The organism is Salinispora pacifica CNR114 (assembly GCF_000514775.1).
Taxonomy (GTDB): Bacteria; Actinomycetota; Actinomycetes; order Mycobacteriales; family Micromonosporaceae; genus Micromonospora; species Micromonospora pacifica.
In genome coordinates this window covers 1-115,343 of the sequence record NZ_AZWO01000012.1, presented here as the reverse complement: position 1 = coordinate 115,343, position 115,343 = coordinate 1, and the positions used below count along the sequence as shown (strand labels likewise).

The following is a 115,343-nucleotide window of genomic DNA, read 5'->3' as shown; positions in this document are numbered from 1 at the left end:
CGTGGTCCTGCTCGGCGGCTCGTTCACGCCCCGCCACCGGCAGTGGATCCTGCGAGGGGTCGCCGCCGCTGTCTGCGGCACAGTGATCATCACCGCGGCGGTCGCGCTCTCCGCTCCGGCCAACACCGCCTTCGACGGCACCTACGCGGTCGACACCGGCACCGGCGTCGCCCGGATCCTCGCCGCCACCGGCTGCCTCCTCGTCCTCGCCCTCGCCGGGGACGAACTCGCCGGATCCGCCCGGGAGAGCGAGGCCTACGCGCTGCTGCTCTTCGCCACCGCCGGGGCGGTGCTGCTCGCCGGCGCCACCGACCTGCTCGCCCTGGTAGTGGGCTTTCTGCTGGCCAGCATCCCGCTGTACGCGCTGATCGGTCTGGCCGGCGCCGGCGCCGGCGCCGAAGCGGTGCTCAAGACCTACCTTCTCGGCGCCCTCTTCGGCATCCTGCTGCTGCTCGGTGTCACGCTGCTCGCCGGGACCACCGGCACCACGGCCTACGCCGACCTCGCCGCTCGGCTGCCGGACGCGCCGCGGTCGGTGGTGACCGCCGCCGTCGTCGCGGTGATCGGCGGGTTGATGTTCAAAGCCGGTGGATTCCCCGCGCACTTCTGGGTTCCCGACGCGGCCCAGGGCGGTACGGCCACGGCGGCGACGTTCCTCACCACCGTGCCCAAGATCGGTGCGTTGCTCGCGGTCCACCGGCTCGCCGAGGTCCTCCCCGGCTCCTCGAACTGGCCGACGGTGGTGGCCACGCTGGCCGTGGCGTCCATGCTGTTGGGTAACCTCGCCGCGTACTGGCAGACCGACGTGCGGCGGCTACTCGGCTGGTCAACGGTGAGCCAGGTCGGCTACCTGCTGGTGCCGGTGGTCGCCACCGGACGCAGCGACCTCGCCCAGCCATCGTTGTTGGTCTATCTCGCCGGCTACACCGTCACCAACGTCGCCGCCTTCGCGGTCACCGCCGCGCTACCACGGCACCGCGGCCGTACGTCCTGGCGCGGGGTGGCGGCGGCCGCGCCGTGGCTGGCCGCCGCCCTGGTGGTGGCGCTGCTCGGTTTGGTCGGCACGCCGCCGACAGCGGTCTTCGTCGGGAAACTGACCGCCGCGAGCGCCGCCTGGGACGGCGGGTACGCGTGGCTGGCGGTCGTCGTCTTCATCAACTCCGCGCTCAGCCTCTTCTACTACCTGCGGTGGCTGATTCCGCTCTATCAGCCCTGGGCGGTCGCCCCGCCCGACCGCCCAGGGCGATGGAGTACGACGGTGGCCGTCGTGGCGGCCGTGCTCAGCCTCGCCGTCGGGATCGCCGCCGGCCTGGTGTGGCGGGCCGCCGGCGGATAGCGAGCCGGAGCACGAGGTCAGCGGCAGAATTCACCGGGCACCTACCGACGGGTTCGGCGCAAACCGAGGCGTTCACCGGGCGCCTACCGACCGGTGAACCGTGGCGCCCGCTTGTCGAGGAAGGCCTGCATCCCCTCCCGCTGGTCGGCGGTGCCGAACAGGGAATGGAAGCTGCGTCGCTCAAAGCGGACCCCCTCCCGCAGGCCGGTCTCCAGCGCGCGGTCGACCGCCTCGCAGGCGGCCGTGGTGGCCACCTTGCCGTATCCGGCCACTGTCCGGGCCACCGCCTCCGCCTCCGCCAGCAACTGGTCGGCCGGAACGACCCGGGAGACCAGGCCGCCGCGCTCGGCCTCCTCGGCAGTCATGAGCCGGCCGGTCAGAATCAGGTCCATGGCTTTGGCCTTGCCCACCAGCCGGGTCAGCCGCTGGGTGCCACCGATGCCGGGGATCACGCCGAGTTTGATCTCCGGCTGCCCGAAGCGAGCCGTGTCGGCGGCGACGATGATGTCGCACATCATGGCCAGCTCACAGCCGCCGCCGAGGGCGTAGCCGGCGACCGCCGCCACGGTGGGCGTACGAAGCGCGGCGAACGCCTCCCAGCCGGCGAAGAAGTCCTCGACCACCATCTCCGCGGCCGACTTCGCCGCCATCTCCCGGATGTCCGCACCCGCCGCGAAAAACTGGTCGGTGCCGGTGAGGACGAAGCATCCGACGCCCGGGTCAGCATCCAGCGGCTGCAGCGTTGCCAGTAGTTCGGTCAGCAGTGCGGTGTTGAGCGCGTTGCGGGCGGCGGGCCGGTTCAGCCGTACGGTGACGACTCGGTCGGTCCGCTCCACGATGAGATTCACAGTCTTCTCTCCTTGTCGCTCAGGAGTCCCAGATGGCGCCGTAGGCGGGGATGCCCCGTTGCTCCAGCCCGTGGACGACCTGCCAGGTCAGCTTCTTGTTGGAGATGCAGATGACGGCTTCGGCGCCGTGTTCGCGGTAGGCGCGGTAGGCCAGGGCCACCATGTCGGGCTTACCGTCGGTGGCGGTGTCCCAGATCAGGGCGTCGGGCCGGGCGGTGCGAATCTCGTCGATCAACGCGTCTCCGTAGGTGGTCCGGGGGCTACGGACCGCCCAGACCAGGTGCGAGGGGACCGCATCTGCCAGCAGGTGGGGCAGCACCGGCCCGATCCCGCTGCCGGTGGCGACGTAGACGACCTTGGTGAAGAGCGTCTCGATGTTGGCCACCCCGGCGGTGGTGATGCCCTTGACCCACAGGTGGGACGGGGGGTCGTCAACGAGGGCACCGGTCCAGTCGCCCGCGCGGGAGATGGTGATGCGGAAGTGTCGTTGTCCTGGTGCGGGCACGTTGGCGAACGAGTGCCACTCCAGCAGCGGGCTACGGCTGACCGCGGTGGAGGAGCCGGGGAAGGGAACCCGGCGTCGCTTAAGCTGGACCAGCGCGACGTGGGTGGATGGTCGTTCGACGGCCACGGGCACCCTGCGCAGGCGGAGCCACGGCAGGGCGACGCTGAACGTCATCAGGGCGAGCGCCCAACTGCTCGGCGCGGTCAGCAGCGCGGTGGCGAGCGGTCGGGAACCGGATTCTGCGGCGATCATCAGTACCGTCAGCGCCCAGAACAGCGTCAGCGCCAGCCACCCGCCGAAGCGGTGGACCCGCTCGAACAGGTCGTGGCGCCGGGCGCGTACCGGTGGCAGGGCGGTGCCGCAGACGGTGAGGAGCAGCGCGGCCAACAGGTAGGTCACGACCAGGTTCGCGGGCAGGCCCGAGCCGGCTCGGCGGGCCTCGACGGTGGCTGTCGCGGTGAGGGCGAGGAACCACAGGGTCCCGGCGAGCGCACCGCCGACATGTAGCCCACCGAAGTGGTAGACCTTGCCGAGGGTCCGGCGGATGCGCAGGGGCCAACTCGGTCGGGCCCGGGTGGCCAGCCAGAAGAAGAGGTTGATGACGTACTGCTGTCGGACGATGACGGCGAGGGTGAAGTTCGCCAAGGTCAGGTCGGCGAGTGGGGAGGTCGGTAGCTCGGCGGTGGACCATCCGCCGGGGCCGAGCCCATACCCGGCCAGGCCGAGGTTCACGACCAGCACCACCGCGGCCAGCCGGTGATGGTGCATCAGGGCCGGGTGCGTGAAGATTCGCCGCGGTAGCGGAAGCCGTGGCGGTAGCGTGCCGCCGCGGGCGGAGCGCTCCGAGTCCAGGGCTGCGCTGGTCGATGGGGCGGGCGGCGTTTCGGCCAGCGGGGTGGTGGTCATCGCGTCGCCTCTCGCTCGTGGTCGGTTACGAGCTGGCGGAGGGCGGTCTTGTCGATTTTTCCTCGGCTGGTCATCGGGAGTTCCGGCAGGGTGTGCACGGTCTCGGGCACGCAGTAGTACGGCAGCGCCTCGGAGACGGCCATCCGGGCGAGCCCGGGATCCACCTGGGTGGGTGCCACGAATGAGATGAGAGTGCGGTCGTCCAGTTTGATGGTCGCCGCTCGGGTGCATCCCGGTACCGCCTCCAGGATCGCCGACACCGAGTCCAACTCCACCCGAAAGCCGCGGACCTTCACCTGGTCGTCAGTCCGTCCGAAGTGTTCCAACTCCCCGTCGGGGGTCCAGCGCCCCAGATCCCGGGTACGGAACATTCGGCGCCCACCGCCGAGGAACGGGTCGTGGGCGTACCGTTCGGCGGTGAGCTGGGGGTTTCCGAGGTATCCCGCCGAGACACCGGCACCACCGGCCCACATCTCACCGACCGTGCCGATCGGGCAGGGTCGGAGGTCGGCGTCGAGCACGTACACGGTGTTGTTGGGGGTTGGCCGGCCGATGGTGAGTCGTTCGGTGGTCGGGTGGTGTCGACTCATCGTGTTGACGATTGTGGTTTCGGTGGGGCCGCAGGAGTTGTAGAAGGAACAGACCGCGGACCAGGTGTCCGCGAGTGAGCGGGGGCAGGGCTCACCGGCGACCGCCACGACCTTGACCCGGTGGCACCGGTGTGGGTCGATCCGGCTGAGCACCGTCGGGGTCGCCACAATGACGTCGACGCGGGACATCGTCTCGGCGATGTCCCGGCCACGAACGACGAGCGTTGCACCGTGGCTGAGCGCCCCCAGGATCTCCCAGGCGGCCATGTCGAAGGCGATGTTGAGGATCTGGCCGACCCGCCATCCCGGCTGGATACCGAGGTCGCCGGGGGAGGTCAGCAGGATGTTGCAGAGGTTGCGGTGGGTCACGACCACCCCGTTGGGTCGGCCGGTGCTACCAGAGGTGAACAGCACATAGCAGGGGTCGTCGGGCTGAAGCGGCCTGGTCGGGGTGAAGCGACGGACCGGGCGGTCGCCGGGCTCCGCAGCCGGACTGTCCAGGGTGATCACGACGTGGCCGTGGGGAGTCGGAATGCGGTCGGCGGTGGCGGTGAGCGTCAGGATCACCCGGGTCCCGGCGGCCTGGATGACATGCTGCAACTGCGCCGTGGGCACGGAGTCGACGTGTTGCGGTACGTAGGCCGCGCCGGACTTCAAGGCCGCGATCAGGCCGACGACCATGGGGATCGACCGCCGGACGAAGAGCGCGACCCGGTCGCCGGGACGGACACCGGCGGCGGCGAGCCGGGCCGCCAACTGGTCTGCTCGCCGGTCCAACTCGCGATAGGTGATGGTCTCGTCGCCGTGTTCGACGGCGACGGCGTCCGGAGTCACGGTGGCCCAGTACTCGAAGGCGTGGTGGATGTGGGAGTGCGCGACGGGTTCGGTGGGACCGTAACCGAAGCGTATGAATAGCTCGCGGTCGTGGGGCGGCAGTGTGGCCAGTGGTTCCAGAAGTTGGCGGGGCGGGGTGGGCACGTTCGGGTGGCTGGTCGTTCGGGTCGAAGCGGTTGTCTCTCCGGTTGGGGCAGTCGAGCTGCGCTGCATGGGGTCCTACTTCCTGGCGTGGGTTCCAGACCGATGGCGACAGCGCGGGTCGCCGCTTTCCAGAGAAGCGGACGAATCCTGAATGGTCAGCGTTCATGTCATTTACGTAAGTAAATGGTAATGTATTTCGATATGTCTGGGTATGGCTGGCTTGGGACGGCTCAGGGTGGTTCTGGTGCTGGCTCTGTGGCTCGGGCGGGCCCTCTGATGGCAGGGTGGTGCCGCCCCCGACCGGCGCCGGTGGTCCGGGTGCTACGCCGGAAGCAGCACCGCCGCGGTGCGGACCAGACCGTCAACGACGGTGAATCGTCCGGACACTGTGGCTGGTGGAGCGGGCACGGGGGCGGCGGCAACTCGCGCGGGGGCGATCCGGGCGGTGAATCGACCCGCCTCTGGATCCAGCGTCACGGTCGCGTCCTGGAAGTCCAACCAGGTGCCGACGACCGGGTGCCAGACCTTGTAGACCGTCTCCTTCGCGCTGAACACCACGGTCGGCCAGGAGACGCCGCTGGGCAACCGCGGAAACAGCGCTTCCTCCTCCGGCAGGCAGATCGCCGATACCACCCCCGGGCTCAGCGGCCGGTGCTGCTCGGCGTCGAGGCCGACCGAGCGGATCTCGTCGGCCCGGGCGACGGCGGCGGCGCAGTAGCCGCGGGTGTGGGTGATCGCCCCGACCACCCCGGCCGGCCAGACCGGCGCCCGGTTGGCGGCGGTGGGGACGGCGACCGGCGACCGGCCGAGTACGGAGATGGCGCGGCGGGCGCAGACGCGACCAGCGGTGAATTCACGCCGGCGGCTGGCCACAACTCGATCGCCGAGGCCCGCCTGCTCCTCCGGCAACAGCACGCCCTCCCAGTCGGGCGGCTCCGCGACCACGACGGCGACGGTGGCAGGCAGCAGGTCACGCATCGACTACTCCGGTGCGGCTTCGTCGGCGGAGGGTTTGCGCGGCGCAGCCGGCGTCTGCGGGACGGCCATGGCTGCCCAAGGTAGCGCATTCGCGGTGATGCTGCTGGAGCCCGACCCCCGCGCGGAGACTCGAACCCCACGCGAAACCCCCGCCTCGACTCGGGCGCGGGTTGCTAGCGGCTCATTCGCCTCGGCCGCAACGACGGATCGGCGTGGCGATCGTCGTATATCTGACCCAACCCGGCCAGTTGTGCCATCGCTGTAAGCTGGTTAAGCTTTTCCTGCGCGCTCCAATCGCCCGCTTCCCCCGTGGCAGGCGATCGGGGCGCGCTTTTCATGGCAGGGCCCGCACGCCGCGCGTGCGGGCCCTTTCCGTTGTCACGGGTGCCAGAGACGGAGTCGGCCTGATCCAACCGGAGCCGGTCAGATCCATCGGCTGTCCAGCCACATCCGGTTAGACCAGCTGTCGTATGGAATCGGCTCGCCGACGAAGATCGGATAGAAGTAGGCGAAGTTGAGCGCCACCAGCAGCACGAACCCTCCGGCGACGACGGCGCCGACGAGTCGTTGCCCCCCGTTGCCTGCTGCCGGGGTCTCCGTCGCGCGCTCCGAAGCGGTCGCCGCCGGCGGGCCGATGATCACACCCAGCACGTAGGTCACGGCGAGCACCAGGAACGGGAGCGCCGGGGCGGTATAGAAGGAGAACATGGTGCGCCCGCTGTCCGTCGCGTACCAGAACCAGGGCAGCAACCCGGCCGCCACACAGAGCAGGATCGCCCCGGCCCGCCAGTCCCGTCGGGCGAGGCCCAGCCAGGCGAGCGCGGCCAGGGCGGGTAGGAAAGACCACCAGAGCAGCGGCGTGCCCAGCAGCAGCACCTCAGTGGCGCAGTTCGCCGCAGCGCAGGGTCCCTCGCCCGACCAGTAGAACGCGACCGGCCGCGCCAGGAGGAGCCACTGCCAGGGCCAGGACTGGTATGTGTGCGCGCTGTCGAGTTGCCGGTGGAAGCCGTACGCCTGCCGGTGGTACTCGATCAGGTTCTGTAGCGGCCCGATGACGGGGGTGTCGCTCAGCGCGGCCTGCGGCCATCGCTGTGCGTCGGGCACCCGGTAGAACCCCTCGTCGCCCAGCAGCCACCCGGACCAGGTGGCGAGGTAGGTGACCACCACCAGCAGCCCGGCCAGCAGCAGCCAGGGTGTCTCTTCGAGCAGGGTGCGCCGCCACGGTCGGCGTACCCGGGCGGAGCGGCGGGCGCCGACCTCCCAGAAGATCACCAGGAGCGCGAACACCGGGAGGAAGTACAGCGCACTCCATTTCACCGCGCAGGCACAGCCGAACAGCACCCCGGCGGCCAGCCGCCACCACGGCCACGTCCGCCAGCCGCCGGCCGGTCGGTCGGCGGCTGGCGGGTGGCCCGGATTCAGTCCGGCGGTGAGGGTCTCCGCCCAGCGGCGGCGCCGGGCGTCCCGGTCGAGAATCAGCGCGCCAAACGACGCCAGCACGAAGAAGAGCAGGAAGATGTCGAGCAGTGCGGTGCGGGACAGCACCAGGTGGAAGCCGTCCAGGGCCAGCAGCAGCCCGGCGGCGCAGCCCAGCACGGTGGAGCCGAACAGTCGGCGTGCGATGCGGACCAGCAGCAGTACCGAGAGGGTGCCGATCAGTGCCGCCGAGAACCGCCAGCCCACCTCGGGGGCGGTGGTGATCAGGTGCCCGGCGGCGGCGACCCCCTGTTCGGTGTCGCTGTAACCGAAGGCCCACTCGCCGAGCCCGATGAGCCACTTGCCCAGGGGTGGGTGGACCACGTACGACGGGCCGTCGTCCTGGTAGTTCCACTCGACGCCCCGGTCGACCAGAGCCCAGCCCTCGCGGGCGTAGTAGACCTCGTCGAAGATCTTGCCGGGCGGGTTTCCGAGGTTGACGAAGCGCAGGACCGCCGCGATCGTGACGATCACCGCGGTGGCCAGCCAGGACCGCCGGTCGAGCCGGTTGTCAACGGTGGCCAGCCGGCGGCGGACGAGGTCGGGAAGGCCCTTGCCGGGGGGCAGGTTCCGGCCCGTCGGCTCGGGCTGTTCCGGCCCGGCCTGGCCGGCGGGGTGCGCTGTTGACGCCTGGGTCACCCCGTGATCGTAGGCTGCGAAGGTGGGCCGGCGTGCCCACTGCCCCAAGCCAGACTTGTAACCGTCGATGAAGGAGCGTCCTTTCGTGGATGCGAAGTCCGATGTCGGGCGCTTGGTCCTGCTCGGCGCGCCGCTCGGAAATCCGGCCGACGCCTCCGCCCGGCTCCGTGAGGTGCTCGCGACCGCTGACCTGGTGGCGGCCGAGGACACCCGGCGCCTGGCCCGGTTGGCCCGGGAGCTCGAGGTGACCGTTTCCGGGCGAATCGTCTCATATTTTGAGGGGAACGAGGAACGCCGTACGCCGGAACTTGTCGAGGCGCTCCGCACCGGCCTCAGCGTGGCCCTGATCACCGACGGCGGCATGCCCAGCGTCTCGGACCCGGGCTACCGGCTGGTCCGGGCGGCGGTGGACGCCGGGATACCGGTCACCGCCGCCCCCGGCCCCAGCGCGGTCACCACCGCCCTCACCCTCTCCGGCCTGGCCAGCGACCGGTTCTGCTTCGAGGGCTTCCTGCCCCGCAGCCCAGGCTCGCGCCGCGCCCGGCTGGCCGCGCTCGCCACCGAGGAACGCACCCTGGTCTTCTTCGAGGCGCCGCACCGGGTCGCCGTGGCCCTCGCCGACCTGGCCGCGGCGTTCGGCGCGCACCGGCCGGCGGCGCTCTGCCGGGAGCTGACCAAGACCTACGAAGAGGTGCTCCGACGTCCGCTCGGTGAATTGGCGAGTTGGGCCGCCGAGGAGCCGGCGCGTGGCGAGATCACGCTGGTGGTGGCGGGGGCCTCGGGTCCGGCCCGGCAACGGCCGGACGACGAGACGTTGCGGGCGGCGGTCGCGACCCGGGAAGCGACCGGCCGTTCCCGTCGGGACGCGGTGACCGAGGTCGCCGTCGAGTACGGGCTACGCCGACGTGAGGTCTACGACATCGTCCACCGGTGAGGTGGGGTCCACGGAAGAGAAGTGACCAGGGCCGCCCGGTCGGGCCTGTTGGTTCGCGGCCCCGCGGCCGGGGTCACTAGGCTTGCTGGTCATGAGTCACGTTCTCGCGGCGGTTGCCTGGCCTTACGCCAACGGCCCGCGCCACATCGGCCACGTCTCCGGCTTCGGCGTTCCCTCCGACGTCTTCGCCCGGTACATGCGGATGGCCGGCCACGACGTGCTCATGGTCTCCGGCACCGACGAGCACGGCACGCCGATCCAGGTGCAGGCCGACGCGGAGGGGGTCACCCCCCGTGAGTTGGCCGACCGCTACAACCGGGTGATCGTGGCGGACCTGCACGGGCTCGGGCTCTCCTACGACCTGTTCACCCGCACCACCACCCGCAACCACTACGCCGTGGTGCAGGAGCTGTTCGAGGGGATGTACCGCAACGGCTACATCGTGCCGAAGACCACCATGGGTGCCATCTCCCCGTCCACCGGTCGGACCCTGCCCGATCGCTACATCGAGGGCACCTGCCCGATCTGCGGCTACGAGAGCGCCCGCGGCGACCAGTGCGACAGCTGCGGCAACCAGCTTGACCCGATCGACCTGCGAAACCCGAGGTCGAAGATCAACGGAGAGACGCCGAAGTTCGTCGAGACCGAACACTTCTTCCTCGACCTGCCGGCGCTCGCCGACGTCCTGGGGCAGTGGCTGGACTCCCGGGAGGGCTGGCGGCCGAACGTGCTGCGCTTCTCCAGGAACCTGTTGGACGACCTCCAGCCCCGGGCGATCACCCGGGACCTGGAGTGGGGTGTGCCGGTCCCGCTCGACGGCTGGCGGGAGCGCGGCGACAAGCGCATCTACGTGTGGTTCGACGCGGTGATCGGCTACCTCTCCGCCTCGATCGAGTGGGCCCGCCGCTCCGGTGACCCACAGGCGTGGCGCCGGTGGTGGTCGGCGGACGGGCCGGGCAAGGATGCCCCCAGTCACTACTTCATGGGTAAGGACAACATCGTCTTCCACTCGGTGATCTGGCCGGCGCTGCTCGCCGGCTACTCCGGCGAAGGCTCCCACGACGGGCAGCCGGGCGAGTTGGGTCGGCTGAACCTGCCCACCGAGGTGGTCTCCAGCGAGTTCCTGACCATGGAGGGGCGGAAGTTCTCCTCGTCGCGGCGCGTGGTCATCTACGTCCGCGACTTCCTGGAGCGCTACGACGCCGACGCGTTGCGCTACTTCATCGCGGTGGCCGGCCCGGAGAGCAACGACACCGACTTCACCTGGGCGGAGTTCCTCCGGCGCAACAACGACGAGCTGGTCGCCGGCTGGGGCAACCTGGTCAACCGCTCCATCTCGATGGCCGCGAAGAACTTCGGCGCGATCCCGCCGGTCGACCCGGCCGGGCTCACCGAAGCCGACGAGGCGTTGCTCGCGGTGGCCCGGTCCGGCTTCGACACGGTCGGCGAGCTGATCGGCCGGCACCGGCAGAAGCAGGCGATCGGCGAGGCGATGAAGGTGGTGGCCGAGGCTAACCGCTACCTCTCCGAGCAGGCGCCGTGGAAGCTCAAGGGCGAGGCGGACCGGCCGCGGATGGGCACCGTCCTGCACGTCGCCCTGCAGGTGGTCAGCGACGCGAACACGCTGCTCACCCCCTTCCTGCCGCACTCCGCGCAGAAGATCCACCAGCTGCTCGGCGGCACCGGGGTGCACGCGCCGATGCCGGTGATCGAGGAGGTTGAGGACCTCGACGGTGGGCCGGCCTACCCGGTGCTGACCGGCGACTACACGGTCGGTGCCCGGTGGGAGTCGGTGCCGTTGGAGGTGGGGCGGGCACTCGAACCGCCCAAGCCGGTGTTCCGCAAACTCGACCCGTCGATCGTGGACGAGGAACTGGCCCGCCTGGCGGGCTGAGCGCTGGTGGCCGCGCCGCTCGCCGCAGCGGAGCCACCGCTCGGCGCAGCGGCCCACCGGCGGCAGGTGATGGTGATCATGCGGTCGTAGTCTCGGCCGGCACACCCAATCACCCGCACCGGAGGTGGGCCGATGGCGACACCCGAACCCAAGACGCCGGCCGCCGCGAAGACCCGGGCGAAGGACAAGAGTCCCTGGAACTGGCTGCTCTTCGTGCCGGTCGTCGTGCCGCTGATCCCAGCGTTCTACAACTCCGACTCGCCCCGGGTTCTCGGCTTCCCACGGTTCTACTGGCTCCAGCTGGCGTACATTCTGCTCGGCGTCGCGGTCACCACGCTCGTGTACCAGCTCACGAAGAGGCGGGGTGACCGCTGATGTGGCGTGATCACGTCACCGAGATCAGCATCTTTACCGCGCTCTTCCTACTGGTGAGCGTCATGGGATTCATCGCATCCCGCTGGCGCGCGCCGAAGGACATGGCCCACCTCGACGAGTGGGGGCTGGGCGGGCGCAACTTCGGCGGCTGGATCACCTGGTTCCTGATCGGCGGCGACCTGTACACCGCGTACACCTTCGTGGCCGTGCCGGCGTTGGTATTCGGTGCCGGTGCGATGGGCTTCTTCGCGGTGCCGTACACCGTCGTCATCTACCCGATGGTCTTCCTGGTGCTCTGTCGACTCTGGTCGGTGTCGCACCGGCACGGCTTTGTCACTCCGGCGGACTTCGTCCGTAGCCGGTTTGACTCGCCGGTCCTTGCACTACTTGTGGCGATCACCGGGATTGTGGCCACGATGCCGTACATCGCGTTGCAGCTCGTCGGGATCGAGGCGGTGCTCAAGGCCATGGGCGTGACCGGGGAGACTAGCCTGGCTCGGCACCTGCCCATCATCATCGCGTTCGCGATCCTGGCGGCGTACACGTACCAGTCCGGGCTCCGTGCGCCGGCGCTGATCGCCTTCGTCAAGGACGCCCTGATCTACGTGGTGATCCTGGCGGCGGTGCTGTACCTGCCGTACAAGCTGGGGGGCTGGGGAGAGATCTTCGACGCTGCCGACGCGAAGTTCGCGGCATCCCCGAATCCCAACGACGGGATTCTGCTCAACGCCAACAACCAGGTCCAGTACGTCACCCTGGCCTTCGGCTCGGCGCTGGCGCTCTTCCTGTACCCGCACAGCATCACCGGTGTGCTGGCCAGCCGGAACCGGGACGTCATCAAACGGAACATGTCGGCGTTGCCCGCCTACAGTGTGCTGCTGGGGCTCATCGCGCTGCTCGGCTTCATGGCGATCGCGGCCGACGTGCAGCCGCTGCCTGGGGCGACCGCGGGCACGGTGGACAACAACACCATTGTTCCGGTGCTCTTCGATCAGCAGTTCCCGAGCTGGTTCACCGGCGTCGCCTACGCAGCCATCGGCATCGGGGCGCTGGTGCCCGCGGCGATCATGTCGATCGCGGCAGCGAATCTGTTCACCCGCAACATCTACAAGGAGTATCTGCGGCGGGACGCCACTCCGGCCCAGGAGGCGAAGGTCTCCAAGCTCACCTCGTTGGTGGTGAAGATCGGCGCAGTAGCCTGCATCGTCTTCCTCGACCCCCAGTTCTCCATCGATCTGCAGCTGATCGGCGGCGTGATCATCCTGCAGACGCTGCCGGCGGTGGCCCTCGGCCTCTACACCCGCTGGTTCCACCGCGGTGCGCTGATCGCCGGTTGGGCAGTGGGCATGTCCCTGGGAATGTGGATGCTCTACCAGGTGTCCAGCCCGACCCGGAGTCACTTCGGCGGTTCCGCGTTCCCCCTGGAGAGGTTCGGCTTCGACACGACGATGACCATCTACGCCGGATTCGTGGCCGTGCTGGCCAACCTGTTGGTCGCGGCAGCGCTGACGCTGGTGCTGCGGACCGCGCAGGTGGCCGACGGGGGCGACCGGACCAGCCCGGACGACTACTTCGCCGACGAGGGGGACCCGCGGGTGAGCCTGGGTGATCGCCGGGGCGTCGACGCGGCCCCGGAGTCGGTGGCGGGCGCGAGTGCCGGGTAGCCGATGGTCCGGGTGAACACCGGGTAGCGGGAGACTGCCGGCACTGGTGTGTGATGCTTGCGCCGATGACCGAGCAGACCGAAACCCGTAAGCAGCGCGCGGCTCGGCGGGCCGGGGAGTTCCCGCCCGCGCCCGCGTCGTTGCCCCGACCGGTGCCCGACAGCCACACCCACCTCGACATCACGATCAGTGCGGCCGGGGTCCCGCCGCGCCGGGAAACGGCGGTGTCGGCCGCCGACCCGGGGGCCGACACCGGCCGGGCGGTCGACCCGGTCCAGGCCGCGGTCGAGGCGGCCACGGAGGTCGGGGTGGACCGGTTGGTGCAGGTGGGGGTCGACGTCGACTCGTCACGGTGGGGGGTGGAGGTGGCCCAGCGCTATCCGGCGGTCGTCGCCACCGTCGCGCTGCACCCCAACGAGGCGCCCCGGTTGGCGGAGCTGGACGAGGCGCTGCGGGTCGTCGAGTCGCTGGCCGGCCAGGACCGGGTACGGGGCGTCGGCGAGACCGGGATGGACTTCTTCCGCACCGGCGAGGACGGGCGGGCCGCGCAGGAGGCCAGCTTCCGGGCACACATCGACATCGCCAAGCGGTACGGCCGGACCCTGGTGGTCCACGATCGCGACGCGCACGCCGACGTGTTGCGGATCCTGGACGACGCGGGCGCCCCGGAGACGGTGGTGATGCACTGTTTCTCGGGCGACGCCGAGTTCGCCCGCGCGTGCGTGCGCCGCGGCTACCTACTCAGCTTCGCCGGCACCGTCACCTTCAGCAGCGCCGCGGCACTGCGGGAGGCCGCCGCGGTGACCCCGCTGGATCACCTCCTCGTGGAGACGGACGCGCCGTATCTCACTCCGGTGCCGCACCGGGGGCGGCCCAACGCGTCGTACCTGATCCCGCTCACCGTCCGCGCGCTCGCCGCCGCCACCGGCAGTGACCTGGACGAGCTCTGCGCTGCCCTCTCCCGTACCGGCGAGCGGGCCTTCGGTCCTTGGTGACGGCGGGGCTGACGGGATTTCGGCGGGAGGTGGCGGGCCCCTGCCCGGGGCGCGCCGGCGTCCACCTACGCTAGCGGGCGTGACCGGTCTCCTCGGCCCGGCGGAAATCCGGGACCTCGCCGCCCGCCTCGGCGTCGCTCCCACCAAGCGGCTCGGCCAGAACTTCGTGCATGACCCCAACACGGTGCGGCGGATCGTCACCACCGCTGGCCTGACCGCCGAGGACGTGGTGGTGGAGGTCGGGCCGGGACTCGGCTCGCTCACCCTCGCGCTGCTGCCGGCCGCCGCGCACGTGCACGCTGTCGAGATCGACCCGGTCCTCGCCGCCGCCCTACCGGAGACCGCCGCCCGGCACGCCGGTCCCGCCGCCGGTCGGCTCTCGGTGCACCGCGCCGACGCGCTTCGGGTCACCGCCGGGCAGCTCGCCGATCCCGCGCCGACCGCGCTGGTCGCCAACCTGCCGTACAACGTCGCCGTGCCGGTGGTGCTGCACCTGCTCGCCGAGTTGCCGACGCTGCGGCATGGCCTGGTCATGGTGCAGAAGGAGGTCGCCGATCGGCTCGTCGCCGGTCCCGGTTCCCGGGTGTACGGCGTGCCGTCGGTCAAACTCGCCTGGTACGCCCACGTTCAGGCGGCCGGGAAGGTGCCGCCGAACGTGTTCTGGCCGGTGCCGAACGTCGACTCCGGGCTGGTCGCCTTCACCCGTCGTGAGCCGCCGGGCGCGGGTGGTTCCCGGGAACGGGTCTTCGCGGTGGTGGACGCCGCGTTCGCCCAGCGTCGCAAAACCCTTCGCGCGGCCCTGGCCGGCTGGGCCGGCGGTGCGGACCGGGCGGCCGCGGTGCTCACCGCCGCCGGAGTGGACCCCGGCGCCCGGGGGGAGGCGCTCCCGGTCGAGCAGTTCGCCGCGATCGCCGCGTCGGCCCCGGCTGCCACTCCCACCGGGCAGTAGGCTGACGCCGTGCCCGTCAAGGAAGTTGGAAAAGCCACGCCGTTGTCCCCGCCCGTCGCGCCGGGGACGGTGAGCCGGGGCTCGGTCTGGGGCGCCATCCCGTGACCGAGGCATGGCGACCGGAGGATGACGAACCGCGAGGTGTCAGCGGGCCGGTCCGGGTACGAGTCCCCGCCAAGATCAATCTGCATCTGGGGGTGGGCCCGCTACGCCGGGACGGTTATCACGAGCTGAACACCGTCTACCACGCGATCTCTGTGCACGACGAGTTGACCGCCCGCCGGGGCGACACCCTCAGCCTGACGATGGCGGGCGAGGGGACCGGCGAACTTGCCCTGGACGAGTCGAACCTGGTTATTCGCGCTGCCCGCGCCCTCGCCAGCTCCGCCGGGGTGCCGCCGCACGCCCGGCTGCACCTGCGTAAGCAGATTCCCCTGGCCGGTGGGCTCGCCGGAGGCAGCGCCGATGCCGCCGCCGCGCTGGTCGCCTGCGACGCGCTGTGGGGGACCGGGCTGTCGCGGGACGAGTTGGCGGAGATCGCCGCCGACCTCGGTTCCGACGTGCCGTTCCTGATCCACGGTGGCACCGCGCTCGGCACCGGCCGGGGTGAGGCGGTCAGCCCGGTACTGGCCCGGCCGACCATCTGGCACTGGGTCGTCGCGGTCGCCGACGGCGGCCTCTCCACGCCGGTCGCGTACCGGGAACTCGATCGGCTCCGCGAGGCCGGGGCCGCCGGCCCCCCACTCGGCAGCACCGACACCCTCCTCGCCGCCCTCCGGCAGTCTGACCCCCGGGTGCTCGCCGCGGCCCTCGGCAACGATCTTCAGGACGCCGCACTCGCCCTGCGGCCGTCCCTGGCCGCCACTCTGAAGGCGGGCGAGGCGGCGGGGGCGCTCGCGGGTATCGTCTCCGGCTCCGGGCCGACCTGCGTCTTCCTGGCCACCGGAGCGGCCGACGCGGAGCGCATCGCCGCCGAACTGGGCGCCCTCGACGTGTGCCGACACGCGCGCACCGCACACGGCCCGGTCGCCGGGGCCCGGATCGGCTGACCGTCCCCGGCGTCGGCCGCCCGGCGTCCGCGTACCCTTGCTTCGGGCGTCCTTGGCTGCCGATCCGGTGCCGGGCGCCCTGACCATGGAAGGGGTGTAGTGGCCAACATCGTCAACCTGGACCGGGTGTCCAAGGGCTACGGCGCTGCCGGGCCGCTGCTCACCGATGTTTCGCTCGGTCTCGACGACGCCGACCGGATCGGTGTGGTGGGGCTCAACGGCGCCGGCAAATCCACCCTGCTGCGCCTGCTCACTCGGCAGGAGGAGCCGGACGACGGCCGGGTGACCCACCGGCGCGACCTGCGCGTCGCCGGGTTGCCGCAGAACCTGCAGCTCGCGCCCGACGCGACCGTCCGAGACGTGGTCCTGGGCACCGCGTGGCTGGCCGAGGGGATGGGCGCCGAGCACGAGTGGGCCGGCGACGCCGGCGTCCGGGCGGTCCTCGACGGCCTCGGGATGCCGCACCTCGGCCTCGACGCTCCGGTCGGCCCGATGTCCGGCGGCGAGCGCCGCCGAGTCGCCCTGGCCGCGCTGCTGGTCCGCGACGCCGACCTGCTGATCCTCGACGAGCCGACCAACCACCTTGATGTCGGCGGCATCGACTGGCTGGCCCGGCACCTGCTCGCCCGCCGAGGTGCGCTCGTCGTGGTCACCCACGACCGGTGGTTCCTCGACGCCGTCTGTACCACCACCTGGGAGGTCGCCGACCAGACCGTCCGGGCGTACGAGGGTGGGTTCGCCGCCTGGACCCTCGCCCGGGCCGAACGGGAACGGGTCGCCGCCGCCACCGAGGCGCGCCGCCAGAACCTGCTCCGCAAGGAGATCGCCTGGCTGCGGCGCGGCGCGCCGGCCCGTACCGCCAAGCCGAAGTTCCGCATCGACGCGGCGAACGCGCTGATCGCCGACGTTCCGCCACCGCGGGACAGCATGTCGCTGCAGCGGCTCGCCACCGCCCGGCTCGGCAAGCAGGTGTACGACCTGGAGCACGTCCGGTTGGACGCGGGGCCGAAGGAGATCCTGCGCGACCTCACCTGGCAGGTCGGTCCCGGGGATCGGATCGCCGTCCTCGGCCGCAACGGCGCCGGCAAGACCACGCTGTTGCGGATGCTCGCCGGCGTCACCCGACCGGAGCACGGCCGGTTCGTGGCCGGTTCCACCGTGCGTCCCGCGTTCCTCTCCCAGGAACTCGCCGAACTCCCCGGCCAACTGCGCGTTCTTGAGGCGGTCGAGGAGATCGCCCGCCGGGTCCGGCTGGGTGACCGGGAGATCTCCGCCGCCCAGCTCGCCGAGGTCTTCGGCTTCGACGACCGCCGGCTCTGGACCCCGGTGGCTGATCTCTCCGGTGGCGAGCGGCGGCGGCTGCAGCTGCTACGCCTGCTCGCCGGTGAGCCGAATGTGCTCCTGCTGGACGAGCCCACCAACGACCTGGATACCGACACCCTCGCCGCGCTCGAGGATCTGCTCGACTCCTGGCCTGGCGTGATCATCGTGGCCAGCCACGACCGGTACCTGGTGGAACGGGTCGCCGACACCGTGTACGGCATGTTCGGCGATGGCCAGTTGGTGCACCTGCCCGGCGGGGTTGACGAGTACCTGGCGCGGGCCACCGACGGCGGCCGTCCGGTACCGGCGTCCGGTGGTGGGCCAGCGCCGGCGAAGGCGAGTGGGATGTCTGCGGCGCAGGTCCGCCAGGCCCGTAAGGAACTGGCCCGGCTGGAGCGGCAGGTGGGCCGGCTGGAGCAGCGGGAGGCGGAGCTGCTCGACCAGTTGGCCGCGAACGCGACCGACTACGCCCGGGTGGCTGAGCTGGATGCCCAGCTCAAGGAGGTCCGGGGCGAGCGGGAACAGGTCGAACAGGCCTGGCTGACGCTGGCTGAGGAGATCCCGGCCGGCTGACCGCCGCCGCGCCGCGGCGTGGTCGCCCCGGGACCGTGTGCGGCGTCACACCGGCCGGTACGGGACAATCGGCGCCGACCCTCACCGTAACGTCGTTGGAGACTCAGCCATGGCCCACACCCCCGTGAACCACCCCGCGCGGCCGATCTACCGGGCGATCGGCGGGCTGACCGGCCTGTACCTGGTCGTCTTCGGCGTGCTCGGTCTCATCGCGACCGTCGGTGACGAGCTCTGGGCCCAGGGCGACACCGCGGTACTCGGTCAGGGCACGAACCTTGGCTTCTCGTTGCTCAGCGTGCTGCTCGGTGGCGCCGTGCTGGCCGGTACGGCGATCGGCCGCAACGTCGACGTGTTGATCAATCAGGGGCTGGGGTACGCGGGTATCGTGCTCAGCCTCGCCGGCCTCGCCTTCCTCCGCACCGAGGCGAACTTCTTCAACTTCAACATCGCCACCGTCCTCGTGCTGATGGTGACCGGCCTGGTCCTGCTGATGGTCGGGATGTACGGCAAGGTCGGCACCGACGCGGAGCAGGAGGCCTGGCAGAAGGCACGGCTGGTGCTCTGACCGTCGTCCTCGGCCACGGAGCCCGCCGCACCCATGGGGCCGCGGCGGGCTCCGTGCCGCCTGCCGGCTACCCGGCCGATTCGCCGTACGCGCGGCCCCGGCCTGGGTGACAATGGCCCCTGGCTGTCGTCGAGTGGTCGGAGGCGTCATGGCGCACATCCCACTGAACCATCCGGCGCGGCCGATCTACCGGGTCCTCGCCGGGCTGATCGGTCTCTACATCCTGGTTTTCGGTGTCTGGGGCGCCGCGCAGACGCTGGGTGACCCGCTCTTCGACCGGGACGGAGAATGGGTGCTCGGTCTCCGCACCAACCTCGCGTTCGCGCTGGCCTCGGTGGTCTTCGGCGCCTTCCTCCTGGTGGGGGCGTCTCGGCGGGGCAATCTCGGCCACTACATGAACCTGATCGCCGGGGTCGTCTTTCTGGTGACCAGCATCCTGATGATGTCGGTGCTGCAGACCTCGGCCAATGTCCTCAGCTTCTCGATGTCGACCGTGATCGTGTCGATGCTCTTCGGGCTGATCCTGCTCGGCACCGGCCTCTACGACAAGGTCGGGCCGGTGGAGCCCGCCGAGACGGAGTAGGCCGCCGCCCGGAACCGGTCGATGACTCAGCGTCTCCGGACGGTGATCAGGCCGGGCTTCGGCTCGAGGTGGGACAGGCCGTTCCAGGCCAGGTTCACCAGGTGCGCCGCCACCGTCTCCTTGCCCGGCCGGCGTACCTCCAGCCACCAGCGGCCGGTCAGCGCCACCATTCCCACCAGGGCCTGGGCGTAGAGTTCGGCCAGTTTCGGGTCGTACCCGCGGCTGGAGAACTCGGCGCCGAGGATGTGCTCCACCTGGTGCGCGACGTCGTTCATGACGCTGCTGAAACTACCCGTTGACGACATCAGGGGTGACTCCCGGACCAACACCCGGAACCCGCTGTTCTCCTCCTCGATGTACGTGAGCAGGGTCAGCGCGGCCTGTTCGAGCAGTTCCCGCGGGTGGCCGGCGGTCAGGGCGGTGGTGATCCGGTCGAGCAGGCTGCGGACCTCCCGGTCCACCACCACCGCGTACAGCCCCTCCTTGCCGCCGAAGTGCTCGTACACCACCGGTTTGGAGACCTTCGCCCGAGCCGCCACCTCCTCGATCGAGGTGGCGTCGAAGCCGCGTTCGGCGAAGAGCTGGCGCGCGGTCGCGATGAGTTGTTCGCGCCGCTGTGCCGCCGACATGCGTACCCGTGCGGTTTTGCCGGCCGCTGCGGCTCCCCGGCGCCGACCGGGGTTGTGGTCGCTGCCCAGGCCATCCATTATGTCGTCACCTCATCGGGGCTCGGTGCCGTCCAGTCTTGGGGTCGAGTCGGTCACCGGCCATCCGGTCGTGCGTCGAGCCCGTTACCGGCCATCCTGTCAGGTCGGCTCGGGCGCGGCGCTCGACGGCGGTCGGGTCCGGTGCCGCGGCGCGGCACAGACCCGCGCTGACCCCACCACCCGGTTGGCCCTAAGTTGGCGGGGACTATCGTGGTTGTCGGTAATTCGGCCTGCGGCCGGGCGCTGTCCGGACGGATCGCAGGTATGATCACCGAGCTGTTCCGGATCGTGGGTCTGCCCGACCACGCGTCCGGACGACATGGCGATGGGGTGTGGGGTAACGGCAACCCGCAGGCCTTTGGAGCCTTGAGCTCCTGGTTCGAATCCAGGCACCCCAGCTCCTGCCACCGGTCAGCATTGTGCAGGCCCCGCCGATGCCGGGTTGATCTGGTTAGCATGACCGCGAGACTGTCGCCGCACCGACGGGAGCCCTTCCGTGTCCCAGCAGCCCTCTCCCCGTACCGTCGTGGTGCTCGCCGCCGGTGCGGGTAAGCGGATGAAGTCCGGGCTTCCGAAGGTGCTGCACCCACTACTTGGCCGCACGCTCGTCGGCCACGTGCTCGGCGCTGCCGAGCCGCTCGCCGCCGACCGCACGGTGGTCGTGGTCGGCCACGGCGCCGACCAGGTCCGGGCCCATCTGGCGGAGATCGTCCCGCAGGCCACCCCGGTGCTTCAGGCCGAACAGCTCGGCACCGGGCACGCGGTACGGGTCGCGTTGGCCGCCGTCCCGGAGAGCAGCGGCACCGTGGTGGTGCTCAACGGTGACGTGCCGCTGCTCCGCCCGGAGACCCTCGGCGGGTTGGTCGAGGCGCACGAGCGGGTGGGCGCCGCGGCGACGGTGCTGGCCGCTGAGGTACCCGACCCGACCGGGCTCGGCCGGATCGTGCGCGACGCCGACGGTCAGCTCCAGCAGATCGTGGAGCAGCGCGACACGACCCCCGACCAGCGGGAGATTCGGGAGATCAACGCCGGCATCTACGCGTTCGACGCGGCCCTGCTGCGGGACAAGCTCGGCAAGCTGTCGACCGGCAACGCCCAGGGCGAGGAGTACCTGACCGACGTCTTCGGCCTGCTGCGGTCGGCGGACGAGCCGGTCGCGGTACACGTGGCGCCGGACCACATCGAGACGCTGGGCTGCAACGACCGGGTGGAGTTGGCCGGGCTGCGGCGACTGCTGCGTGACCGGGTCAACGAAACCTGGATGCGCAGCGGGGTCAGCCTGCTCGACCCGGCGACCACCTGGATCGACGTGACCGTGGCGTTGGACCGGGACGCGGTGGTGGACCAGAACACCCAGCTCCGGGGCGCCACCGTGATCGGTGCCGGTGCGCAGGTCGGCCCGGATGTCACGTTGGTGGACACCCTGGTCGGGCCCGGCGCCACCGTGATCCGCAGCCACGCGGTCGGAGCCGAGATCGGCCCGGCGGCCAGCGTCGGCCCGTACGCGTATCTGCGGCCGGCGGCGCGGCTGGCCGAGAAGGCGAAGGTGGGCACCTTCGTCGAGGTGAAGAACTCCGAGGTCGGCGTGGGGTCGAAGGTCCCGCACCTGACCTACGTCGGGGACGCCACGATCGGCGAGCAGAGCAATATCGGCGCGGCGACCGTGTTCGTCAACTACGACGGGGTACGCAAGCACCGCACCGTCATCGGTGACCACGCCCGTACCGGCGCGGACAACATGTTCGTGGCGCCGGTCGAGGTCGGCGACGGGGCGTACACGGCGGCCGGTTCCGTGATCGCCGAGGATGTGCCGGCCGGGGCGATGGGGGTGGCCCGGTCGCGGCAGCGCAACATCGAGGGCTGGGTGCTCAAGCGGCGGGCCGGCACCGCCGCCGCGGCGGCTGCCGAGCGGGCCGGGCGGGCCGGTGGCCCGGGAGTGTCTTCCGGGGCGACGGCAAGTGAAGGTGAGGTAATGCACGCGGGGACCGAGCCGGCGGGTGGGGCGTAGGGCACCGGGGATACTGCAACCGACTCGCTCCGGCCCACCACCGCGCCGGGCACCACCAACCAACAGGAGCAGACGGGCCATGGGCAGCATCGTCGCCGAAAATCGCAAGAGCCTGATGCTCTTCTCCGGGCGTGGCTTTCCGGAGTTAGCCAAGGAGATCGGCGAGGTGCTCGGGGTCGCCCCGACACCGGCCGACGCCTACGATTTCGCCAACGGTGAGATCTTCGTCCGCTACAAGGACTCGGTGCGTGGCTCGGACGCCTTCGTGGTGCAGTCCGTCACGCACGGGGTCAACACCTGGGTCATGGAGACCCTGATCATGATCGACGCGTTGAAGCGTGGGTCGGCCAAGCGGATCACCGTGGTCCTGCCCTTCTACCCGTACTCGCGGCAGGACAAGAAGCACCGGGGTCGGGAGCCGATCTCGGGCCGGCTGATCGCGGACCTGTTAAAGACCGCCGGCGCGAACCGGATCCTCACCGTGGATCTGCACACCGCCCAGATCCAGGGCTTCTTCGACGGCCCGGTGGACCACCTCTTCGCGATGGACGTGCTCGCCGAGGAGGTGGAGCGTCGGTACGCGGGGCGTCCGATGACGGTGGTCGCCCCGGATTCGGGTCGGGTCCGGGTCGCCGAGCGGTGGACCGACCGGCTGGGCGGCTGCCCGCTGGCGTTCATCCACAAGACCCGGGACCCGTCCAAGCCGAACCAGGTGGTGGCGAATCGGGTGGTCGGTGAGGTTGAGGGCCGGGTCTGCCTGATCGTTGATGACATGATCGACACGGGTGGCACGATCACCAAGGCGGCGGAGATCCTCAAGGAGTTGGGTGCGGCCGAGATCGTCGTCGCCTCCACCCACGCGCTCTTCTCGGATCCGGCGACCGAGCGGCTGAAGAACAGCCCGATCAGCGAGGTGCTGGTGACGAACACGTTGCCGCTGCCGCCGGAGAAGCAGCTCGACAAGATCACTGTGCTGTCGATCGCCCCGCTGCTGGCCCGGGCGATCCGGGAGGTCTTCGACGATGGTTCGGTGACCACCCTCTTCGGTGGCCTGAGCTGAGTTACCCCGGCTCCGGTCCGGCGGCGGTCACCGCCGCCGGACCGGAGCTTCGGCAGTGCTGCTCCGGACGGAGCGGTTGATTCCGGGGTGCCGCCGGAGTGGGTGGATTATCTTCGGGTAGACTGGTGCGGTTGCCACGGCGAGGGTGCCCTGCGGGCCGCTGATCAGGACCGCACGGAGGCGCCGTCATCGACGCGGCGCTCCTAGGCGGTCGGTCATGACGCAGGAGCCCCAGCGAGCCCCTCACCCGGCACCGAGACGACCATCGCCGCAGCGAAGCATCAGGAGTTTCCCCGTGTCCGAGGTAAAGATCAGCGCCGAGCCCCGTACCGAGTTCGGCAAGGGGGGTGCCCGTCGTACCCGCCGGGCCGGCAAGGTGCCTGCCGTGCTGTACGGCCACGGCGAGAAGCCCAAGCACATCGCGCTGCCGGCCCGTGAGTTCGCCGCAGCGATCCGGCGCGGTGGCGCCAACCAGCTCTTCGCGATCGACGTCAGCGACGGCACGCAGGTGCTGGCGCTGCCGAAGGCGATTCAGCGGGATCCGATCAAGGACACCTTCGAGCACGTGGACCTGCTGCTGGTCCGCCGCGGCGAGCAGGTCACGGTCGAGGTCCCGGTGCAGTTGGTCGGGGAGGCCGCGAAGGGCACGCTGATCGTGCACGACCACGACAGCCTCTCGGTGACCGCTGACGCCACCAAGGTGCCGGACCACCTCGACGCCACCATTGAGGGCTTGGAGGCGGGTACCCAGGTCGCCGCCGGCGACGTGCAGCTGCCGGCCGGAGTCGAGCTGGCCACCGACCCGGAGCTGCCGGTCGCCGCGGTGACCGCCGCCCCGACCGAGGAGCAGCTTGAGGCCACGCTGCCGGAGGTGGAGGAGGCCGCTGCCGAGGCCGAGGCCGAGGTCGGCGAGGTCACCGAGGGCTCGGAGGGCGCCGAGGCCGGGGCCCCGGTCGCCGAGCAGGAGGCGGATGCCGAGGCGAAGGCCGAGGCCTGATCGTTCGCTGCGCAGATGTCAGGCGTCCCCGCTCGTCGGGGGCGCCTGTTGCGTATCGGTGGGTGGTACGGGTGCGAGCGGAAGGGGCAGACGGTGGCGGAGGAGACAGGGCCGTGGCTGGTGGTCGGTCTGGGTAACCCCGGTCGGCAGTACGCCGGGAACCGGCACAACGTCGGCTTCCTCGTGGCCGACCTGCTGGCCGGGCGACTGGGGGCCCGTTTCAGTCGACACAGGCGGGCGATGGCGGAGGTCGCCGAGGGGCGGTTGGGTCTCGGCGGACGGCGGCTGGTGCTGGTGAAGCCGCTGACCTATATGAACCTCTCCGGCGCGGCGGCGGCTGGCCTGGCGCAGTTCTACAAGGTGCCGCCGGCCCGGGTGGTGGCCATCCATGACGAGCTGGACATCCCCTACGGCCAGGTTCGGGTGAAGTGCGGCGGCGGCGAGGGCGGTCACAACGGACTGCGGTCGATGACGAAGTCCCTGGGAACGAAGGAGTACGCCCGGGTGCGGTTCGGAGTCGGCCGGCCGCCGGCGCGGCGGGACCCGGCGGATTTCGTACTGTCGGATTTCGGTACCGTCGAGCGTAAGGAGCTGGACTTCCTGGTGGATCGGGCGGCAGATGTCGTGGAGTCGGTTGTCCAACGCGGGGTGGAACCGACCCAGAACCTCTACCACGGTGCCTGACGGCCAGATCGGCGATGGTCTCCGCTCCTACCGACGGCTGGCGCGGCGACGGGAGTACGGGAGATGGGTAGTCCTCCGATGATCGATGGGGCGTTCGCCCGTTGGTTGGCGGTCCGGGCCGGGCAGGCGCTGGTCAGTCTCCGCGACGAGGTGGGCTTCGGAGATCCGGGCGCCCTGCGGGCCGCGGGGGACAAGGTCTCGCACGACCTGCTCCGGACTGAACTGGCGAGGTGGCGTCCGCAGGATGCGGTCCTGTCGGAGGAGGACGAGGGTTCCCGGCTGGCGTGGGCGACGGAGACGGGCGCTTCGACGGCACCGCGACTGGGCAGCGACCGAGTGTGGATCATCGACCCGTTGGACGGGACCCGGGAGTTCGCCGAGGTGGGCCGGGTCGACTGGGCGGTGCATGTGGCGCTCTGGGCGCGGAACGCCCCGACGCCGCACGGACTGGTGGCGGGTGCGGTCGGGTTGCCGGCCCAGGATCGGGTGTTGGGAACGGACTACCCGCCGGGGTACCCGCAGGCGTCGGCGGTGACCACCGCGGGCGAGCCGACGATCCGGTTGGCCGCCAGTCGGAGCCGCCCCCCGGTCTTCCTCACCGACCTGGCCGCCGAGGTGGGTGCCCAACTGGTACCGATGGGTTCGGCCGGTGCGAAGATCGCGGCGGTGATCACCGGTGCGGTGGACGCGTACATCCATGCGGGCGGGCAGTACGAGTGGGATTCGGCAGCGCCGGTGGCGGTGGCGACCGCCACGGGGCTGCACGCCTCCCGGATCGACGGCTCCGCGCTGGCCTACAACGAAGCCAACCCACGCCTGCCAGACCTGTTGGTCTGTCGTAAGGATCTCGCCAGCCGACTGCTTGCGGCGTTGCGGCGCCATAGCGGGTAGCCTGAGCGCTACTTCTGGCAAAGCCGACCGGAGAGGTCTGGAAATGAGTGCGGGAATCGAGTCGGCGTCATGACCACGATGGCGGCATACCAGGTGTCCCACCTCGACGCGCTGGAGGCGGAGAGCATCTTCGTGCTGCGTGAGGTGGTCGCGGAGATGGAACGACCAGTGCTGCTCTTCTCCGGCGGCAAAGACTCGATTGTCATGCTCTGGCTGGCGCAGAAGGCGTTCGCCCCGGCGAACATTCCGTTCCCGGTGCTGCATGTCGACACTGGGCACAACTTTCCCGAGGTGCTGGCGTACCGGGACCAGCGGGTCGCCGAGCTGGGCCTGCAACTGCTGGTGGCGAGCGTGCCGGAGGCCCTGGCCAGCGGGCTGGTACGGGAGAGCGCGGACGGCATGCGCAACCGGATCCAGACCCCGGTGCTCCTGGCCGCCGTCGAGCAGCATCGCTTTGACGCGCTCTTCGGTGGCGCCCGTCGGGATGAGGAGAAGGCGCGGGCCAAGGAGCGGGTGTTCAGCTTCCGGGACGAGTTCGGCCAGTGGGATCCGAAGAACCAGCGTCCGGAGCTCTGGTCGCTCTACAACGGTCGGCACCAGCCGGGTGAGTCGATCCGAGCGTTTCCGCTGTCCAACTGGACCGAGCTGGATGTCTGGCACTACATCGCCCGGGAACGGATCGAGGCACCCTCGATCTACTACGCGCACGAGCGCGAGGTGATCGAGCGCGACGGGATGCTGTACGCGGTGAACGAGTTCGTCCGCCCGCGCGCCGGTGAGGAGCGGTTCAAGGCCCGGGTGCGCTATCGGACGGTGGGCGACGCCTCCTGCACGGCGGCGGTCCGCTCGGACGCCGACACGGTGGCGAAGGTCATCGAGGAGGTGGCCGCCACCCGGATCACCGAGCGGGGCGCGACCCGCGGTGACGACCGGGTCAGCGAGGCCGCGATGGAGGACCGCAAGCGGGAGGGCTACTTCTGATGACCACCGAGACGACCGCCGAGGTCGGTGCCGAAGCGGCGTTCGCCCGCCCGATGGACCTGCTGCGGTTCGCCACCGCCGGCAGCGTGGACGACGGCAAGTCGACCCTGATCGGCCGCCTGCTCTATGACACCCGCTCCCTCTTCACCGATCAGCTCGCCGCGGTGGAGGCGGTCAGCGCGGCCCGCGGCGACGAGTACACCAACCTCGCGCTGCTCACCGATGGCCTGCGGGCCGAGCGGGAGCAGGGCATCACGATCGACGTGGCGTACCGCTACTTCGCCACCCCCCGGCGGAAGTTCATCATCGCCGACACCCCGGGGCACATCCAGTACACCCGGAACATGGTCACCGGTGCCTCCACCGCGGACCTCGCGCTGATCCTGGTTGATGCCCGGAAGGGTCTGGTGGAGCAGTCCCGTCGGCACGCCTTCCTCTGCTCCCTGCTGCGGGTGCCGCACCTGGTCCTCTGCGTCAACAAGATGGACCTGGTGGACTGGTCGCGCGAGGTCTACGAGAAGATCGCCGACGAGTTCACCGCGTTCGCGGCGAAGCTAGACGCACCCGACCTGACGGTGGTGCCGGTCTCCGCGCTGCACGGCGACAACATCGTCTCCCGGTCGGAGCAGATGCCCTGGTACGAGGGGCCGTCCCTGCTGCACCACCTGGAACGGGTGCACATCGCCAGCGATCGGAACCTGGTCGACGTGCGCTTCCCGGTGCAGTACGTGATCCGCCCGCAGTCCACCACCGTCACCGACTACCGCGGATACGCGGGCCAGGTTGCCTCCGGCGTACTCAAGCCCGACGACGAGGTGATGGTGCTGCCGAGTGGCTTCACCAGCCGGATCGCCGCGGTGGAGACCGCCGACGGGCCGGTCCCGGAGGCGTTCCCGCCGATGTCGGTGACCGTACGGTTGACTGACGAGATCGATATTTCCCGGGGCGACATGATCTGTCGCCCGAACAACGCCCCGGCCGTTGCCCAGGACATCGAGGCGATGGTCTGCTGGATGGACGAGACCCGACCGTTGCAGCTTGGTGGCAGGTACGTCATCAAGCACACCACCCGGTCGGCGCGGGCCATCCTCCGCGGGCTGCACTACCGGTTGGACATCAACTCGCTGCACCGGGACGAGTCGGCGGGGGAGTTGAAGCTGAACGAGATCGGCCGGGTCCGGTTCCGGACGATGGTCCCGCTGCTTGTTGACGAGTACCGCCGGAACCGCACCACTGGTGGCTTCGTCATCATCGATGAGACGACGAACCGGACGGTTGGCGCCGGGATGATCGTCGAGGCGGGCTGACCCCACCCGGTCGGCGCGAGCGCTCCGGGGCTGCCGCTGATCGAGGTTGGCCGCCGCCGACGTGCTGGCTACCCCCGTGCCGGCAGGTGGTCGCGGTAGAAGGTCCAGGCATCGCCGATGATGTCGGGCAGGGTGGGCTTGGCGGGTGTCCAGCCCAACTCGGTGCGGGCCAGGTCGGCGGCGGCGACCAACTCGGCGGGGTCGCCGACGCGGCGGGGGGCGACCACCACCGGCACCGGGCGGCCGGTGACCTCGCGGACCACCTCGACGACCTGACGATTGGTGAACCCGTTGCCGTTGCCGAGGTTGTAGATCCGGTGCTGTCCGCCGACCGCGGCGCCGAGCGCGAGCAGGTGTGCCCGGGCGAGGTCGGTGACGTGGATGTAGTCGCGGACGCAGGTGCCGTCAACGGTCGGGTAGTCGTCGCCGAAGAGCTGGAGCTTCTCCCGACGGCCGGCGGCGACGTCGAATGCGATGGGGATGAGGTGTGTCTCCGGATTGTGCCGTTCCCCGAGGGGCACCGGGGCGGCCAGGTGGGCGCCGGCGACGTTGAAGTAGCGCAGCGAGACAGCAGCCAAGCCGCTTCCGGCCGCCGCCGAGGTGAGCGCCATGTCGACGGTGAGCTTGGTGGCCCCGTACGTGTTGGTGGGGGCGGTGCTCGCCGTCTCCGAGATGGGCAGCTCGACCGGGTTGCCGTAGACGGCGGCGGTGGAGGAGAAGACGACCTTCGGGACCCCGGCGACGCGTACGGCGTCGAGCAGGGCGAGGGAGCCGACGACGTTGGTGTGCCAGTACAGCTCTGGTTTGACCATCGACTCGCCGGCGGCGATCAGGGCGGCGAGGTGCAGTACCCCGTCGAAGCCCGCCTGCGGGGTTACCACCTGTGCCACCTCGTCCAGGGGGGCGACGATGTGGGTGGCGTCGGGTGCCACGGCGACGCGGTGTCCGGTCCGTAGGTCGTCCAGAACGACAACCTCGTGGCCGGCGTCGAGCAGCATCCGAGTCACCACGCTGCCGATGAAGCCGGCGCCGCCGGTGACGAGTAGTTTCACGTCGATCTCCTCCTGCCGGGCCGCCCCACCAACGACCCTTCGGTGATCACCCTACGGCGGCTTGCTGTGACTGCGCTGCGAGGCGATCGGCGGCGTGGGTCTCCGCCCGCGGGGTGGAAGAACTGGCGCGGTGCTGTTCCGCCACTGCGATGAGTGTCTACCATCCATCTCATGCGGGAAGCGGGTCGTCCCGGGCTCCGGCGTCGTGCGCGGGGGCGACCCCGCCGCGAACCCGGCTCGCTGTCCTGGGCGGTCGCCCGGGTCGTGGTTCGCACCGCTACCGCCGCCACCCGCATGGTGACCGGTCTACTCGGCACCAGTCCGGTGGCCGGGCGGGAACGGATCAGCGAGGACGAGTTACGCGACCTGGTCGCCGCGGCGACCGTGCTGGACCCGGTGGAACGGCGGATTATCGACGAGGTCCTCGTGGCCGGTGCGAGCCTGGTACGCGAGGTGATGATGCCGCGTACCGAGGTGGTCTTCCTCTCCACCGCGCTGACCGTCGACCAGGCGGAGCGCCTGGTCCGGGTCGAGCCGCACACCCGCTACCCGGTGGTTGACGGGACCCACGACGACGTGGTCGGCTTCGTGCACCTACACGACGTGTTGCTCCGTACCGACGAAGACCCACTGGTCACAGTGGGCGAGCTGGCCCGGGAGGTCAAGCGTCTGCCCGGCAGTAAACGGGTGCTTTCGGCCCTGACCGAGATGCGCCGGGAGGGACATCACCTGGCGGTGGTCGTCGACGAGTACGGGGGGACCGCGGGCATCGTCACCTGTGAGGACCTGATCGAGGAGCTCGTCGGCGAACTGTACGACGAATACGACACGCCGCCGGAGCCGACGCACGCCGGCCTGCCCACCACCGTTGACGGTCGGCTGAACCTGGCCGACTTCGCCGAGCGGACCGGGGTGAGCCTGCCGAATGGACCCTACGAGACGGTTGGTGGCTTTGTCATGGCCGAGCTGGGCCGGCTGCCGGTGGCTGGCGACGAGGTGTCGGTGACCGCCGCGCCGGCCGCCCCGGTGGAGCCGGTGCGGGCGCCGCCCGGGGGTTGGCGGTTGCGGGTGCTGACGCTGGATGGGCGTCGGGTGGCCCGGGTGACGGTAGCCGCGGCCCGGCCCGCCGAGTCGCGACGCGAGTCGGGGCTCCCCACCCAGCCCGGTCGCGGCCAACCCGCCGGCCCGTCCTGACGGATGCCCCCGGTTGCTGACAGAATTGCCGGCATGTCCAACGTACCCGTTCGACCGCGCGTATTCTCTGGCATTCAGCCGACCGCCGACTCGTTCCATCTCGGCAACTACCTGGGCGCGGTTCAGCACTGGGTGGCGTTGCAGGAGACGCATGACGCCACCTACTGCGTGGTTGATCTGCACGCGATCACTGCCGGGCACGACCCCCGGGTGCTGGCGCAGCGGTCCCGGGTGGCCGCCGCGCAGCTGCTCGCGGTCGGGCTGGACCCGGAGCGCTGCACCCTCTTCGTGCAGTCCCAGGTGCCCGAGCACGCGCAGTTGGCCTGGGTGTTGGGGTGTATCACCGGGTTCGGTGAGGCGGGCCGGATGACCCAGTTCAAGGACAAGTCGCAGAAGCAGGGCAATGAGCGGGCCAGCGTCGGCCTGTTCACGTACCCGGTCCTGCAGGCGGCCGACATCCTCCTCTACCAGGCGGACGCGGTGCCGGTCGGCGAGGACCAGCGGCAGCACCTGGAGCTCAGCCGCGATCTGGCGCAGCGGTTCAACACCCGGTTCGGCTCGACCTTCGCCGTTCCCGCGGCACACATCGTCAAGGACACGGCAAAGATCACGGATTTGCAGGACCCGACGGCGAAGATGTCGAAGTCGTCCTCCTCACCGGCGGGTATCGTCCTGCTCCTGGAGGACACGGCTCGGTCGGTCAAGAAGATCCGTTCGGCGGTCACCGACACCGGACGCGAGATCGTTTTTGATGTTCAGCAGAAACCGGGTGTCTCCAACCTGCTGACGATCTACTCGGCGCTGTCCGGCCGGAGCATTGACGATCTGGTCGGTGCCTACGCGGGCAAGGGCTACGGTGACCTGAAGAAGGACCTCGGAGAGGTGGTACGCGAGTTCGTGACGCCGATCCAGGAACGCGTCCGTGGCTACCTGGACGACCCGGCCCAGCTCGACAAGCTGCTCGCCGCGGGGGCGCAGAAGGCGCGGGCGGTGGCGGCACCGACCCTACAGGCGGTGTACGAGCGGGTGGGCTTCTTCCCGCCGGTTCGCGGCGAGTAGGCAGCGACGCGACACGTGCGGGTGAGCGAGATGGAACCGGTGGCCGAAGGGGTGGCACGAGGCGTGGACCTGCGGGACGGGTCGTCGACGGCCGGCGGCACAATCCAGATCGGCATCGCGGTGGACATCCCCGAGCCCTGGGGGAGTGCGCTGACCCAGCGGCGGATGGCGGCGGGTGACCAGCAGGCCGTCCCGGCGCACGTGACGCTGCTCGGGCCGACCGAGATTCCGGGCGCTGCCCTGCCAGCCGTCGAACGGCACCTGACCGCGGTCGCCGCCGCGCACCCTCCGTTCACCCTGCACCTGCGTGGGACCGGCACGTTCCGGCCGGTCACCCAGGTGGTTTTCGTAACGGTGGCGACCGGGATCAGCGAGTGCGAGCTGCTCGCCGCGGCGATCCGGGCCGCCCCGGAGCTGCACCGGGAAACTCGTTTCCCGTACCACCCGCATGTCACGGTGGCGCAGGATGTCTCACCCGACGCGCTGGACCAGGTGTACGAGGACCTGGCGGACTTCTCGGCGATGTTCGGGGTGGCGGCATTCACGCTCTTCTCCCACAGTGGCCAGACACGGTGGCAGCCCCGGCGGGACTTTCGGCTCGGCGGCTGAGCTGGTGCCCCGTTCCCGGCGGCGCAACCCGGCCCCCAACTCCGGGGGGTCCACGTCGGTCCGGGGCTACCGCGGAGGATGCCGGCGGGCCGGCGACAGGTCGGCGAGGATGGCGAGGTGAACGTGTTCCGCCGGATCCAGGCGGGTGCCCAGGGCCGGATTACCACCACGCGGCGCCGCTATCCGACCTTCGACCACGGGTTGCGGGCGGCCCTGCTCTACAACCGCCGGTTCGGCAGCCGGCTCGCCGCCGCGATCGCCTACTACGGCTTCTTCGCGGTCTTCGCGCTCGCTCTCGTCGCCTACTCCGTCTTCGGGGCGATCTTGGAGGGAAACGCCGAGGTCAATGCCGCCGCGGCGGACTTCCTTCGGGAGAATCTGCCCTTCCTCGACCCGGTGCAGGTCGCCGAGAGTAGCGGGGCCGTCGGCGTGGTCGGTCTGACCATCCTGGTCTTCACCGGGGTCGGCTGGGTGGAGGCGATCCGTTCCTCCCAGCGGTTGCTGTACGGCCTCGACCAACAACCCGGCAACTTTGTCGTTCGCCGGCTGGTCGACCTGGGCGTGCTGCTGGTGGTGTTCGTGCTACTCGGCGTCTCGGTAGCGGCGGTGGACACGTTGGAGTCGCTGCTGCGGTGGTTGCTGGGCAGCGCCGGCTCGGCCGGGCTCACCACGATCAGTGCGGTGCTCAGCGTCTTCGTGAACGCGGTGTTGGCGACCCTACTGCTGGCGGCGGTGCCCAGGCTGCGGCCCAGCCGGGTCCGGCTGCGCCCGGCGGTGCTGCTGGTGGCGGTGGGTATCACCCTGCTCAACACCATCGGGCGGTACTACGTGGTGCGGACCGAGCGGAACCCGGCGTACACGGTGGTGGCGGGCGCGGTGGGGCTGCTGCTCTACCTCTACCTGCTCAACCAACTCGTGCTCTTCGGCGCGGCGTTGGTGGCCACCGGCACCCGGGGAGAGGTGGTGGACCTCGCGGCGGAGCGGGGGGCGGCCGACCAGGAGGAGGCGGGCTCCCCACCCCCCGAGCAGCCGAGTGCGAACGGGCCGACGGCACCCGAACCAGGGACGGAGCGTCGAACCGGGGATCCGCCCACGGCCGGGGAACGATGATTGGCCGGTGGGCACTCTCGTGACACTTGATCTGCCGGACGACTCGCCGATGCTCGACCTGCCGTGGATTATCACCTTCGGCCCGCTCGGTGGTGCCGACGAGTGGGAGCCGGTGGTCTGCGGCCCGTACGAGCGGGCGCCTGCGTTGGCGTTGGCCGAGGTAATGGTGGCGGAGGAGGCGCTGATGGCAGTGGTCGAGCCGCTGCTGCCGGCGGTGTCGGCGGAGCAGATCCGTGGTGAGATCGCCGCGGCTCAGGCCGCCGCCGAGGATGAGGCGGCGGCGCAGGCGGACAGCGCCGAGCTCTACGGCAACTTTGACGACACCTTCGACGAGGAACTGGTGGAGGGGGAACGGGACCGGGCCGTCCAGGCGGCGATGCCGCCGAGTGAGGCCGCGATCCGGGCAGGCTTTGCCCGGATCGCGGCGAGGTTGCCCGGCCTCGAGCGTTGACCCCGGGCTGGTCGGCTGCCCAGCCGCCCGGCGGCCCGGGGCACGCCGAACGACCAGGTTGGTGGGGTCTTACCCGCTCAGCGCCGTTCGAACCAGGCGGCCGCGTCGACCGGGATCAGGTAGCCGGACTCCTCCCGGGTGAGCGTGGCGCTGGCGACGAGCGGCTCGCCGTACTCGGTGCTGACGGTGGGTGCGTCGCTGATGTTGACCACACAGGTGAGCGCTGTACCGCCGGCGGTGCGGGTGAAGGCGAGGACGCCCGGCCGGCTCTCCTGCCAGACGATCTGGGCCGCGGCGGTGGCGAGCGCGGGGTGCGCTCGGCGGATCCGGAGCGCGGTGCGATACAGCTCGAGCGTGGAGTCGGGGACGCCGCGCTGGGCAGCCACCGACAGTTCACGCCAGGTAGCCGGGGCGGGCAGCCAGCTCAGCGCGCTGCCGGCGGGGCCGAAGCCGTACGGGGCGAGCTCGCCGCTCCACGGGATCGGCACCCGGCAGCCGTCCCGGCTCTGGCCGGTCCGCAGGTACTGCGGGTCCTGCCGCAGGTCGTCCGGGAGGTCGAGGACCTCGGGTAGGCCGAGCTCCTCACCCTGGTAGACGTAGGCGCAGCCGGGCAGCGCCAGCATCAGCAGAGCTGCGGCGCGGGCGCGGCGTAGCCCGGCCGGCCCATCCCCGTACCGGGTGACGTGTCGCTGCTTGTCATGGTTTGACAGCACCCAGGTGGTGGGCGCGTTGATGACCGCTGACTCGGCGAGCGCGCTGTCGATGACCTTGCGGAAGGAGTCGGCCGACCAGTGGGCGTCGAGGAAGTCGAAGCTGAACGCCTGGTGCAGCTCGTCGGGACCGATGTAGCGGGCGAGCCGTTGCGGGGTCTCCGCCCAGGCCTCGGCCACCGCCATCCGCCCCCCGGGGTAGCTGTCCAGGATCGGCCGCCAGGCACGGTAGATGTCGTGCACCTCGTCCTGGTCGAAGTAGGGCAGTCGGCTCTTGCCGAGCAGTTCGACCTGTCGTTGGCCGGTCTGCTGGCCGAAGCCGACATCCGGCAGCCCCTCCGCCTTGATCATTCCGTGGGCTACGTCAATCCGGAAGCCGTCGACGCCGCGGTCCAACCAGAACCGGAGCACATCCTCGAACTCGGCGCGGACCTCGGGGTTGCGCCAGTTCAGGTCCGGCTGCGCCGAGTCGAACAGGTGCAGGTACCACTGCCCGTCGGGCAGTCGGGTCCAGGCCGGTCCGCCGAAGATGCTCTCCCAGTCGTTCGGCGGCAGTTCGCCCGCCGCTCCGCGCCCCGCGGCGAAGTGGTAGCGGGCCCGCTCGGGGGAGCCGGGGGCCGCCGCGCTGGCGGCCTGGAACCAGGGGTGGGCGCTCGACGTGTGATTGGGTACCAGGTCGACGATGATCCGTAGGCCCAGTGCGTGCGCGTCAACGATCACGTCGTCGAACTCGGCGAGGGTGCCGAACATCGGGTCGACATCGCGGTGGTCAGCGACGTCGTAGCCGCCGTCAATCATGGGTGAGGGGTAGAAGGGGGTCAGCCAGAGCGCGTCCACCCCGAGGTCGCGCAGGTACGGCAGGCGTTGCCGCAGGCCCGCCAGGTCGCCGATCCCGTCACCATTCGCGTCGGCGAAGCTGCGGAGGTAGACCTGATAGATGGCGGCGGAGCGCCACCAGTCATCGTCGGAGGTCGGCGGGGTGGGGTTGCGGACGGTCATGAGGGGTTCCCCGATCTCGCGCGGTACGGCGGTCTCCGGCGCGGGTAGGGGTGGTGGCGCCGGTTGCTGTGCAGAATGCCGGCAAGGCGTTGCAAGAGTCAAGCAGCTCTTGCGCAAGGTTGTCCGGGGTGTGCCGCCCGGCCGGGATCCGACGGGGCGGACGGCGGGTGGTCAGACCGAGACCGCCAGCGGGGACGGGGTGGCACCGGGGTCAACGCTGGGCGTCCGGGCGACCGCGGTCGAGCCGCGTACCACCAGCTCTGGCCGGAACAGATATTCCGAGTGTGGGGCGGCATGCCCGTTGATCTCGTCCACCAGGGCCTGCACGGCGGCGACCGCCATCGCCGCGACCGGCTGGCGCATGGTGGTCAGGGGTGGATCGGTGAAGGCCATCAGCGGGGAGTCGTCGTATCCGACGACGGAGACGTCGCGGGGCACGGCGAGCCCGCGTTGTCGGGCGGCGCGGATGGCACCCAACGCCATCGGGTCGGAGCCGCAGACCAGGCCGGTGACGCCACGGTCCAGCAGCCGGGTGGCGGCGGCCTCGCCCCCTTCGACACCGAAGAGGGAGAGCTCGGTCAGTTCGGTGAGCTCGGCCTCGGAGACATCGGTGCAGCGCCGCATGGCGGCCTGGTAGGCGGCGACCTTGCGCTGTACGGGAACGAACCGGTTCGGCCCGGTGATCAGGCCGATCCGTCGGTGCCCCAGCGCGACCAGGTGGGTGACGGCCAGCTCGGCGGCCTCCCGGTCGTCACAGGAGATGAAGGGCGCGGGGAGGTTCGGTGCGTAGCCGTTGACCATGACAACCGGTAGTGGGCGGGCGATCAGTGCGCGGTACCGCTCGTGGTCGGCGGCGGTGTCGGCGTGCAGGCCGGAGACGAAGACGATGCCGGATACCTGCCGGTCGAGCAGCATTTCGACGTATTCGTCCTCCCGGATCCCTCCGGGGGTCTGGGTGCACAGCACCGGGGTGAAGCCGGTCGGCGCCAGCGCCGACTCGATGATCTGCGCGAAGGCGGGAAAGATCGGGTTGTCGAGTTCCGGGACGACCAGGCCCACCAGTCCGGCGCAGCGTTTGCGCAGCCGGGCTGGACGTTCGTAGCCGAGCACGTCGAGGGCGGTCAGGACGGCCTGTCGGGTCTCGGGCGCCACTCCGGGGCGGTCGTTGAGCACCCGCGACACGGTGGCCTCACTGACCTCTGCCTGCTGGGCGATGTCGGACAGTCGAGCGCGCATGGCGGCACTGTAGCTCACCAGATGGTTCTTGCGCTTACGGGCAAATTCTTGCAGTCCTGGTTTCCGAGGCTGCTGGCCCGACGAAGGACGATGTTCGGTCGGCGCGGATCCTAGGGACGCCGCATCGAGCAGCATCAACGCGGCGGGGGTGTTGGCGGCCCGGGGGGCGGCGGGCGATGACCGGCCGAGGCTTGGCCTGCCGTTTCGTCTTGCAAGCCCGGCATGAGCTGGGTCTAGATGACAAGATGGCTCCGGTTGTTGCAAGACCGTTCGCAAAGGGTTTCTAACTTGGAAAACTCTTGCTAGTGTCCCGCCGACACCGGCAGGCAATCTAGGAGCGAACATGCGTCGCACAGCCAAGGGAGTCGCCGTACTCGCCTCCACCGCCCTTGCTCTGACCCTCGTCGCCTGTGGCGAGGACGAGCAGAGCGCGGGGGAAGGATCAACGACCGACCCCGCAGCCATGACCGCCGAGCTGACCTGGTGGGACACCTCAGACCCGAAGAACGAGGGTCCGGTCTTCCAGGAGCTGATCGCCAGGTTCAACCAGACCTATCCGAACGTGAAGATCAATTATCAGTCGGTCCCGTTCGGTGAGGCGCAGAACCAGTTCAAGACGGCAGCGCAGGCCGAGACGGGTGCGCCGGACATCATGCGGGCGGAGGTGGCCTGGGTTCCGGAGTTCGCCTCGCTGGGCTACCTCTACGCGCTGGACGGCTCCGAACTGCTCGCCGACGAGTCGGACTTCCTGGCTACTCCGCTCGCCTCGAACAAGTACGACGGCAAGACCTACGGCGTCCCGCAGGTGACCGACACGCTCTCGCTCATGTACAACAAGAGGCTGTTGGCCGAGGCGGGTGTCGCCGCCGCGCCGACGAGCTGGGCCGAGCTGAAGACCGCCGCCCAGGCCGTCAAGGAGAAGACCGGCGCGGACGGCCTCTACCTGAATCCGGCGGGCTACTTCCTGCTGCCGTTCCTCTACGGCGAGGGCGGGGACCTGGTCGATGTCCCGGCCAAGAAGATCGTCGTCGGCTCGGACCAGAACGTCGCCGGGTTGGAGATCGCCAAGGATCTGATCGACAGCGGTGCGGCCGTCCCACCGCCCGCGACGGACTCCTACGGAACCATGATGACCCTCTTCAAGGAAGAGAAGGTCGCCATGATCATTAATGGTCCCTGGGAGGTCAACAACGTGTCGCAGGCGCCGACCTTCGGCGGCGTGGAGAACCTCGGCATCGCCCCGGTCCCGGGCGGCTCGGCCCGGGCCGGTGGTCCGGTCGGTGGGCACAACTACACCGTCTGGTCCGGAATGCCGGAGGAGAAGGTCGAGGCCGCCGTCGCATTCGTGGCGTTCATGAGCTCCGCCGAATCACAGGCCTTCCTCGCCGAGAAGCTCGGGCTGCTGCCGACGCGAAAGTCGGCCTACGACCTGGACTCGGTACGGAGCAATCCGATCGTGACCGCGTACCAGCCGGCCGTCGAGGCCGCGGTCGGCCGCCCCTGGATCCCCGAGGCCGGCCAGTTCTTCGAACCGCTGGACCAGATGGCCACCGAGGTCCTGATCCAGAACCGGGACCCGAAGGAGGCGCTCGACAAGGTCGCGAAGAGGTACCAGGCGGAGGTCGTCACCGCGTACGGGTTCTGATCCACCGCCGGCGGGCAGAGGCCGGCGACCCCTCGTCCCTCGGCATCCGGCCGGGCCGGCGACCGCTCCGGTCGCCGGCCGACCGGCTCACCTACTGGAGCTCAGCTGACATGCGCACCGTGACCGCCGCGCCAGCGTCCGCGCCGCCGGACCGTCGCCCCGCCCGCCCGTCCCGACTTCGTCGTAGCTGGGACCGGAACTGGTACGCCTGGGCGATGGTCCTGCCGGTGGTGATCGTCCTGGCAGTCTTGATCTTCTATCCGCTCGGCCGCGGAATCTGGCTCTCCTTCACCGACCTCAACGAGGCCAACCAGGTGGCGGAGATCTGCACCAAGTCGATCACCGGCGGTGAGGTCTGCGAGGAGAACCCCAACCGGTGGGAGTACGCGGGTCTGGACAACTACGTCCGGGTCCTCACGGGCCAGGTTGGCCGGTTCTGGGAGTGGACCGGGATCACCCTGATCTGGACCTTCGTCGGTGTCGCCTTCCACTATGGTCTCGGGCTTGGCCTCGCCATCCTGCTCAACCGCCCGATCCGCGGCCGCGGCCTCTACCGAGTACTGCTGGTGCTGCCGTGGGCGGTGCCGGCCTTCGTCAGCGCCTTCGCCTGGAAGTTCATTTTCAACGAGCGCTTTGGCCTGGCGAACTCGCTGCTCATCGGGCTCGGGGCCGACCCGCTCCCGTGGTTCTCCGAACGCTGGACCGCACTGTTCACCGCGATCGTCACCAACGTCTGGCTCGGCGTGCCGTTCATGATGGTGGCGCTGCTGGGCGGGCTGCAGACCATTCCCGGTGAGCTCTACGAGGCGGCAGAGATCGACGGCGCGTCGCCGTGGCAGCGGTTCCGGGCCATCACATTGCCGGGCCTGCGGTCGACCAGCATGACCGTGATCCTGCTCGGCACCATCTGGACGTTCAACCTGTTCCCGGTCATCTTCCTGGTGACGGAGGGAGAGCCGGCCGGAGAGACCGAGATCCTGGTGACCGGCGCGTACCGGGCCGCCTTCGAGGGCATTCGTAACTACTCGCTCGCCTCCACGTACGGCGTGTTGATTCTCTCCATTCTCTTGGTCTTCTCCGTGTTCTACCGGCGGGCACTGCGTAAGCAAGGCGAGGTGTGGTGATGAGCCAATCGACCAGCTCCGGGATGGCCGCGGCAGCGGCGGGGACACCGGCGGCCCCGATCGAGGCCGGGGCCACGCCGACCGCCCCGGCCGAGACCACGCGGCGTGCTGGCCGTAGTCGGCGTAGCCCGGCGACGTCGCTGCTGTTGCACGGGACCTTGATCGTCGCGTCGCTGGTCGCGATCGGTCCGATCGTCTGGGTGCTGCTCTCCTCGTTCAAGCCCGGGTACGCGGTGCAGAGCACCAACCTGACCCTGGTCCAGGATCCGACCCTGACCAACTACCGCTACGTGCTCTTCGACACCAACTTTCTGCGGTGGCTGCTGAACTCGGTGCTCGTGGCAGCCGGCACGATGGGGATCGGCATCTTCCTCTCGGCGACCACCGGCTACGCCGTCTCCAGGTTCAACTTCCCGGGCCGCCGGCCGTTGATGATGGTCTTCCTGGTCACCCAGATGTTTCCGGTGGCCATCCTGATCGTGCCGATTTACACAATCATGGCGCGGCTCGGGTTGATCAATACGTTGCCGTCGCTGGTGATCGCCTACCTGACCATCGCGGTTCCGTTCTGTGCCTGGATGCTCAAGGGCTACTTCGACTCCATCCCCACCTCACTGGACGAGGCGGCGGCGCTGGACGGCTGCGGCCCGTTCGCCACCTTCTGGCGGGTGGTGCTGCCGTTGGCCCGCCCGGCCGTCGCGGTTACCGCCTTCTACACCTTCCTCACCGCGTGGGGGGAGGTCGCGTACGCGTCGGCCTTCATCCAGACCGACAACCAGTTCACCCTGGCGTACGGTCTTCGGCAGTTCGTGCCGCAGTACAACCCGCAGTGGGAGTACCTGACGGCGGCGGCGGTGCTGGTGACGGTTCCGGCCGGGCTGGTCTTCATGATCGCCCAACGGCACCTGGTCTCGGGCCTGACCGCAGGTGGTACGAAGGGCTGAGGCGCCGGTCGACCGAGCCCCTCTACTACGACCCGTCGTGGTGCGGGAGGATAGGCCGCGTGGAAGCTCTACGACTAACTCTCCGTTACATTCACCTGATCGGGTTCGCGCTGTTGCTCGGTGGCGCGGTGGTGCAGTACCTCAAGAGCAGGTTCCGGATCAACCCGGCCATGCTCTGGGGCGCGGCGCTCATGCTGCTGACCGGAATCGGCCTCTCCGCGCCACTGCGAGACGGCGGTGAGCCGGACCCGGCGAAGCTCGTCACCAAACTGGCGCTCGCGCTGCTCATCTTCGTCATGGTCTTCTTCTCCCGGAAGCGGGAAGCGGTCAACCGTGGACATTTACTCGCAATCATCGGGCTGACCCTGGTCAACGCTGCGGTGGCGGTCTTCTGGCGGTAACGTCCGACGGAGGACCCCCCTGCACGGGGAACCTCCCCGCAGCGGAGAATTCGTCCCACCCGCGCTCCTTTGGCCGGCATGTCGCGTGACCGAAATACCCCAGGATCACGTCGGGGTAACAGGCACCCAACAGTCACGCATGATTGTCGGCCGGGATGGGTGCCGAGGCGTACGCTCGGCGTCCGGAACGGGGGACACCGGCGGCACAGTGCAGGCCGGTTCACAAGGGCTGCCACCGTGGTGGACGCGGTGCGCAACGGAAGGAGTCGTCTTGCGCTCGGTGCGTGGGATGCGGATCGCCTCGGTCTTCGCGGTGGGTGGCCTCGTGCTGGCCGCCTCCGCCTGCGGTGAGGCGCCCGAGGAGAACAACGCCGGCAACGGCGGCGAGAAGTTCAGTGCCTGCATGGTGACCGACGTCGGTGGGATCGACGACAAGTCCTTCAACACCTCGGCCTGGCAGGGCCTGGAGGCAGCCAAGGCCGAGAACAAGGACATCGACATCAAGTACGTCGCGTCGAAGGCCGAGGCCGACTACGAGCCGAACCTGACGCAGTACGTCAACCAGGACTGCGACTTCATCCTCGCCGTCGGTGGCCTGATGGGGGACGCCACCGCCAAGATCGCGGCGGCGAATCCGGACCAGCAGTTCGGCATCGTGGACACGAAGCTGTCGGAGAGCAACGTCTACCCGATGCAGTTCGACACCGCCCAGGCCGGCTTCCTCGCCGGATACCTGGCCGCCGGCTTCAGCCAGACCGGCAAGGTGGGTACCTACGGCGGCGAGAAGATCCCGCCGGTGACCATCTTCATGGACGGCTACGCCGACGGGGTTGACCACTACAACGAGGCCAAGGGGAAGAACGTTCAGGTCCTGGGGTGGGACAAGGCCAGCCAGGACGGCTCGTTCGCCAACAGCTTCGTCAAGCAGGACGAGGGCAAGAAGGTCAGTGACGCGCTGGTCGCCCAGGGCGCGGACATCATCATGCCGGTCGCCGGGGGCGCGGGTCTCGGCACCACCGCGGCGGCCCAGTCCTCCGACGGCAAGTACAACACCATCTGGGTCGACGTCGACGGCTGCGAGAGCACCTCGAACTGCCCGGCCATCATCACCACCGTGGTGAAGAACATCCCCGGCGCCGTTCAGGAGGCCGTGCTCAAGGCCGCCGCCGGCGAGAAGCTGGAGGCGAACCCGGGCTTCACCGGGACGCTGGCCAACGGGGGCGTCTCGCTCGCGCCGTACCACGAGTTCGACAGCGAGATCCCGGCTGAGCTGAAGGCCGAGGTCGACAAGCTGAAGGCGGACATCGCCGCTGGCCTGATCAAGGTTGAGTCGCAGTCCCAACCGCAGTGAGCTGATGCCAGCTCGCCGTGGTGAGATGCTCTACCAAGCCGTTCGGCGAGCGGCACCGCACGACGATCCGGCCGCCTTGGCGCCACGGGACCTCCCGCTGGCGCCGGGGCGGCCGATCGGCTCCATCACGAGTGCCGTTGCCGGCGTGCCGGCAACTCCCCCGCACCATCGCTTCGTACCCGGGAGGTTGCGCTGAGACTCGAACTGCGCGGCATCACCAAACGCTTCGGTGACCTGGTCGCCAACGACCACATCGATCTCACGGTGGAGCCGGGGGAGATCCACGCCCTACTCGGGGAGAATGGCGCGGGTAAGTCGACCCTGATGAACGTGCTGTACGGGCTTTACCAGCCCGACGAGGGCGAGATCCTGGTGGACGGGAAGCCGCTGAAGCCGCGCGGCCCGGCGGACGCCATCGCGGCCGGAATCGGGATGGTGCACCAGCACTTCATGCTGGTCCCGGTCCTCACCGTGGCCGAGAACGTCATGCTCGGGGCTGAGCAGGTCCGGGGCGGCATGCTCGGTTTCCTCGACCGTCGACGTGCCCGGCGCGAGGTCGCGGAGGTCTCCGCCCGCTACAACCTCCAGGTTGACCCGGACGCGATCATCGAGGATCTGCCGGTCGGCATCCAGCAGCGGGTCGAGATCGTCAAAGCCCTCACCCGCGATGTTGACCTGCTCATCCTCGACGAGCCGACCGCGGTGCTCACGCCGCAGGAGACCGAGGAACTGCTCACCGTCATGCGGGAGCTCAAGGCCGCTGGTCGGTCGATAGTCTTCATCACCCACAAGCTCGGCGAGGTGAAGGCCATCGCCGACCGGGTCACCGTGATCCGGCGTGGGCGGACCGTTGGCACCGCCACGCCGGAGGCGAGCCGGGACGAGCTGGCCGCCCTGATGGTTGGCCGCACCGTCCGGCTCACCGTGGACAAGCAGCCCGCCACGCCGGGCGAGCCGGTTCTTGAGCTCTCCGGGCTGGTGGTGGACGACGACCGGCAGGTACGTGCGGTGGACGGCGTTGACCTGACCGTGCGCGCCGGTGAGGTGCTCGGCATCGCCGGCGTGCAGGGTAATGGCCAGACCGAGCTGGTCGAGGCGGTCATGGGGCTGCGTCCGCTGCTCGCTGGCTCGGTGCAGCTGGGCGGGGAGCGGATCGACGCCTGGTCAACCAAGGAGGTCCTCCGCGCGGGCGTTGGCTACGTGCCCGAGGACCGCAGTGTCGACGGGTTGGTCAAGGAACTCAGCATCGCGGAGAACCTGGTGCTGGACCTGTACGACCGACCGCCGTTCGGCAGGGGGCTGGCACTCCGACCGGATGCGATCAAGAAGTCGGCGCGGGAGCGGATCGCCCAGTTCGACGTCCGTACCCCGTCGGCGGAGGCGGCGGTCGGCACGCTCTCCGGCGGTAACCAGCAGAAGGTGATCGTCGCGCGGGAACTGTCCCGGCCGCTGAAGCTCCTCATCGCCGCCCAACCGACCCGTGGCGTCGATGTCGGCTCCATCGAGTTCATCCACAGTCGGGTCATCCACGAGCGGGATGCCGGAACCGCCGTCCTCCTCGTCTCCAGCGAACTCGACGAGGTGATCGGCCTGGCCGACCGGATCGCGGTGATGTACCGCGGTCGGATCATCGGCATCGTCGGCCCGGACACCCCCCGCGAGGAGATCGGCCTGCTGATGGCGGGTATCACTCCGGACCCGGCCGACGCCGGGGCGAACGGAGCGACGGCGGGTACCGACGCTGGGGCGCCTGCCCCATCGGGCCCCGGGAGCGAGGACGAGGCATGACCAACGCAGAGTCCGGCTCCCCGGACAAGGAACCGGCGACCACGGACCAGGCGGCCAGGACGACGCTCGACAACACCGAGCGAGCCGAGCCGACGAGTCAGCAGCCACCGGAGCGCCCCGCGCTCGGGCAGCTCTTCGTGGCGAATCTCTGGGCCGCCAACACCTTCACGGTGACGTTGCTGTCGCTGGTCCTGGCGATGATCGTCGGCGGGATCCTGATGATCGTCTCCGATCCGGACGTACTGGCCACCTATGGCTACATCACCGCCCGCCCGGGCGACGCCCTCAACGCCAGCTGGGCGTTGGTCAGCGAGGCGTACGCGAACCTGTTCAAGGGCGCGGTCCTCGACCCGGACGCGGTCGGCCTCACCGCGGCGCTGAGCCCGATCTCGGAGACGCTGACCTACACCGCCCCGCTGGTCTTTACCGGTCTCTCCGTGGCGCTCGCCTTCCGTGGCGGCCTGTTCAACATCGGTGCCCAGGGGCAGGCCACGATGGGCGTCATCGCGGCCGGGCTGGCCGGGTTCCTGCTGCCGCTGCCGGCCGGGCTGCACCTGCTCGTCGCGGTGTTCGCCGGTGCGGTTGGTGGTGCCGTGTGGGGCTTCATTCCGGGGATCCTCAAGGCCCGCACCGGCGCCCACGAGGTGATCAACACGATCATGCTCAACTACGTCGCGGTGTACTTCCTGGTGTGGTTGATCGTGCAGAACGGGGTTCAGGACCCGAACCGTACGAATGCCATCAGTCGCCCGGTGGACGCCTCCGCGCAGCTTCCCCGGCTCTTCGGCGACAACCTGCGGGCGCACGCCGGAATCATCCTCGCCGTGCTGGCAACCTGGGCGGTCGCCTGGCTGCTGAACCGGTCGACCCTCGGCTTCGAGCTGCGGGCCGTGGGGAGTAACCCGGCGGCTTCGCGTACCGCCGGCATCAGTGTCACCCGGACCTACGTGTTGATTATGGTGTTCGCCGGCGCCCTGGCCGGCCTTGGCGGCTCGCAGATGGTGCTCGGCACCACCGCCGCCGCGCTGACCCCGCTGGTCGTGGCCCAGATCGGTTTCGACGGCATTCTGGTGGCGCTCCTCGGCCGGGTGAAGCCGTGGGGCGTGTTGCTCGCCGCCCTGCTCTTCGGCGCGCTGCAGGCCGGCGGTAACCGGATGCAGTCGTACTCGGGTGTCTCGCTGGAACTGGTTACCGTGCTCCAGGCGCTGATCGTGATCTTCATCGCCGCACCGGCCCTGGTGAAGGCGATCTTCCAGCTTCGAGCCGCCCGGGCCGCCCGGCCGCAGACGAGCCTCGCGAAGGGCTGGTGACGCGCATGTCCACCATGGCTGTTGACGACGTCGCGGTCGCCCCGGTCAACGAGGGGTTCTGGACCCGGGCCCGGAAGGCCGGCCTGGTGCTGACCGCGCTCGGCCTGCTGGCGGTGCTGCTCTTCCCCGCGCTCGCCGCCAGTGAGCCGGCCCGATTCACCCTCAGCGAGGATGCCAGCGGCGCCGCGTTGAAGATCAACGGAACGGTTGGCGCGGCCCTCTTCGGGGCGGTCGCCCTCGCCGCCGGCGTGGCGATCCTGGCCGGGCTGCCGAAGCGCTGGTTCACCCTCGTGCTCGGTGTGGGCCTGGTCGGCTTCGTGGTGAGCTTCCTCTGCTGGCAGGTCTCCACCGCGCCGGCCGGGCAGAACTTCATGCCCCTGGTCAACATCGTCCGGGGCACCTTCATCCTGGCACTTCCGCTGATCTTCGGGTCGCTGGCCGGCGTGCTCTGCGAACGCTCCGGCGTGATCAACGTGGCCATCGAGGGTCAGCTACTGATGGGGGCCTTCAGCGGCGCCCTCTTCGGCAGCCTCAGCGGCAACCTCTGGGTGGGCCTGGTCGCCGCGGCGATCGGCGGCACCTTCATCTCGCTGCTGCTGGCGGTCTTCGCCATCCGCTACCTGGTGGACCAGGTGGTCATGGGGATCGTGCTGAACCTGCTCGCGGTGGGCATCACCGGCTTCCTCTACGAGCGGTTGATGCAGCCCGACCCGGCGAAGTACAACAGCGCCCCACACTTCAGCAACTGGGAGATCCCGCTGCTGTCGGAGATCCCGGTGCTGGGGCCGGCGCTGTTCGCCGGCAACATCTTCCTCTACCTCGGCCTGCTGCTGGTCCTGGTGATTCACATCGGGCTGTTCCGGACCCGGTGGGGTCTGCGTACCCGTTCGGTCGGTGAGCATCCGACCGCCGCCGACACCCTCGGCGTCCGGGTGCTGCGGCTGCGCTACCGCAATGTGCTGCTGGCCGGGGCGGTCGCCGGCATAGGTGGCGCGTCCTACACCCTCGCCCTCTTCTCGTTCACCAAGAACATGATCGGCGGCAAGGGCTTCATCGCCCTGGCGGCGCTGATCTTCGGCCGGTGGAGCCCGACCGGCGCGCTGCTCGCGGCGCTCTTCTTCGGCTTCGCCGACCAACTCGCCACCTACCTGAGCGCGATCAACAGCGCCATTCCGAGTCAGTTCCTGGCGATGCTGCCGTACCTGGCGACGATCCTGGCGGTGGCGGGGCTGGTGGGTAGGGTCCGGGCACCGGCCGCCGATGGCAAGCCGTACATCAAGGGTTGATGGGGATACCAGATGGAGCTCGACTGGGGGCGGCTGCGCGCCGCCGCGACCGAGGTGATGCGGCACGCGTACGTGCCGTACTCGAAGTTTCCGGTGGGGGCGGCCGCCCTGGTGGACGATGGTCGCATCGTGGTCGGCTGCAACGTGGAGAACGCGTCGTACGGCATGGCGCTCTGCGCCGAGTGCGGCGTGGTCTCCGGCCTGCACGCCACCGGTGGTGGGCGGATCGTCGCGCTCTCCTGCGTAGACGCCACCGGGGAGCCGCTGATGCCGTGCGGGCGGTGCCGGCAGCTGCTCTGGGAACACGGCGGCCCGGAGTGCCTGATCGAGGCGAAGGGCGGAGCGCTACGGATGGCCGAGCTGCTGCCGCACGCCTTCGACGCGGCGGATCTGGAGGCGGTGACCGGGGCGGACCCGGTTCCGATGGTGCCGGAGCGGCTGGCTGCCTGGCGGGGGCGTGGGACGGTCTTCGTGCACCCGGACCTGTCGGCGGGGCAGCAGGTGTGGACGGCGTACTGGGAACGCTCGGCGGGGGAGGCCGGCGACGGCGAGACCGGCGTCCTCGAGGAGGGGCCGAGCTGGGATGATCCAGCGGAGGCGATCACCTGGGGGCTGGCCCGGGTACCTCGGGTCGTGGTGGTGGACGCGGCGGGCACGATCTTCTGGGCGGGTGAGGGTGAGCCGCCGTTGGAGATCCCGATCCGGTGGCCGGGCTGAGCGTACGGGGCAGGGGCCGACCGACGGCCGGACACATCGGAGTGTGCGGGTGGCCAGCCCGGGCTGAGGACGTGGAGAGAGAGTTAGCTCATGGCGGAATTTACGGCGGTTGATGTCATTCGGGCCAAGCGGGACGGCGCGGCCCTCTCCGATGCGCAGGTCGACTGGGTGGTGGACGCCTACACCCGGGGCCAGGTGGCGGACGAGCAGATGGCCGCGCTCGCGATGGCGATCCTGCTGAACGGCATGACCACGCCGGAGATCGCCCGGTGGACCGCGGCGATGATCGCCAGCGGGGAGCGGCTGGACCTCTCGGCGGTCGACCGGCCGACGGTGGACAAGCACTCGACCGGCGGCGTCGGAGACAAGATCACCCTGCCGTTGACTCCGTTGGTGGCGGCCTGTGGCGCGGCCGTGCCGCAGCTGAGCGGCCGGGGCCTCGGGCACACCGGCGGCACGCTGGACAAGCTGGAGTCGGTTCCGGGCTGGCGGGCATCGCTGGGCAACGAGGAGTTCCTCGCCCAGCTCCGCGACATCGGCGCGGTGATCTGCGCGGCCGGTGCCGGTCTCGCGCCGGCCGACCGCAAGCTGTATGCGTTGCGGGACGTGACCGGCACGGTGGAGGCCATCCCGTTGATCGCCAGCTCGATCATGAGCAAGAAGATCGCTGAGGGGACCGGCGCGCTGGTGCTCGACGTCAAGGTCGGCTCGGGCGCGTTCATGAAGTCGGTCGACCAGGCCCGGCAACTGGCCCGCACCATGGTCGAGCTGGGTGGTGCGCAGGGTGTGCGCACGGTCGCCCTGTTGACCGACATGTCCACCCCCCTGGGGCTGGCCATCGGCAACGCGGTCGAGGTGACCGAGTCCGTCGAGGTGCTGGCGGGCGGCGGACCAGCCGACGTGGTGGAGCTGACTCTGGCCCTGGCCCGCGAGATGCTGGACGCGGCCGGGCTACCGGACGCCGATCCGGCGGCGGCGTTGCGCGACGGCCGGGCGATGGACGCCTGGCGGGCGATGCTCCGAGCCCAGGGCGGGGACCCGGACGCCCCGCTGCCCACCGCGCCGGAGGTCGAGGTGGTCCGCGCTGACGAGAGCGGGGTGGTGGCCCAGGTCGACGCGTACGGAATGGGGGTGGCCGCGTGGCGGCTCGGTGCCGGCCGGGCCCGTAAGGAGGACGCGGTGTCCGCGCCAGCGGGTGTGCTGCTGCACAAGCGCCCCGGTGATCCGGTCCGGGCCGGCGAGCCTCTCTTCGAGCTGCGGGCCGAGGAGGCCGATCGGATTCCGGCGGCCCGGACGGAGGCGGTGCGGGCGGTACGGATCGCGGCGGCTGCCCCGGAACAGCAGCCGTTAGTGCTCGAGCGAATCGGCTGACCGTCCGTTCCGTTCCCCTCAGCGGAGGGCTATCCTGCCTGGCCAGGAGGACGATTCGGCCAGCCAGTCCACACAGACGAGGATAACCGTCGTGGCGGTACCTGCCCCAAACCCCCGAATGGTGCGTGCGGCCAGCCTGGAGGAGTTGTCTCGGCTGGGTCTGCCACTGCCGCCGGCGCACTTTCCCCTGGTGTGGGAGCCCGGTGACGAGATCGAGCTGCGCCCGACCGGTGAGATCGAGACGCGGGTCGCGGTGCTGCACCTCATCCTGGCCCGCTGTTTCGGCATGCCGCCGCAGGCGGCGATGAGTTGGCTGCTCGCCTCGCATCTGGTGGAGACGGTCACCCCGCCGGAGTGGCAGTTCGTTACCGGCGGCAAGGGCGACCACCGCTCGTTCGTGCTGCACTACGACGCGCTGTACGCCCTGGCCTGGGTGCTTGGCCTAACTCGGCAGCTGGACCCGACGCTGCCGGTGGACGAGCGGCTGGTGGAGCGGATGCCGAACATTCTGGCCGGCGAGACGGTCCGGCACTGGCGGTCGCGGACCCTCACCGCCCCCCGGGATCCGGCGGACGCGGCGGCCCTGCTTGACCTGCACTACTGCCTGGACTGGGCCTATCTTGAGGTGGAGCACGCCCACCGAACCCTGCCCGGCCTGGTGGACGCCAATGCGATCGGGCAGCGTCGTTGGGCACTGGAGTGGGCAGTGGTCCTCCGGGGCCCTTACCACGACGAGCCCGCCGGCTGGGAAGAGGTGGATCTCTCTACCTAACGGCGGCGGTGGACACCGAGTCGGACGGCCACGGTTACCTCGACCGGGTTGGGTAGGGCGGCGATCCGTTCGGTGAGCCGGGCCGGGTCGGTGTGCCAGGCGCTGGGTCCCATCCCCACCAGAGTGGCGATCTCCGGGCGGGTCAACGTCAGCCGGGTTCGGTGTTCGGTCTCCGACTCGGTGGCGAAGCGCGTACCGAGTCGCCCGGCCACCCGGTCGGGCTTTGCCGGATCGACCTGGAGCAGGCCGAGCGCACCAACCAACTCGGTGAGGTGGTCGGCGGCGGGCGTGACGACCAGCAGCGCGCCGGCCGGATCGAGTACCCGGTGAAACTCCGCTCCGTTGCGTGGGGCGAAGACGTTCAACAGCACGGCGACCGACGCGTCGGGCAGCGGGAGCTGCTGCCAGGTGTCGGCCAGCGCCGCCCCGGCTCGTTGATGGGCGCGGGCCGCGCGGCGTAACGCCGGCTTCGACACGTCCAGGGCCAGGCCGACGGCGTCCGGCAGGGCCGCCAGCACCGCGGCGAGGTGCCGGCCGGTGCCGGCGCCGGGCTCCACCACCAGGGGGTTCGCCGCGGCGGTAGTCCCGGGCTGGGGGTGCGCGGCGCGGTAGCGGGCCGCGGCGACCGCGGCCGCTTCGGCCAGCGCCCGGGAGATCAGGTCGTAGTGGCCGGCGGCGAGGAAGTCGGTGCGGGCGGCGACCATCTCGCCGGTGTCCCCGACGTGTGGCGCCCGGCCGGCCAGGAGGTTCACATAGCCCTGTCGGGCCACGTCGAAGCTGTGCCGGCGCGGACAGGTCAGCGTCCGGGTGGTGCCAGCGGTCGCCGCGGCCAGCGGAAGGGCGCAGACCGGGCAGCGCAGCCGGTGGCGGATGCGGGGATCCATGTCGGGCTCCGGGCCGGTCGGTGGCGAGCCGGGCGGTCACCCGGTGGACCGGCATCCTATCGACCCCGGGCGAGCCGGTTGCGGAGGACGACGTCGTGGTCCAGGAACGGCACGAACCGCGGCCACGAGGTGCGCGGGATTGTCGGGTCGAGCAAAGCCGTTCCCTCCCGGCCGGAGGGGTGACCCGGGCAACGCGCCAACGGGGCTGCCGCGGTGCAGACGTTGGTGCCGACTAGGGTCTGAACATGGTTGCGACTATCCGGTACGAGGACATCGTCAAGGTTCCCAAGGCGCTGCTGCACGATCACCTCGACGGCGGCCTGCGGCCAGCGACGGTCGTCGAGCTGGCCGCCGAGGTGGGGCACGAGCTGCCGACGACCGATCCGGAGGCGTTGGGCCACTGGTTCGTTGACGCGGCCAGCTCCGGCTCGTTGGAGCGGTATCTGGAGACCTTCGCGCACACCGTGCAGGTCATGCAGACTGCTTCGGCGCTGCGGCGGGTGGCCCGGGAGTGCGCGCTGGACCTGGCGGCTGACGGTGTCGTCTACGCGGAGGTCCGGTTCGCGCCGGAGCTGCACCTGGAGCGGGGCCTCACCCTGGACGAGGTGGTCGCGGCGGTGATCGCCGGCTTCGCCGAGGGCAGCGACCTCGCCGCGGCGCAGGGCACGCCGATTCGGGTCGGCACGCTGCTGACCGCCATGCGGCACGCCGCCCGGTCGCAGGAGATCGCCGAACTGGCCGTGCGGCACCGGGACGTCGGTGTCGTGGGCTTCGACATCGCCGGTGCCGAGGCCGGTTTCCCGCCCACCCGGCACCTGGATGCCTTCGAGTACCTGCAGCGGGAGAACTTCCACTTCACGATCCACGCCGGCGAGGCGTTTGGGCTGCCGTCGATCTGGCAGGCGATCCAGTGGTGCGGAGCAGACCGGCTCGGCCACGGGGTGCGGATCGTGGATGACATCACGCCCGGCGCGGAACCGGTGCTTGGCCGGCTGGCCGCGTACGTGCGCGACAAGCGGATTCCGCTGGAGCTGTGCCCCTCGTCGAACGTGCAGACCGGGGCGGCCCCCTCGATCGCTGACCATCCGATCGGGCTGCTGCGGGATCTGCGGTTCCGAGTCACTGTCAACACCGACAATCGGCTGATGAGCGGCACGTCCATGTCGCGGGAGATGGCCTTGTTGGTGGATGCGTTCGGGTACGGCTGGCGGGAACTGCAGTGGCTGACGATTAACGCCATGAAGAGCGCCTTCATCCCGTTTGACCAGCGGCTGCAGATTATCGACGAGGTGATCAAGCCGGCGTACGGGCGGCTGTTGACCGACGCCGGGTAGCCGTGGGGCGGAGCCGGGGCGTGGGTGAGCCGGTCGCTCGGTCGGCATCCGTCGCTGCCCGGCGTCCGCGGCAAACCGTCCCTTTGGCGCCGGGAAGTGGCGAGCCGGCGGCTCTAATTCGCCGACCGGCTGTACCCAAATCGCCTCCAATCGCGTATAATGACGCGTCGGCCCGCCCTGGGCTGACCGGAGCGTCGTCTCCCGTTGTCGGGTTGGCGCGTCGAGGGGCAGCACTCTCGGTCGACCTGCCCTTTCCGTGCCGGCGGCAGTGAGGGTTCCCAGGACTCGGGTGGCAGTCGTTCGAGCTGGGTTGGAAGTTCGGTTCGTCAGCTATGTACGACTTTTGATGGCCGAAGCGGCGGCTAGTAGGACAACGCGGAGGGGCGTTCCATTGCGTTGGGTAACGCAGGTCAGACTGAATGCGATCGGATCGCCAGAACATTTCGCTGTGGCGGTGGTCAAGACCAGCCTGGGCTTTCTCTTTCCGGGGTGGCGTGGTGGAATCTCGGATGGTCCGACCCAATGGGTCGGTCGCCGGGCGTTGCCCGAGGGCAACACGAGGGCTGCAATCGCGAGGGCGGTGACGTGAGCAAACGACCGAAGACGGCAGACTCTTCGCTGTCGCGTCTGCGCCGGCCTGCTGGTCGGCTTCGCGACCTGCCGATCTGGTCCAAGCTCGGTCTCATCTTGATCGTGCCGACCGTTGCAACGGTCGTCGTGGGTACCAGTGGCATCGTTGACCACCTGCAGACACTCAACAACGCCAATCGATCCGGCGACCTCGCCAGCCTGGTCGCCTACTCGGGTGACCTGGTCGGCCAACTACAGGCCGAGCGGACGGAAGCGGTCCGGCTGCTTGGCGAAGATCGGGCGGCGGAGCAGGAGGAGCGCCGCGCCGCGTACGATGCGGCTTCCGCCCGGGTTGACCAGGCGAAGGAACCGTACGCCGAGCGGCGGGGCGAGGTTACGGGCCTGCCCGACACGCTGGAGAACCAGCTCCGCTTCATCGACCAGACCCTCACCGACCTGCCCGGAACGCGAAGCCAGGTTCTCAACGGTCGGCTCAGCATCACCCAGGCGCAGCAACAGTACGACAGCCTGCTCGCCGACCTGATCAACGTGCGGGACTCGGCCACCCAGTTGGCCGGTGACTCCGGGCTGAGCGACCTGATGCGGGCCGCGACCGCCCTCACCCGAAACAAGGAGTACCTGTCCCAGCAGCGGGACGTGGTTCACGTAGCCCTCGGCCGGCAGCAGCTCACCCCCGAACTACGGAACACCTACATCTCCACCTGGACCGGCCAGCGCCAGTGGGTGGAGACCTTCGCCGCCGTCGCTGACCGTGCCGACCAGGAGCTGTTCGACCAAACGGTCGCCGGTCCCGACGCCCGCGAGGCGGTCTCCTACAACAGCAACCTGCGCGGCCTCTCCGACGCCAGGAACCTGGAGAGCGTCGGCTTCACAGCCGACCAGTGGGACAAGGCGATGACCGAATACGCCGCCCTGGTTCGGGAGGTGGAGGCGAAGATCGACAGAGACGCCGTCCAGCTCGCGGACGAGCTCCGGTCGGCCGTGCGGCTGCAGGTGTTCCTGGAGACCGGGGTGCTGCTCAGCATGCTGCTGCTCGCCGTCCTCTTCGCGTACCTGATCGCCCGCTCGATGGCGCGGTCGCTGCGCGAGCTGCGGCAGGGCGCTTTCATGATCGCCCGGCACGGGCTGCCGCAGGCCGTCGCCCGACTGCGGGAGAAGCAGGCCACCGGCGGCCAGCAGACTCCGGTGCAACTCGCCAACCAGATCGCCGAGCCGCTGCCGGTGCGCAGCAAGGACGAGTTCGGACAGGTGACCGAGGCGTTCAACGCCGTCCACCTGGAGGCGGTGCGTACCGCGGCGGAGCAGGCCGCCCTGCGGGCTTCCGTGGCGACCATGTTCGTGAACCTGGCCCGCCGGTCGCAGATTCTGGTTGACCGACTTATCGGTCAACTCGACCGACTCGAACGGGGCGAGGAGGATCCGGATCGGCTGGCCGAGCTGTTCCAGCTCGACCACCTCGCCACCCGGATGCGCCGCAACGACGAGAACCTGCTGGTCCTCGCCGCGGCCGACTCCACCCGCGTACAGCGGGAGCCGGCCGCCCTGATCGACGTGCTCCGGGCCGCCCAGTCCGAGGTGGAGCACTACACGCGGATCGAGTTCGGCGTCATTGACCGCGATCTCGAGGTCGTCGCCGCCGCCGTCAACGACCTGGTGCACCTCGTCGCCGAGCTGTTCGACAACGCGACCGCGTTCTCGCCGCCCGAATCGCAGGTTGTCGTGGAGGCCCGCCGGGCCGGCGACCGCGCCTCCCTCTACGTGGAGGACCGGGGCATCGGCATCAGCCCGGAACAGCTGCGGGAGCTGAACGAGAAGCTCGCCACCCCGCCGCAGGTGGACGTGGCGGTTTCTCGGATGATGGGCTTGGTCGTGGTTGCCCGGCTGGCGTCCCGGCACGGGGTCAAGGTGGAGCTGCGCGCCGGCACCAATGGGGGAGCCGTCGCGGAGGTGAGCCTTCCGGCTGGTGTGCTGGTGCCCCGGGCGCTCGGCGCCGGGCGGCAGCTGCCTCCCGGCCTGCCGCCAGCGCCGAACACCAGCCCGGCGGCGTCACTCGACGCGTTCCCCGCGTCGAGTGGCTCAATCGCTGGCCCCCGCCCGGGTGAGTCGGGTAACCAGGTAACGCTCGGTGGCCGGCCCTTCGATCCGGCCCACAGCAACGGTGCGGGCACGCCTTCGGGTTCGCCGCGGGCGATGCCGGCGTGGTCCGATCTCACCGGTGCGACCAACGCCGTCACCGGCGGCGAGTCCCATGCCCCGTACCCCATGAACGGGCAGCCGAACAGCACGTTGCCGCAACGGCGTTCCCCGAGTGGTTCCGATGTCACCGGGCAGCAGCCGAGGATTCCGCGACAGCTGCCGAGTAGCCCAGAAGCCCAGTCGTACGGCACACCGTCGACTCCCTACTCCGGGTGGCCGGATTCCGGTCAACCCACCTCGGGCATGCCGACCTCCGCGTCGCCGGTGTCGGCTACCCCGATCTCCGGGCAACCGAGCTCCGGCCAGCCCTACGCGCCGCCGATCTCCGGGCAGCCGAGCTCCGGCCAGCCCTACGCGCCGCCGTTGCCGCAGCCTCCGGCCACCACGGCCCCGAGTAGCGCCGTCCCACCGGCTTGGCCACCGGTGCCCAGCACCGCTGCCTCGGCCTCCGAACAGGTCCCCACAGCACCCGACCTGACCACCGAGCTGCCTCGGGTAGCAGGATCGGCCGGCTCCCCGCCCGCCGCATACCCCACTGCTCCCGCGTCGGCCGGCCCAGCCGCTCCGGTGCCGGGCCCCCCACCGGTGGCACCGGCCGCGCCGCCACCAGCCGTACCGCCGGTGGGGCCAGCCGCGCCGCAGAACCAGCAGCCGCCGGCCGCGCCGCCGTCAGCCGCGCCGCAAAGCCAGCAGCCGCCTGCCGACGCGACGATGGAACTCCCGATCTTCCGGGAGCTGGAGTCAGCCTGGTTCCGCACCCGTCGACCCGGCTCCGAGGAGACAGCCAAGAACGCCGACACTGTCGGGAGCAGCGGCGCCACGGGGCAGAGTGGTGGCGCGACCCAGCAGTTCGCCAGGATAGACGCGGACCGACAGCAGCACACACCACCAGCGACGACAGGTAACACACCAATGGCAGAAAGCCCGACGAACGGTGGTACATCGGGTCAGAACGGCACGGCCGCGAACGGGAACACGTTCCCCACGGACGCGTTCACCCCGTCACGGGGAAGAGTCGGCGAGGGTTGGAGTACCGCCGCCGACGACGGTTGGCGGGCCGCTACCGCGGCCAGCGACGTACCGGTGGCGGCGACCACCTCGACTGGATTGCCGAAGCGTACGCCGATGGCGCAGCTGGTACCGGGTGCGGTGGAGAAGCCGTCGGCAGCGGTTCAGCGGCGAACGCCCGAGTCGGTCCGAGGGCTGCTCTCCGCGTATCACCGTGGGGTTCAGCGAGGGCGTAAGAATCCCTCGGACAGCAACCGGACCAGCCCGGAGAGTAGTCCGGGTGGGCAGTCCTCGCAATCTGGCTCAGGCCCAATGGCTGGGAGCGGGCAGAAGGAGCAAGAAGGATGACTACTACGCAGGATCTCGGCTGGCTGCTCGCCAACTTCGCCGACCGGGTGCCGGGAGTCGCGCATGCGGTCGCCGTGTCGGCGGACGGCCTGCTCCTCGCGGCCTCACGGGACCTTCCGCGGGACCGGGCCGACCAGTTGGCTGCCATCGCATCCGGACTGGTTAGCCTTACCCAGGGTGCAGCCCGCTGCTTCGAGGGCGGTGCCGTGCTCCAGACCGTGGTGGAGATGGACAACGGTTTCCTTTTCCTGATGTCGATTTCGGATGGCTCGTCGTTCGCGGTGCTCGCTGCCCGCAACTCTGACGTCGGGCAGGTCGGTTACGAGATGGCTCTCCTGGTTGACCGGGTGGGGGATGCGTTGACCCCGCAGCCGCGTGCGGCGGCGGGAATGCCGGGCTGATGTTTCGCTGACCGGGTGGTCGGCGGGCAGGGACAACCTGGAGGGGTCGGCCTGTGCCGGCCCCGGGTGCGAAGGAGGTGAGCGGTGAGATGACTGATCGTGACGAACCGACCGGCTCGTTGGTCCGTCCGTACGCCGTGACCCGGGGTCGCACCCGTCCCCGGCTCGATATCGCGATGGAAGCGCTCATCGAGACGACGGTGCGCGGGCGAGCTGTTGCCACGGGCAACGGCGGGCACGGCCGTGAGCACCAGTACATCGCCGCGCTCTGTGATGGACGTGTGCAGTCGTTAGCCGAGATCGCGGCGCGGATGCAGCTTCCACTCGGCGTGGCCCGGGTGCTCATCGCCGACATGGCGACAGACGGCCTGGTCGCCGTCCATGAGCCGACCATCCTGGACGACTCGGACGACGTGGTGGGCACTGAACTGCTGGAAAGGGTGCTGAGTGGACTTCGCAGGCTCTGACATGGCGCGTCCGCCGACCGCGAGCGGCCGCGTGACATCGGCGAAGATTGTCATTGCTGGTGGATTCGGCGTCGGCAAGACGACGTTGGTCGGCTCGGTCTCGGAGATCACGCCGCTGACCACGGAGGCGATCATGACCTCCGCGAGCGTGGGCGTTGACGACAATCGGCAGGTGCCGGGGAAGTCGACGACCACGGTGGCCATGGATTTTGGTCGAATCACGATCGACCGAGACCTGATTCTGTACCTGTTCGGTACGCCCGGTCAGACGCGGTTCTGGTTCATGTGGGACGAACTGGTTCGTGGCGCCATCGGTGCGGTTGTCCTGGTCGACACCCGTCGGCTCGCTGACTGTTTCGCGGCGATTGACTTCTTCGAGCACCGGCAGCTGCCCTACCTGGTGGCCATCAACTGCTTCGATGGGTTGCAGTACCACAACCCGCAGGAGGTCCGGGACGCGCTGGCAATCTCCAGCCACGTGCCGGTGGTGGCGTGTGACGCCCGTAACCGGGAGTCCACCAAACACGTGCTGATCTCGCTTGTCGAGTACGTGCTCACCATGCGTCGGTCCCGGGCTGTCGCCCGGGCCTGACTGATGTGCCGGTTTCCGGCGACGGCAAGGCCGTCGCCGGAAACCTAAGCCGTTCTGACCAAGGACATCGAACAGCCCCCGGCAACCACCGAGGGCTGTTCGCGATCCAGTTGGTGCTGATTGAGGCCGGGCCCCGGAAGTCAGGACCGGTATCCAACCGAGCGGTACTCGTACTTTTCTTCTTCGTCGCGGTCATTGGTGTCCCGGGTGAAGTCCCAGCCACCAGCGGCTTCGCGCCCTGGACGGCCACCCACCGCGAACCCTCCGATCTCCTGACCGCGACGCCAACCGCGGAAGTAGCCGGTGGTGTTCTCGGCGAGGCTGGCCGCGTCCCGAACGATCCGCAGTGGCCGATCGTCCCGCTTCGGTGAACCGGGGACCAGGTTGGCCTGTGGCACCCGGACTGGAAGACCGGCGGCTGTCTCGGTGGCGGCCTTCGGTTTCGCCGCCTGCTCCGCCGCCTGTTCGGCCGCCTGCCAACCGGTGTCGTTCAGCGACGACCAGTTCACCTCGTCGTCTTCGCTCTGACCGACGAACCAAGCCGACTTCGCCTGGGCGAAGATGAGCAGGTCCCCGTCCCCGTCCCCGTCATCGGCGACCGGTGGTGGACGGTGCTCCGCCGGCGGCAACTGCTGCCCGCTGGGCCGCTCGGTGGGCTGGTGACCGCGGGGTCCATCCCGATCAACGAGGCGGAGCGGCGGCGTGTCGAGCTGTTGGTCAACCCCTTCGAGTAGCGCGCGGTCGGCCAGCGGTGGCGGTTCGACCAAGCGCAGCACCGGCGGCTCCTGCGGCATGTCGTCGGCCAACCACGGTGGTGGCACTCGATTCTCCGCACCTGGGTCAGTCGGAGCGTCCACCCCATGCCCGCCATACGAGTCGGCCGTAGGGTTGCGCGCGGAACCCTCCGCCGGGTCCGGGTTGTTGACAAGCGGCCAGTTCGCCCGCGAGCCCGGGGGAGCGGGCTCCCGGCCGGGACGTGGGTTCGGCACCGGCACGCTGGGGTCGGTCACGCTGAACCCGCTGCTCGGTGTCGCCGGCTCGGATTCCGGGTTGGGTCGCGGCGGGATGACCGTGCGCTGCCGCTCAGCGCGGGCATTCTGGATCGCCGCGGTGGTCAACGTCGCCCGGAACGGCTCACCCGCCTCCGCCGGTGAGCTCGAGCCGCGCTGCGACGGCGGGGCCGGGGCGTTGGCGGCCGACGAGATGGGGCGGTTTGTCGGGCCGTCAATGGGGCTTGGCGTCGCCTCCGGTTGAGTCGGTTCCACCGCGGCCGGCGGACCGGCCACGGCCATGGGGGTAATCGGCTCCGGGGCCACCGGTGGGGGTGCGACCGGCAGCGGTGCGACCGGTGGGGGGCCGAGCGGGCGCGGGGACGGCGGGGCGGTCTGGCCCGGCGCCGGCTCTGGCTGGGGCCGGCGGGCGTTGTCCAGCCGGTTGGGCAGGGTGGCGCCGGCGGACGCTGGCTCGTGGCTCGGCGCCCCGCGTCGGGCGGTAGACCGGCGGCCCGGCGCGGGAGTGCCCGCCCGGTCGTGGAGCACACCGACCAGCGCCTCGCAGCCGACATCGCAGGCCCGGACCGCGGCGACGGCATGCCGGACGGTTGTGGAGACCGCTGCGGTGAGGGCTCGGCTGGCCGAGGCGCGGCGCGGGGTCTCGGCGACCGCGACCCGGAGGGAGGTGATCGCCGCCTCGATCATTTCAGGTGTGGCGACGCCCGCGGCGGCGAGGCCCGCGAGGACCGGGTCGGCCGGTTCGTCGGGCTCCGCGCTGGCCAGCATCCCGGGCTCGGGGAGGGCGTCGAGCACCGCCAGCGCAACCGGCTCGGCGGGATCAGGGTAGGCCTGTAGGGCCGCCGGGAAGAGCTCCCGTAGCACTTCTCGCAGCGCGACCGCGGCCGAATGCCGGCCGCTGGCGAGCGCGGCGTGCGCGGCGAGGACCGGCTGGTAGCCGGCCAGGTCCCGAGGAGCGGGCAGCGCGACGGCGGAGAGCGCACCGGCTTGTAGGGCGCGGGCGAGGCCGATGGCCCGTCGCTGCACCGGCGGTGCCTGCACCTCCTCCGGGGAGTCGTCGTCGGCGAACCGCTCGGCGAAGTCGTCCACCGAGTCGTCGTCCGCGACTGCCAGCGGACGACCAGCGGCGGTGACGAGGGAGGTGACGGTGTGGTCATCGTTGTCGGCGGCGATCGCCGCGCCGCTGGGTCCGCCCGATCGTTCCACGAGCAGTGTGACCAACTGGGCGTAGCCGGCGGGGTCATCGCTGATCTCGCGGATGTGCAGCAGACGACCAGCGTCGTCAACTACGGCGGATGTCAGCGTCGAACTGACCGAGGCCGGCCGCTCAGCCGGATCCGCCGAGGCCAGACCGCAGTACACGCGCACGAGCGCCACGGCGTCGTCCTCCTCCCGGGACACAGGTCTTCTCTGCCAGAGAATGATGCTCCCTGGTGCGGGTCAGTCGCGCCAGTCCACAACGGCAGAGATCTTGCCGACAATGGTGCGCCAACCCAGGCTTGCGGTTTGTGCCCCGATCTTCTTGAGCCGGCGCCGGCCGCGAAATCCGCCAATTCCCCCGCTGGCAGCCGCCCGCAACGCCTCGTCCAGGTCGTCGAGGCTGGAGCCAGCGGAGAGCATGTCCAGCACGGCGGGCACCCGCAGCGCGTACGAGAGGTCACGGGCGACCTCGCCGGCCTCGATGAGTAGCGCTGAGTCCCAGGCGTCGTGCCCGCCACGCAGGTTCTCCACGACCAGGTCGAGCTCGTAGGTGTCCTCGTCGAGCGGTGTGACATCGCTCGGCTCCACCCGCTCGGACAGCTCGCCCCAACTGTCCAGCTGGGACAGATCATTGGGAGCGCCGGAGCGCACGAAGCTGACCAGGGATTCGGTCGTCTTGAAGAGCAACAGCCGACCCTTGTGACTGAGGAAGACCGGCACCTCCTCATCGCCCGCGTCGTCGGTGGACTCGGTCGAGGAGGCCTCCGCATCGTCCCCGGAGTCCTCGCGGGCGTTGCGCTCCTCCCGGTCGCTCTCCGCGAACTCCTGGGCGACCTCCTCGTCGAGGATGACGACCTCGTCGTCGTCCTCTTCGGCCACCACCTGTCGCCGGGCGAGGAAGGGGTCGTCCTGGTCGCGCTCCTCGACATCGGTCGGGGTCAGCTCCCGAGCCGGACGGTAGGCGCGCAGCGTGTAACCGGTGCCGGCCGGTAGCGCGATCTCCACCGGGTCGATCCGCAGCTCCGCCCAGAGCGCGCGGTCAACCTCATCCGACTCGGCAGCGGTGCCGGAGGCAGCCGAGTCGTCGACTTCGGGCTCGTCGGAATCGGGTCGTTGAGGCGACTGGCGGGCCACGCTGACCTCCGTGTGCTTCGGATTACCCACCCACCCGGTCGCCCGGCGGGTGACTACGCGCACATACCCTAGTGGGCGGCGCCGGACTGTGGTGTCGGTACCCCGGCGGAGAATGGGAATTGCGGACGTGCGAGCGGGCGGAGACGTTTCGCGGGGCGGTGGCCGGCGGGGCGGTGGCCGGCGGGGCGGGTAGCCCCGGCCCTCGGCCCAGCCCGGTCAGGGCAGTGGGCCAAGAGCGAGGTAGCCGCGCTCGGCAGCCTCCTGGAGCTGCCACTGATCCCGGTACCAGCCGGGGATGGCGACCAGGTCGTCGTGCTGGCCGCGCTGAACCACCCGACCAGCCTCGAGCACCAGGATCTCGTCCACCGCGTCGAGGCCGTGCAGCCGATGACTGATCAGCAGCACGGAGCGTTGGGCCGGGGTGGCGGCCAGCACGGAGGCCAGTACGTCGTCCGCGGCCATCGGGTCGAGCCCTTCGGTCGGCTCGTCGAGCACCAGCACCGCCGGCTCGGCGAGGAGCGCCCGGGCCAGCGCGAGACGCTGCCGCTGGCCGCCGGAGAGTTGCCCGCCCTCCTCCCCCACCACCGTGTCCCAGCCGTCGGGCTGTTCTCGTACCCAACCTGCCAACCCAGCGGTGGCGGCCGCCGCGGCGAGGTCCTCCTCGGTCGCCCCGGGGCGACCGAGCAACAGGTTCTCCCGGACCGTGGCGTGGAAGACGTACGCCTCGGCGAGTAGGCCCCCGACAAAGCGGGGGAGGAGCTCTGTCGGGTAGGCGGAGAGCTCCTGTCCGGCCAGGACGACCCGTCCGGTGGTCGGCCGTACAGTGCCGGTCAGGAGGGCGGCGAGCGTGCTCTTGCCGGCGCCGCTCGGCCCCACCACGGCGACCCGTCGACCGGGGGGTAGGTCCAGGCGGAACCGGTCGAGGGCGGGCGGCCCCTCGCCGCGGTACCGGACGGTGACATCGCTGACCCGGATCTCCGCGGCGGTGGGGGCGGGGCTCACCGCGGGAGTGGCCGCGGATACCGCCGGCGCCTCCCGAAGCAGCGCGGCGATCCGGGTGAGGCCGGCGCGGAGGCCGGTCCATTGCCGGGCGGCGCCGACGAGGGCGAGCGCGACCTCGACGGCGACCAACGTGCCGACGGCGAGGACGCCGACCAGCACCCCGGCTACGCCGTCGGCCAGGGCCACCAGCAGCACCGCCCCGGCGGTCAGCCCGGCCACCAAAACTCCCAGCGCGTCCACCGCGAAGCCGGCCGCGGCCAGCCGCCGTTCGATTCGGGCCAGCCGCCGGATCCGGCCGGTAGCCGCGCCCCGGGCCCGATCGGTGGCCCCGAAGGCGGCGAGGTCGGCAGCGCCGTGGGTCAGGTCAACGGCGTCGGTGGCCAGGGCGCCGCGTAACGGCGCCAGCTCGGCGGCGGCGCGTCGGGTCAGCACAATGGCCAGCGCCGGTAGCGCGACCCCCGCAAGTAGCAGTCCAACCGCGAGCGCTCCGGCGGCGGCCGGTGAGACGAACGCGGTAGCGGCGACGGCCACCACGCCTACCAGCCCCGCTGCCGTAGCCGGAACAAGGACCCGTAGCAGCAGGTCCTGGACGGCTTCGACGTCGGACACCAGCCGGCTCAGGGCGTCACCGGAGCGCTGCCCGGCGCTGTCCCGCCGGGACGCCAGGGCGGCGAAGACCCGGGTACGGACATCGGTGACCAGCCGCAGCACCGCGTCGTGCCCGGCCAGGCGCTCGGTGTAGCGGAGCACGCCGCGCCCGATGGCGAGCGCACGGACGGCGACGATCGCCACCGTCAACCGGTCCAGCGGCGGGCGGCCGGCGGCGCTCATCAGCAGCCACGTCGCGGTGGACATCAGGGCCAGCGCGGCGAATTCGGTGGCGGCGGCGAGCAGGCCCGCCCCGAGGAGCCGGTTCAGGTAGGGGCGGGCCAGCCGCAGCACCACCCGCTCCGGCGCGCCGGCACGGCCGGTGGACAGCGGCGCCGTGTCGCCCTGGGCGCCGTCGGCCGGGGGAGTACCTGGGTGACCGGTCCGGTCGGAGACACGCATCAGGTCGTCCTCCCGGCGGGGGTCGGGGTGAGCTCGGTAACGCGTCCGTCGGCGACCCGCAGCACGCGGTCCGCGTCGGCCAGCAGCGCGGGACGGTGGGCCACCAGCAGCGCCGTGCGGCCGGCCACCAGCGCGCGGGTGGCCTTGAGGACGGCTGACTCGCTCCCCGAGTCCAGGCGGGCGGTTGGCTCGTCGAGGAGCACCACCGGGGCGTCCCGGAGGAAGGCGCGGGCTAGCGCGACCCGTTGTCGTTGACCGCTGGAGAGGCCGTGCCCCCGCTCACCGAGGCGGGTGGCCAGCCCGTCCGGGAGCGCGGCGACGACCTCGGTCAGCGCCGCGTCGCGCACGGCGTCGGCCAGCGCGGCGTCGGGCGTGTCGGGGGAGCCGAGACGGATGTTGTCCGCCAGTGAGGCGGCGAAGAGATGGGCCCGCTGCGGCACCCAGGCGAGGTTGCGGCGCCAGGCGTCCAGGTCGGCCCGGGCCAGGTCCACGCCGTCCACGGTGATCCGGCCGGAGGTGGGCCGAACAAATCCGAGCAGCAGGTTCAGCAGGGTGCTCTTGCCGGCGCCGCTCGGCCCGACCACCGCGATCCGTTCGCCGGGCTGGATGGTCAGCGTGACATCGCGCAGCGCCGTGGTCCGGTCGTAGGCGACGGTGACTCCCTCGAACCGGATCACGCCCCGGCCGTTCGGCTCGGCCCGGTCCGTCCCGGTGCCGGCCTCGGGCGCCCCGGCGGAGAGGGTGAGCGCCTCGTCCAGCGCGGTGAGCCCCTCCATGCTGGCGTGGAAGCGACTGCCGGCAGTCCGCAGCGGCAGGTACGCCTCGGGGGTGAGGAGCAGCACCAGCAGCGCGGTCTGCAGGGTCAGCCCGCCGCCGAGTAGCCGGACCCCGACCGGCACCGCGACCAGCGCGACGGAGAGGGTGGCGACCAGCTCCAGCACCAGCGCGGAGAGGAACGCGATACGCAGCGTCCGCATGGTCGCCACCCGGTGCCCGTCGGCCATCCGGCGGACCACCTCGGTCTGGGCCCGGGCCCGGCCGAACGTCCGTAGCGTCGGGAGCCCGGCGATCATGTCCAGGAAGTGCCCGCCGAGCAGCGCCAGCCGCCGCCACTGACGTTCCGTCGCCGCCTGTGCCTGCCAGCCGAGCAGCGCGCCGAAGATCGGAATGAGGGGGAGGGTGACCGCGATGATGAGGGCGGAGCTCCAGTCGGCGACGAAGATCCGGGCGAGTACGGCGATCGGCACGGTGACGCTGAGTACGAGCTGCGGCAGGTACCCGGTGAAGTAGGCGTCCAGCGCGTCCAGCCCGCGCCCGGCCAGCGTTGCCAGCTGTCCGGCCCGCTGCCCGGCGACCCAGGTCGGGCCGTGCCGACCGACCGCGGCGAGCAGCTCGGCCCGCAGCGCTGCCTTGACCGTCGCGGCGACCCGGGCCGACACCGTTCCCTGCGCCCACACCAGCAGCGACCGGGCGCTGATCGCGGCGACGAAGCCGGCCAACGCGGGCCGGTTGAGCTCTCCGTCGAAGGCGGTGGCGAGCAGGGCGGCGAGCGCGGTCGCCTGCGCCAGCACCAGGCCCGCGGCGAGTACGCCGAGAAGCGCGAGTACGGCGAGGTCGCGCCGGGCCGCGGGGACCCGTCGCAGCAGACGTGGATCAAAGGGACGACGGTTCACCGCTGTCCCGGTGCCCTACCCTCGGTCCGTCCCCGGAACTCCCACCAGCACATTGCGTAGAGCCTAGTCGGGCCGGACTCCGGTGATGCCGCGGCCATCAGCTCAGGAACAGCGAGACCGGTAGGGCGACCAGAGTGGTCGTCACTGCCAGCGCCGCGGCGCCGACCAGCCGGGGCGGTCGTCCCGACTCCAGCAGCCGGTGGACCCGCAGTTCGAGGTCGTGGTCGCCGAGGCCCAGGGTGCCGGCCGGAGTCAGCCGCTCACCAGCGGCGGCGAACCGGCGCAGCGCACCTGCCAGGGGCGCCTCGGCGTGCCGCTCGCGAGCCTTGTCATCGGCGCGCATCTCGACCAGCAGGGTGACTCGCTCGTGTGCGTCCCGTACCCAGCGGAGCCAGGGCAACGCCCGGCGGAGCGCGGTGAACGGCAACAGGACGAGGTCATGCCGTTCTTGGGCGTGAGCCCGCTCGTGGGTGAGCACGGCCGCCAGCTCGGCCTGGTCCAGCAGGTCGAGGGTGCCGGCACTGACCACGACCCGGGGTCGTACTCCGGGTAGGCAGTACGCGGCCGCACTCGGATGGTCGAGCACCAGCGCGCCGGGCACCGTCGGATCCTGCCGGGCGACCAGCGTGAGCAGATCCCGGTGGCGGCGTTGGGCCCGGACGGCGCTGTGCAGGCTGCGGAGGGTGGTGGTGAACAGCACCACGCCGATTCCGCAGCCGAGACCGACGAGCCCGAACTGGAGGGCGGTTACCCCGGCCGGCCACGCGCCGCGCCGCAGTTCCCCGGCGAGGGCCCAGAGCGCGCTGCCGGTCGGCAGGTCGTACCCGGCCAGGCCGAGGGCCATCGGGAGACCCATCGCCGCCAGACCCGCCGCCAGACCGACCGCCTGCCAGCAGAGAATGGCCACCCGCGGGCTGCGCCAGGTCCAGGTCGAACGGGCCAACACCTGCGCGGTGAGCCAGCAGGCCAGCACCGCGAGCCCGAAGTGCAGCGCGTACGTCATGCTCGCCGCCCTAGCGCTTCGGCGTCTTGGCCGACGGTGTGACCGGGTCCGCCGGGGTGGCGGGGCCCGCCGGGGTGACCGGGTCCGCCGGGGTGACCGGGTCCGCCGGGGGGCTGGGCTCTCCGGACGCGATCAGCGCGGCGCGCAGCACCTCCGCCTCGGTGCCGGTCACCGACCGGGCGAAGCGCACCAGGGCGGCGTCTCGGCTACCGCCGAGGTCCAGCGCGTCGAGCATCAGTTGGGCGATGTACGCCTCTCGGCTCGCGGCAGCCCGGTACCGCCAGGCCCGCCCCTCGCGTTCCCGCCGCACCATGCCCTTGCCGGCGAGCCGGTCCAGCACGGTCAGCACGGTGGTGTAGGCCAGCTCACGTCCGGCGAGGGCGTCGGCGACCTCCCGCACCATCAGTCCGTCTGCTCTGCCGGGGAGTAGATCCCACAGCACATCCATCGCTGCGCGTTCGAGCTCGCCGAGCCGGGTCACCCGGCAATCCTACCCGGCGTAGTAGCGGCGGCTACCCGCCCTTGGGGTGCCAGACCGTCTTCGTCTCCAGCAGTGCCGTCATCCGGGCCAGGCCGGGATCGGCGTACCAGTCGTGGTGGGGCGGGACGGGGCGCAGTACCCGCTTGAGGTTCTCCGCCGCCCTGACCTCCAGACTCGTCGCCAACTCGGCGTCGGCCACGCCGGTCAGGTCGAGGGCGTTGACATCCCGGTGGCCCGCCAGGGACGGGACTGTCTCCTCGATGCGACCGGTCAGGATGTTGACCACCCCGGCGGGCAGATCCGAGGTGGCCAGCACCTCGGCCAGGGTCACCGCGGCGAGGGGGTCGGTGGGCGAGGCCGCCACGACCACTGTGTTTCCGCTCACGATCGCCGGGGCGATCACACTGACCAGGCCGAGTAGCGCCGGCGCCGCGGGGGCCACCGCCGCCACCACCCCGGTGGGCTCCGGCGTCGACAGGTTGAGGTACGGGCCAGCGACCGGGTTCACGCCGCCCCGCACCTGGGGCAGCTTGTCCGACCAGCCGGCGTACCAGACCCACCGGTCGGTCGCGGCGTCCACCTCGTCGCCGGGGATGCCCAGGGCCACGAACTGCTCGCGCCGGCCCTCCAGCATCTCGGCGACGCGGTAGAGGATCTGACCACGGTTGTACGCGGTCGCGCCGGCCCAACCCGAGCCGGCGGCCCGGGCCGCCACGACCGCGTCCCGGGCGTCCTTGCGTGAGGCGAGCGCCACGTTGGCTGTGCTGTTCTCACCTGACTGCACGAGATACGACCGTCCCGACTCGCTGCGCGGGAACTTCCCGCCGATGTAGAGCTTGTACGTCTTTCGTACCGCGACCCGCTCAGACATTCAGGTACGCCTCCAGCCCGTGCCGGCCGCCCTCGCGACCGTAGCCCGACTCCTGGTAACCGCCGAACGGCGCGGTGGGGTCGAATTTGTTGAACGTGTTTGCCCAGACCACGCCGGCGCGGAGCCGGTCGGCCAGCCACAGCATTCGGGAGCCCTTCTCCGTCCACACCCCGGCCGAGAGCCCGTACGGAGTGTTGTTGGCCTTCTCGACGGCCTCCGCCGGAGTGCGGAAGGTCAACACGGACAGCACCGGGCCGAAGATCTCCTCGCGGGCGATCCGGTGGGCCTGGGTGACACCGGTGAAGATGGTGGGCGCGAACCAGAAGCCACGGTCGGGAAGCTCGCACGGGGGCGACCAGCGCTGGGTGCCCTCGGCCGTGCCGGCGTCGGCGAGCTCGCTGATCCGGGCCAGTTGCGCCGCCGAGTTGATCGCCCCGATGTCGGTGTTCTTGTCCAGCGGGTCACCGACGCGCAGCTGGGCCATCCGCCGCTTGAGCGACGCCAGCACCTCGTCGGCGACCGACTCCTGCAGCAGCAGGCGGGAGCCAGCGCAGCAGACGTGCCCCTGGTTGAAGAAGATGCCGTTGACGATGCCCTCCACCGCCTGGTCCACCGGGGCGTCGTCGAAGACGATGTTGGCGGCCTTACCGCCCAGCTCCAGGGTTAGCTTCGTGTCGGTGCCGGCGACGGCGCGGGCGATGGCCTTGCCCACCTCGGTGGAGCCGGTGAAGGCGACCTTGTCCACGTCGGGGTGCTCGACCAGAGCCCGGCCGGTCTCACCCGCGCCGGTGACGATGTTCACCACCCCGGCGGGAAGGTCGGCCTGTTGGCAGATCTCGGCGAAGAGCAGCGCGGTGAGCGAGGTCGTCTCCGCGGGTTTGAGTACCACGGTGTTGCCGGTGGCCAGCGCCGGGGCGATCTTCCACGCCAGCATGAGCAGGGGGAAGTTCCACGGGATGATCTGCGCGGCGACCCCGAGCGGCCGGGGGCCGGGCCCGAACCCCGCGTGGTCGAGCTTGTCCGCCCAGCCGGCGTGGTAGAAGAAGTGGGCGGCGACCAGCGGAAGGTCAACGTCCCGGGACTCCCTGATCGGTTTGCCGTTGTCCAGCGACTCCAGCACCGCCAACTCGCGGGACCGCTCCTGGATGAGGCGGGCGATCCGGAACAGGTACTTGGCCCGGTCCCGGCCCGGCATCGGACCCCAGACCCGGTCGTACGCGGTGCGCGCGGCGCGGACCGCGCGGTCGACATCGCCGACGCCGCCGAGGGCGATTTCGGCGAGGACCTCCTCGGAGGCGGGGTTGATCGACGTGAAGCTGTCGCCGTCGGTCGGATCAACGAACTCGCCGCCGACGAAGAGCCCGTACGCGGGCTGGAGCTGTACCACCGAGCGTGACTCGGGGGCGGGGGCGTACTCGAACATCGCGCTCAGTCCCGGGTGAAGTAGTCGGGACCGGCGTAGTCGCCGGTCGTCAGCTTGGTGCGCTGCATCAGCAGGTCGTTGAGGAGGCTGGAGGCGCCGAACCGGAACCAGTCCGGGTCCAGCCAGTCCGCCCCGACCGTCTCGTTGACCAGCACGAGGTACTTGATGGCGTCTTTGGTGGTCTTGATACCGCCGGCCGGCTTCACGCCGACCTGCCGTCCGGTCGCGGCACGGAAGTCCCGGACCGCTTCCAGCATCACCAGCGTCACCGGCGGGGTGGCCGCCGCCGGGACCTTGCCGGTGGAGGTCTTGATGAAGTCCGCGCCGGCCAGCATCGCGAGCCAGGATGCGCGGCGGACGTTGTCGTAGGTGGAGAGTTCCCCGGTTTCCAGGATCACCTTGAGGTGAGCCGGGCCGCAGGCCTCTCGGATGGCCACGACCTCGTCGTAGACCTCCTGGTACCGGCCGGTCAGGAAGGCGCTCCGGTTGATCACCATGTCGATCTCGTCGGCGCCGGCCGCGACCGCTGCCCGGGTGTCGGCGAGCTTGACCTCCAGCGGCGCCTGGCCGGCGGGGAAGGCGGTCGCCACGCTGGCCAGGTGTACCACGCCGGCTCCGGCTGGTGCTGCTTCGGCGCCGGCCGATCCGGCCCCGCCGGCGGGCCCACGCAGTACCTCGGCCACGTACGGGACCATCGACGGGTAGACGCAGACGGCGCCGACGTGCGGACAGGACGGGTCGGCGGGGTCGGGGCGCAGGGCCTTGGCGGCGAGGGCCCGAACCTTGCCGGGGGTGTCGGCCCCCTCCAGGGTGGTCAGGTCGACCATCCGGATTGCCAGGTCGATCGCCCAGGCCTTCGCCGTGGCCTTGATCGAACGGGTGCCGAGCTGCGCCGCCCGCTGCTCGGCACCGACCTGGTCCACGCCGGGCAGGCCGTGGAGGAACCCCCGGAGCGCGGTCTCGGATCGTCCCAGCTCGGTTAGGTCCGGCCGGGCCGACATCGCTGTCGCCGTCATGAACCGGAGTCTACGCCCGGCCGTCTGGCTGTGATCTTGGTCATGGTGGTGGTGCCCGCCAGCACCGTCGTTCCGGCCACACCGAGGGTGCCCAGGACCGTGGGCGGGTAGGTTGAGCGACCGTGGAAGTACACGTCATTGACCACCCGCTCGCCCAGGCGCGGCTGACCGCGATGCGCGATGCCCGGACCGACTCGGCCTCGTTCCGTGCCGCGCTGCACGAACTCACCACCATGCTGGTGTACGAGGCGGCCCGCTCCTTCCCCGTCGAGCGCTACCCGGTGCAAACCCCGGTGACCGACACTCAGGGCACCCGACTCGCCAATCCGCCGCTACTGGTGCCGGTGCTGCGGGCCGGCCTCGGCATGGCCGACGCCGCGCTGGGCCTGCTGCCGGAGTCTTCGATGGGCTTCGTCGGTCTGGCCCGGGACGAGGAGACCTTCGAGCCCCGCGCGTATATGGAGTCGCTCCCGCCCGACCTCACCGGACTACCGGTGCTGGTGCTCGACCCGATGCTCGCCACCGGGGGCTCGTTGGAGCACTGCTGCCGGCTTCTCGCCGATCGGGGGTGTACCGACATCACTGTGCTCTGCGTGCTCGCCGCGCCGGTCGGAATTGACCGGCTGGACCGCTCCGGCCTGCCCCTGCGTCTGGTCACGGCGGCAGTCGACGAGGGCCTGAACGACCGTCGGTTCATCGTCCCCGGCCTGGGCGACGCCGGTGACCGGCAGTTTGGTGGCATGCCCCGCTTCTGACCGACTGGTCCACGGCGCGGCCGCTCCGGCGGCTTCGGGCTCGTGCGGGCGGCGGTCGGCGGCGCTCGGCCAGAGCGTGGGCCTGGGGCGCCGCTGCCGCACCGCGTGGGCTGCCCGTTTGTGCGGGCAGGCTCGACAGCGTGGAGTCCGGGGTATGCCGTGCTGTCAATCAGCCCGCTGCCCCGGATCGGACCGCCCCACGCTCCCGGTACCGGACCCGCTACACCCCCAAGCTGGCGGCGGTTTCGGTGCGCAACTCGGCGACGGCCGCGGCGGCGTGGCGGCGGGCCGTGGCGATGTCACCCGCCACGACCGGCTGCACCACCTCCAGGTACGCCTTGAGCTTTGGCTCGGTGCCGGACGGCCGGATCACCACCCGGGCGGTGGCGCTGCGCAGGATCACCACATCGGCCGTCGGGAGTAGGTCCCGGGATTCGATGAGCGCTTCTCCGAGCAGCGTGCTCGGGGTCGCGGCGCGGATCCGGGCCATCGCGTCTGTGATCACCTGCAGGTCGTCCACCCGGACCGAGAGCTGGTCGGTGTGGTGCACGCCGAACTCGGCCGCCAACTCGTCCAGCCGGTCGGCGAGGCTACGCCCCTCCGCCTTGAGCCCAGCGGCGAGCTCGGCGATGGTCAGCGCTGCGGTGATGCCGTCCTTGTCCCGGACATGGTCGGGGGCGACGCAGTAGCCCAGCGCCTCCTCGTAGCCGAAGACCAGCGGGGTGGAGCCCCCGCCGGCTCGGACAATCCACTTGAACCCGGTCAGGGTCTCGTCATACGGCAGGTCCCGGGCCGTGCACATCGCGCGCAGCAGCGCCGACGACACGATGGTGGTCGCGTAGAGGCCGGTTCGGCCGCGGCGCATCAGGTGGTCGGCGAGGAGTGCCCCCATCTCGTCACCGCGGAGCATTCGCCAGCCCGGAGCGTCCCCGTCCGGCCCCGCGTCGGCCGGCTCGCGGATCACCACCGCGCAGCGGTCCGCGTCCGGGTCGTTGGCGATCGCGAGGTCCGCGCCGGTCGCGTCGGCCAGGGCGGTGAGCCGGTCAACGGCGCCGGGCTCCTCCGGGTTGGGGAAGGCGACCGTGGGAAACTTCGGGTCCGGCTCAGCCTGGTCCGGCACGAGCTGCGGGGCGGGGAAACCGGCCGCCGCGAACGCCGCCGTGAGCACCTCCGCGCCGACTCCGTGTAGCGGCGTGTACGCCACCTGTAGGTTACGCGGCCCGTCCGGTGCGATCACCGCGACGGCCTGCTGCACGTACGACGCCACCAGGGTGTCGTCGAGGAGCTGCCCGGGTGGGCCCAGCCGTACGTCAGCCAGCGGGCCGACCGCGCGGATGGCGGACTCGATCTCGGCGTCCGCCGGCGGCACGATCTGCGCGCCCGCGCCCAGTTCACCACCGAGCTGGGCGCCCAGGTAGACCTTGTAGCCGTTGTCCTGGGGCGGGTTGTGGCTGGCGGTCACCATCACTCCGGCGACCGCCTCGTGCTGCCGCACCGCATGGGCCAGCACCGGCGTCGGCAGCGGGCGGGGGAGCAGCAGCGCCGGGCGGCCAGCGCCGGTGGCGACCTGCGCGGTTCGTTCCGCGAAGGCGCGGGAGCCGGTTCGGGCGTCGTACCCGATCACCAGGGGACCGACGCCGCCCTGGGCGGTCAGCCAGGCGACCAGCCCGGCGGCGGCCTGGGTGACCACCGCGAGGTTCATTCCGTTCGGGCCGGCACGCAACGGGCCGCGCAGGCCCGCGGTGCCGAAGGTCAGCGGGCCGGCGAAGCGGTCGGCCAGCTCCGGGGCGCTGGCCGGAAGCCGGTCGAGCACCGCCTGGAGCTCGGCGCGGCCGGCCGGGTCCGGATCGTCGTCGAGCCAACGCTGGGCCTGCTCACGAAGGTCATTGAGGTGGTGGTGATCCGCCGACATGCCTCTTGATAGCACGTCGGCGGATCACCGCGTCAGCTCGCCCAGGCTCAGCTGGCCGCGGTCAGCTGGAAAGATTTGACCATCTCGTCGAAGATCGGTCGACTCTCCTCGAACCGGGCGTCGTTGGCGGTCAGGTAGAACGAGTACGACTGACCCTCGTGGGCGACGCCACGCCAGATGCCGTGCCGCATCTCCGCGCCCTCGCCGCAGGTGTATTCAAGCTGGGCCGCCGGCTTGCCGGCCAGCTCGACCCCGACGTCCAGGGCGATCTGACGGTACGGCTCCGCGCAGGAGGAGTTGCTCCGCAGCCCGTCCTCGGCGATCTCCGCCCAGCGGGCCGAGGTGTTGTTCCACTTCTCGGTGATGACGCGGACCCGGCGGCCCTGGTCTTCTGGGTCCACGTAGTCGGTGTACAGCCCGCCGACCTTCTCCTCCCACCCCTGCGGCACCAGGACCCGCACCCCCCGTGCCGAGTACTCCATCAGTTCGGGAAGCTCGGTGGTGGGAGCGGCCGACGTCGGCGGGGCCGCCGGCGGTGCGACCGGCGGCTCCGGATCGTCACCGCCGGTGAAGGTGAAGATGCCGATCAGGAGCACCACGGCTAGCCCGCCCGCGACGGCGAGTTGGACCCTGCCCGGCCAGTTCTTCACCCGGCGTATGAGTTGGTTGCCGCCGAACCGGGCCTGACCGGGGAGGCCCCCGCTTGGCGCCGGTGCTGGTGTCGGTGACTGCGATGTGCTGGTCCACGCCTGACCGGTGCCCGGAACGGACCACTGGGCCCCGGCCGGGGGAGCGGCCGGGGCCGGGTAGCTGCCGACGCGCTGGGTGACATCCCCGCCGTAGGTGCGACTCGGCGCCGGCATCGCCCCGGTCGGTGTGTTCACCGGACCGGCGAGCGCGTCGGCGCTGGTTTCCTCCAGGGCCGCGGGGGTGGCCCGGGACTCCACCGCGGGACGCTCGCCCCGGCGCAGCGCGGCGAGTCGGTCGGTGAGCGACTCACCGGCCGCGAGCATCGCTCGCCCGCCGATCGTGCCGCTCGGTTTCGGCTGGGCCGGTTGGGCCGGCGTCGGTTGAGCCGGCTGGGCCGGCGTCGGTTGAGCCGGTTGGGCCGGTTGGGCCGGCGTCGGTTGAGCCGGTTGGACGGGTTGGGCCGGCTGCGGGATCGCGGCTGGCTGTTGCTGGACCGGCACCACCGAGTACGGGTCGGTCACCGAGTTCACCGCAGTCGCGTTGCTGGTCAGCGGGCCGGCGAGCAGCTCGCGGAGCATGGCCCGGGCCGTGTGCACCGGCAGCCGGTGGTCCGGGTCCTTCTCCAGCAGCCCCATCAGTACGGGCACCAGCGGGCCACTGCGCCGGGGCGGGGCGGGCGGATCCTCGACGACCGAGTGCATCGTCTCGATCGGATCGCCCTTGTCGAAGGGCGGGCGCCCCTCGACGGCCGTGTAGAGGGTCACCCCGAGGGAGAACAGGTCGCTGGGCGGCCCGAAGTCCTGGCCCATCGCCCGTTCGGGGGAGATGAAGTGTGGGGAGCCGAGCACCATGCCGGGCGTGGTGAGCTGCACGTCGGTGGGCATCCGGGCCACTCCGAAGTCGGTCAGCACGCAGCGGCCGTCCGAACAGATCAGGACGTTGGCGGGCTTGACATCGCGATGCAGTACGCCGATCGCGTGCGCCACCTCCAGCGCGCCGAGCAGCGAGACGCCGATCTTGGCTACCACCCGCTGGGCCAACGGGCCGTCTTCGATCACCATGTCCGCGAGGCTGCGGGAGTCGAGCAGCTCCATCACGATCCACGGTCGGCCACCCTCGGTGACCACGTCGTAAACCTGGACGACGGCGGGGTGCTGGATCGCTGCCGCGGCACGGGCCTCGCGCAGGGTTCGTTCGTACATCGCGTCGCGGTCGGAGGGGGCCAGCCCCTGGGGTAGGACGACCTCCTTGACGGCCACGTCTCGGCGCAGGAGAGTGTCTGCGGCACGCCAAACCGTGCCCATGCCGCCATTGCCCACCGCCGAGCGCAGTGAGTAGCGCCCGCCAATGATGGTGTTGGGTGTTGCGCGGTCGCTGGGAGGACTGACAGGTCCGCCGCTCCACGTCGGGATCTGAGTCACTGAAGAGCCACCGGGGATTTCGAGGGGGGCTGGGACACAACCCCCCTATCTTGCTGGGTCGGATGCCGGTTGCGAAAGCCGACGCGGCGGACATTTGGCAAAGTCGACGATGCGTGTCCGAGCGGGCACGCTGGGGTGGCCGGGTGGGGTGTGTGCCCAATCCCTCATCCGGTGCCGGAACAGGTCGTCTTACCATCCGGTAATGAGCGAACGGCGGTCAAGCGAGTCCGGTTTCCCGATTCAGGGCGTCTACACGGCGGCCGACCTCCCGGAGGACCTGGACTCCCGGCTGGGCAACCCGGGGGAGTACCCGTACACCCGTGGGGTCTACCCGACTATGTACACGGCGCGCCCCTGGACGATGCGCCAGTATGCCGGCTTCGGTACCGCCGCGGAGTCCAACGCGCGCTACCACCAGCTGCTTCGGGCCGGCACGATGGGACTCTCCGTCGCCTTCGACCTGCCCACCCAGATGGGGTACGACTCGGACGAGTCGATCGCCCACGGTGAGGTCGGCAAGGTCGGTGTCGCCATTGACTCCATCGAGGACATGCGACTGCTCTTCGACGGCATTCCGCTGGACAAGGTCTCCACCTCGATGACCATCAACGCGCCGGGCTCGGTGCTGCTGCTGCTCTATCAGTTGGTCGCCGAGGAGAACGGCGTGCCGGGGGCGGCACTGAACGGCACGATCCAGAACGACATCCTCAAGGAGTACATCGCCCGCGGGACGTACATTTTCCCGCCGAAGCCCTCGCTGCGCCTGGTCGCGGACACCTTCGCCTACTGTCGCGCCGAGGTGCCAAAGTGGAACACCATTTCCATCTCCGGCTACCACATGGCCGAGGCGGGCGCGTCCCCCGTTCAGGAGATCGCCTTCACCCTGGCCAACGGGGTCGAGTACGTGCGCGCGGCGATCGCCGCCGGGCTCGCCGTGGATGACTTCGCGCCCCGGCTGTCGTTCTTCTTCGTCGCCCGGACGACGCTGTTGGAGGAGGTGGCGAAGTTCCGTGCCGCCCGGCGAATCTGGGCGCGGCTGATGCGGGACGAGTTCGGGGCGGAGAACCCGAAGTCGATGATGCTCCGTTTCCACACCCAGACCGCCGGCGTGCAGCTCACCGCCCAGCAACCGGAGGTGAACCTGGTCCGGGTGGCGGTGCAGGGGCTCGGTGCCGTACTCGGCGGAACGCAGTCGCTGCACACCAACAGCTTCGACGAGGCGATCGCGTTGCCGACGGAGAAGGCCGCCCGGCTCGCGCTGCGGACGCAGCAGGTGCTCGCCTACGAGACGGACCTGACCGACACTGTTGACCCGTTCGCCGGTTCGTACGTGGTGGAGGCGATGACGGCCGAGATCGAGACCGCGGCGGAGGGGCTGATGCAGCGGGTCTTCGAGCACGGTTCGGCGGTTGAGGCGATCGAGGTCGGGTTCCAGAAGCGGGAGATCGAGCAGTCGGCGTACCAGATCGCGCAGCAGATCGACTCCGGCGAGCGGGTCGTGGTGGGGCTCAACCGGTTCACGGTGGACGAGGAGGAGCCGTACGAGCCGCTGCGGGTCGACCCGGCGATCGAGGTCGCGCAGGCCGAGCGGCTGGCGAAGTTGCGGGCTGAGCGGGACTCCGGTGCGGTCGAGCGAGCCCGGGCGCAGCTCCGGGCCGCTGCCGAGGGGAGCGGTAACGTGCTCTACCCGATGAAGGAGGCGCTGCGGGCTCGGGCCACGGTTGGCGAGGTTTGCGGCACGCTGCGTGAGGTCTGGGGGATGTACCGCCCCGCTGATCGCTTCTGACCCCGCCCCGGCGCCCGTCCCCGCGTCCTGGCGTCCCGGCCTCCCCGCGTCCTGGCGTCCCGGCCTCCCCGCCCTGGCATCCGGCGGCTGGCGTTCCCGCGGTGCTGCCGGTGCCGCCAGCGGTTGCTGCCCGCTGCCCGTTCGGGGGCTGGGGTAACAGTTTCGGCGGGTAATCGGCGGCAACCGTGGGTAACCCGTTCGAGTGAAGTAGACGCACACCGTGTGTGGTCGGTTACCGGGTGAACGTGTGACCGTCTGCGGGCCCGGTCGTGAGTGTGGTTGCTAGTTGTCGGAGTGTCCGTTAATAGAACGGACTAATGCCACAATTCGGATGACGGTCTCGAGTGATGGGGAAAAATTCCTCACTCGTGAATCGGTTACGCGTTGTAGGAGGTGTGGGGCAGATGGCAGCGTTCAACCGCGATCTACCTGCTGTCCCGCCGATGAACGAGCGCCCCGAGCAGGGCGTACGTGACGCAGAGCGGCCCGATCGCTACCAGAACGAGGTTGCGCAGCGTCACCGTCGGAGGTCTAGGCTGTCGGCGGTTCCGGAAGATTCATCCATTTCTAGTGATCGAGAATTCGACGTGACGAGTGCGTTGACGCTGCCGAGTAATGGCCAGCTGGCGTCGTCCTGGACGGAGGCGCCCGCCGGCTCCCAGCCCCTACCCCTCGACCTGGACCAGTTTCTCGCGTTCCGGGTGTCGGGCCTGATCGCCACCCGTCGGCGAATCCACTCACATCCGGAGCTCTCCGGCGAGGAGTTCGAGACGGCCGCTCTGATCGCCCGGGAGCTGACCCGAGCCGGGTTGCGACCCCGGCTGCTCCCGAAGGGCAACGGAGTCATCTGCGACATCGACGGTCGCCCAGACGGTCCGGTGATCGCGTTCCGGGCCGACATCGACGCGCTGCCGTTGACCGACAGCAAGGACGTGCCCTTCCGCTCCACGGTTGACGGGGTGTGTCACGCCTGCGGCCACGACGTGCACACCACGGTCCTGCTTGGCCTGGGAATGCTCCTCGCCCGCCTCGCCGAAGCGGGCGAACTGCCGGGCCGGGTGCGCCTGATCTTCCAGCCGGCCGAGGAGATCCTGCCCTGTGGGTCGCTTGAGGTGATCGAGGCCGGCGGTCTCGACGAGGTGGTGCAGATCTTCGCGCTGCACTGCGACCCGAACCTGCCGGTCGGCGAGGTCGGCCTGCGGGTCGGTCCGATCACCGCTGCCGCCGACAACGTCAGCGTTCGGTTGACCGGTCCCGGCGGGCACACCGCCCGCCCGCACCTCACCGTCGATCTGGTTGACGCCCTCGGCCGGCTGATCACCGAGGTGCCGGCCATGGTCGCCCGGCGGGTGCCGGCCAACAGTGGACTACTGCTGGTCTTCGGCCACGCCTCGGCCGGCACCCGCTACAACGTCATCCCGTCGGAGGCCTGTGCCTCCGGGACGCTGCGCGTGATGGATCGGGACACCTGGGCGATGGCCCCCGATGTCGTCGCCCAGGTGGTCCAGGACGTGATCGCCCCCACCGGCGCCACCGTGGATCTGGACTATCAGCGTGGCCGACCACCGGTCAGCAACGATTCCCAGGCCATCCAGGTCTTCGCCGCCGCGACCACCGCCGCGCTCGGGCCGGCCGGCATTGCGGAGACTCCGCAGAGCATGGGGGGTGAGGACTTCTCCTGGTATCTGGAGTACGTCCCCGGTGCCCTGGCCCGACTCGGTGTCGGCCGCTCGGGCCCGAACGTTGACCTCCACCGCGCATCGTTCGATCCGGACGAGCGGGCCATCCCGGTCGGCGTCCGGCTCATGGTGCAGACCGCGCTCCAGGCGCTTGCGGCGGCGGGCTGACCGCGGGCGGAGCGACCCCGTCGCCGGTGGGATCGGCCGGCCCCCTCCCGGCGCCGTCCGCGGGGGGAGCGACCAGGGCCGGCCGCGAGCGGCGGCGTAGCAGCCACACCGTCGTGCCCACCGGCACGCCGAGCAGGAGCAGCCACGGCAGTACCGCCCCGAGCACGGTCAGCAGGACGGTCCCCGAGATCAGGAAGACCTTCCACCCGCCCTCGAGACCAGCCACGAAACCGAACGCGGAAGCCTCGTCCTCGGTGGCGGCGTCCGGGCCGACCAGCGACACCACGATCGAGGAGAGCGCGGTGAGGTCCGCCAGCCGGCGCTGCTTCGCCTCCAGCGAGGCGAGGTCGGCCTCGCGGCGCGCCAACTCGTTCTCCAGCGACACCAGATCGCTGATCGACTGTGCCTCGCCGAGCAGCCGTCGGGCGTTCTCCACCCGGGCCCGTTGCGTGGTGATCCGGGCGTCGAGGTCGATCGTCTCCTCGGTAACGTCCTCGGTGGAGATCTCCTGCCGCTGCCGTTTGCCGAGTTCGGCGACCTGCTCCACCACCGACGCGAACTTCGCGGCCGGCACCCGGAGGGTCAGCTCGACGGTGGCGTTCCCAGCGGCACTACGTCGCTGGTCACCACCGACGAAACCACCGGCCGCGGTGGTCCGGGCGATCGCCTCGCGGGCGGCCTGCTCGACGTCGGGCACCTGCACGCGCATCGAACCGGTGTAGACGATGGCACGCTGGTCGACCCGGAGGTCCGCCGAAGCGTCGCCACCCTCGGCCGGCCCGGCCGGCCCGTCCTGCTGGCCGGCACCCGCCGCGGTCGCCGCCGCGTCGTCGTCGGTGCCCGGACCGACGTGCTCGTCGGTCCCCGCACCGCAGCCACTGACGAGCAGGACCCCCACCAGTATCGCCAGCAGCGCCGCCCCTCGGCCGCGCGGTTCACATCGATACATGTCCGCTCCGATCCGTAACATTCATCTGCTCCCGCCCCGGGGCGTGACCCGGACGGCAGGGACGATCGGTCAGTCGGGACGCGATGCGGCGTCCCTTCCGGCAGACTGCGCTGAGGAGGTCACGATTCGATTCTCGAGGAGTCACGAATGCGGCTGACCAAGTACACGCACTCCTGCATCCGGGTGGAGGACGAAGGCGGGGTGCTGGTCGTTGATCCCGGCGTCTACAGCGAGCGCGCCGCGCTGGACGGGGTGGACGCTGTGCTGATCACCCACGAGCACCCGGACCACGTGGATGTGGCGGCCCTGACCGAGCAGCACGACCGGGGGCCGTTCGTCGTGTACGGGCCGCCGTCGCTGGCGACTGTGCTGGAGGGCCTGACCGCCGCGTTCGTCCCGGTCGAGGCGGGCGCGGAATTCACCGCCGCCGGCGTCCCGGTCCGTGCCTACGGCGGCCGACACGCCGTGATCCACTCCGACCTTCCGGTGGTGGAGAACCTGGCGTACCTGATTGACGACGTGGTCTACCACCCCGGCGACTCCTTCGTCGTACCGCAGGACGTTCCGGTCGACACGCTGTTCCTGCCGATCCACGCGCCCTGGGCGAAGTTCGCCGAGTCGCTGGACTTCCTCCGCGCCGTCACGCCCCGCCGGGCGTACGCGTTGCACGACGGGTTACTCAACGACCGCGGCCTGGACGTGCTGAACAACAACTTCGTCCGCCTCTCCGACGTGGACTACCAGCGGCTCGTACCGGGCACCCTGGTGGATGCCTGAACCGCATGTCTGGTCCGTCTCGGGAACTGCTGCGGCAGCTCTACCGCACGCCACCCGACCGGTTTGTGGCCGCCCGGGACGAGGCGGTGGCCGAGGCGCGGCGAGCGGGCGACGTACCTGCCGCGCGGGAGATCGCCCGGCTTCGTCGCCCGACGGTCGCGGCCTGGCTGGTGAACCTGCTCGCGTTGGAGCGACCGGAGCTCGTCGCCGACCTGGGTCAGCTCGCGGAGTCACTCCGGTCGGCCCAGCGCGAGCTTCGCGGCGCGCAACTGCGGGAGCTCTCCACCCAACGGCGGGCGGTGGTCGGCGCGCTGCTCGCGGAGGTCCGCAGTCTGGCGACCGCGGTACCCGGTGCCCCACCGCCCGGCAAGCTCCCGCTCGGTGCGGTGGAATCGACCCTCAACGCCGCGCTCTCCGACGCCGAGGTCGCCGAGCAGGTGCGCTCCGGCCGGCTGCTCCGGGCCGCCAGCTACGCCGGATTCGGCGAGGTGCCGCGACCGCAGCTACGGTTGGTCACCGAGGAGCCGGCGCCGCCGTCCCGGCCACCGGGTGGCGACCGGTCAGCACCCCGTGCCCGGCAGGCGGAGCGGGCCGCCCGCGCCGAGCGGGAACGGCGACGTCGGGCGTTGGCGACGGAGTTGGCGCAGGCCCGTACTGATCAGGAACGGGCCGAGGCGGAGCTGGCCGGTGCCGCGGAGGCTGAGCGGGGCGGAGTGGACGGCCTCGCTGCGATCGAAGCGGAGATCGCCGAGCTGGAGCGGCAACGGGCTGCTGCCGAAGAGGAGCTGAGCCGGGCGAAGTCGGCGCGGCGGGCAGCCGAACGGGCGGTCGTCGTCGCGCGGCGCCGGACCGGCGAGGTGGAGGCCGCGGCAGAGGCGCTCGCCGAGGAGGAGGCCGACCCACGCCGTGCCGGCCGACACCCGAATGTGTGATTGACGACGCACGGCGGGGCCGGCTCGTTGTCCCGACGGGGGCGATAGCAGACTGTGGGTCGTGCGACATCCCGCGACAGACTGCCGGCCGTCAGGCCGAAGCGGTGCCGGTGGGGCGGGAACGCAGTCCCGTGACGTAGTCGTCCGGGGCGCCCGCCTTCTCGGCGGCGTTGGCGATTTCCGAGAGGTACCACGAGGTCGGCAGGCCCCCCTCGTAACCGTCGAATACGTAGATCCACGCCGTCACATCGCCGGTCAGGGCCGACACCCGCAGGTGGAGTTTTCGGTAGGTGCCGGAGGTTACGCCCTCGATCTCGTCGAGCTGGGCCGCGTCGTACGCGTGGATGTCGTAGAGCGCCACGAAGACGCGGTCCCCGGGGGACTCGACCACGGTGCTGACCGCGCCCTCCCAGCCGATCACGCCTTCACCGGCGAAGGTGAGCCGCCAGCCTTCGAGCCAGCCGGTGCCCACCATCGGCGAATGCGGACAGTAGGCGCGCATCCGGGCAGGGTCGAGGTTTGAGCCGTAGGCGGCGTAATGACGCACAACGATGACGATAGCCCGGCTGACGGGTGGGGGAGAATACGACGGTGCGTGTCGGATGCGTTCGGGAGAAGAAAGTCACTGTGAGCATGGACGAGGAGTGAGCGCTGTGAGCCGGATCGTGATCATCGGTGGGGGGCCGGCCGGTTATGAGGCGGCGTTGGTCGCCGCCCAACTGGACGCCGATGTCACCGTGGTCGAGGCAGACGGCGCCGGCGGTGCCTGCGTGCTGTCCGACTGTGTGCCGTCGAAGACCTTCATCGCCAGCTCACAGCTGGTGACCGGGTATCGGGACACGGAGGAGTTCGGGGTCCACTCGGACGGGCTGGCGGCGGTCACCGTTGACGCCCCGGCGGTGCACGCACGAGTCAAGCGGCTCGCGCTCGCGCAGTCTGCCGACATTCACGCCAAGTTGGTCAAGGCCGGGGTGACGTTCGTGGCCGGCAGGGCCCGGCTCGGCGAAGACACGCTCGGTCACAACCATCGGGTGATCGTCACACCAGCGGAGGGTGGCGCGGAGGACCAGATCGATGCCACCACCGTCCTGATCGCCACCGGCGCTACCCCGCGCCAACTCCCCACCGCGGTCCCGGACGGCGAGCGCATCCTCACCTGGCGGCAGGTGTACGACCTCCCCGAGTTGCCCCGGCACCTGGTCGTGGTCGGCTCCGGCGTCACCGGCGCCGAGTTCGCCAGCGCCTACCTGGCGATGGGGATCGAGGTCACCCTCGTCTCCAGCCGGGACCGGGTGATGCCGCATGAGGACGCCGACGCGGCGATGGCGATCGAGCGGGTGTTCCGCAGCCGGGGGATGAGCATCCTGAACAACTCCCGGGCCAACGCCGTCCGCCGGACTGCCGACGGCGTCGAGGTCGAGCTCTCCGACGGGCGCCGGGTGCACGGTTCACACGCGCTGATCGCGGTGGGCTCCATTCCCAACACCGCCGATCTGGGGCTGGCCGAGTACGGCGTCGGGCTGGCCCGGGGTGGGTACGTCGCGGTCGACCGGGTGTCCCGGACCAACGTGCCCGGCATCTATGCCGCCGGTGACTGCACCGGGATGCTGCCGTTGGCCAGCGTGGCCGCGATGCAGGGCCGGATCGCGATGTGGCACGCGCTCGGCGAGGCGGTTCGGCCGCTACGGCTGCGTACGGTCGCGGCGAACGTCTTCACCGACCCGGAGCTGGCCACGGTCGGCGTCTCCCAGGACGAGGTGGACGCGGGGAGGGTGCCGGCTCGGCAGGTCATGCTGCCGCTCGCCGGCAACGCCCGGGCGAAGATGGACGAGGTCCCCGACGGCTTCGTCAAACTCTTCTGCCGGCCCGCCAGCGGCCAGGTGATCGGTGGCGTGGTGGTCGCCCCGAAGGCCAGCGAGCTGATCCTGCCGATCACGATGGCGGTGGAGAACCATCTGACGGTCAACGAGCTGGCTCAGACCATCACCATCTACCCCTCGCTCTCCGGCTCCGTCACCGAGGCCGCCCGGCAGTTGATGCTGCACGAGCCGGAGTAGCCAGGTCCACATCCAGGGATGCTCTACTCGTAGTGCGTCTGATCCACATTCCAACGCCACAGCCCCGACTCGCAAGGGTCGGGGCTGTGGCGTGTCTTCCCGCCCGCTGCGGACTGCCCTCCACTCCAGGCCTAGTCGACTGGCAGGGTTGCGTAATCTAAGTATCTTGTATTCGTGTTCTTGGCTTGTCCAGCAATCACGGTGAGTAACGCCGAGCACGGTGCTGGCTGCGAGATCTGCATCCACGATCATCGTCTGATGACGCGAGTTGTTCCGGTGCGGCGGGGCCTGATTCATGTCACGCGTCGGCGGGCCAGGCGCGGCGTACGGCGGCGAGAGCGGTTTCCCGGCCAGTGCCAGCAGCCGTGCCTGCCTCAGGTAGGCGGCCGCGTGCAGTTAGCCTGCGGATCAGGTCGTCGAGGCAGGTGGTGAGGTCGTTGAGCGCGGAGAATTCGTAGTGGGTGCTGTCGACTGACCCTGTGGTCAGGTCGGCTGTTTCGAGTTCGGCCTCACCGCTGGTCCAGACGATCAACCAGCCGACGAGATCGCCGTTGGTGCAGTCGATCCAGGCTGCGGACTTGTTGTAGGTGGGGCCTCGGTGTAGCTGCCATTGGATGCCAATGTTGTGCAGTTGTCGGGCACGGGCGTCCACAGTGGCTACGAAGTTGTCGAGGTCCAGTTCCATCACGCTGGCGATGTTAAATGCTGCTGGTCGCGATGTGGTGGACGGCGATGCGTCGCCGGAACTACCGGGACCGTGCTGACCGGTGTCGGCACCATGGTGGCCTACGCAGTCAGTGAAGCGATGAAGTTGGTGGTGGACGAGGAACGACCGTGCCGTGCGTTGCGTCCGGGGATCGAACTGATCGCCAATTGTCCCGCAAGCGGGGACTGGTCGTTTCCGAGTAGCCACGTCACCTTGGCCGTCGGGCTGGCGGTGCTGTGGCCGCGCCTTGCCGCGCTGTCGCTGCCTCTGGCCGGGGCGGCCGCGTTGCTGCGGGTGCTGGTGGAGGTGCACTACCCGCACGACGTTCTGGCTGGTGCATTGCTCGGTGGCGCGGCGGTGGCGGCTGCTCTGCTGGGGCTCATGCCGCCGGCCCAGCAGGCGGTGTCGTTACTGCTGCGCAGGTGGTGAAACAGCGATGCCCGCTTCGTGGGCGACCACCGCGGCCGCAGCCCGGCTAGCCACACCGAGTCTGGCCAGGCGTACCCGGATCAACCCGTCGTCGAGCTGGCTGATGGCCTCAGCGCGCGGCGGGTGCCAGTCGGCGCTGAACTTCAGACGGTCCTTGATGAAGGCCAGCAGGTTTGGATGGCAGACCAGTGTTCCGCTTCCCACCCCTGCAGCTTTTGTCGTTCATTGCTTGACGACTGCCAGACGCTCCGCGATGAGCCGATCACGCTCGCGGTATTGCGCCACTCTGGCGGCGCTCGCTTTCGCCTCCTGCGCCTGTTGTTCCTTACGGTCGCGTTCGACTCGTTCTGCGGCTGCCACGCGTGCCTTGGCTTGGGCGTCTCGTTCAGCGACTTCCTCGGGCGTCAGGTGACCACGCAACACCCGCAGCATGGTAGGGCGATTCCACAGTGGCGCCGGAGGTTGCTCAGCGCCACACCGAAGCGGCCACTTCATCGCGGAAGGCTGCCACCACGGGGCCGGATCCGCCGGTCATGACCGCTGCGCATTGTCTCGGCCAGCGCCGTTTCGCGGCGTGGGCGGCAGCGGAAGCGGCAAGCCGGGCAGACCGTCGAGGCTGGACGCGATGAACTCCTTCTTTTCGAAGTAGGCGCTCAGCGACGCGTCGTCCTCGCGGGAGAAGCGCTTGGCGTGCAGATCACGATCGCCGTCGTAGGTCATCAACGGCACGGCGTAGCCGCAGGTGTCGCGGATCAGGTCAGCGTGCACCAGGATGATCGCCCGAAGTCCGTGCAGCGAGGTGTCGATGTTCGGGAAGTAGGGCCTGAGGCTTGACCAGCGCGGGTCGCCGCGGAAGACCGGTTCGCCGCGGCCGTGGACCCGCACGATGTTCGGCGGCCCCGCAAACGCGCACCACATCAGGGTGATGCGCCCGTTCTCGCGAAGGTGCGCCACGGTTTCCGCGTTGCTGCCGGCGAAGTCGAGGTACGCGACGGTCAGCTCGTCGACAACGGCGAACGATCCGCTCAGCCCCTTCGGCGACAGGTTCACCGTCCCTGACCCGGACAGCGGCGCCGTCGCAGTGAAGAAGATCGGTTGTGCCTCGATGAACTCACGTAGCCGGCCGGAAATCCGTTCATGTGTCCTTCCCATGATCTGCATTCTGTCAGCCACGCACCTATCGACGTCCGCTCATGCCGTGGGCATCACCTGTGACCGGCCTGACTGATCAATGTGCAGGCTGTGGCACACGAGTCAGTCGGGCACGGCGGCGTTGCTAAGGGCGCGTTCGAGGGTCCAGCGTGAGACACGCAGCTTGGTAGCGACAGCAGACTGGGTTTGTCCGGCTGCAAGCAGGATGCGAGCGTCGGCTACCTGCTCAGCGGTCAACCCGCGGGGGCGACCTCCGACACGGCCACGCGCTCGGGCTGCGTCGAGGCCCTCTCGGGTGCCTTTGACGATCTGCTGGCGCTGGAACTTGGCGATGGCGGCGAGCACCGTGAAGATCAGTTCGCCGCACAGGGCGTCGCTGGTGTCGAGCACGATGCCGTCGAGGGTGCGGAAGTGGCGGCCGTGGGCGTGCAGGTCGTCCTCGACGATCGCGAGGAGTTCGCGGGTGTCGCGGCCGGGCTGGGTCAGGTCGAGCACGACCAGGGTGTCGCCGCGGCGCATGTGGTCCAGCGCCGCGGTCAGGCCCGGCAGGGCGGTGCCCTTCTTGCCCGACGCCTTTCGAGGTAGATCCGGGCGCAGCCAGCCGCCTTGAGTGCGTCGATCTGGCGGGCGAGTTCCTGGGCGTCGGTGGAGACCCGCACGAGCCCGATGAGGTTCTCGCGAGCGGTCGGTTCGTCGTTGAGGATGAGGTGATCTTTCAGCGGCCTCCCGAAGGTACGGGCAAGGCCTCATCCGTAGCGAAAACGGTGGTTGCGCCTTCTGCTACACGCCGGCTTTGCCCCCTGGTTTGCTACCGAATTCGGGGCCGACCGCGGCCCGCACGGCCGCCGCCGGGCGTGGGGGCGAAACGATCGCTATTGTCCCCACGTGGCCGGGCAGCTGCCCGGCCGACCGCAGATGATCTTGCCTAACGGGACTTTTCCGAGTGTTAGTCCTCAAGGGCCGGCTACGTTGCGGGGAAGGGTGGCGTGAAGTACCCGCTCAAGGACGTGATCCGTTCAGACTCGTCCACCTCGTACACGAACACGCCGTCGTAGCTGAGTGCCTCGCCTCCAGGCAGCGTGACGGCGACTGATGCCACCTTCGCCGTGGCCTGGGACGAGGGGTATTCCTCGCGCACGACGAAGCGCACGTCCTGGGCGGGCTCGACCAGTGAGTCCCAGAACTGTGCTAGGGCGGCATGCCCCCGAAAGCCCTTTCCGTGCGGGTCAAGCGGCGAACCACCGACCGGGTCGCGCAGCAGCGCGTCCTCGGCGAAGCAGTCGAGCCACGCGGCCCGGTTCTTTGCCATGACAGCACGCATGGCGCGGTCGGATACGGACTTGGCCGGCGAGGTCTTACCGGTCATCTCTGCTCCTCTGTGTCGCGCATGGCAACTTGCTGTCCGTTGTATACCTGCCTGCTTGCCTTCACACACGCGAATTTTCGGCTACGTCGCCTGCTACGGTGCGCCGCTACCGACGAGCAAGCCGACGGCTGATTGCGGCAGTCTCTACAGACCGGCGACCTGAGGTGTCGGCGTAGGCCCTGTACTGGCCCTGGCAAGATTTCGTAGTCGGAGATCGCCAGGGTCTCCTGCGCCGGTGATCGGCTCAGGCTTCCTTGTTGTCGACCCAACGGCAGAACGGGTGCGCGGTGTCCTCGTTGCCCATCTCGGCGGGCTCCGGCAGGATCTCCAGCCCGGTCGTCGGGGCGGTGACACCGAAGGTGCGGTGCGAAACCGCAACGGCGCACACATGCCCCGCCGCCCACCGGCAGCCTCGTACCCGGATCGGCCACAGCAGCGGAACCCGCGAGTGCGTCAACGCGTCGCCGAGGGATGAGTCAGGCAGCCCAGTCCCAACGGCACACCCAGCCACCACCAACCACCCCCGGGGCCCGACAGCGCCGCCATCACCCCGACAAGCAGACCCACCCTTGCCAACAGCCGTACCTAGGCCCCATCACCCGGGGCTGCTGGCCAATAGCGAGTCGCCTATTCAGTGCCAGCCGGTACCTGCTCCTGATCATCAGGAGTGGTGTAGACCTGCAGCAGCAGGTGAGCCAGCGCTCGAAGGTCTTCAGGTGTCATCTCTGCCGGTAGCGACTTCGCGATCTTGTCGAGAGTGCCGCCGAGGTGCCTGATGGTCGGCATCGTCGGCAGGCGGCCGGTGGATCTGGCACCCCAGCCGCCCGCGGACTACCGGCCCTACGGCGACCGGAGGCCTTACGCGGCCGAGACCTTTGCAGACCGTCGGGTCCCGTCCCGCCAGCCGGCCGACTGCCTATGATCATGCTCATGGCCCTCGAATGGGAACAGATCATCGTGGACTCCTCCGACCCGATCGCCCTCGGGCAGTGGTGGGCCGTGGCTCTCGGCTGGGTCGTGGTCGACCAGACCGATGAGATCATGGAGATCCGACCCGAGCCGGACCGGTTGCCGGGGCTGCTCTTCGTCCCCGTCCCTGAGGGCAAGACGGCGAAGAATCGGCTCCACCCCGACTTCCGCCCCGACAACCACGAGGCCGAGGTCGCCCGGCTGATCTCCCTCGGTGCCCGGCGCGCCGACCCCGCGCAGGAAGGGCAGCACTGGGTGACCCTCTTCGACCCCGAGGGCAACGAATTCTGTGTCCTGTCCGAGCCGAAGAGCTGAGCAGGACCACTCACCCGTTCTGGAGACCGGGTTTTCTGTGGGAGGCCGTCTGGGGTGTCAATGAATCTCGAACGTGATTACTTGACACTTCACCCGAGATCGGAATATACCGAACGCCCTGGCCACGGGTTCGCCGTAGCGGGAACATCCGGGTCGCCGACGTGGGCTGCGGACCGGGCCGGGTCACGATCCTGCTGCCTCGGCTCGGATTGGACGCGTTCGGCATCGACCTGTCACCGCAGATGGTCGCGCTGGCCCGCCAGACGTATCCGGAGCTTGGCTTCGAGGTCGGATCGATGCTGGCGCTGCAGGTGCCGGATGCCAGCCTCGGCGGTCTAATGGCCTACTACTCGATCATTCACGTGCCGTGGGAGCGGCGGCCGGAGGGTCTTCGCCGAGTTCCGCCGCGTGCTCGCGCCAACTGCAACGCGACCGCCGCGGCGTGCAGCATCGTCTCCTGGGTGGGTGAGGTGCCGCTACGAGACGTGCGAGACCTTCACCAGCTACCACCTACAGAGCAGCTTGAGGAACTGCGACAGCGTCAGCACAAGCCGGGATTAACCGCGGTTAACGAGACCGCAGTCCCCGAAGCCGCTGTCGACAGCCGAGAAAGGCGAACGTCCGCGCAAGGTCGCGTCGGCCATCAGGCACCTCGGCGGCACTCCCGACAAGATCGCGAAGTCGCTATAGGCAGGGATGACACCTGAAGACCTTCGAGCGCTGGCTCACCTGCTGCTGCAGGTCTACACCACTCCTGATGATCAGGAGCAGGTAACGGCTGGCACTGAATAGGCGACTCGCTATTGGCCAGCAGTCCCGGGTGATGGGGCCTAGGTACGGCTGTTGGCCGGCACTCAGTTCGGGTGCCGGCCAACAGTTTGCTCTCTCCTTGCGAGGATGTGATCTTGGTGGGCCACTCGCTCCAGCCCGGCGGCGTGGTCAGCGGCCCGGTCGGCTCACTTGTTGAGCCGCCACTGGTCCACGGTCTCGCCTCGGAGAACGCTGAGTAGTGCCTCTTTGTTCTCGAAGCTGGTGACCTTGTCCCGGTCCTCGCTCAGGTGGATGTGCCAGAGGTGCGACGGGTCCGAAGTGGCGGCTTCGTCCTTGCGGAAGTCCCAGCCTTCCACCTCGTTGTCGCTGTCGGCCTGCCCGAAGAACTCACGCCAGCCGTCCAGTCGAGGATCATCGGGATCCTGGCCGGAGGCGAGCAGCCGGCTGGAGTACTCGGCGATGTTGGTGGCCTCCGAGAAGGTCCAGTCGTAGGCGGCGGCCTTGTCCGAGGGTCCGCCCTGGTCGTTGTCGTCGAGGACGGAGTAGTCGGTGGGGCTGTTGGCTACGCGGGTGTTGTGGTAGCCGGGCTTGTCGGTGTAGATACCGCCGTCGGCTGTGCCGGGCTGCAACTTCAGCAGCTCCTCCTGCAGCCACGAGGAAGCCTCGGCCACCTTGTCCGGATGTGGGTTGCTAGCAGCGGTTGCGGGCGTGGCGCCCACCGCGAACGCTCCGCCTAGGGTCGCGGACGCCGCCAGGGCCAGCACACTACGACGCAGAATCGTGTTCATGAGAATGCTCCATTCGGGGGTCGACACCCCACACGCGCCCAAAGGGGGGTTTGGGTGCGAGCACCGTCCGGCGCTCAACAGAACAGGAAAGAAAGGGATCCCCGGGCAACCGCGCGGCCCTAGGAGGCTTTCACGGTGCCGGGTCCATGTGTAACGACCGACGGGCCGCCCTCATTCCGGGGCCTCACCCACCCCGCGGGCGGGTCGCTTCCTCGGTCGCACGCATGGTGTAACGCCCCCAGGCCGGCCGAGATTCCGCCACCACCATGCCCCCGACCACACCCCACACGGACATCATGTGGATATCAGTGATGACGGCCCAACCAGGCGCCGCACCCACCCATACACACCTCCAGCGATCGTCGGCCTGACGTACGGCGATCAGGCCCGGCGCTGCGCTGCGCGGCGTTGACACTCGGCCGGGTCGCTCGCGGCCCGCTGCCGGGCGGCCTGGCTCTGCGCGGCACGGCGCTGCCGCTCCGCCGGCGTCGCCGAAGCCTGGCCGCAGGTCGCGCATCCCGGTCGGCCGCGCTCTGCGCCATCCGCCGCTCCCGCTCCGCTGGCGGCAGCTTCGCCCACCGGAGCCGCTCACCCATGACCACATCGTCACCGACGACACATCCCGTCCAGCGTCCTGCGGGCATCGGCACCAGCAAGGCCACTTCCCGACCTCGCGGGTAGTCAGGGTGACCGTGCCGGCCTCGGCGGCCGGACAAGGTCGGCCCATCGGGGACGCTTACCGGTACGAGCACGTTAGAGTGACATTGCGACCGCAGCCGCTATCCATCACTGCGTCCGCCGTAAAGGAGTGGCAGTGAAGTTCTCCAACGTGTGGACGGAGATCGCCGCCATCGCGGTCCTCACCGCGATCGGTATGGCCCTCGCAGGTCTCGCCTTCGACATTGACTACACGAGCCTAGTGATCAGCTACGCGATCGTCATGGCCGCCACCGTCGCGGCGAAGCTGACCCAGGTCCGCCGGAGGCGGCGGACCTGACACAGCGACTTCCCGCCGGACGCTCAGCAGGCCCGGTGTCCGGCTGGGCAAGGTCGCCGCCGTCCGAACGCGTGACGGCGGGCACCTGGTGGCGGCCGGCGGCGGCGAGTAGGCCTAGCCGACTGGCCAACGTGTAATCCAACCGTTTGGTATTCCGATCAACGAGCCAAGGCTTGGTGACTCTTCGTGCTGGGCGGCGGATGGCGAGGAGCCGGGAAGCTCGTCGAGGTTAGATGTGCCGGTGACGGTTCATGACGTGGCGCGTGCCCTGCCGGACATCCTGACGCTTCGCGAGCGGTGTCGAGCGCTCGCGATGCTGGACGCGATCATGAGCCCTGAGTGGGAGTCGCGGTACTACTCGTTCAATACGCGCTGGGCGCCGGATGAGCAGATGGACTCCATGAGGAACGGATCCGGCGACGAGTGGTCGATCGTCTTCGCGTCGGCTGGTGCGTTCGTCCGGGGTTTCGACCACGAGTCGCCGATGAGCCCGGCCAACAACGATGAGGAGCTGTGGCCGGGACTGGTTGATACCGTGGCGCAGATCTTCTCAAGCTATGTCGACGAGCCGGCGTTCAGCTACGAAGGCACGCTGGAAGCAACCGTGTGCCTATGGCGTCAGCACGGCGACGACCGATGGCACGCCGGAGAACTCAATTTTCCTGGCGGTGATGATCCGGATGGTGCTGACAAGCTGTTCCGCGTGCTCGTTGACGGCACTCCGGTGGCGTACCAGCGTTTCGCCGAGGACTACTACGGAAGAGCCGTGAACCTTGAGGCCGTCAGCGAGGTGTTCGCCGGACACCCGTTGACCGACGAGTTGGTGCGTCGCCTGAACGGTGACCTTCTGGTGGCCGATCTCGCCGAGGATCTCGCTGAGATCGGTTACCCGTCCCGGCCGGTGTAGCGGTTCCAGGTTCCGCCAGCAGCGGCGTGATGGCGGTGGGTGGTGGTGTAGTGAAAGCCGAGGGCTTGGGCGACGACCGGTGCCGGGCCTGGAGGACAAGTTGGTGCAGTGCCGCCAGGCGACCGGGGCTCGCCACGGGCCGGGCTGCGTGTCCTGCGGGTACGGTCCGCTGTTGTCGCCAACAGCGCCAGGGGGAAGGGCACGCTTGCTCCACCGCGTCCAAAGTGGTGTAGAAACCCAGTGGCCAAGTCCGTGTGGCCGGTGTGATCATCGACATCTGGGGTCGCTAGCTCAACTGGCAGAGCATTCGACTGAGTAGCGCGTCCACTCTCCGCCTGTGCGGTCATGGAGGCGCTTCCTTCTCCTTGTTGGATCGAAGGGTTCGGGGTTCGAGTCCCCGGCGACCCACTGTGCCGCGGCTGCAGGTTGGCAGTTGTTGGAGTCCACCGGGAGGAGGAGGCACGTGCTGGACAAGTTGATCATCCAGAGGGCACTGCGCGTGCCGGCGAGCACCGGCGCGGCCGGTGATGGCACGTCCGTGGCCCGACAGTTGGATGCAGCGCTGCTCGATGTCGGGTTCTCGGCGTCGCGGGCTCTGCTGGGCCACATCGGCGGCCTGGCGCCCGAGCCGGCGATGGATCTTGCCGCCACCGTGGTGTCGGCGGTGCGGGAGCTGGTCGGTGATCACGTTCGGCACAACGCGTACTTCATCGGCTTCCCGGACGATGTGCCGGACACCGTAGAGTTCTGGATCGACCGGCTGCGGGCGGCCGTTCTCACCGGTGGGGGCACGGCGACCGACGCGCAGCTGCGTGCGGCTGTCGCCTCGGGTGGGGTGAACCTGCTCGACCTGCCGGCGTACGGGACCTACCAGCACACCTACGCCGAGCTGCTAGCGGCGCACGATGAGCTGATCACCGCGGCCGGTAGCCGGGTGACGGTGCTACGGCTCGGTGATGTCGCCGAGGTGGAGGCGGAGCGGCTGTATCTGGCCCTGGCCGGCAGCGCGACGCCGCTGGGTGAGGCGGACCTGACCGTCCTCGGTGAGCTGGCGGTCGCCTGCATGGATGGCGCACAGCCGGCGGAGGTGCCGGTGCGGGAGAACCGTGCCGTGCTCAACGGGGTCCGGCTGGTGCTTGGCCGGCCGCTGGTCGGTATGGACACCACGACGGATGTGCTGCGGCTTGCCTGCCAGGCGTCCGGCGGGGACACCTCACTGGTGACGGCTACGCGGTTCCGGTCGTTCCGGCGCCCGGAGCGGCGGGTGCTGCTCGCTGCGCTGGACGCTGTCGTCGGGGCGAGCCCGGGCAAGCTCGGTGACGTCGCCCGGTATGCCGAGCGGTGGAAGCGACTCGGGGAGCGGCTGCACCCGCACGAGTACGGCCAGTGGCCGCACGCCCGGGAAGTGTTCGCGGTCGCGCGTGGCGAGCGCCGGGTGCCGAACCTGGCGGGTCGGGCCGAGACGGCCGTCCGTGCCGGCGCTGTCGGTCAGGCCGCGTCGTTGCTGTCGGCCGCTCCGGGCATGCTCCTGCGATCCGCCGACCGGCTGCTACGGCTGGCATCGGCGGCCGAGCGGAGCGCCGTCCTCGACGCGGTCACCGGCGCGTTCGGTGCGGCGTCGGGCCGGGTGCTGCTGTCGCTGCGGGAGCACGTCGACAACCGGCTGACACCCGCGTCGGCCCGGATGTACGCGAGCCGCTCGCGCAGCGCGTGGGTCGGCCCGGATGCCCGCCCGCCGCTGCCCGCCGAGCTGGTGGCCAAGCTGTCGGACCTGCTCGACGCCGAGATCAGCGCCCGACTGCCGGATCCGCAGCGGCCGCTGCTGGTGGATCCGGAGGTGCTCGACGTCGCCCTGCCGCTGTCGGGCAAGGCGACCGAGAGTGGTTTCGCGGTGCTGCCGCGAGGCTCGCGCGCACCGGTCACCGGTGAGCTGTTGCGCTTCTTCACGTATTGGCGGCAGGCGAGTCGCCGCACCGACTACGACCTGTCGGTGCTGCTGCTGGACAGCGAATTCCACACGGCGGGGCAGGTGTCCTGGACGAACTACCACCACGACGGGGTGGTGCACTCCGGGGACGTCACCGACGCGACGAACGGCGCGACCGAGTTCATCGACGTGCCCTTGGCGGAACTCGGACATTACGTGGTTCCGCAGGTCTACATCTATGCGGGTGAGTCGTTCGACGAGGTCGCCGAGTCGATGTTCGGCTACCAGACCCGAGAGCGGGACCAGCGAGGTGCCCCGTTCGACGCCCGGACCGTGCGGGCACGTTCGCAGATGCGCGGGCAGGGCCGGGTCGCGCTGCCGATGGTGTTCGCCAGGACCGAGCACGGTTGGCAGGCCGTGTGGCTGCACCTGTACCTGCGGGGGCAGCCGTCGTTCAACCGGGTGGAGGACAACACGTTCACCACGACGGATCGGGTGCGGGCGCTGATGGAGCGGCGGTACCTCACCGTGTCCTACCTTGTCGACCGGTGGCGCGCGCGGGCCGAGGTGACGACGTGGGACGGACAGCTGCCGGACGAGCCCGTCACGTTCATCGGCATTGACGCGCCGGAGGGCTTGCCCCACGGGTCCGAGGCATACACGTTGGATAGGCTGAGTGAGTTGATCCCTGAGTAAGCGGCGAGAGCCGAGGCCATGCGGGCGCTTCCTTCTCATCCGTTCGATTCGGTGCCTCCGCGCAAGCGGAGGATTGGTAATCAGCGCCCGTGCTCTCCTCGGCTCTCGCTAGTCGACTGGCAGAGTCACCTATTTGATGTAGCTGGTATTCATCTGTCTTAGTGGGCTTCGGTTACGGAGGGCAGCAGCCCGTGGTGGTTGACGGCAGCGGCGGTTGGCGGGGGTGGTGCCGTGGCGGCTACTTGGTCGGACCGGGGTTGGGTAGGAACTCGCGGAGGTCCGCGGCGAGATTGCTCATCTGCTCCCCGCCTTCGAGCCAGGTGGTGATCGACGCCTGCCAGGCATCGGAGCGGGATACCCAGGGTTGGAGCTGCCAGGTGAGTGCCACGTGACCGCCGGAGTGGAAGGTGGCGCGGACGGTGAGGTGGTTGGCCTGCCAGGTCCGCTCGTCGACCCAGCCGCGGTAGTCGGCGGCGAGCTGACCGATGAAGTCAGGAAGCCAGGCTCCGTCCCAGACCCACATCTCAGCGCCCAGTTCGGCGTGTAGGCCCTGTGCGCGGGCTTCGACCGCGAAGCAGATGCCGTATTCGTCGGGAAAGGAACGGTCGTGCAGGCGGATGGACACCGCCGGGTCGTCTTGGCATCGGACTATCACGTGGAGGTTGTCGTCACCGCTCTGGTCAGGCACCTCGCGACAGTAGGCGATCGAACTCGTTTGAGCAGGCGAGTTACGGTTCAGCGCTACGGCCGACGGTGTAGCGGTTCCAGGTTCCGCCAGCAGCGGCGTGATGGCGGTGGACGGTGTGGTGAAAGCCGAGGGCTTGGGCGACGACCGGTGCCGGGGCCTGGAGGACACGTTGGTGTAGTGCGGCCAGGCGGCCGGGAATGGCGGGGACGCCGAGGTCTCGGATGAGTGGCCCGATCGTGCTTGTGGTCGGCGGGCGAGACGGTGAGGTCGGCGCCGGGTCGTCGCGGCCGGAGGTGGGTCAAATTCGGGTGCGGGCTCGACACTGCTCGCCGTAACCTCGCCCCATGCAGGCTGCGGTAGGGAACACGACGCCGGGGAACCCCGGCATACCGCACTGACTTCACCGTCAACGAGGCCCCGGGGCGAACCGCCCGGGGTCTCGGTTGCGTTCCCGGTACCGATCGCTCCGAGCGCCGTACCCGAACCAGGAGCGCGACATGATCGACCACCGTAGGCTCGGCCGCGAGCTGGGCCTGTTTACCTCCGACCCGCTCGCCGGCGCGGGGCTGCCACTCTGGCTGCCGGCCGGGGCGGCGGCCCGGCACGCCGTCGAGGAGTACCTCCGGGACCTCGAACGTCAGGCCGACTACCAGCACGTCGTCACCCCGCCCCTCGGTCGGCGGGAACTCTTCGAACGCTCCGGGCACCTTGGCCACTTCGCCGAGGAGATGTTCCCACCGATGCGGCTGTCGGCCGACGACGAGCTCCTGCTCCGCCCGGCGCTCTGCCCACACCACGCGTTGGTCTACCGGTGCCGGGGACGATCCTGGCGGGACCTGCCGCTGCGGATCGCCGAGCTGGGCGGGATGTACCGGGCCGAGCGCTCCGGTGTGCTGGGCGGGCTGGCTCGGGTGCGGGCGATCTCGCTCAACGACGCCCACAACTTCTGCACCCTGGAGCAGGTCGGGGCGGAGGTGGCGGAGATCCTCCGGCTGATCCGCGCGGCACACGCCGCCCTCGGCGTACGGCCGGCGGGGTTCCGGCTGTCGCTGCGGGGCCCGGGCCAGCGCTACGTCGGCGCGGAGGACAACTGGGCGTGGGCCGAGGAGTTACTCCGCGCCGCGCTCGGAGGGGTGGAGTACACCGAGGATGTCGGTGCGGCGGCCTTCTACGGACCAAAGATCGATATCCAGGTGTCGGACGCCGCCGGTCGGGAGTGGACGCTCTCCACCGTCCAACTCGACTTCGACAAGCCGGAGCGGTTCGATCTGTCGTACGTCGACTCCGGTGGCGCCCGGCGCCGGCCGGTGCTGGTGCACCGCAGCCTCGTTGGGAGCATGGAGCGGCTGTTCAGCTACCTGATCGAGGTGCACGAGGGGGCTTTCCCCGTCTGGTACGCGCCGGTTCAGCTGGTGGTCCTGCCGGTCGCGGCCGAGCAGGACGGCGCGGCTGACGAGTTCGTCGCCGCGGCGCGCGCCGCCGGCCTGCGGGCCGAGGTGGACCGGGGCGGCTCGCTGGGCGGACGGATCCGTGACGCGGCGCAGGCCCGGGTCCCGTACGCCGCGGTGGTCGGCCCGCGGGAGGCCGCCGCCGGACGGGTGTCGCTGCGGCTGCGGGACGGCCAACAACTGGCCCCGCTGCCCACCGCCGAGGCCCTCGCCCTGGTTACCCGGGTCGTCGCGACCCGCTCGCCGGAGCTCCTCCCACCGGGCTGAGCGGCACGCCGAGGACCGCCGGAAGCCCGGGTGTTCCGGGTTGCCGGCGGTCGACTCGCCTTCCGTGCGGTAGGCGTTCTTCCGTGGTCCCCGGTGCCCCTTCGCCGGCTACGGAGCCGAGGTCGGCTCGGATTCGGTCGGCCGGCCCTGGGTGAACTGGGACCGATGCAGGTCGGCGTACGGGCCGTCGGCCGCGAGCAACTCGTCGTGGGTGCCCTGTTCGACGATGCGCCCGTCCACCATCATCAGGATCAGGTCGGCGTCGCGGATGGTGGAGAGCCGGTGTGCGATCACGAAGCTGGTGCGGTCGGAGCGCAGCGCCGCCATCGCCCGTTGGAGCAGCACCTCGGTCCGGGTGTCCACGGAGCTGGTGGCCTCGTCGAGGATCAGCAGTGACGGCTCGGCGAGGAAGGCGCGGGCGATGGTGATGAGCTGCCGCTCGCCGGCGCTGATGTTGCTCCCCTCCTCGTCGATCACGGTGTCGTAGCCATCGGGCAGGCTGCGTACGAAGCGGTCCACGAAGGTCGCCCGGGCCGCCGCCAGGATCTCCTCCTCGGTGGCGTCGGGTCGGCCGTAGGCGATGTTCTCCCGGATCGTGCCGGTGAACAGCCAGGTGTCCTGGAGCACCATGCCGATGCGACAGCGTAGGTCGTCCCGGCGCAGCCCGGTGATGTCCACTCCGTCGAGGGTGATCCGACCCGCGTTCAGCTCGTAGAAGCGCAGCACCAGGTTGACCAGGGTGGTCTTGCCGGCCCCGGTCGGCCCGACGATCGCCACGGTCTGGCCGGGCTCGGCGGTCAGCGACAGGTCCTCGATCAACGGCTCGTCCGGTGTGTACCGGAAGGAGACGTGCTCGAACGCGACCCGTCCGCGGGGTGCGGTCAGTTGGGCCGGGGAGGTCGGTTCCGGAGTCTGCTCCTCGGCGTCGAGCACCGCGAAGACCCGCTCGGCGGAGGCGACCCCGGACTGGAGCAGGTTCGTCATCGCGGCGAGCTGGGTGAGCGGCTGGGTGAACTGGCGGGAGTACTGGATGAAGGCCTGCACGTCGCCGAGGGTCATCGTGCCCGATGCCACCCGGAGCCCGCCGACCACGGCGATCGCCACGTAGCTGAGGTTTCCGATGAACATCATCGCCGGCATGATGATTCCGGAGATGAACTGCGCCCCGAAGCTGGCCTGGAACAGCTCCTCGTTCTTGGCCGCGAAGGAGGTTTGCACAGCCCGCTGCCGGCCGAAGACCTTGACCAACTCGTGGCCGGTGAAAGCCTCCTCGATCTGACCGTTGAGCTCCGCGGTGTGCGTCCACTGGGCGACGAACCGCGGCTGGGACCGCTTCGCGATCTGCTGGGTGACGAGGACCGACAGGGGCACCGCCACCAGTGCGATCAGGGCCAACAGTGGCGAGATCCAGAACATCATGGCGAGCACCCCGACCACGGTGAGCAGCGCGGTGAGCAGTTGGCTCAGGGTCTGCTGCAGGCTGACCGAGATGTTGTCGATGTCGTTGGTGACCCGGCTGAGCAGCTCACCCCGGGGCTGTCGGTCGAAGTAGGGCAGGGGCAGCCGGTTCAGCTTGGCCGCCACGTCCTCGCGTAGCCGGTGCACGGTCCGCTGCACAATCCCGGTGAGCAGCCAGCCCTGCGCCCAGATGAGCAGGGACGCCGCGGCAAAGAGGGCGAGCGCCAGCAGCAGCGCCCGGGCCAGCGCGGCCGAGTCGATCCCGGCGCCGGGGACCACGTCCATCCGGGTGATGATGTCGGCGAAGCTGTCGTTGCCCGCCGCGCGCGCCGCCGCGGCGGCGGCCTCCGTCGTCGTGCCGGGTTCGAGTTGTCTCCCCAACACCCCAGCGAAGATCAGGTCGGTGGCGTGGCCGAGCACTCTCGGGCCGACCACGTTCAGGCCGACACCGAGCACCGTCAGGGCGATCACCCCGATCAGGGGGAGACGGTGCGGGCGCAGCCGTCCGAGGAGGCGCCGAGCCGACGGCCCGAAGGACATCGACCGTTCGGCGGGCATGCCCGGCCCCGGCCAGGACGGTCCGCTGCCGCGTTGGCCGCCGGCTGGTAGCCGCTGGGGCGTGGGCTCCTCGCCGGGTGGGTTCTTCTTCGGTACGACCGGAGCACTCACGCCGTCACCCCCGTGCTCTGCTGAGATGCGACGATCTCCGCGTACGTGGGGCAGTTCGTCAGTAACTCGGCGTGCCGGCCGATCCCCACGACACCCCCGTCCTCCAGCACCACGATCTGGTCGGCGTCTGCCACGGTGGCGACCCGCTGCGCCACGACCACCACCGCCGCGTCGGCGGTGACCGGGCGCAGCGCCGCCCGCAGCCGTGCGTCGGTGCCGAGGTCAAGAGCGGAGAAGGAGTCGTCGAAGAGGTAGATCTCTGGTCGGCGGACCAGCGCCCGGGCGATGGCCAGCCGCTGCCGCTGCCCGCCGGAGAGGTTGGTGCCCCCCTGCGCTACCGGTGCGTCCAGCCCGTCCGGCAGCGCCGCGACGAAGTCGTGGGCCTGCGCCACCTCCAGCGCCGCCCACAGTTCGGCCTCGGTGGCGTTTGGGTTGCCGTGTCGCAGGTTGGTGGCGATCGTGCCGGTGAACAGGTACGGGCGCTGGGGCACCAGGCCGATCCGCTGCCACAGTGCCTCCGGCGCGAGATCCCGGACGTTGACCCCGTCCACCAGCACCGCGCCGGAGGTGGCGTCGATCAGTCGTGGGATCAGGGCGAGCAGGGTGCTCTTGCCGGCGCCGGTGCTGCCGATGATCGCGGTGGTCGTGCCCGGGGTCACCCGGAACGACACGTCCCGCAGCACCGGCTCGGCCGCACCCGGGTACTGGAATCGCACCTTGTGTAGCTCCACCTCGGCTCGGCCCGGCGGTGTGGTGACCGGCTCCGGTGGGGGCGTGACCGAGGTTTCGGTCGCCAGCACCTCGCTGACCCGCTCCGCGCAGACCGCCGCTCTCGGCACCATCATCAGCATGAAGGTGGCCATCATGACCGCCATCAGGATCTGCATCAGGTACTGGAGGAAGGCGGTGAGGGAGCCGACCTCGATGGCGCCGGCGTCGACCCGTCCGGCACCGAACCAGAGCACCGCGACGCTGGAGACGTTGAGGACCAGCATCACGATCGGGAAGATCAGTGCTGCCAGTCGGCCGGTCTGCAGGGCGGTCGCGGTCAGGTCGGTGTTGGCGGTGGCGAAGCGCCGGGTCTCGTCCGGTTCCCGGACGAACGCCCGTACCACCCGGATGCCGGTGATCTGCTCGCGGAGGACCCGGTTGACGGTGTCGATGCGGGTCTGCATGAGTCGGAATCCGGGCACCATCCGTCGGATCACCTGGCCCAGGCCGAGCGCCAGGACGGGGACGCTGACCAGCAGCAGCCAGGAGAGCCCGAGGTCCTCGCGGAGCGCCATCACCACCCCGCCGACGCTCATGATCGGCGCGGCGACCAGCATCGTGCAGCTCATCAGCACCAGCATCTGCACCTGCTGCACGTCGTTGGTGTTGCGAGTGATCAGCGATGGTGCGCCGAAGTGGGCGACCTCCCGCGCGGAGAAGGTGTTGACGTGGGCGAAGAGCGCCGCCCGGACATCCCGGCCGTACGCCATCGCGGTGCGGGCGCCGAGGTAGACGGCGGCGATCGAGCAGACGATCTGTACCAGGCTGACGACGAGCATCCAGGCCCCGGTGCGGAGGATGAAGCCGGTGTCGCCGCGGGCCACCCCAAGGTCGATGATGTCGGCGTTGAGGCTCGGCAGGTACAGCGAGGCGATGGTGCCGACGAACTGGAGGGCGACCACGGCCGCCAGCGGGCGGTGGTAGGGGCGTAGGTAGGTGCGGAGCAGTTGGATCAGCACGCCGGCTCTCCGTGGGGCTCGCCTGGGTCGGCCCGGGCGGTCAGGATGACCAGCGCCCGAGTGGTGTGTCCTGGCGGGGGGCTAGGTTCACCCGGGCAGGTTAGTGGCCGGATCGTCAGGTGCCAACCGAAATGGCGACGGCGGTGGCGACGAAGATTCCCTGCATGGCGGTACGGGCGGCCAGCGGGGTGACGGGACGGCCGGCCAGGGTGAGCTTGCGTCGTGCCCCGGACACGTTCGCCGGGAACATCGCCAGCATCAGGACGGCCAGCCCGGCGGCGGCCCACCGAGCGGTGGGAGGAGCCAGGAGCGCCGCCGCGCCGAGTAGCTCCAGCATCCCGGTGAGGGTGACCAGGATCCTGGGGTGGGGGAGTCGTGGTGGCACCAGCGCGACGAGGTCGGCCCGGCGTCGTGGGCTGAAGTGCGCCAGGCCGGTGACCGTGAGCATCAGGGCGAGCCCCACCCGCAGAGCGGGGTGCCAGCCGTCGAGCGCACCCACGCCGGCCAGGCCGGCCAGCCGGGCCAACCCGGTGCCGGCCACCAGTGTGATCAGTGGAACCATCGGAACCTCCAAGCCGATCTTGTCGGTGCCAAGACTGCCTCCGTCGGCACATCTTGTCAACGGCAAGATATGCTTCCGGGATGACCGGTGTACGTGGCTACCATCACGGCGATCTTCGGCGGGTCCTGCTCGCCGCCGCCGCGGTGGCGATCGAGGAGTCCGGGCCCGCCGCCCTGAGCCTGCGCGACCTCGCCCGCCGAGCCGGCGTGTCGCATGCGGCGCCCGCCCATCACTTCGGCGACAAGCCGGGGTTGCTCACCGCGCTCGCGGTCGAGGGCTTCGACCTGCTCGCCGCGGCGCTGCAGACCGGCGACAGCCTGCTCGAGATGGGGGTGGCCTACGTGGACTTCGCCGTCCGGCGTCGGGCGCACTTCGAGGTGATGTACCGCCCCGACCTCTACCGCGTCGACGCGCCGGAGGTGGTGGCGGCCCGAGGACGATCGCGTGCGGTCCTGCGCTCGGCGGTGGCTGACCTGCCACCGGGGCCGGGCGCGGCGGGTGGCGCCGCCGGGGACGCGCTCGCCGCCTGGTCCATCGTGCATGGCTTCGCCACCCTGTGGAATGCGGGCGCCCTGCCGGACGAGGCGGGGGACGATCCGCGGGAGGCCGCTCGCGCCGTCATTCGTCGGCTGTTCGGATCCCGCGTGTCTGACGGTGACGTACGAGGTCGGGCGGCTCCGCCGGCGCGGTCACCACGTACTCCCGCATAACCTCGGCCACCTGCAGCAGGAAGGTGGCGGTAGCGGCTGCCTGCTCCGGCGTGAGCCGGTCGACCGCCTGTTCGATGCCGGCCAGCATCGGCTGTAGTGCCGCCGACACCTCGTCGTACCCCTCGTCGGTGACCTGCAGCGCCACCCGGCGGCGATCCTGCGGATGCGGCGTACGCGCCAGGTGGCCGGCTCGGACCAGCCGATCCACCAGCACGGTGGCCGAGGCGGACCGGATGCCGAGGCGGTTGCCCAACTCCACCGGGCCGAGCGGGTCCGGGCTGGCGGCGAGGTGGTCGATGGCGGCGGCGTCGGTGACCCCGATCCCGAGCCGGCGGGCCAGCGCCCCCCGGGTGTCGCTGGCAGCCCGGATCACCTCGCGCAACGCCCGGGCGGTTCGGCTGGTCGAGGGCGCTTCGCTGTATGGCCCGCGACGCGAGCCGGGGGTGGTTGACGCGGCGCTGTCCACGGGACGAAGCTAGCAGCTCAGGTAGCTAGATAAACTAGCGATCGGAGCGAGTATGCCGAAGCAGGGACGTGGCCGCTGGTGGGGGCTGCTCGCCATCAGCCTCGGAGTCGCCACGATCATCGTCGACGTAACGATCGTCAACGTCGCCGTCCCGGCGATCATCGCCGACCTCGGTGTCAGCTCCGCCGGGGCGCAGTGGGTCCAGGAGGCGTACACCCTCGTCTTCGCCGCCCTGCTCCTGGTCGCCGGCCGCTTCGCTGACCGTGCCGGCCGCCGCCGGATGTTCGTCGTCGGCGTGCTGGTCTTCGTCGTCGCAAGCCTGCTCGCCGCGTCCGCCGGCTCCGGTGCGGAGCTGATCGGGGCGCGGGTGCTCCAAGGGCTCGGCGGCGCGATGATGCTGCCCACCTCACTGTCCCTGCTGAACGCGAACTTCGCCGGCCGAGAGCGGGCGATCGCCTTCGCGGTCTGGGGCTCCACCATCGGCGGGGCCGCCGCGCTCGGCCCGCTGCTCGGCGGCTGGCTCACCACCGAGCTCTCCTGGCGGTGGGCCTTCGGCATCAACCTGCCGATCGGCCTGCTGGTCGTCACCGCCACGCTCGCGCTGGTCCCCGAATCCCGCGACGACCGGGTCGAGCGCGGCATCGACCTGATTGGGGCGCTGCTGTCGGTGCTCGGCATGACCGGCGTCGTCTTCGCCCTCATCGAGGGGCGCACGTACGGCTGGTGGGGGTTGGCGAAGCCGGTCAAAATCCTCGGCCTGGACTGGCCCGCCGTGATCTCACCGGTGCCGGTCGTCGGGCTGACCGGCCTGGCCGCCCTCGCCCTTCTGGTCACCCACCAGGTGCGCCGTAACCGGGTCGGTCGGCCGGCGCTGATCGACCTGTCGCTGTTTCGGATCGGCTCCTTCCGGACCGGCGTCACCGCCGCCGCGATCGTCAGCCTGGGCGAGTTCGGTCTCCTCTTCGCGCTCCCGCTCTGGTATCAGAACGTGCTCGGCTACAGCGCCTTCCACACCGGCCTGGCGCTGCTGCCCCTCGCCGTCGGGAGCTTCCTCTCCAGTGCGCTCGGAGCGCTTCTCGTCAAACGGTGGGGCACCACCCGGGTGGTGCAACTCGGCGTAGCCGCGGAGATCGCCGGCATCGCCGGACTCGGCCTCGTGGTCGCCCCCGACACCCGCTGGTGGGCTCCGCTCGGCCTGCTCTTCGTCTACGGCGTCGGCGTCGGTCTGGCCACCGCCCAGCTCACCGGGGTGTCGCTGCGAGAGGTGCCGGTCCGGCGCAGCGGCCAGGGGTCCGGGGTGCAGAGCACCGCGCGGCAGGTCGGCTCCGCCCTCGGCATCGCCGTGCTCGGCACGGTCCTCTTCGCCGGGCTCAGCGGGCTGCTCGGGGCGCGGCTCGCTGATCGCCCCGAGCTCGATTCCACCCAGCGGGAACAGGTGGTGACCGAGGTCCGGGAGAGTGGCGGAGCGGCGATCGCCGGGCTCGCCGCCGACCCCCGCACCGCGCCGATCGCCGAGGAGGCGAAGGCCGCCTTCGCCGACGCCACCCGGTACGCCGCCTTCACCGCCGCCGGCTTCCTGCTCATCGGGCTGATCGCCTGCGCCCGACTGCCCCGGGACCGCCCCGAGGCGGCGGAGCCGGCGCCGACGCCACAGCCGGCGGCCAGCCCGGCCAACTAGCCGTGGCGGGCTGCCGGTACCGGGTGGCCCCCGGTGCCAACACCGGGGGCTTAGGTTTCTTGCTTGTCAGCGCCGGGCGTGCTGTACGAACGCCTGCCACGCCTCCGGACCGAACACCAGGGCTGGTCCGGTTGGGTCCTTGCTGTCACGGACGCCGACGATGCCGGGAAGGTTGTCGGCGACCTCCACGCAGTTGTTGCCGTTGCCGCTCCGCGTGCTCTTGCGCCACCGGGCGCCGGTCAGGTTAGTCACCGCTCAGTTCCTCCAATGCAGTTGTGATCATCTTTTTGGATGCCGCCTCGTCGATTGCTCGGTCGTCGAGGTCTTCCCAGACCAGCCGGTATGCGCTGGACTCGTCGGGCTTGTTGAGGTACAGGGCACCGGTTAACGTGTCGACATAGGCCAGCGGAGGCTCCAGCACCTCGCCTACCGGATCGGCTGGGAAGTCCAGCAGTGAGAACGGCGTGCTCGCCGCCATGCCGCCGTGGACACCGGCGGCGAAGGGCAGGACCCGCACGGATATGTTGCCGCGCTGGGTGACGTCGAGCAGGTACTTGAACTGCTCGGCCATCACATCAGCTCCACCAACCAGCCGATGCAACACTGCCTCGTTGAGAATCACGCTCAGGTGCGGCGCACGCGGTCGGGACAGCAGAGACTGCCGCGCCAGTCTGACGGTCACCCGGCGATCCCGCTCCGCTTGATCGACGTAGCCCTTCGGCACCTGGTGTACCTGCTCTGCGTAGGCCCGCGTTTGCAGCAGGCCAGGGATCAACTCGACCTCGTACTGTCGGATCGTTTCCGCGCTGTCCTCCAGGGACACGTACAACCCGAAGAACTGAGGTAGCTCCGTCTCCGTGTAGTCGTGCCACCAGCTCTTCTTCCGGCCGTTGCGTGTTTCAGCCGTCAACGCCAGGAGAAGATCCAGATCGGCCTGTTCGGCACCGTATAGCTCACACATCGCCTTCACGTCGATGTCCCGGAACCTGACGCCCTCGGTGCCGTCCTCCATCCGGGCGATGGTTGCGCGCCCCTTCTGGAGGTGTTCGGCCGCTTGTTCCTGGGTCAGGTTCGCCGCCCGGCGCAGGATTCCCAGCCGGCGACCGATGGACCGGCGCACCAGGGCGGAGCCGACCATGTCTGCCACCACCCGTGACCACCTCCCACTCAATTAGTTGGACGCGTGTCTCACTCAATTAGAACATGCTTGCCTTGTCTTGCTGAAGCCTAGCGATGCCAATTCGGACACGCCTAGATGAGTGATCTTTAGTCAAGTGACACTCTTCCGACACTGGCATGCTTGAGTGGTTGTCTTTTGGGCGCGCTCAAAGTGTAATGAGATGCATCGACGAGTACCGACTGGTTGAACCTTCGCCCAAGGGGGACATCGTGCTGCTGTTCTTAGCTCTGACCGTGTACCGCTCGCGGCGCAACCGAGATGGCGTCTCAGGAGCAAATGCGACACATCACATTCCCGGAGTTATGTCCGGTCCAAGAGGGAAGTGGACTGTGGTTCGCTGGCGATTCCGCCGCCAGCGGAAGAACTCGTCGCCTCCCGCGAACGCACCGCAGCAGAGGAACGACGTCCCGTACCCCGTGACAGTGCAGCACGGTAGGCCGGTCAATCTGCCGGCGTGGATGACCCAGCCCACCGTCGCCAGCCCTCAGGTAGGCCGCGTCGGTTGGCTTACCCCGGCGCAGCAGTGGCGAGCCAATGGAGGCCGCTGGTGACCGTGCACCGGCCCGCCCGCACTGCCGAGAGGCGAGACTGAGATGGCATCGGTAGTTGTCGTTGCTATTGCCGTGGTCGTTGGGCTCGCCGTCGGGGCGGTCCTGGGTCTGGTGACCAAGAGCCGTTCGGGTAGTTGGTGCCCCCGGTGTGGTGACCTCAAGCGCTGCCTACGTGACCACCACGCGGGTGGGAGCCGGCCGTGGTGAGAAGGGCACACGACCCGATGCGCCCGCTTTGGCGGTGCCGGGCCTGCGGCGCCGACTGGCCCTGTCAGCCCGCGCGGCTCGCGTTGTTGGATGAGTATCGGGGCAGGAGGTCAGCGCTGCTGGCACACCAGGACAAGCTTTTGGCCGAGGCATCTGATCAGCTATCCCGGCTCAACGGCGCCAGGCCGGACCTCAGGGAGAGGTTTGTCGGCTGGTGCTGGCGGGCGGAACCCGACCGCCCCACAACCAGCGCCTTCGAGCCGGGAGACCTGGACCTGGACCTGGTGTTTCGCGGAATCGAAATGATCATCCGTAGCCACTGGGGAGGGCGGACCTGCCCCCGGTGCGCGAACCAAGGTTGCCCGCATCTCGACTGGGCCGACGGCTGGCTGGCCCACCTACGACGGCCACCGCAAGGCCGTCCTGAGACGGAGGGCCCAAAGCGGTAGCAAGTGCCTCAACCGAAGAGCCGGCCGTAGCTCCTCCACTTAAGCACGATCACCCTCGACATGATCGACAATCTCGCCAAACACCTCACCCTTCGAAACCAGTCAAAACGTGTAAAGGAATCAGGGTTGTACCAGCAGAGTCGTGGTCGACTATGGGTTTCGGTGTGGCCCGTTGGTCGCGTGGAAGGCAGTACCCACTCCGAGCAGGACAACGGCGGCCACGGTGTATGGCACGGCGTCGAGTGGCGCGAGATCCCACAGAAACAGACTCGCTCCGTTCCCGTTCTGGGTGAACTGCCCGGCCACCAGCGCCCGAACGATCACGAGCCCGCAGGCCAGCGCGGTGCCGGCCCACACCTGGACAATCAACCCTATGCCGAGGGCGATCATGAATGAGCGGATAGTCGGCAGCGGTCCGGGTAGGTCCTCGGCCACAGAGAACGGCCGCAGGAGCAGAATTATCACGCCCAGAATGCAGTACGCCGCCACAGTGAAGGCTCGGACGCCGACCAGACCGGGATGGCGTCGTTCGAGGAACCCGACCCCACTTCCGAGGCCGAGCAGCGCGCCGGCGGCCAGGATGGCCGGAAGAAACGTGACGTCGTTGTTCAGGGGGAAGGGCCAGTCGGCCGATTCGAGCCGCTGCCACAGATAACAGGCAGCCACCACGGCACCGGCCGCCAGGTAACCGGCGAGTCCGTGCACGCGGAGCCACAGTAGCGGCAGCGGTGCGCCTTCGCGGAAACGTGAAGTCGTCATGGCGCGGTCAGCACGCCGAGGCGGCGGCGTGGCGGCCACGCCAGGCAGCGAGGTCGTCAACCGGGCCCGCGAGCGCGGCCGTAAACAATTCTTGGTACAGGTCATGCAGCTCCGGGTAAGCGGTGAACAATTCCTCCCGTGGTGTGCCGCAGCGTTCCTTGTGCACGCCGTGCCACTGGCCGGCGAGTTCTTGGACCAATTCTTCGTCTTTCATGAACCCGGTATCAATGTGAATTACTCCGTTGCCGGCTCGGAAAATGTCCGGGTTGCCGGCCGGCGCGCTCATGCCGAACTCCTCGTACTGCCGCACATCCCCGGGCACGACTCCGCTGACCTGCTTAGCTGTCTCGACCATGCGGACGACATCGTCCAGATGCCGCCGGTGGTCATCCCAGAGGCAGACCCGTGGCTGCTGCCCACCGCACACCTGATGTTGCGCTGCCGAAAACCGGGTCATCGGCTCCCCTCCGACGTCGGACAGCGCCAACCCGATCGGGATCCCGGCGGCCCCCAGCACTGCGACGCCGACAGCCGCCATGCCGACTCGACGCCAGCGCATCGGACTCGTCACGCCCCACCCGAAACCAGCGGCGACCAGCGTGAACAGGGCGATCAGCGCGGCAACCCAGATCAACTTCAGGACCAACACGTCCACCCTCGGCTCACCCCACAGCGGACCAGTGCCGTGGTAGAGAAAGAGGTGGCGAACCGAGTCCGGCGCACCGAAACCCGTCATCATCAGGACCAGGCCGCCGATTAGCACGAGCAACGGAGTGATCGGCTTCGGCCAGAGCGAGCCGACGACGGTGCCAGCCACCAATGCCAGGACGATGCCCGCCGCACCGATCACAACATTGCCCACGCCGAGCCGGCTTCCGGGTTCCACTGCCGCTGATACCGCGACCGCGCCCGCCACCAGGAACAGGTAGCCAGCCAGCACCCACAGCCCAATAGCGGCTGCCCGGAACAGGACCAAGTGCCACGCGGGTCTACTCGAGAGCGGATCAAGGGCCGCGGTACGGCGCCGGTTGCGGGAGGGAAACGCAGCCGCGGCGACACCCGCGCAAACAGCGGCCAGGACAGGCGTGATCTGCTGAATGGCCCCCGTGGTCAGCAACGGAGACCCGAACCAGACCCGACGAGACGGCAACAGTAGCAGCGCACCGAGAACAAACACCCCCGCCATCAGCGCCGGACCGACCCAACGGGGATAACCCAACCTACTCACGCCGACACCCCAGCCTTCGTGGCAAGCTGCAGATATCCCGACTCGATCGCACTCATACCTTCAGTCCCAGCACTCGCATCGCCGCCATTAGCCAGCTCCGCCGGCGTCCCATCGAAGACCACACGGCCCTGCAGGAAAACCAGCACCGAGTCGCAGGTGTGCACCACATCGTCCACAATATGAGTGCTGACTAGAACGAGCCGTGACCGCGCCGACTCCCGGAGTTGATTACGCAGACCGACACGCTGCGCCGGATCAAGCCCGACAGTCGGCTCATCAAGGATGACGACCTCTGGGTCGTGCACAATCGCCTGGGCCACCCCCACGCGCTGCAACGTTCCACCAGAAAGGGTGCGCAGCTTGGCCTTCGCATAGTTCTGCAGGTCGAGTCGCTCGATCACCGTCGCGACAGCAGCCCCGGTCTGGTCTCGCGGGAACTCACGAAGCCAGGCGGCATAGCGGAGAAACTCCACGACCGTCAGCCCACCAGGGTACGGGAAGTTCTGTGGCTGGAACCCGATCCTGCGTCGCAACCGACGCACCGACCTGAGGCCGGACGCCCGTTCCCCACTCAAACTGATCGACCCCGAGGTGGGCGGATTCAACAGCGCCAGGGTGTTGAGCAACGTCGACTTACCCGCACCGTTCGGACCGAGAAGCCCCACTACCCCCGGACGGAAATCGTGAGTGAAGTCGTGCACCACCTGCTTCCGGCCGTAGCCCTGACACAGGTTGCTCGCCACCAAACTCGCCACGTGATCGTCTCCGCTCATGATGTGGAGCCACGCCTAAGCGTGAACACTGGACATGGCTCCACATCGTAACTACTACTAGATAGTCACCTGGATCCGGGTCATCGACCCCCAGGCGCACTCATGGGACTTTTCCCACGTACCCTTGAAGTAGAAATTGCTATAGACCTTGTCCGGCGCCCCGCTGCAGTCGAAACGAACTTCCTTGACGGTCTGTCCGTCAGCGGAGTTACAGGTAATCTTGCCCCAGGTGTTCTGAATATTCCTCACACAATCAATGGTGAGAATCCCGGCTGATGTCGTCGCCGTGGTAGTGTCGGTAGCCTGAGCAGGAGCGCTGAGCGCAAAAACAGCTCCACCCGTCACCGCAAGTGACGCCAAAGAAGACACAAAGACTCTCCGCATTTCACTTCCCGCCTCTCGAAATAGCAAAATCCTGACGACTGCTGGTGATCACCGGAGGGAACTAGCAGCTAGCCCGATTAGATTCAAACGCTACGCATAGTGCATGGAACTCTCTGTAGTGAACTCCAGCTTTGACCTTTTGTTAAGGGAGTTTAAGGTCTGGGTCGGAAGCGAAGAAATGCACTCCGATCAGGCAGGATTGGGCCTGCCGAGGGTCCGGGAAGACTTCCAAAAGCCCATTTGAATGGTTTTTCAGGACGGGCCGTAGACCCGGAAGGTCTCCAGTTTGGTTACGGTGCGTAGCGCTGCGGGGAACTCCTCCAGGCCACCGGAAGCCCGTTCTGAGGACTTCAGGTGTGCGATGGCACACTCGACCGCCGCCCGTGGCCGGTTCAGCGCGGTGTTGCATCGCTTGCGGACGTCGGTCAACTCCCGGCCGAGGTCCACCAACGCCGCGTCCCGCCGCGCGCGCTCCCGCACCTGTTCGTGCAGCGGCGTCAGCACGCGGTGTACAGCGACAGCACCCGGGGCCGCACCGTCGCGGTCCCACTCCGCCAGACAGGACAGTTGCCCGTACAGCCAGTCGACTTTGCTCTTGATCCAACCCGGTCATAGGCTCACAACACGACGGCCGCCCATCGATCGTTTTGATCTCCACACAATCCAAATGATCAACCAGACGGCCGCGCCTCCGGGTTCAACACCCCCAGCCCCGCCGCAACCCTCCCCGACGTCACCCAGTTGCGTCCCCAGCGCGGACCGCGACGTCGCGAGTCACCAACTCGTCGGAATCGGCATCCCCTCGGTGTAGCCGGCCGCGCTCTGCACCCCGACCAGCGCCCGCTCGTGGAACTCGGTGAGGTTGTGCGCCCCCGCATAGGTGAAGGCGCTGCGTACCCCGGAAATGATCTCGTCGACGAGGTCCTCCACGCCCGGCCGGTCCGGGTCCAGGTACATCCGCGCCGACGAGATGCCCTCCTCGAAGATCGCCTTCCGGGCGCGGTCGTACGCGGAGTCCTCCGCCGTCCGAGCGCTGACCGCCCGGGCCGAGGCCATGCCGAAGCTCTCCTTGTAGCGGCGGCCGTCGGCGTCGGAGTAGAGGTCTCCCGGGGACTCGTAGGTGCCGGCGAACCAAGAACCGATCATGACGTTCGAGGCCCCCGCGGCCAGCGCCAACGCCACATCGCGGGGGTACCGGACCCCGCCGTCCGCCCACACGTGCCGGCCCACCGCCCGCGCCGCCGCGGCGCAGTCCAGGACCGCCGAGAACTGGGGTCGGCCCACCCCGGTCATCATTCGGGTGGTGCACATCGCCCCCGGCCCCACGCCGACCTTCACGATGTCCGCACCCGCCGCAACGAGATCGCGTACGCCGTCGGCGGTGACCACGTTGCCGGCCGCGACCGGAACGGCCGGATCGAGCGCGCGTACCGCCCGCAGGGCGGAGAGCATCCGTTCCTGGTGGCCGTGCGCCGTGTCCACGACCAGGGTGTCCACCCCGGCCTCCAGCAGGGCTCGCGCCTTGCCGGTGACGTCGCCGTTGATGCCCACCGCCGCGGCGATGCGCAGCCGGCCCCGGTCGTCGAGTGCCGGTCGGTACAGCGTGGCCCGCAAAGCACCCGACCGGGTCAGCACGCCGACCAGCCGCTCCTGCTCGTCCACCACCGGCGCCAGCCGACGCCGGCCGGCCGAGAGCCGGTCGAAGCCGGTACGCGGATCGGCGTCCGCCGAAACCGTGTGCAGCTCTACCGACATCACGTGCCGTAGCTGCGCGAACCGATCCACGCCCACCGTGTCGGCCTCGGTGACCACCCCGACCGGCCGGCCGGACTCGTCCACCACGACCACCGCGCCGTGCGACCGCTTCGGCAGCAGGTGGATGGCGTCGCCGACCGTATCGGTCGGACCCAGGGTGATCGGGGTGTCGTACACCAGGTGCCGCTGCTTGACCCAGGCGACGACGTTCGCGACCACCTCGATCGGGATGTCCTGCGGGATGACCGCGATGCCACCCCGTCGAGCCACGGTCTCGGCCATCCGGCGGCCCGCCACCGCGGTCATGTTCGACACCACCAACGGGATGGTGGTGCCGGTGCCGTCACCGGTCGACAGGTCGACGTCGAGCCGGGACGCCACCTCGGAGCGGGCCGGGGCCATGAAGACGTCGTTGTAGGTCAGGTCATGCGCGGGGACCGCGCCGTGTAGGAACCGCACCCGGCCATCATGACTGGCCGCCCCGGCTCGCGTTCCCCAGGTCGGCCAACATCCCGCCGGCTGGCCCACCGGGCGGGGCCGCAGCGCCACGACGCGGGCGGCCGCGTCGACGGTGTATGTCTTCCGAACCGCGGCAGCCAGCGCGCCTCAGGCGATGGTGCAGATCGCGCCACCAGCGGTGATGACCGCGCCGATCTCGGCGGCGAGGCTGCTGACCGTGCCCGCCTGGTGCGCGTGCAGCGGCTGCTCCATCTTCATCGCCTCCAAGACCACGACCAGGTCGCCCTCGGCCACGATGTCTCCGTCCGCGACCGCGATCTTCACGATCGTGCCCTGCATGGGGGAGGTGAGCGTGTCGCCGCTGACCGCGGCCCCGGCCTTCGCCCCGCCGCGCCGACGGGCCGGCTTCTTCGCCGTGGGCGCGGCGGCGGCCGTACCGGCGCCGAAGCCGGCCGGGAGGCTGACCTCCAGCCGCTTGCCGCCCACCTCCACCACCACGGTGTCGCGCTCCGCCGGGCCCTCGGTGGGGCCGGCAGCGGCGGTGAAGGCCGGCACGGTGTTGTCGAACTCGGTCTCGATCCACCGGGTGTGCACCGTGAACGGCTCGGTGGTGAAGGCCTCATCCCGGACCACCAGCCGGTGGAACGGCAGCGCGGTGGCCATGCCCTCAACCACCATCTCGTCCAGCACGCGACGGGCCCGCTCCAGGGCCTCGGTACGCGTCTCGCCAGTCACGATCACCTTGGCCAGGAGCGAGTCGAAGTTGCCGCCGATCACATCGCCGGCGGTGACCCCGGTGTCGACCCGTACTCCCGGACCGGTCGGCAGGCGCAGCGCGGTGATCGTGCCCGGGGCGGGCAGAAAGCCCCGGCCCGGGTCCTCACCGTTGATCCGGAACTCGATGGAGTGTCCGCGGGGCGTCGGGTCCTCGGTGAACCGCAGCTTCTCCCCGTCCGCGATGCGGAACTGCTCCCGGACCAGGTCGACCCCGGCCGTCTCCTCGGTCACCGGATGCTCCACCTGAAGTCGGGTGTTGACCTCCAGGAAGGAGATGGTGCCGTCGGCGCCGACCAGATATTCGACGGTGCCGGCACCGTGGTAGCCGGCCTCCCGACAGATGGCCTTGGCCGAGTCGTGGATCTGGTGTCGCTGCGCGTCGGTGAGGAACGGCGCCGGCGCCTCCTCGACCAGCTTCTGGTGCCGGCGCTGGAGGGAGCAGTCCCGGGTGCCCACCACGATGACGTTGCCGTGCTGGTCGGCGAGGACCTGCGCCTCCACGTGTCGTGGCTGGTCCAGGTACCGCTCGACGAAACACTCACCCCGGCCGAACGCGGCGACCGCCTCCCGGGTGGCCGACTCGAACAGGTGGGGGATCTCCGTCATCGTTCGGGCCACCTTCAGGCCGCGACCACCCCCGCCGAAGGCCGCCTTGATGGCGACCGGCAGGCCGTGGTCGGCGGCGAAGGTCAACACCTCGTCGGCGCTGCCGACCGGGTCCGGGGTGCCGGGTACCAGCGGTGCGCCCGCGCGTTGCGCGATGTGTCGGGCGGTCACCTTGTCCCCCAGGTCGCGGATCGCCTGTGGGCTCGGCCCGATCCAGGTCAGCCCGGCGTCGATCACCGCCTGGGCGAAGTCGGCGTTCTCGGAGAGGAAGCCGTAGCCCGGGTGCACCGCGTCGGCACCGGACCGCGCCGCGACCTCGATCAGCTTCTCCATGCGCAGGTAGCTGTCGGCGGCGGTGTCACCGCCGAGCGCGTACGCCTCATCGGCCAGGGTGGCGTGCAGGGCGTCGCGGTCGGAGTCCGCGTAGACGGCGACGCTGGCCAGGCCGGCATCGCGGCACGCGCGGATGACGCGGACGGCGATCTCGCCGCGGTTGGCGATGAGTACCTTGCGCACCTTGGGGGCTCCTCCCGGGGTGTTCGTTGACGGGGAGTGTATCGGCCCTGCCGAAGCTCCCTAACGAGCGCTAAGTGTGGGATGCCGCACTGCCCGTTCACCGACCGTCTCGCAGCGCCCGTGGCGGGCCGGTCAGTGCACCCGGGCCAGGGTCAGCCCGTCGGCGATCGGCAGCATCACCGGGTCAACCCGTACGTCGGCCAGCACCTCGTCGTTGAACGCGGCGATGGCCTGGTCGCCGGCGTCCTGCGGGGCGAGCACCCGGCCGTCGCGGAGGACGTTGTCGACGGCGATCACTCCGCCGGGCCGCATCCTGGGCACCAACTCCGCCCAGTACGCCGAGTAGCCGACCTTGTCGGCGTCGATGAAAGCGAAGTCGAGGTGGCGGTCGGACGGTAGTTCCCGCAGCGTCTCTCCGGCGGGGCCGATCCGCAGCCGCACCCGGTCGTCCACACCGGCCCGGGTCCAGTAGCGCCGAGCGATCCCGGTGAACTCCTCCGAAACGTCGAAGCAGTGCAGCTGCCCATCCTCGGCCAGCCCGCGGGCGATCGCCAGCGCGGAGAGCCCGGTGAAGGTACCGACCTCGACCGCCTGTCGCGCCCCCAGTAGCCGGGTCAGAAAGGTCAGGAACGCGGCCTGCTCCGGCGCCACCTGCATCTGAGCGTCCTCCGGCAGGTGCGCCCGGGTCTCCTCGATCAGGTCGAGCATGACCTGATCCGGCGGGCTTCCGTGTGCGACCAGGTACGCGTGCAACTCCGACGTCAACGGGATGGACTTGGTGGTCAACGCTGCTCCTTCGTGCTCTCGACGGCGAGACTCTCGGTGGTCAGGATCCAGGGTTCGGCTTCGGGGTAGCTGGGGCGCCGGACGTCGGGGCACTCGGTGTGCCGCGACGCCACAGGTCGGTGATCGGTAGACCAAGCTCGGCCAGGAGGCGGCGCAGCAGCGGCAGGGAGAGGCCCACCACCGTGCCGGGGTCGCCCTCGATCCGCTCCACGAATGGACCACCCAACCCATCGATGGTGAACGCGCCGGCCACGGCCAGGGGCTCGCCCGTGTTGACGTACGTGGCGATCTCGTCGTCGCTTACCGCGGCGAAGTGCACGGTCGTGGCGGCGACGGCCTCCGCCCGTCGGGACGCCGTCGCGTCAATGAGGCAGTGCCCGCTGTGCAGGATTCCGCTGCGCCCCCGCATCCGCTCCCAGCGGCGGACGGCGTCAGCCCCATCAGCGGGCTTGCCGAAGATCTGGCCGTCGAACTCCAGCACCGAGTCGCACCCGATCACCAGCGTGCGCTGGTCTTTGGCGGGGCGCAGCCGGGTCAGGACCGCCTGCGCTTTCAGCCGGGCCAGCTCAAGGCAGAGCTCATCGGCGCGATCGCTGGCCACGAGGGACTCGTCAACGCCGCTGACCAGTACATCCGGCTCGATCCCCGCTGCCTGGAGGGTCTTGCGGCGGGCCGGGCTCGCGGAGGCGAGGACGAGGCGAAGCGGTAGAGATCCAGACACGACACCGACGTTACCCGCTCCGTCCCCGGCGCTTGGGAGGCTGAGCTCCCGGCCAGTGGGATCACCGCGCCGGAACCCGGGGCGCGGCCAGCAACGTCGATTGGTGTGGTCGATGGCGGGGTCGGGTCGGTCGGCCTGTCCTGCGGCGGGGGGAGTGTCGGACTCACCCCTGATCTGACTCCCCCCGATGGTCTGGATCAGAGGTGCGCGGCGTCTCCTCGGAGTTGGGGTGGGTCGGGCTCGCCGGTCGGTCCGTCGGTGCCGAGGACCCCGGTGCGGCCCAGAAGGGCGGGACGGTGGGCTCGCTGGGGAAGCCCTTGCCGCCCCCCGGACGCGAGCCGGCTCCACCGGTCGGTGCGGTGCCCGCGCCGCCACCGCCGATCACCCCGCCGCGGGGGCGGCGTGGCGCGCCATCGGTGCGGGAGGGGCAGCCCGCTCCCGGGCTCGGGTCGGTGCTGCTGGGCGCGGGGGTGGTTCGGTTCTTCGATGGGGTCGGCGTTGGCTCGGGGGCGGCTCCGGGCGACGGGGGCGGAAGGGGCACGGGAACAGCCGCCTTCGGGCCTGCCGCCTCGGACTCGTACGGCCGTTCTTGGTGGAGCTTCGCCTGGTGCTCCTCAGCTATCTTCACAACGCCGCTCAGGCTGGGAAACTGGGCCGCTGGGCGACCCTCACCCTCCTCGATCATCGTCCCTCCTGTCTGTTACCGCGCCGTTTCCATGAGTGAGCGTAGCGGGTGTGGGATGGGAGTTGCATCCCTGGAATAGCGCATATCAGATGAGATGCCTCGAGTTGGATGGCCTCGTAGTGGAGTCAATCGATCGCGTCAGCGCGATCGTGGACGCGGAAACCGGTAGTCAGCCCACCGGCCTTGGGGCTGCCGTGACGTGGATCTTCGTCGCACGGTGGCGTGCCGCCCGACTGGCCGTTTTCGGCGCCCGGTACCGTTTTAGGTGATGTTGAACGCACCCTCGGAACTCGTCGCTGGCCGGTATCGGCTCTTGTCGCCGATCGGTCAGGGTGGCATGGGTCGGGTGTGGAAGGCGCAGGACGAGGTGCTGCATCGGACTGTGGCGATCAAGGAGTTGGTTCCGCCGCCCAGTCTCACCGATGAGGAGCGCCGTGAGATGCGGGAGCGTTCGCTGCGCGAGGCGCGGGCGATCGCTCGTCTCAATCACGTCAACGTCGTTCGTATCTTCGATGTGCTGCGTACCGATGGTGATCCGTGGATCGTGATGGAGTATGTGGCGTCGAAGTCTCTCCAGGACACGCTGGCGGAGCAGGGGTCGGTGTCGCCGGCCCGGGCGGTGCAGATTGGTCTGGGGGTGCTTGGTGCGCTGAAGGCGGCGCACAAGGCGGGGGTGATGCACCGGGACGTCAAGCCGGGCAATGTGTTGCTCGGTGAGGACGGGCGGGTGGTGTTGACCGATTTCGGTCTTGCCACGGTTCCGGGTGACCCGAATGTCACCCGTACTGGCATGGTGCTCGGCTCGCCTGCGTACATCGCGCCCGAGCGGGCACGGGACGGTACTGCCGGGCCGGAGGCGGATCTCTGGTCGCTGGGGGCGACCCTGTACGCGGCGGTGGAGGGTAAGTCGCCGTATGCTCGTCCCTCGGCGATCGCGACCCTCGCGGCGCTGGCCACCGAGCCGCCGCCGCCGCCGAAGAACGCCGGCCCGCTGCGTCCGGTGCTCAACGGCCTGCTGCGTAAGGATCCGACTGAGCGGATCACCGCCGAGGTGGCGGAGCGACTACTGCGCCG

General features: G+C 69.9%; 101 protein-coding genes, 2 tRNA genes and 2 pseudogenes (1 of these 105 running past the window's edge). 58 read left to right on the top strand and 47 right to left on the bottom strand.

The window, feature by feature from the left end; genetic code table 11:
- Window positions 1–1,336 carry the 3' portion of an NADH-quinone oxidoreductase subunit N gene (locus tag B118_RS0109070; RefSeq protein ID WP_028192665.1) on the top strand. Its footprint begins 65 nt before the window's first position, so 1,336 of the gene's 1,401 nt are visible here — the last part of the coding sequence; its start codon lies off the left edge, out of view; it ends in the stop codon at window positions 1,334–1,336.
- An 83-nt stretch (window positions 1,337–1,419) separates the two neighbouring features.
- Here the strand turns inward: B118_RS0109070 and B118_RS0109065 are convergent, their stop codons facing one another.
- From B118_RS0109065 to B118_RS0109045, 5 genes are all read right to left on the bottom strand, one after another.
- Window positions 1,420–2,184, bottom strand: coding sequence for an enoyl-CoA hydratase-related protein (locus tag B118_RS0109065; protein ID WP_018221230.1), 765 nt, complete (start codon window positions 2,182–2,184; stop codon window positions 1,420–1,422).
- A gap of 19 nt (window positions 2,185–2,203) precedes the next feature.
- Window positions 2,204–3,595 (bottom strand): ferredoxin reductase domain-containing protein, encoded by a 1,392-nt coding sequence (locus B118_RS0109060; RefSeq protein WP_028192664.1) that lies wholly within the window; start codon window positions 3,593–3,595, stop codon window positions 2,204–2,206.
- Window positions 3,592–5,232, bottom strand: a complete 1,641-nt coding sequence (locus B118_RS0109055; protein WP_028192663.1) for an amino acid adenylation domain-containing protein — start codon at window positions 5,230–5,232, stop codon at window positions 3,592–3,594. The genes B118_RS0109060 and B118_RS0109055 overlap by 4 nt, the downstream gene beginning before the upstream one ends.
- 252 nt (window positions 5,233–5,484) lie before the next feature.
- A complete protein-coding gene (locus B118_RS0109050) occupies window positions 5,485–6,141 on the bottom strand; it encodes a 4'-phosphopantetheinyl transferase family protein (RefSeq protein WP_027645634.1) in 657 nt (218 codons plus the stop codon).
- Between the two features lie 423 nt (window positions 6,142–6,564).
- Complete coding sequence (locus B118_RS0109045) at window positions 6,565–8,256, bottom strand: dolichyl-phosphate-mannose--protein mannosyltransferase (RefSeq protein WP_027645635.1); 1,692 nt, start codon at window positions 8,254–8,256, stop codon at window positions 6,565–6,567.
- Window positions 8,257–8,341: 85 nt separating this feature from the next.
- Between B118_RS0109045 and rsmI the strand changes: the two genes are divergently transcribed.
- From rsmI to B118_RS0108990, 10 genes are all read left to right on the top strand, one after another.
- Complete coding sequence (gene rsmI, locus B118_RS0109040; protein ID WP_018221225.1) at window positions 8,342–9,190, top strand: 16S rRNA (cytidine(1402)-2'-O)-methyltransferase; 849 nt, start codon at window positions 8,342–8,344, stop codon at window positions 9,188–9,190.
- A 91-nt stretch (window positions 9,191–9,281) separates the two neighbouring features.
- Window positions 9,282–11,084 (top strand): methionine--tRNA ligase, encoded by a 1,803-nt coding sequence (metG, locus tag B118_RS0109035; protein WP_018221224.1) that lies wholly within the window; start codon window positions 9,282–9,284, stop codon window positions 11,082–11,084.
- Between the two features lie 132 nt (window positions 11,085–11,216).
- The gene (locus tag B118_RS0109025; protein ID WP_018221223.1) at window positions 11,217–11,459 is read left to right on the top strand and encodes a DUF3311 domain-containing protein; all 243 of its coding nucleotides are present in this window, start codon (window positions 11,217–11,219) and stop codon (window positions 11,457–11,459) included.
- A complete protein-coding gene (gene mctP, locus B118_RS0109020; RefSeq protein ID WP_018221222.1) occupies window positions 11,459–13,123 on the top strand; it encodes a monocarboxylate uptake permease MctP in 1,665 nt (554 codons plus the stop codon). The genes B118_RS0109025 and mctP overlap by 1 nt, the downstream gene beginning before the upstream one ends.
- 53 nt (window positions 13,124–13,176) lie before the next feature.
- A complete protein-coding gene (locus B118_RS0109015) occupies window positions 13,177–14,118 on the top strand; it encodes a TatD family hydrolase (protein WP_018221221.1) in 942 nt (313 codons plus the stop codon).
- A 79-nt stretch (window positions 14,119–14,197) separates the two neighbouring features.
- Complete coding sequence (rsmA, locus tag B118_RS0109010; RefSeq protein ID WP_018221220.1) at window positions 14,198–15,067, top strand: 16S rRNA (adenine(1518)-N(6)/adenine(1519)-N(6))-dimethyltransferase RsmA; 870 nt, start codon at window positions 14,198–14,200, stop codon at window positions 15,065–15,067.
- A gap of 101 nt (window positions 15,068–15,168) precedes the next feature.
- On the top strand, window positions 15,169–16,116 hold the full coding sequence (locus B118_RS0109005; protein WP_028192662.1) for a 4-(cytidine 5'-diphospho)-2-C-methyl-D-erythritol kinase: 948 nt from the start codon (window positions 15,169–15,171) through the stop codon (window positions 16,114–16,116).
- 99 nt (window positions 16,117–16,215) lie between these two features.
- Entirely contained in the window at window positions 16,216–18,012 is a 1,797-nt protein-coding gene (locus tag B118_RS0109000) for an ABC-F family ATP-binding cassette domain-containing protein (RefSeq protein WP_028188246.1), read from the top strand.
- A 109-nt stretch (window positions 18,013–18,121) separates the two neighbouring features.
- A complete protein-coding gene (locus B118_RS0108995; protein ID WP_018221217.1) occupies window positions 18,122–18,577 on the top strand; it encodes a DUF4383 domain-containing protein in 456 nt (151 codons plus the stop codon).
- Between the two features lie 148 nt (window positions 18,578–18,725).
- Window positions 18,726–19,160 (top strand): DUF4383 domain-containing protein, encoded by a 435-nt coding sequence (locus tag B118_RS0108990; protein WP_018221216.1) that lies wholly within the window; start codon window positions 18,726–18,728, stop codon window positions 19,158–19,160.
- Between the two features lie 26 nt (window positions 19,161–19,186).
- Here the strand turns inward: B118_RS0108990 and B118_RS0108985 are convergent, their stop codons facing one another.
- A complete protein-coding gene (locus B118_RS0108985; RefSeq protein WP_026270705.1) occupies window positions 19,187–19,870 on the bottom strand; it encodes a TetR/AcrR family transcriptional regulator in 684 nt (227 codons plus the stop codon).
- Between the two features lie 323 nt (window positions 19,871–20,193).
- Between B118_RS0108985 and B118_RS0108980 the strand changes: the two genes are divergently transcribed.
- The 8 genes from B118_RS0108980 (at window position 20,194) to B118_RS0108945 (ending at window position 27,795) form a co-directional block, all read left to right on the top strand.
- Window positions 20,194–20,265 (top strand) — tRNA-Gln (locus tag B118_RS0108980).
- A gap of 98 nt (window positions 20,266–20,363) precedes the next feature.
- Window positions 20,364–21,875 (top strand): bifunctional UDP-N-acetylglucosamine diphosphorylase/glucosamine-1-phosphate N-acetyltransferase GlmU, encoded by a 1,512-nt coding sequence (gene glmU, locus B118_RS0108975; protein ID WP_028192661.1) that lies wholly within the window; start codon window positions 20,364–20,366, stop codon window positions 21,873–21,875.
- 79 nt (window positions 21,876–21,954) lie between these two features.
- Window positions 21,955–22,935: a ribose-phosphate diphosphokinase gene (locus B118_RS0108970; protein WP_018218501.1), complete on the top strand. Its 981-nt coding sequence runs from the start codon at window positions 21,955–21,957 to the stop codon at window positions 22,933–22,935.
- A 295-nt stretch (window positions 22,936–23,230) separates the two neighbouring features.
- On the top strand, window positions 23,231–23,932 hold the full coding sequence (locus B118_RS0108965; RefSeq protein WP_018221213.1) for a 50S ribosomal protein L25/general stress protein Ctc: 702 nt from the start codon (window positions 23,231–23,233) through the stop codon (window positions 23,930–23,932).
- 93 nt (window positions 23,933–24,025) lie between these two features.
- On the top strand, window positions 24,026–24,616 hold the full coding sequence (gene pth, locus B118_RS0108960) for an aminoacyl-tRNA hydrolase (RefSeq protein WP_028192660.1): 591 nt from the start codon (window positions 24,026–24,028) through the stop codon (window positions 24,614–24,616).
- 63 nt (window positions 24,617–24,679) lie between these two features.
- The gene (locus B118_RS0108955; RefSeq protein ID WP_028192659.1) at window positions 24,680–25,507 is read left to right on the top strand and encodes an inositol monophosphatase family protein; all 828 of its coding nucleotides are present in this window, start codon (window positions 24,680–24,682) and stop codon (window positions 25,505–25,507) included.
- A gap of 69 nt (window positions 25,508–25,576) precedes the next feature.
- Window positions 25,577–26,488 (top strand): sulfate adenylyltransferase subunit CysD, encoded by a 912-nt coding sequence (gene cysD / locus B118_RS0108950; protein WP_018811424.1) that lies wholly within the window; start codon window positions 25,577–25,579, stop codon window positions 26,486–26,488.
- Window positions 26,488–27,795, top strand: a complete 1,308-nt coding sequence (locus tag B118_RS0108945) for a sulfate adenylyltransferase subunit 1 (RefSeq protein ID WP_018221209.1) — start codon at window positions 26,488–26,490, stop codon at window positions 27,793–27,795. The genes cysD and B118_RS0108945 overlap by 1 nt, the downstream gene beginning before the upstream one ends.
- Window positions 27,796–27,863: 68 nt before the next feature.
- Here the strand turns inward: B118_RS0108945 and galE are convergent, their stop codons facing one another.
- On the bottom strand, window positions 27,864–28,847 hold the full coding sequence (gene galE / locus B118_RS0108940) for a UDP-glucose 4-epimerase GalE (RefSeq protein ID WP_028192658.1): 984 nt from the start codon (window positions 28,845–28,847) through the stop codon (window positions 27,864–27,866).
- Window positions 28,848–29,018: 171 nt separating this feature from the next.
- Between galE and B118_RS0108935 the strand changes: the two genes are divergently transcribed.
- The 5 genes from B118_RS0108935 to B118_RS0108915 all read left to right on the top strand — a co-directional run bounded on the left by B118_RS0108935 (window position 29,019) and on the right by B118_RS0108915 (window position 33,270).
- Window positions 29,019–30,041, top strand: a complete 1,023-nt coding sequence (locus B118_RS0108935) for a hemolysin family protein (RefSeq protein WP_050563688.1) — start codon at window positions 29,019–29,021, stop codon at window positions 30,039–30,041.
- A gap of 33 nt (window positions 30,042–30,074) precedes the next feature.
- A complete protein-coding gene (trpS, locus tag B118_RS0108930) occupies window positions 30,075–31,100 on the top strand; it encodes a tryptophan--tRNA ligase (RefSeq protein WP_018221206.1) in 1,026 nt (341 codons plus the stop codon).
- Between the two features lie 30 nt (window positions 31,101–31,130).
- The gene (locus tag B118_RS0108925; RefSeq protein WP_018221205.1) at window positions 31,131–31,709 is read left to right on the top strand and encodes a 2'-5' RNA ligase family protein; all 579 of its coding nucleotides are present in this window, start codon (window positions 31,131–31,133) and stop codon (window positions 31,707–31,709) included.
- A gap of 117 nt (window positions 31,710–31,826) precedes the next feature.
- Window positions 31,827–32,819 carry a YihY/virulence factor BrkB family protein gene (locus B118_RS0108920; protein WP_026185429.1) on the top strand — a complete coding sequence of 331 codons (993 nt, stop codon included), beginning with the start codon at window positions 31,827–31,829 and terminating at the stop codon, window positions 32,817–32,819.
- A gap of 7 nt (window positions 32,820–32,826) precedes the next feature.
- On the top strand, window positions 32,827–33,270 hold the full coding sequence (locus B118_RS0108915) for a hypothetical protein (protein WP_018221203.1): 444 nt from the start codon (window positions 32,827–32,829) through the stop codon (window positions 33,268–33,270).
- A 77-nt stretch (window positions 33,271–33,347) separates the two neighbouring features.
- Here the strand turns inward: B118_RS0108915 and B118_RS0108910 are convergent, their stop codons facing one another.
- Both B118_RS0108910 and B118_RS0108905 read right to left on the bottom strand, forming a co-directional pair.
- Window positions 33,348–34,979: a glycoside hydrolase family 13 protein gene (locus B118_RS0108910; protein ID WP_018811420.1), complete on the bottom strand. Its 1,632-nt coding sequence runs from the start codon at window positions 34,977–34,979 to the stop codon at window positions 33,348–33,350.
- 171 nt (window positions 34,980–35,150) lie between these two features.
- A complete protein-coding gene (locus B118_RS0108905) occupies window positions 35,151–36,215 on the bottom strand; it encodes a LacI family DNA-binding transcriptional regulator (RefSeq protein WP_043541125.1) in 1,065 nt (354 codons plus the stop codon).
- Window positions 36,216–36,558: 343 nt separating this feature from the next.
- Between B118_RS0108905 and B118_RS0108900 the strand changes: the two genes are divergently transcribed.
- From B118_RS0108900 to B118_RS0108850, 11 genes are all read left to right on the top strand, one after another.
- Entirely contained in the window at window positions 36,559–37,860 is a 1,302-nt protein-coding gene (locus B118_RS0108900) for an extracellular solute-binding protein (protein ID WP_026273558.1), read from the top strand.
- Window positions 37,861–37,970: 110 nt separating this feature from the next.
- The gene (locus tag B118_RS0108895; RefSeq protein ID WP_027645643.1) at window positions 37,971–38,984 is read left to right on the top strand and encodes a carbohydrate ABC transporter permease; all 1,014 of its coding nucleotides are present in this window, start codon (window positions 37,971–37,973) and stop codon (window positions 38,982–38,984) included.
- A complete protein-coding gene (locus B118_RS0108890; protein WP_026270701.1) occupies window positions 38,984–39,928 on the top strand; it encodes a sugar ABC transporter permease in 945 nt (314 codons plus the stop codon). The genes B118_RS0108895 and B118_RS0108890 overlap by 1 nt, the downstream gene beginning before the upstream one ends.
- A 59-nt stretch (window positions 39,929–39,987) precedes the next feature.
- Window positions 39,988–40,329, top strand: coding sequence for a hypothetical protein (locus B118_RS0108885; protein WP_028192656.1), 342 nt, complete (start codon window positions 39,988–39,990; stop codon window positions 40,327–40,329).
- A 289-nt stretch (window positions 40,330–40,618) separates the two neighbouring features.
- Window positions 40,619–41,680 carry a BMP family lipoprotein gene (locus B118_RS0108880; protein ID WP_018221196.1) on the top strand — a complete coding sequence of 354 codons (1,062 nt, stop codon included), beginning with the start codon at window positions 40,619–40,621 and terminating at the stop codon, window positions 41,678–41,680.
- Window positions 41,681–41,872: 192 nt separating this feature from the next.
- On the top strand, window positions 41,873–43,468 hold the full coding sequence (locus B118_RS0108875; protein ID WP_337588119.1) for an ABC transporter ATP-binding protein: 1,596 nt from the start codon (window positions 41,873–41,875) through the stop codon (window positions 43,466–43,468).
- Window positions 43,465–44,778, top strand: a complete 1,314-nt coding sequence (locus B118_RS0108870; RefSeq protein ID WP_018221194.1) for an ABC transporter permease — start codon at window positions 43,465–43,467, stop codon at window positions 44,776–44,778. Before B118_RS0108875 ends, B118_RS0108870 begins: the two co-directional genes overlap by 4 nt.
- Window positions 44,779–44,783: 5 nt before the next feature.
- Entirely contained in the window at window positions 44,784–46,064 is a 1,281-nt protein-coding gene (locus B118_RS0108865) for an ABC transporter permease (protein ID WP_028192655.1), read from the top strand.
- A 12-nt stretch (window positions 46,065–46,076) separates the two neighbouring features.
- Entirely contained in the window at window positions 46,077–46,781 is a 705-nt protein-coding gene (locus B118_RS0108860; RefSeq protein WP_018221192.1) for a cytidine deaminase, read from the top strand.
- A gap of 90 nt (window positions 46,782–46,871) precedes the next feature.
- A complete protein-coding gene (locus B118_RS0108855) occupies window positions 46,872–48,152 on the top strand; it encodes a thymidine phosphorylase (protein WP_018221191.1) in 1,281 nt (426 codons plus the stop codon).
- A 118-nt stretch (window positions 48,153–48,270) separates the two neighbouring features.
- Entirely contained in the window at window positions 48,271–48,924 is a 654-nt protein-coding gene (locus B118_RS0108850; RefSeq protein ID WP_018221190.1) for a DUF4272 domain-containing protein, read from the top strand.
- Here the strand turns inward: B118_RS0108850 and B118_RS0108845 are convergent.
- The gene (locus B118_RS0108845; protein ID WP_018221189.1) at window positions 48,921–49,808 is read right to left on the bottom strand and encodes a putative RNA methyltransferase; all 888 of its coding nucleotides are present in this window, start codon (window positions 49,806–49,808) and stop codon (window positions 48,921–48,923) included. The two genes, B118_RS0108850 and B118_RS0108845, sit on opposite strands and share 4 nt — an antisense overlap.
- 245 nt (window positions 49,809–50,053) lie before the next feature.
- On the opposite strand from B118_RS0108845, the gene B118_RS0108840 reads away from it, so the two are divergent.
- From B118_RS0108840 to B118_RS0108820, 5 genes are all read left to right on the top strand, one after another.
- Entirely contained in the window at window positions 50,054–51,142 is a 1,089-nt protein-coding gene (locus tag B118_RS0108840) for an adenosine deaminase (RefSeq protein WP_018221187.1), read from the top strand.
- Between the two features lie 585 nt (window positions 51,143–51,727).
- Window positions 51,728–55,285: a sensor histidine kinase gene (locus tag B118_RS0108835; RefSeq protein ID WP_026270700.1), complete on the top strand. Its 3,558-nt coding sequence runs from the start codon at window positions 51,728–51,730 to the stop codon at window positions 55,283–55,285.
- Entirely contained in the window at window positions 55,282–55,686 is a 405-nt protein-coding gene (locus tag B118_RS0108830; RefSeq protein ID WP_011904728.1) for a roadblock/LC7 domain-containing protein, read from the top strand. Before B118_RS0108835 ends, B118_RS0108830 begins: the two co-directional genes overlap by 4 nt.
- Window positions 55,687–55,775: 89 nt before the next feature.
- On the top strand, window positions 55,776–56,153 hold the full coding sequence (locus tag B118_RS0108825) for a DUF742 domain-containing protein (RefSeq protein ID WP_026185425.1): 378 nt from the start codon (window positions 55,776–55,778) through the stop codon (window positions 56,151–56,153).
- Window position 56,154: 1 nt separating this feature from the next.
- Window positions 56,155–56,745: a GTP-binding protein gene (locus B118_RS0108820; protein WP_018221184.1), complete on the top strand. Its 591-nt coding sequence runs from the start codon at window positions 56,155–56,157 to the stop codon at window positions 56,743–56,745.
- A 140-nt stretch (window positions 56,746–56,885) separates the two neighbouring features.
- Here the strand turns inward: B118_RS0108820 and B118_RS0108815 are convergent, their stop codons facing one another.
- From B118_RS0108815 to deoC, 9 genes are all read right to left on the bottom strand, one after another.
- Window positions 56,886–59,156, bottom strand: a complete 2,271-nt coding sequence (locus tag B118_RS0108815) for a hypothetical protein (RefSeq protein WP_018811412.1) — start codon at window positions 59,154–59,156, stop codon at window positions 56,886–56,888.
- 39 nt (window positions 59,157–59,195) lie between these two features.
- Window positions 59,196–60,119: a hypothetical protein gene (locus tag B118_RS0108810; protein WP_026185424.1), complete on the bottom strand. Its 924-nt coding sequence runs from the start codon at window positions 60,117–60,119 to the stop codon at window positions 59,196–59,198.
- A 186-nt stretch (window positions 60,120–60,305) separates the two neighbouring features.
- Window positions 60,306–62,141, bottom strand: coding sequence for a thiol reductant ABC exporter subunit CydC (cydC, locus tag B118_RS0108805; RefSeq protein WP_018811411.1), 1,836 nt, complete (start codon window positions 62,139–62,141; stop codon window positions 60,306–60,308).
- The gene (cydD, locus tag B118_RS0108800; protein WP_018811410.1) at window positions 62,141–63,814 is read right to left on the bottom strand and encodes a thiol reductant ABC exporter subunit CydD; all 1,674 of its coding nucleotides are present in this window, start codon (window positions 63,812–63,814) and stop codon (window positions 62,141–62,143) included. The genes cydC and cydD overlap by 1 nt, the downstream gene beginning before the upstream one ends.
- Window positions 63,815–63,911: 97 nt before the next feature.
- Window positions 63,912–64,817 (bottom strand): M56 family metallopeptidase, encoded by a 906-nt coding sequence (locus tag B118_RS0108795; RefSeq protein ID WP_018811409.1) that lies wholly within the window; start codon window positions 64,815–64,817, stop codon window positions 63,912–63,914.
- 10 nt (window positions 64,818–64,827) lie between these two features.
- On the bottom strand, window positions 64,828–65,298 hold the full coding sequence (locus tag B118_RS0108790) for a BlaI/MecI/CopY family transcriptional regulator (protein WP_028192654.1): 471 nt from the start codon (window positions 65,296–65,298) through the stop codon (window positions 64,828–64,830).
- A 31-nt stretch (window positions 65,299–65,329) separates the two neighbouring features.
- Window positions 65,330–66,169, bottom strand: coding sequence for an aldehyde dehydrogenase family protein (locus tag B118_RS0108785; protein ID WP_018811407.1), 840 nt, complete (start codon window positions 66,167–66,169; stop codon window positions 65,330–65,332).
- Complete coding sequence (locus tag B118_RS0108780) at window positions 66,162–67,592, bottom strand: aldehyde dehydrogenase family protein (RefSeq protein WP_028192653.1); 1,431 nt, start codon at window positions 67,590–67,592, stop codon at window positions 66,162–66,164. The genes B118_RS0108785 and B118_RS0108780 overlap by 8 nt, the downstream gene beginning before the upstream one ends.
- 5 nt (window positions 67,593–67,597) lie before the next feature.
- Entirely contained in the window at window positions 67,598–68,608 is a 1,011-nt protein-coding gene (gene deoC, locus B118_RS0108775; protein ID WP_028192652.1) for a deoxyribose-phosphate aldolase, read from the bottom strand.
- Between the two features lie 122 nt (window positions 68,609–68,730).
- Between deoC and upp the strand changes: the two genes are divergently transcribed.
- Window positions 68,731–69,363, top strand: coding sequence for a uracil phosphoribosyltransferase (gene upp, locus B118_RS0108770; protein WP_018221174.1), 633 nt, complete (start codon window positions 68,731–68,733; stop codon window positions 69,361–69,363).
- Between the two features lie 220 nt (window positions 69,364–69,583).
- Here the strand turns inward: upp and B118_RS0108765 are convergent, their stop codons facing one another.
- Together B118_RS0108765 and B118_RS0108760 are read right to left on the bottom strand one after the other, a co-directional pair.
- A complete protein-coding gene (locus B118_RS0108765; RefSeq protein WP_027657960.1) occupies window positions 69,584–71,275 on the bottom strand; it encodes a phospho-sugar mutase in 1,692 nt (563 codons plus the stop codon).
- Between the two features lie 47 nt (window positions 71,276–71,322).
- Window positions 71,323–73,386, bottom strand: coding sequence for a serine/threonine-protein kinase (locus tag B118_RS0108760; protein WP_028192651.1), 2,064 nt, complete (start codon window positions 73,384–73,386; stop codon window positions 71,323–71,325).
- A 202-nt stretch (window positions 73,387–73,588) separates the two neighbouring features.
- On the opposite strand from B118_RS0108760, the gene B118_RS0108755 reads away from it, so the two are divergent.
- Together B118_RS0108755 and B118_RS0108750 are read left to right on the top strand one after the other, a co-directional pair.
- Window positions 73,589–75,172, top strand: a complete 1,584-nt coding sequence (locus tag B118_RS0108755; protein WP_018221171.1) for an acyl-CoA mutase large subunit family protein — start codon at window positions 73,589–73,591, stop codon at window positions 75,170–75,172.
- 587 nt (window positions 75,173–75,759) lie between these two features.
- On the top strand, window positions 75,760–77,019 hold the full coding sequence (locus tag B118_RS0108750; RefSeq protein WP_018221170.1) for an amidohydrolase: 1,260 nt from the start codon (window positions 75,760–75,762) through the stop codon (window positions 77,017–77,019).
- Here B118_RS0108750 and B118_RS0108745 read toward each other — a convergent pair.
- Window positions 76,976–77,989 carry a DUF4349 domain-containing protein gene (locus tag B118_RS0108745; protein WP_026270698.1) on the bottom strand — a complete coding sequence of 338 codons (1,014 nt, stop codon included), beginning with the start codon at window positions 77,987–77,989 and terminating at the stop codon, window positions 76,976–76,978. The genes B118_RS0108750 and B118_RS0108745 overlap by 44 nt on opposite strands.
- A 126-nt stretch (window positions 77,990–78,115) precedes the next feature.
- Between B118_RS0108745 and B118_RS0108740 the strand changes: the two genes are divergently transcribed.
- Together B118_RS0108740 and B118_RS0108735 are read left to right on the top strand one after the other, a co-directional pair.
- Window positions 78,116–78,745 carry an MBL fold metallo-hydrolase gene (locus B118_RS0108740; protein ID WP_018221168.1) on the top strand — a complete coding sequence of 210 codons (630 nt, stop codon included), beginning with the start codon at window positions 78,116–78,118 and terminating at the stop codon, window positions 78,743–78,745.
- A 5-nt stretch (window positions 78,746–78,750) separates the two neighbouring features.
- Window positions 78,751–79,677, top strand: a complete 927-nt coding sequence (locus tag B118_RS0108735) for a hypothetical protein (RefSeq protein WP_018221167.1) — start codon at window positions 78,751–78,753, stop codon at window positions 79,675–79,677.
- Between the two features lie 91 nt (window positions 79,678–79,768).
- On the opposite strand, the gene B118_RS0108730 is transcribed toward B118_RS0108735, so the two are convergent.
- A complete protein-coding gene (locus B118_RS0108730; RefSeq protein WP_026185420.1) occupies window positions 79,769–80,224 on the bottom strand; it encodes a gamma-glutamylcyclotransferase in 456 nt (151 codons plus the stop codon).
- Between the two features lie 106 nt (window positions 80,225–80,330).
- Between B118_RS0108730 and B118_RS0108725 the strand changes: the two genes are divergently transcribed.
- Window positions 80,331–81,734: an NAD(P)H-quinone dehydrogenase gene (locus B118_RS0108725; protein WP_028192650.1), complete on the top strand. Its 1,404-nt coding sequence runs from the start codon at window positions 80,331–80,333 to the stop codon at window positions 81,732–81,734.
- Window positions 81,735–82,032: 298 nt separating this feature from the next.
- On the opposite strand, the gene B118_RS0108720 is transcribed toward B118_RS0108725, so the two are convergent.
- A complete protein-coding gene (locus B118_RS0108720; RefSeq protein WP_028192649.1) occupies window positions 82,033–82,419 on the bottom strand; it encodes a hypothetical protein in 387 nt (128 codons plus the stop codon).
- 72 nt (window positions 82,420–82,491) lie between these two features.
- Here B118_RS0108720 and B118_RS28110 point away from each other — a divergent pair, with 72 nt between their 5' ends.
- Complete coding sequence (locus B118_RS28110; protein WP_018811401.1) at window positions 82,492–82,869, top strand: phosphatase PAP2 family protein; 378 nt, start codon at window positions 82,492–82,494, stop codon at window positions 82,867–82,869.
- Here B118_RS28110 and B118_RS32345 read toward each other — a convergent pair.
- From B118_RS32345 to B118_RS31605, 7 genes and pseudogenes are all read right to left on the bottom strand, one after another.
- A complete protein-coding gene (locus B118_RS32345) occupies window positions 82,849–83,073 on the bottom strand; it encodes a hypothetical protein (RefSeq protein ID WP_027657965.1) in 225 nt (74 codons plus the stop codon). The two genes, B118_RS28110 and B118_RS32345, sit on opposite strands and share 21 nt — an antisense overlap.
- Window positions 83,074–83,091: 18 nt before the next feature.
- Window positions 83,092–83,292: a hypothetical protein gene (locus B118_RS31615; protein WP_155246515.1), complete on the bottom strand. Its 201-nt coding sequence runs from the start codon at window positions 83,290–83,292 to the stop codon at window positions 83,092–83,094.
- Window positions 83,293–83,400: 108 nt separating this feature from the next.
- A complete protein-coding gene (locus B118_RS28105; RefSeq protein WP_050573267.1) occupies window positions 83,401–84,021 on the bottom strand; it encodes a pyridoxamine 5'-phosphate oxidase family protein in 621 nt (206 codons plus the stop codon).
- A gap of 102 nt (window positions 84,022–84,123) precedes the next feature.
- Window positions 84,124–84,680 (bottom strand): annotated as a pseudogene (locus B118_RS33430) (recombinase family protein).
- A 305-nt stretch (window positions 84,681–84,985) separates the two neighbouring features.
- The gene (locus tag B118_RS0108695) at window positions 84,986–85,387 is read right to left on the bottom strand and encodes a nuclear transport factor 2 family protein (protein WP_018221164.1); all 402 of its coding nucleotides are present in this window, start codon (window positions 85,385–85,387) and stop codon (window positions 84,986–84,988) included.
- Between the two features lie 351 nt (window positions 85,388–85,738).
- Window positions 85,739–85,960: pseudogene (locus B118_RS30055) on the bottom strand (metal-dependent hydrolase); the annotation flags it as partial.
- Between the two features lie 54 nt (window positions 85,961–86,014).
- Window positions 86,015–86,173, bottom strand: coding sequence for a hypothetical protein (locus B118_RS31605; RefSeq protein WP_018811396.1), 159 nt, complete (start codon window positions 86,171–86,173; stop codon window positions 86,015–86,017).
- Between the two features lie 132 nt (window positions 86,174–86,305).
- Between B118_RS31605 and B118_RS0108680 the strand changes: the two genes are divergently transcribed.
- Complete coding sequence (locus B118_RS0108680; protein ID WP_027657966.1) at window positions 86,306–86,671, top strand: VOC family protein; 366 nt, start codon at window positions 86,306–86,308, stop codon at window positions 86,669–86,671.
- Between the two features lie 161 nt (window positions 86,672–86,832).
- On the top strand, window positions 86,833–87,378 hold the full coding sequence (locus B118_RS30050) for a class I SAM-dependent methyltransferase (RefSeq protein ID WP_028192648.1): 546 nt from the start codon (window positions 86,833–86,835) through the stop codon (window positions 87,376–87,378).
- Window positions 87,379–87,627: 249 nt separating this feature from the next.
- Here B118_RS30050 and B118_RS0108670 read toward each other — a convergent pair whose 3' ends face one another.
- Entirely contained in the window at window positions 87,628–88,230 is a 603-nt protein-coding gene (locus tag B118_RS0108670; RefSeq protein ID WP_018219561.1) for a hypothetical protein, read from the bottom strand.
- An 814-nt stretch (window positions 88,231–89,044) separates the two neighbouring features.
- Between B118_RS0108670 and B118_RS0108665 the strand changes: the two genes are divergently transcribed.
- From B118_RS0108665 to B118_RS0108655, 4 genes are all read left to right on the top strand, one after another.
- On the top strand, window positions 89,045–89,227 hold the full coding sequence (locus B118_RS0108665) for a hypothetical protein (protein ID WP_018221159.1): 183 nt from the start codon (window positions 89,045–89,047) through the stop codon (window positions 89,225–89,227).
- A gap of 235 nt (window positions 89,228–89,462) precedes the next feature.
- Window positions 89,463–90,134, top strand: coding sequence for a hypothetical protein (locus B118_RS0108660; protein ID WP_028192647.1), 672 nt, complete (start codon window positions 89,463–89,465; stop codon window positions 90,132–90,134).
- A gap of 280 nt (window positions 90,135–90,414) precedes the next feature.
- Window positions 90,415–90,542, top strand: a tRNA-OTHER gene (locus B118_RS31595).
- A gap of 55 nt (window positions 90,543–90,597) precedes the next feature.
- Complete coding sequence (locus tag B118_RS0108655; RefSeq protein WP_018813046.1) at window positions 90,598–92,757, top strand: TerD family protein; 2,160 nt, start codon at window positions 90,598–90,600, stop codon at window positions 92,755–92,757.
- Window positions 92,758–92,995: 238 nt separating this feature from the next.
- Here B118_RS0108655 and B118_RS0108650 read toward each other — a convergent pair whose 3' ends face one another.
- Window positions 92,996–93,412, bottom strand: coding sequence for a DUF6228 family protein (locus B118_RS0108650; RefSeq protein WP_196230356.1), 417 nt, complete (start codon window positions 93,410–93,412; stop codon window positions 92,996–92,998).
- Window positions 93,413–93,942: 530 nt separating this feature from the next.
- On the opposite strand from B118_RS0108650, the gene thrS reads away from it, so the two are divergent.
- A complete protein-coding gene (thrS, locus tag B118_RS0108640) occupies window positions 93,943–95,160 on the top strand; it encodes a threonine--tRNA ligase (protein ID WP_018813048.1) in 1,218 nt (405 codons plus the stop codon).
- A 108-nt stretch (window positions 95,161–95,268) separates the two neighbouring features.
- On the opposite strand, the gene B118_RS0108635 is transcribed toward thrS, so the two are convergent.
- The 3 genes from B118_RS0108635 to B118_RS0108625 all read right to left on the bottom strand — a co-directional run bounded on the left by B118_RS0108635 (window position 95,269) and on the right by B118_RS0108625 (window position 99,579).
- Window positions 95,269–97,287, bottom strand: coding sequence for an ABC transporter ATP-binding protein (locus B118_RS0108635; RefSeq protein WP_026271047.1), 2,019 nt, complete (start codon window positions 97,285–97,287; stop codon window positions 95,269–95,271).
- Window positions 97,284–99,017, bottom strand: coding sequence for an ABC transporter ATP-binding protein (locus B118_RS0108630; RefSeq protein WP_018813050.1), 1,734 nt, complete (start codon window positions 99,015–99,017; stop codon window positions 97,284–97,286). The genes B118_RS0108635 and B118_RS0108630 overlap by 4 nt, the downstream gene beginning before the upstream one ends.
- A gap of 115 nt (window positions 99,018–99,132) precedes the next feature.
- Complete coding sequence (locus tag B118_RS0108625) at window positions 99,133–99,579, bottom strand: DoxX family protein (protein WP_018221152.1); 447 nt, start codon at window positions 99,577–99,579, stop codon at window positions 99,133–99,135.
- A gap of 80 nt (window positions 99,580–99,659) precedes the next feature.
- Between B118_RS0108625 and B118_RS0108620 the strand changes: the two genes are divergently transcribed.
- Window positions 99,660–100,289: a TetR/AcrR family transcriptional regulator gene (locus B118_RS0108620; protein WP_026271048.1), complete on the top strand. Its 630-nt coding sequence runs from the start codon at window positions 99,660–99,662 to the stop codon at window positions 100,287–100,289.
- On the opposite strand, the gene B118_RS0108615 is transcribed toward B118_RS0108620, so the two are convergent.
- Window positions 100,198–100,755 carry a MarR family winged helix-turn-helix transcriptional regulator gene (locus B118_RS0108615; RefSeq protein WP_026271049.1) on the bottom strand — a complete coding sequence of 186 codons (558 nt, stop codon included), beginning with the start codon at window positions 100,753–100,755 and terminating at the stop codon, window positions 100,198–100,200. The genes B118_RS0108620 and B118_RS0108615 overlap by 92 nt on opposite strands.
- 52 nt (window positions 100,756–100,807) lie before the next feature.
- Between B118_RS0108615 and B118_RS0108610 the strand changes: the two genes are divergently transcribed.
- A complete protein-coding gene (locus B118_RS0108610) occupies window positions 100,808–102,433 on the top strand; it encodes a DHA2 family efflux MFS transporter permease subunit (RefSeq protein WP_018813053.1) in 1,626 nt (541 codons plus the stop codon).
- 66 nt (window positions 102,434–102,499) lie between these two features.
- On the opposite strand, the gene B118_RS0108605 is transcribed toward B118_RS0108610, so the two are convergent.
- Window positions 102,500–102,685 (bottom strand): DUF397 domain-containing protein, encoded by a 186-nt coding sequence (locus B118_RS0108605; RefSeq protein ID WP_018813054.1) that lies wholly within the window; start codon window positions 102,683–102,685, stop codon window positions 102,500–102,502.
- On the bottom strand, window positions 102,678–103,571 hold the full coding sequence (locus B118_RS0108600) for a helix-turn-helix domain-containing protein (protein ID WP_018813055.1): 894 nt from the start codon (window positions 103,569–103,571) through the stop codon (window positions 102,678–102,680). Before B118_RS0108600 ends, B118_RS0108605 begins: the two co-directional genes overlap by 8 nt.
- Window positions 103,572–104,388: 817 nt before the next feature.
- Here B118_RS0108600 and B118_RS32730 point away from each other — a divergent pair.
- Window positions 104,389–104,820: a flavin reductase gene (locus B118_RS32730; RefSeq protein ID WP_080645115.1), complete on the top strand. Its 432-nt coding sequence runs from the start codon at window positions 104,389–104,391 to the stop codon at window positions 104,818–104,820.
- Window positions 104,821–104,970: 150 nt separating this feature from the next.
- Here the strand turns inward: B118_RS32730 and B118_RS0108595 are convergent, their stop codons facing one another.
- The 8 genes from B118_RS0108595 to B118_RS0108560 form a co-directional block, all read right to left on the bottom strand.
- A complete protein-coding gene (locus tag B118_RS0108595; RefSeq protein ID WP_018813056.1) occupies window positions 104,971–105,618 on the bottom strand; it encodes a hypothetical protein in 648 nt (215 codons plus the stop codon).
- Window positions 105,587–106,807 carry a hypothetical protein gene (locus B118_RS0108590; protein WP_238323886.1) on the bottom strand — a complete coding sequence of 407 codons (1,221 nt, stop codon included), beginning with the start codon at window positions 106,805–106,807 and terminating at the stop codon, window positions 105,587–105,589. Before B118_RS0108590 ends, B118_RS0108595 begins: the two co-directional genes overlap by 32 nt.
- Window positions 106,804–107,511: an ATP-binding cassette domain-containing protein gene (locus tag B118_RS0108585; protein WP_238323885.1), complete on the bottom strand. Its 708-nt coding sequence runs from the start codon at window positions 107,509–107,511 to the stop codon at window positions 106,804–106,806. The genes B118_RS0108590 and B118_RS0108585 overlap by 4 nt, the downstream gene beginning before the upstream one ends.
- A 705-nt stretch (window positions 107,512–108,216) precedes the next feature.
- A complete protein-coding gene (locus tag B118_RS0108580; RefSeq protein WP_018813060.1) occupies window positions 108,217–108,468 on the bottom strand; it encodes a hypothetical protein in 252 nt (83 codons plus the stop codon).
- Between the two features lie 270 nt (window positions 108,469–108,738).
- On the bottom strand, window positions 108,739–110,178 hold the full coding sequence (locus tag B118_RS0108575; RefSeq protein WP_018813061.1) for a GuaB1 family IMP dehydrogenase-related protein: 1,440 nt from the start codon (window positions 110,176–110,178) through the stop codon (window positions 108,739–108,741).
- A gap of 147 nt (window positions 110,179–110,325) precedes the next feature.
- Window positions 110,326–112,077 carry an acetyl/propionyl/methylcrotonyl-CoA carboxylase subunit alpha gene (locus B118_RS0108570; protein ID WP_028192646.1) on the bottom strand — a complete coding sequence of 584 codons (1,752 nt, stop codon included), beginning with the start codon at window positions 112,075–112,077 and terminating at the stop codon, window positions 110,326–110,328.
- Window positions 112,078–112,209: 132 nt separating this feature from the next.
- Window positions 112,210–112,863, bottom strand: a complete 654-nt coding sequence (locus tag B118_RS0108565) for an O-methyltransferase (RefSeq protein ID WP_028192645.1) — start codon at window positions 112,861–112,863, stop codon at window positions 112,210–112,212.
- A gap of 40 nt (window positions 112,864–112,903) precedes the next feature.
- A complete protein-coding gene (locus B118_RS0108560) occupies window positions 112,904–113,584 on the bottom strand; it encodes a Maf family protein (RefSeq protein ID WP_018221145.1) in 681 nt (226 codons plus the stop codon).
- 953 nt (window positions 113,585–114,537) lie between these two features.
- On the opposite strand from B118_RS0108560, the gene B118_RS0108555 reads away from it, so the two are divergent.
- The coding region (locus B118_RS0108555) for a serine/threonine-protein kinase (RefSeq protein ID WP_033668289.1) at window positions 114,538–115,343 on the top strand (806 nt) is incomplete at its 3' end.

Excerpts from the sequence above, each read along its gene's own strand:
- B118_RS0108745 (WP_026270698.1), bottom strand. The coding sequence starts at position 77,989 with ATGTTACGGATCGGAGCGGACATGTATCGATGTGAACCGCGCGGCCGA.
- B118_RS0108830 (WP_011904728.1), top strand. The coding sequence starts at position 55,282 with ATGACTACTACGCAGGATCTCGGCTGGCTGCTCGCCAACTTCGCCGAC.
- mctP (WP_018221222.1), top strand. The coding sequence starts at position 11,459 with ATGTGGCGTGATCACGTCACCGAGATCAGCATCTTTACCGCGCTCTTC.
- thrS (WP_018813048.1), top strand. The coding sequence starts at position 93,943 with ATGATCGACCACCGTAGGCTCGGCCGCGAGCTGGGCCTGTTTACCTCC.
- B118_RS0109025 (WP_018221223.1), top strand. The coding sequence starts at position 11,217 with ATGGCGACACCCGAACCCAAGACGCCGGCCGCCGCGAAGACCCGGGCG.
- B118_RS0108610 (WP_018813053.1), top strand. The coding sequence starts at position 100,808 with ATGCCGAAGCAGGGACGTGGCCGCTGGTGGGGGCTGCTCGCCATCAGC.
- B118_RS0108895 (WP_027645643.1), top strand. The coding sequence starts at position 37,971 with ATGCGCACCGTGACCGCCGCGCCAGCGTCCGCGCCGCCGGACCGTCGC.
- B118_RS0109055 (WP_028192663.1), bottom strand. The coding sequence starts at position 5,232 with ATGCAGCGCAGCTCGACTGCCCCAACCGGAGAGACAACCGCTTCGACC.
- B118_RS0108795 (WP_018811409.1), bottom strand. The coding sequence starts at position 64,817 with ATGACGTACGCGCTGCACTTCGGGCTCGCGGTGCTGGCCTGCTGGCTC.
- B118_RS0108925 (WP_018221205.1), top strand. The coding sequence starts at position 31,131 with ATGGAACCGGTGGCCGAAGGGGTGGCACGAGGCGTGGACCTGCGGGAC.
- B118_RS0108870 (WP_018221194.1), top strand. The coding sequence starts at position 43,465 with ATGACCAACGCAGAGTCCGGCTCCCCGGACAAGGAACCGGCGACCACG.
- B118_RS0108755 (WP_018221171.1), top strand. The coding sequence starts at position 73,589 with ATGAGCGAACGGCGGTCAAGCGAGTCCGGTTTCCCGATTCAGGGCGTC.
- B118_RS0108720 (WP_028192649.1), bottom strand. The coding sequence starts at position 82,419 with ATGGAACTGGACCTCGACAACTTCGTAGCCACTGTGGACGCCCGTGCC.
- B118_RS0109050 (WP_027645634.1), bottom strand. The coding sequence starts at position 6,141 with ATGCGTGACCTGCTGCCTGCCACCGTCGCCGTCGTGGTCGCGGAGCCG.
- B118_RS0108880 (WP_018221196.1), top strand. The coding sequence starts at position 40,619 with ATGCGGATCGCCTCGGTCTTCGCGGTGGGTGGCCTCGTGCTGGCCGCC.
- B118_RS0108900 (WP_026273558.1), top strand. The coding sequence starts at position 36,559 with ATGCGTCGCACAGCCAAGGGAGTCGCCGTACTCGCCTCCACCGCCCTT.
- B118_RS0108865 (WP_028192655.1), top strand. The coding sequence starts at position 44,784 with ATGTCCACCATGGCTGTTGACGACGTCGCGGTCGCCCCGGTCAACGAG.
- B118_RS0108735 (WP_018221167.1), top strand. The coding sequence starts at position 78,751 with ATGTCTGGTCCGTCTCGGGAACTGCTGCGGCAGCTCTACCGCACGCCA.
- B118_RS0108670 (WP_018219561.1), bottom strand. The coding sequence starts at position 88,230 with ATGAACACGATTCTGCGTCGTAGTGTGCTGGCCCTGGCGGCGTCCGCG.
- B118_RS0108955 (WP_028192659.1), top strand. The coding sequence starts at position 24,680 with ATGGGTAGTCCTCCGATGATCGATGGGGCGTTCGCCCGTTGGTTGGCG.
- B118_RS0108840 (WP_018221187.1), top strand. The coding sequence starts at position 50,054 with ATGGTTGCGACTATCCGGTACGAGGACATCGTCAAGGTTCCCAAGGCG.
- cysD (WP_018811424.1), top strand. The coding sequence starts at position 25,577 with ATGACCACGATGGCGGCATACCAGGTGTCCCACCTCGACGCGCTGGAG.
- B118_RS0108890 (WP_026270701.1), top strand. The coding sequence starts at position 38,984 with ATGAGCCAATCGACCAGCTCCGGGATGGCCGCGGCAGCGGCGGGGACA.
- B118_RS28105 (WP_050573267.1), bottom strand. The coding sequence starts at position 84,021 with ATGGGAAGGACACATGAACGGATTTCCGGCCGGCTACGTGAGTTCATC.
- B118_RS0108990 (WP_018221216.1), top strand. The coding sequence starts at position 18,726 with ATGGCGCACATCCCACTGAACCATCCGGCGCGGCCGATCTACCGGGTC.
- B118_RS0108695 (WP_018221164.1), bottom strand. The coding sequence starts at position 85,387 with ATGACCGGTAAGACCTCGCCGGCCAAGTCCGTATCCGACCGCGCCATG.
- B118_RS0108910 (WP_018811420.1), bottom strand. The coding sequence starts at position 34,979 with ATGACCGTCCGCAACCCCACCCCGCCGACCTCCGACGATGACTGGTGG.
- B118_RS0108905 (WP_043541125.1), bottom strand. The coding sequence starts at position 36,215 with ATGCGCGCTCGACTGTCCGACATCGCCCAGCAGGCAGAGGTCAGTGAG.
- B118_RS0108780 (WP_028192653.1), bottom strand. The coding sequence starts at position 67,592 with ATGTTCGAGTACGCCCCCGCCCCCGAGTCACGCTCGGTGGTACAGCTC.
- B118_RS0108935 (WP_050563688.1), top strand. The coding sequence starts at position 29,019 with ATGCGGGAAGCGGGTCGTCCCGGGCTCCGGCGTCGTGCGCGGGGGCGA.
- B118_RS0108765 (WP_027657960.1), bottom strand. The coding sequence starts at position 71,275 with ATGTCGGCGGATCACCACCACCTCAATGACCTTCGTGAGCAGGCCCAG.
- B118_RS32730 (WP_080645115.1), top strand. The coding sequence starts at position 104,389 with ATGCGCCCGCTTTGGCGGTGCCGGGCCTGCGGCGCCGACTGGCCCTGT.
- B118_RS0108995 (WP_018221217.1), top strand. The coding sequence starts at position 18,122 with ATGGCCCACACCCCCGTGAACCACCCCGCGCGGCCGATCTACCGGGCG.
- B118_RS0108785 (WP_018811407.1), bottom strand. The coding sequence starts at position 66,169 with ATGTCTGAGCGGGTCGCGGTACGAAAGACGTACAAGCTCTACATCGGC.
- B118_RS0108680 (WP_027657966.1), top strand. The coding sequence starts at position 86,306 with ATGATCATGCTCATGGCCCTCGAATGGGAACAGATCATCGTGGACTCC.
- B118_RS31605 (WP_018811396.1), bottom strand. The coding sequence starts at position 86,173 with ATGCCGACCATCAGGCACCTCGGCGGCACTCTCGACAAGATCGCGAAG.
- B118_RS0108825 (WP_026185425.1), top strand. The coding sequence starts at position 55,776 with ATGACTGATCGTGACGAACCGACCGGCTCGTTGGTCCGTCCGTACGCC.
- B118_RS0109060 (WP_028192664.1), bottom strand. The coding sequence starts at position 3,595 with ATGACCACCACCCCGCTGGCCGAAACGCCGCCCGCCCCATCGACCAGC.
- deoC (WP_028192652.1), bottom strand. The coding sequence starts at position 68,608 with ATGACGGCGACAGCGATGTCGGCCCGGCCGGACCTAACCGAGCTGGGA.
- B118_RS0108625 (WP_018221152.1), bottom strand. The coding sequence starts at position 99,579 with ATGGTTCCACTGATCACACTGGTGGCCGGCACCGGGTTGGCCCGGCTG.
- B118_RS0108740 (WP_018221168.1), top strand. The coding sequence starts at position 78,116 with ATGCGGCTGACCAAGTACACGCACTCCTGCATCCGGGTGGAGGACGAA.
- B118_RS0108845 (WP_018221189.1), bottom strand. The coding sequence starts at position 49,808 with ATGGATCCCCGCATCCGCCACCGGCTGCGCTGCCCGGTCTGCGCCCTT.
- metG (WP_018221224.1), top strand. The coding sequence starts at position 9,282 with ATGAGTCACGTTCTCGCGGCGGTTGCCTGGCCTTACGCCAACGGCCCG.
- B118_RS0108820 (WP_018221184.1), top strand. The coding sequence starts at position 56,155 with ATGGCGCGTCCGCCGACCGCGAGCGGCCGCGTGACATCGGCGAAGATT.
- B118_RS0108620 (WP_026271048.1), top strand. The coding sequence starts at position 99,660 with ATGACCGGTGTACGTGGCTACCATCACGGCGATCTTCGGCGGGTCCTG.
- trpS (WP_018221206.1), top strand. The coding sequence starts at position 30,075 with ATGTCCAACGTACCCGTTCGACCGCGCGTATTCTCTGGCATTCAGCCG.
- B118_RS0108945 (WP_018221209.1), top strand. The coding sequence starts at position 26,488 with ATGACCACCGAGACGACCGCCGAGGTCGGTGCCGAAGCGGCGTTCGCC.
- cydC (WP_018811411.1), bottom strand. The coding sequence starts at position 62,141 with ATGCGTGTCTCCGACCGGACCGGTCACCCAGGTACTCCCCCGGCCGAC.
- B118_RS0108970 (WP_018218501.1), top strand. The coding sequence starts at position 21,955 with ATGGGCAGCATCGTCGCCGAAAATCGCAAGAGCCTGATGCTCTTCTCC.
- B118_RS0108855 (WP_018221191.1), top strand. The coding sequence starts at position 46,872 with ATGGCGGAATTTACGGCGGTTGATGTCATTCGGGCCAAGCGGGACGGC.
- B118_RS0109015 (WP_018221221.1), top strand. The coding sequence starts at position 13,177 with ATGCTTGCGCCGATGACCGAGCAGACCGAAACCCGTAAGCAGCGCGCG.
- B118_RS0108600 (WP_018813055.1), bottom strand. The coding sequence starts at position 103,571 with ATGGTCGGCTCCGCCCTGGTGCGCCGGTCCATCGGTCGCCGGCTGGGA.
- B118_RS0108850 (WP_018221190.1), top strand. The coding sequence starts at position 48,271 with ATGGTGCGTGCGGCCAGCCTGGAGGAGTTGTCTCGGCTGGGTCTGCCA.
- B118_RS0108860 (WP_018221192.1), top strand. The coding sequence starts at position 46,077 with ATGGAGCTCGACTGGGGGCGGCTGCGCGCCGCCGCGACCGAGGTGATG.